Annotated in this window: 99 protein-coding genes and 2 riboswitches (2 of these 101 cut by a window edge); of the genes, 35 read left to right on the top strand and 64 right to left on the bottom strand. The window is 44.2% G+C overall.

The genetic code is table 11. The features are described from left to right. The 3 genes from DYE48_RS09575 to DYE48_RS09585 form a co-directional block, all read left to right on the top strand. A protein-coding gene (locus tag DYE48_RS09575) for a M6 family metallopeptidase (RefSeq protein ID WP_115823407.1) crosses the window boundary here: on the top strand, window positions 1–234 show its 3' end. It extends 1,884 nt beyond the left edge of the window; only the last 234 of its 2,118 coding nucleotides appear in the window; its start codon lies off the left edge, out of view; it ends in the stop codon at window positions 232–234. Between the two features lie 232 nt (window positions 235–466). Next, on the top strand, window positions 467–1,366 hold the full coding sequence (locus DYE48_RS09580) for a GNAT family N-acetyltransferase (RefSeq protein ID WP_115823408.1): 900 nt from the start codon (window positions 467–469) through the stop codon (window positions 1,364–1,366). A gap of 14 nt (window positions 1,367–1,380) precedes the next feature. Continuing rightward, window positions 1,381–2,247, top strand: a complete 867-nt coding sequence (locus tag DYE48_RS09585) for a fructosamine kinase family protein (RefSeq protein ID WP_115823409.1) — start codon at window positions 1,381–1,383, stop codon at window positions 2,245–2,247. Between the two features lies 1 nt (window position 2,248). Here the strand turns inward: DYE48_RS09585 and DYE48_RS09590 are convergent, their stop codons facing one another. After that, window positions 2,249–3,217: a YbgA family protein gene (locus DYE48_RS09590; RefSeq protein WP_115823410.1), complete on the bottom strand. Its 969-nt coding sequence runs from the start codon at window positions 3,215–3,217 to the stop codon at window positions 2,249–2,251. Between the two features lie 192 nt (window positions 3,218–3,409). Between DYE48_RS09590 and DYE48_RS09595 the strand changes: the two genes are divergently transcribed. Beyond that, on the top strand, window positions 3,410–4,762 hold the full coding sequence (locus tag DYE48_RS09595; RefSeq protein ID WP_115823411.1) for a YjiH family protein: 1,353 nt from the start codon (window positions 3,410–3,412) through the stop codon (window positions 4,760–4,762). Window positions 4,763–5,583: 821 nt separating this feature from the next. Here DYE48_RS09595 and DYE48_RS09605 read toward each other — a convergent pair. From DYE48_RS09605 to ribD, 9 genes are all read right to left on the bottom strand, one after another. After that, window positions 5,584–6,249: a type 1 glutamine amidotransferase domain-containing protein gene (locus tag DYE48_RS09605; RefSeq protein ID WP_115823413.1), complete on the bottom strand. Its 666-nt coding sequence runs from the start codon at window positions 6,247–6,249 to the stop codon at window positions 5,584–5,586. Between the two features lie 57 nt (window positions 6,250–6,306). Then, window positions 6,307–7,119 carry a GNAT family N-acetyltransferase gene (locus tag DYE48_RS09610; RefSeq protein WP_115823414.1) on the bottom strand — a complete coding sequence of 271 codons (813 nt, stop codon included), beginning with the start codon at window positions 7,117–7,119 and terminating at the stop codon, window positions 6,307–6,309. 59 nt (window positions 7,120–7,178) lie between these two features. Beyond that, the gene (locus DYE48_RS09615) at window positions 7,179–8,195 is read right to left on the bottom strand and encodes an acyltransferase family protein (protein ID WP_115823415.1); all 1,017 of its coding nucleotides are present in this window, start codon (window positions 8,193–8,195) and stop codon (window positions 7,179–7,181) included. Window positions 8,196–8,365: 170 nt separating this feature from the next. Beyond that, window positions 8,366–9,607 carry an aminopeptidase gene (locus DYE48_RS09620; protein WP_115823416.1) on the bottom strand — a complete coding sequence of 414 codons (1,242 nt, stop codon included), beginning with the start codon at window positions 9,605–9,607 and terminating at the stop codon, window positions 8,366–8,368. A gap of 74 nt (window positions 9,608–9,681) precedes the next feature. Further along, window positions 9,682–11,106 (bottom strand): cryptochrome/photolyase family protein, encoded by a 1,425-nt coding sequence (locus DYE48_RS09625; RefSeq protein WP_115823417.1) that lies wholly within the window; start codon window positions 11,104–11,106, stop codon window positions 9,682–9,684. Window positions 11,107–11,294: 188 nt separating this feature from the next. Continuing rightward, the gene (gene ribH / locus DYE48_RS09630; protein ID WP_089653596.1) at window positions 11,295–11,762 is read right to left on the bottom strand and encodes a 6,7-dimethyl-8-ribityllumazine synthase; all 468 of its coding nucleotides are present in this window, start codon (window positions 11,760–11,762) and stop codon (window positions 11,295–11,297) included. Window positions 11,763–11,778: 16 nt separating this feature from the next. Continuing rightward, window positions 11,779–12,972: a bifunctional 3,4-dihydroxy-2-butanone-4-phosphate synthase/GTP cyclohydrolase II gene (locus tag DYE48_RS09635; protein ID WP_089653599.1), complete on the bottom strand. Its 1,194-nt coding sequence runs from the start codon at window positions 12,970–12,972 to the stop codon at window positions 11,779–11,781. A gap of 12 nt (window positions 12,973–12,984) precedes the next feature. Next, the gene (ribE, locus tag DYE48_RS09640) at window positions 12,985–13,635 is read right to left on the bottom strand and encodes a riboflavin synthase (RefSeq protein ID WP_115823418.1); all 651 of its coding nucleotides are present in this window, start codon (window positions 13,633–13,635) and stop codon (window positions 12,985–12,987) included. Further along, entirely contained in the window at window positions 13,635–14,711 is a 1,077-nt protein-coding gene (ribD, locus tag DYE48_RS09645) for a bifunctional diaminohydroxyphosphoribosylaminopyrimidine deaminase/5-amino-6-(5-phosphoribosylamino)uracil reductase RibD (protein ID WP_115823552.1), read from the bottom strand. The genes ribE and ribD overlap by 1 nt, the downstream gene beginning before the upstream one ends. A gap of 164 nt (window positions 14,712–14,875) precedes the next feature. Beyond that, a riboswitch (FMN riboswitch) is annotated at window positions 14,876–15,026 on the bottom strand. A gap of 295 nt (window positions 15,027–15,321) precedes the next feature. Between ribD and DYE48_RS09650 the strand changes: the two genes are divergently transcribed. Next, the gene (locus DYE48_RS09650; protein ID WP_115823419.1) at window positions 15,322–16,983 is read left to right on the top strand and encodes a glycoside hydrolase family 13 protein; all 1,662 of its coding nucleotides are present in this window, start codon (window positions 15,322–15,324) and stop codon (window positions 16,981–16,983) included. A 69-nt stretch (window positions 16,984–17,052) separates the two neighbouring features. Here DYE48_RS09650 and DYE48_RS09655 read toward each other — a convergent pair whose 3' ends face one another. From DYE48_RS09655 to pepT, 5 genes are all read right to left on the bottom strand, one after another. Beyond that, window positions 17,053–17,502, bottom strand: coding sequence for an OsmC family protein (locus DYE48_RS09655; protein WP_115823420.1), 450 nt, complete (start codon window positions 17,500–17,502; stop codon window positions 17,053–17,055). 17 nt (window positions 17,503–17,519) lie between these two features. After that, window positions 17,520–17,975 (bottom strand): GNAT family N-acetyltransferase, encoded by a 456-nt coding sequence (locus DYE48_RS09660; protein ID WP_115823421.1) that lies wholly within the window; start codon window positions 17,973–17,975, stop codon window positions 17,520–17,522. Beyond that, window positions 17,972–18,166 carry an SE1561 family protein gene (locus DYE48_RS09665; RefSeq protein WP_089653614.1) on the bottom strand — a complete coding sequence of 65 codons (195 nt, stop codon included), beginning with the start codon at window positions 18,164–18,166 and terminating at the stop codon, window positions 17,972–17,974. The genes DYE48_RS09660 and DYE48_RS09665 overlap by 4 nt, the downstream gene beginning before the upstream one ends. Before the next feature lie 108 nt (window positions 18,167–18,274). Next, on the bottom strand, window positions 18,275–19,051 hold the full coding sequence (locus DYE48_RS09670) for a TerC family protein (protein ID WP_089653617.1): 777 nt from the start codon (window positions 19,049–19,051) through the stop codon (window positions 18,275–18,277). A 316-nt stretch (window positions 19,052–19,367) separates the two neighbouring features. Further along, on the bottom strand, window positions 19,368–20,600 hold the full coding sequence (gene pepT, locus DYE48_RS09675; RefSeq protein ID WP_115823422.1) for a peptidase T: 1,233 nt from the start codon (window positions 20,598–20,600) through the stop codon (window positions 19,368–19,370). Between the two features lie 140 nt (window positions 20,601–20,740). Between pepT and DYE48_RS09680 the strand changes: the two genes are divergently transcribed. Together DYE48_RS09680 and DYE48_RS09685 are read left to right on the top strand one after the other, a co-directional pair. After that, window positions 20,741–21,817, top strand: coding sequence for an AI-2E family transporter (locus DYE48_RS09680; RefSeq protein WP_115823423.1), 1,077 nt, complete (start codon window positions 20,741–20,743; stop codon window positions 21,815–21,817). Between the two features lie 86 nt (window positions 21,818–21,903). Further along, on the top strand, window positions 21,904–23,088 hold the full coding sequence (locus DYE48_RS09685) for an MFS transporter (protein WP_115823424.1): 1,185 nt from the start codon (window positions 21,904–21,906) through the stop codon (window positions 23,086–23,088). 647 nt (window positions 23,089–23,735) lie between these two features. Here DYE48_RS09685 and DYE48_RS09690 read toward each other — a convergent pair. The 4 genes from DYE48_RS09690 to DYE48_RS09705 form a co-directional block, all read right to left on the bottom strand. After that, on the bottom strand, window positions 23,736–24,773 hold the full coding sequence (locus DYE48_RS09690) for a DctP family TRAP transporter solute-binding subunit (protein ID WP_115823425.1): 1,038 nt from the start codon (window positions 24,771–24,773) through the stop codon (window positions 23,736–23,738). Window positions 24,774–24,849: 76 nt separating this feature from the next. After that, window positions 24,850–26,115, bottom strand: coding sequence for a TRAP transporter large permease (locus tag DYE48_RS09695; protein ID WP_115823426.1), 1,266 nt, complete (start codon window positions 26,113–26,115; stop codon window positions 24,850–24,852). Between the two features lie 31 nt (window positions 26,116–26,146). After that, window positions 26,147–26,704, bottom strand: a complete 558-nt coding sequence (locus DYE48_RS09700) for a TRAP transporter small permease (protein ID WP_115823427.1) — start codon at window positions 26,702–26,704, stop codon at window positions 26,147–26,149. 219 nt (window positions 26,705–26,923) lie between these two features. Next, window positions 26,924–27,769, bottom strand: a complete 846-nt coding sequence (locus tag DYE48_RS09705) for a GNAT family N-acetyltransferase (protein WP_115823553.1) — start codon at window positions 27,767–27,769, stop codon at window positions 26,924–26,926. 127 nt (window positions 27,770–27,896) lie between these two features. Between DYE48_RS09705 and DYE48_RS09710 the strand changes: the two genes are divergently transcribed. Continuing rightward, complete coding sequence (locus DYE48_RS09710; RefSeq protein WP_089653638.1) at window positions 27,897–28,079, top strand: SE1832 family protein; 183 nt, start codon at window positions 27,897–27,899, stop codon at window positions 28,077–28,079. 39 nt (window positions 28,080–28,118) lie between these two features. On the opposite strand, the gene DYE48_RS09715 is transcribed toward DYE48_RS09710, so the two are convergent. Further along, complete coding sequence (locus DYE48_RS09715) at window positions 28,119–29,975, bottom strand: cation:proton antiporter (RefSeq protein WP_115823428.1); 1,857 nt, start codon at window positions 29,973–29,975, stop codon at window positions 28,119–28,121. Window positions 29,976–30,814: 839 nt separating this feature from the next. On the opposite strand from DYE48_RS09715, the gene brnQ reads away from it, so the two are divergent. Then, complete coding sequence (gene brnQ, locus DYE48_RS09725; RefSeq protein WP_115823430.1) at window positions 30,815–32,134, top strand: branched-chain amino acid transport system II carrier protein; 1,320 nt, start codon at window positions 30,815–30,817, stop codon at window positions 32,132–32,134. A 38-nt stretch (window positions 32,135–32,172) separates the two neighbouring features. Here brnQ and DYE48_RS09730 read toward each other — a convergent pair whose 3' ends face one another. The 4 genes from DYE48_RS09730 to DYE48_RS09750 all read right to left on the bottom strand — a co-directional run bounded on the left by DYE48_RS09730 (window position 32,173) and on the right by DYE48_RS09750 (window position 37,085). Then, the gene (locus DYE48_RS09730) at window positions 32,173–33,024 is read right to left on the bottom strand and encodes a transglutaminase family protein (protein ID WP_115823431.1); all 852 of its coding nucleotides are present in this window, start codon (window positions 33,022–33,024) and stop codon (window positions 32,173–32,175) included. A gap of 23 nt (window positions 33,025–33,047) precedes the next feature. After that, window positions 33,048–34,010, bottom strand: coding sequence for an alpha-E domain-containing protein (locus DYE48_RS09735; protein WP_115823432.1), 963 nt, complete (start codon window positions 34,008–34,010; stop codon window positions 33,048–33,050). Continuing rightward, window positions 34,003–35,463 (bottom strand): circularly permuted type 2 ATP-grasp protein, encoded by a 1,461-nt coding sequence (locus DYE48_RS09740; protein WP_115823433.1) that lies wholly within the window; start codon window positions 35,461–35,463, stop codon window positions 34,003–34,005. The genes DYE48_RS09735 and DYE48_RS09740 overlap by 8 nt, the downstream gene beginning before the upstream one ends. Before the next feature lie 686 nt (window positions 35,464–36,149). After that, window positions 36,150–37,085 (bottom strand): NADP-dependent oxidoreductase, encoded by a 936-nt coding sequence (locus DYE48_RS09750; protein WP_115823435.1) that lies wholly within the window; start codon window positions 37,083–37,085, stop codon window positions 36,150–36,152. Between the two features lie 112 nt (window positions 37,086–37,197). Between DYE48_RS09750 and recQ the strand changes: the two genes are divergently transcribed. The 3 genes from recQ to kynB are packed head-to-tail and all read left to right on the top strand — an operon-like array spanning window position 37,198 to window position 41,280. After that, complete coding sequence (recQ, locus tag DYE48_RS09755; protein WP_115823554.1) at window positions 37,198–39,339, top strand: DNA helicase RecQ; 2,142 nt, start codon at window positions 37,198–37,200, stop codon at window positions 39,337–39,339. A 19-nt stretch (window positions 39,340–39,358) separates the two neighbouring features. Then, entirely contained in the window at window positions 39,359–40,636 is a 1,278-nt protein-coding gene (gene kynU / locus DYE48_RS09760; RefSeq protein WP_115823436.1) for a kynureninase, read from the top strand. 14 nt (window positions 40,637–40,650) lie between these two features. Beyond that, window positions 40,651–41,280, top strand: coding sequence for an arylformamidase (gene kynB / locus DYE48_RS09765; protein WP_115823437.1), 630 nt, complete (start codon window positions 40,651–40,653; stop codon window positions 41,278–41,280). A 110-nt stretch (window positions 41,281–41,390) separates the two neighbouring features. Here kynB and DYE48_RS09770 read toward each other — a convergent pair whose 3' ends face one another. The 3 genes from DYE48_RS09770 to DYE48_RS09775 form a co-directional block, all read right to left on the bottom strand. Continuing rightward, entirely contained in the window at window positions 41,391–42,917 is a 1,527-nt protein-coding gene (locus tag DYE48_RS09770) for a BCCT family transporter (RefSeq protein WP_115823438.1), read from the bottom strand. A gap of 158 nt (window positions 42,918–43,075) precedes the next feature. Then, the gene (locus tag DYE48_RS21135) at window positions 43,076–43,249 is read right to left on the bottom strand and encodes a hypothetical protein (RefSeq protein WP_167449480.1); all 174 of its coding nucleotides are present in this window, start codon (window positions 43,247–43,249) and stop codon (window positions 43,076–43,078) included. Between the two features lie 62 nt (window positions 43,250–43,311). Then, on the bottom strand, window positions 43,312–44,790 hold the full coding sequence (locus DYE48_RS09775; RefSeq protein WP_115823439.1) for a phytoene desaturase family protein: 1,479 nt from the start codon (window positions 44,788–44,790) through the stop codon (window positions 43,312–43,314). 719 nt (window positions 44,791–45,509) lie between these two features. Here DYE48_RS09775 and DYE48_RS09780 point away from each other — a divergent pair. From DYE48_RS09780 to asnB, 3 genes are all read left to right on the top strand, one after another. Further along, complete coding sequence (locus DYE48_RS09780; protein ID WP_244199404.1) at window positions 45,510–46,058, top strand: sigma-70 family RNA polymerase sigma factor; 549 nt, start codon at window positions 45,510–45,512, stop codon at window positions 46,056–46,058. Next, on the top strand, window positions 46,040–47,194 hold the full coding sequence (locus DYE48_RS09785) for a hypothetical protein (protein ID WP_115823441.1): 1,155 nt from the start codon (window positions 46,040–46,042) through the stop codon (window positions 47,192–47,194). The genes DYE48_RS09780 and DYE48_RS09785 overlap by 19 nt, the downstream gene beginning before the upstream one ends. 110 nt (window positions 47,195–47,304) lie before the next feature. Beyond that, the gene (asnB, locus tag DYE48_RS09790) at window positions 47,305–49,188 is read left to right on the top strand and encodes an asparagine synthase (glutamine-hydrolyzing) (RefSeq protein ID WP_115823442.1); all 1,884 of its coding nucleotides are present in this window, start codon (window positions 47,305–47,307) and stop codon (window positions 49,186–49,188) included. A 41-nt stretch (window positions 49,189–49,229) separates the two neighbouring features. On the opposite strand, the gene DYE48_RS09795 is transcribed toward asnB, so the two are convergent. The 3 genes from DYE48_RS09795 to DYE48_RS09810 all read right to left on the bottom strand — a co-directional run bounded on the left by DYE48_RS09795 (window position 49,230) and on the right by DYE48_RS09810 (window position 54,227). After that, complete coding sequence (locus tag DYE48_RS09795) at window positions 49,230–50,477, bottom strand: aminopeptidase (RefSeq protein WP_115823443.1); 1,248 nt, start codon at window positions 50,475–50,477, stop codon at window positions 49,230–49,232. Between the two features lie 131 nt (window positions 50,478–50,608). Further along, the gene (locus DYE48_RS09800) at window positions 50,609–52,504 is read right to left on the bottom strand and encodes an ABC-F family ATP-binding cassette domain-containing protein (protein WP_115823444.1); all 1,896 of its coding nucleotides are present in this window, start codon (window positions 52,502–52,504) and stop codon (window positions 50,609–50,611) included. Window positions 52,505–52,805: 301 nt separating this feature from the next. Beyond that, window positions 52,806–54,227: an alanine/glycine:cation symporter family protein gene (locus tag DYE48_RS09810; protein WP_115823446.1), complete on the bottom strand. Its 1,422-nt coding sequence runs from the start codon at window positions 54,225–54,227 to the stop codon at window positions 52,806–52,808. 491 nt (window positions 54,228–54,718) lie between these two features. Between DYE48_RS09810 and DYE48_RS09820 the strand changes: the two genes are divergently transcribed. The 3 genes from DYE48_RS09820 to DYE48_RS09830 all read left to right on the top strand — a co-directional run bounded on the left by DYE48_RS09820 (window position 54,719) and on the right by DYE48_RS09830 (window position 58,353). Further along, window positions 54,719–55,831 carry a Fe(3+) ABC transporter substrate-binding protein gene (locus DYE48_RS09820; protein WP_115823448.1) on the top strand — a complete coding sequence of 371 codons (1,113 nt, stop codon included), beginning with the start codon at window positions 54,719–54,721 and terminating at the stop codon, window positions 55,829–55,831. Window positions 55,832–56,018: 187 nt separating this feature from the next. Next, window positions 56,019–57,629: an ABC transporter permease gene (locus DYE48_RS09825; RefSeq protein WP_115823555.1), complete on the top strand. Its 1,611-nt coding sequence runs from the start codon at window positions 56,019–56,021 to the stop codon at window positions 57,627–57,629. Between the two features lies 1 nt (window position 57,630). Then, entirely contained in the window at window positions 57,631–58,353 is a 723-nt protein-coding gene (locus DYE48_RS09830) for an ABC transporter ATP-binding protein (protein ID WP_115823449.1), read from the top strand. Between the two features lie 39 nt (window positions 58,354–58,392). Here the strand turns inward: DYE48_RS09830 and DYE48_RS09835 are convergent, their stop codons facing one another. From DYE48_RS09835 to DYE48_RS09845, 3 genes are all read right to left on the bottom strand, one after another. Further along, window positions 58,393–58,914 carry an acyl-CoA thioesterase gene (locus DYE48_RS09835; RefSeq protein WP_115823450.1) on the bottom strand — a complete coding sequence of 174 codons (522 nt, stop codon included), beginning with the start codon at window positions 58,912–58,914 and terminating at the stop codon, window positions 58,393–58,395. A 64-nt stretch (window positions 58,915–58,978) separates the two neighbouring features. Beyond that, entirely contained in the window at window positions 58,979–60,310 is a 1,332-nt protein-coding gene (locus DYE48_RS09840; RefSeq protein WP_115823451.1) for a sensor histidine kinase, read from the bottom strand. Continuing rightward, window positions 60,307–60,993 carry a response regulator transcription factor gene (locus DYE48_RS09845; protein WP_115823452.1) on the bottom strand — a complete coding sequence of 229 codons (687 nt, stop codon included), beginning with the start codon at window positions 60,991–60,993 and terminating at the stop codon, window positions 60,307–60,309. Before DYE48_RS09845 ends, DYE48_RS09840 begins: the two co-directional genes overlap by 4 nt. 192 nt (window positions 60,994–61,185) lie before the next feature. On the opposite strand from DYE48_RS09845, the gene DYE48_RS09850 reads away from it, so the two are divergent. After that, a complete protein-coding gene (locus DYE48_RS09850) occupies window positions 61,186–62,334 on the top strand; it encodes a S1C family serine protease (protein WP_115823453.1) in 1,149 nt (382 codons plus the stop codon). Window positions 62,335–63,113: 779 nt separating this feature from the next. Here the strand turns inward: DYE48_RS09850 and cls are convergent. The 9 genes from cls to DYE48_RS09895 form a co-directional block, all read right to left on the bottom strand. Beyond that, window positions 63,114–64,556 (bottom strand): cardiolipin synthase, encoded by a 1,443-nt coding sequence (cls, locus tag DYE48_RS09860; protein ID WP_115823455.1) that lies wholly within the window; start codon window positions 64,554–64,556, stop codon window positions 63,114–63,116. A 162-nt stretch (window positions 64,557–64,718) separates the two neighbouring features. After that, window positions 64,719–65,261, bottom strand: a complete 543-nt coding sequence (locus tag DYE48_RS09865; protein WP_115823456.1) for a transcription repressor NadR — start codon at window positions 65,259–65,261, stop codon at window positions 64,719–64,721. An 80-nt stretch (window positions 65,262–65,341) separates the two neighbouring features. Beyond that, window positions 65,342–66,799 carry a glycoside hydrolase family 32 protein gene (locus tag DYE48_RS09870; RefSeq protein WP_115823457.1) on the bottom strand — a complete coding sequence of 486 codons (1,458 nt, stop codon included), beginning with the start codon at window positions 66,797–66,799 and terminating at the stop codon, window positions 65,342–65,344. Between the two features lie 348 nt (window positions 66,800–67,147). Further along, window positions 67,148–67,645, bottom strand: coding sequence for a PTS sugar transporter subunit IIA (locus DYE48_RS09875; RefSeq protein ID WP_115823458.1), 498 nt, complete (start codon window positions 67,643–67,645; stop codon window positions 67,148–67,150). 736 nt (window positions 67,646–68,381) lie between these two features. Next, the gene (megL, locus tag DYE48_RS09880; RefSeq protein ID WP_115823459.1) at window positions 68,382–69,566 is read right to left on the bottom strand and encodes a methionine gamma-lyase; all 1,185 of its coding nucleotides are present in this window, start codon (window positions 69,564–69,566) and stop codon (window positions 68,382–68,384) included. Window positions 69,567–69,639: 73 nt separating this feature from the next. Then, on the bottom strand, window positions 69,640–70,833 hold the full coding sequence (locus tag DYE48_RS09885; protein WP_115823460.1) for an MFS transporter: 1,194 nt from the start codon (window positions 70,831–70,833) through the stop codon (window positions 69,640–69,642). Next, the gene (locus tag DYE48_RS09890; protein ID WP_115823461.1) at window positions 70,833–71,261 is read right to left on the bottom strand and encodes a MarR family winged helix-turn-helix transcriptional regulator; all 429 of its coding nucleotides are present in this window, start codon (window positions 71,259–71,261) and stop codon (window positions 70,833–70,835) included. The genes DYE48_RS09885 and DYE48_RS09890 overlap by 1 nt, the downstream gene beginning before the upstream one ends. 108 nt (window positions 71,262–71,369) lie before the next feature. Beyond that, entirely contained in the window at window positions 71,370–71,528 is a 159-nt protein-coding gene (locus DYE48_RS21395; protein ID WP_244199405.1) for a hypothetical protein, read from the bottom strand. Window positions 71,529–71,550: 22 nt separating this feature from the next. Beyond that, window positions 71,551–72,615 (bottom strand): EAL and HDOD domain-containing protein, encoded by a 1,065-nt coding sequence (locus DYE48_RS09895; RefSeq protein ID WP_244199406.1) that lies wholly within the window; start codon window positions 72,613–72,615, stop codon window positions 71,551–71,553. Window positions 72,616–72,760: 145 nt separating this feature from the next. Between DYE48_RS09895 and DYE48_RS09900 the strand changes: the two genes are divergently transcribed. Next, window positions 72,761–74,350, top strand: coding sequence for an FAD-dependent oxidoreductase (locus DYE48_RS09900; protein WP_115823462.1), 1,590 nt, complete (start codon window positions 72,761–72,763; stop codon window positions 74,348–74,350). A gap of 108 nt (window positions 74,351–74,458) precedes the next feature. After that, window positions 74,459–75,364 carry an EamA family transporter RarD gene (gene rarD / locus DYE48_RS09905; protein ID WP_115823463.1) on the top strand — a complete coding sequence of 302 codons (906 nt, stop codon included), beginning with the start codon at window positions 74,459–74,461 and terminating at the stop codon, window positions 75,362–75,364. Between the two features lie 196 nt (window positions 75,365–75,560). On the opposite strand, the gene DYE48_RS09910 is transcribed toward rarD, so the two are convergent. Together DYE48_RS09910 and DYE48_RS09915 are read right to left on the bottom strand one after the other, a co-directional pair. Then, a complete protein-coding gene (locus DYE48_RS09910; RefSeq protein WP_115823464.1) occupies window positions 75,561–76,526 on the bottom strand; it encodes an NAD(P)/FAD-dependent oxidoreductase in 966 nt (321 codons plus the stop codon). Window positions 76,527–76,654: 128 nt separating this feature from the next. Then, window positions 76,655–79,822: an efflux RND transporter permease subunit gene (locus DYE48_RS09915; protein WP_115823465.1), complete on the bottom strand. Its 3,168-nt coding sequence runs from the start codon at window positions 79,820–79,822 to the stop codon at window positions 76,655–76,657. Window positions 79,823–79,937: 115 nt separating this feature from the next. Between DYE48_RS09915 and DYE48_RS09920 the strand changes: the two genes are divergently transcribed. Continuing rightward, on the top strand, window positions 79,938–80,783 hold the full coding sequence (locus tag DYE48_RS09920; RefSeq protein WP_115823466.1) for a TetR/AcrR family transcriptional regulator: 846 nt from the start codon (window positions 79,938–79,940) through the stop codon (window positions 80,781–80,783). A 64-nt stretch (window positions 80,784–80,847) separates the two neighbouring features. On the opposite strand, the gene DYE48_RS09925 is transcribed toward DYE48_RS09920, so the two are convergent. The 3 genes from DYE48_RS09925 to DYE48_RS09940 form a co-directional block, all read right to left on the bottom strand. After that, entirely contained in the window at window positions 80,848–81,303 is a 456-nt protein-coding gene (locus tag DYE48_RS09925; protein ID WP_115823467.1) for a hypothetical protein, read from the bottom strand. Window positions 81,304–81,339: 36 nt separating this feature from the next. After that, window positions 81,340–82,560, bottom strand: coding sequence for an NAD(P)/FAD-dependent oxidoreductase (locus tag DYE48_RS09930; RefSeq protein WP_115823468.1), 1,221 nt, complete (start codon window positions 82,558–82,560; stop codon window positions 81,340–81,342). 678 nt (window positions 82,561–83,238) lie between these two features. Beyond that, window positions 83,239–83,436 (bottom strand): DUF2188 domain-containing protein, encoded by a 198-nt coding sequence (locus tag DYE48_RS09940; protein ID WP_089653746.1) that lies wholly within the window; start codon window positions 83,434–83,436, stop codon window positions 83,239–83,241. A gap of 134 nt (window positions 83,437–83,570) precedes the next feature. Further along, window positions 83,571–83,681, top strand: a riboswitch (SAM riboswitch). Window positions 83,682–83,790: 109 nt separating this feature from the next. Between DYE48_RS09940 and DYE48_RS09945 the strand changes: the two genes are divergently transcribed. Together DYE48_RS09945 and metX are read left to right on the top strand one after the other, a co-directional pair. Next, a complete protein-coding gene (locus DYE48_RS09945) occupies window positions 83,791–85,485 on the top strand; it encodes an O-acetylhomoserine aminocarboxypropyltransferase/cysteine synthase family protein (RefSeq protein ID WP_115823470.1) in 1,695 nt (564 codons plus the stop codon). Between the two features lie 23 nt (window positions 85,486–85,508). Continuing rightward, a complete protein-coding gene (gene metX / locus DYE48_RS09950; RefSeq protein WP_115823471.1) occupies window positions 85,509–86,561 on the top strand; it encodes a homoserine O-acetyltransferase MetX in 1,053 nt (350 codons plus the stop codon). A gap of 64 nt (window positions 86,562–86,625) precedes the next feature. Here the strand turns inward: metX and DYE48_RS09955 are convergent, their stop codons facing one another. From DYE48_RS09955 to DYE48_RS10005, 11 genes are all read right to left on the bottom strand, one after another. Then, window positions 86,626–87,987 carry a polysaccharide deacetylase family protein gene (locus DYE48_RS09955; RefSeq protein WP_115823472.1) on the bottom strand — a complete coding sequence of 454 codons (1,362 nt, stop codon included), beginning with the start codon at window positions 87,985–87,987 and terminating at the stop codon, window positions 86,626–86,628. A 696-nt stretch (window positions 87,988–88,683) separates the two neighbouring features. Then, on the bottom strand, window positions 88,684–89,520 hold the full coding sequence (gene kynA, locus DYE48_RS09960; RefSeq protein ID WP_115823473.1) for a tryptophan 2,3-dioxygenase: 837 nt from the start codon (window positions 89,518–89,520) through the stop codon (window positions 88,684–88,686). A 13-nt stretch (window positions 89,521–89,533) separates the two neighbouring features. Next, the gene (locus DYE48_RS09965) at window positions 89,534–90,178 is read right to left on the bottom strand and encodes a DUF4166 domain-containing protein (RefSeq protein ID WP_115823474.1); all 645 of its coding nucleotides are present in this window, start codon (window positions 90,176–90,178) and stop codon (window positions 89,534–89,536) included. Between the two features lie 419 nt (window positions 90,179–90,597). Then, a complete protein-coding gene (locus DYE48_RS09970) occupies window positions 90,598–92,124 on the bottom strand; it encodes an RQC-minor-2 family DNA-binding protein (RefSeq protein ID WP_115823475.1) in 1,527 nt (508 codons plus the stop codon). Between the two features lie 82 nt (window positions 92,125–92,206). Beyond that, the gene (gene rpiA / locus DYE48_RS09975) at window positions 92,207–92,905 is read right to left on the bottom strand and encodes a ribose 5-phosphate isomerase A (RefSeq protein WP_115823476.1); all 699 of its coding nucleotides are present in this window, start codon (window positions 92,903–92,905) and stop codon (window positions 92,207–92,209) included. Between the two features lie 583 nt (window positions 92,906–93,488). Then, window positions 93,489–94,121 carry a response regulator transcription factor gene (locus DYE48_RS09980; RefSeq protein ID WP_115823477.1) on the bottom strand — a complete coding sequence of 211 codons (633 nt, stop codon included), beginning with the start codon at window positions 94,119–94,121 and terminating at the stop codon, window positions 93,489–93,491. Then, on the bottom strand, window positions 94,118–95,158 hold the full coding sequence (locus DYE48_RS09985; RefSeq protein ID WP_115823478.1) for a sensor histidine kinase: 1,041 nt from the start codon (window positions 95,156–95,158) through the stop codon (window positions 94,118–94,120). The genes DYE48_RS09980 and DYE48_RS09985 overlap by 4 nt, the downstream gene beginning before the upstream one ends. Further along, window positions 95,155–95,874: a cell wall-active antibiotics response protein LiaF gene (liaF, locus tag DYE48_RS09990; protein WP_115823479.1), complete on the bottom strand. Its 720-nt coding sequence runs from the start codon at window positions 95,872–95,874 to the stop codon at window positions 95,155–95,157. The genes DYE48_RS09985 and liaF overlap by 4 nt, the downstream gene beginning before the upstream one ends. Window positions 95,875–95,941: 67 nt before the next feature. Continuing rightward, a complete protein-coding gene (locus tag DYE48_RS09995; protein ID WP_115823480.1) occupies window positions 95,942–96,583 on the bottom strand; it encodes a PspA/IM30 family protein in 642 nt (213 codons plus the stop codon). Window positions 96,584–96,604: 21 nt separating this feature from the next. Further along, entirely contained in the window at window positions 96,605–96,952 is a 348-nt protein-coding gene (locus tag DYE48_RS10000) for a lmo0954 family membrane protein (RefSeq protein WP_115823481.1), read from the bottom strand. 239 nt (window positions 96,953–97,191) lie between these two features. Next, the gene (locus DYE48_RS10005) at window positions 97,192–98,292 is read right to left on the bottom strand and encodes a M24 family metallopeptidase (protein WP_115823556.1); all 1,101 of its coding nucleotides are present in this window, start codon (window positions 98,290–98,292) and stop codon (window positions 97,192–97,194) included. A gap of 181 nt (window positions 98,293–98,473) precedes the next feature. On the opposite strand from DYE48_RS10005, the gene DYE48_RS10010 reads away from it, so the two are divergent. After that, complete coding sequence (locus DYE48_RS10010; RefSeq protein WP_115823482.1) at window positions 98,474–98,875, top strand: hypothetical protein; 402 nt, start codon at window positions 98,474–98,476, stop codon at window positions 98,873–98,875. 34 nt (window positions 98,876–98,909) lie between these two features. Here DYE48_RS10010 and DYE48_RS10015 read toward each other — a convergent pair whose 3' ends face one another. Together DYE48_RS10015 and DYE48_RS10020 are read right to left on the bottom strand one after the other, a co-directional pair. After that, the gene (locus tag DYE48_RS10015) at window positions 98,910–99,497 is read right to left on the bottom strand and encodes a biotin transporter BioY (protein ID WP_089654392.1); all 588 of its coding nucleotides are present in this window, start codon (window positions 99,495–99,497) and stop codon (window positions 98,910–98,912) included. 131 nt (window positions 99,498–99,628) lie between these two features. Next, window positions 99,629–100,126 carry a carboxymuconolactone decarboxylase family protein gene (locus tag DYE48_RS10020; RefSeq protein ID WP_115823483.1) on the bottom strand — a complete coding sequence of 166 codons (498 nt, stop codon included), beginning with the start codon at window positions 100,124–100,126 and terminating at the stop codon, window positions 99,629–99,631. 112 nt (window positions 100,127–100,238) lie between these two features. Between DYE48_RS10020 and DYE48_RS10025 the strand changes: the two genes are divergently transcribed. After that, window positions 100,239–101,687 (top strand): HsdM family class I SAM-dependent methyltransferase, encoded by a 1,449-nt coding sequence (locus tag DYE48_RS10025; RefSeq protein ID WP_115823484.1) that lies wholly within the window; start codon window positions 100,239–100,241, stop codon window positions 101,685–101,687. A 54-nt stretch (window positions 101,688–101,741) separates the two neighbouring features. On the opposite strand, the gene DYE48_RS10030 is transcribed toward DYE48_RS10025, so the two are convergent. Then, window positions 101,742–104,021 carry an ATP-dependent DNA helicase gene (locus DYE48_RS10030; RefSeq protein WP_115823485.1) on the bottom strand — a complete coding sequence of 760 codons (2,280 nt, stop codon included), beginning with the start codon at window positions 104,019–104,021 and terminating at the stop codon, window positions 101,742–101,744. 173 nt (window positions 104,022–104,194) lie between these two features. On the opposite strand from DYE48_RS10030, the gene DYE48_RS10035 reads away from it, so the two are divergent. The 3 genes from DYE48_RS10035 (at window position 104,195) to cysK (ending at window position 106,782) form a co-directional block, all read left to right on the top strand. Further along, window positions 104,195–105,121, top strand: a complete 927-nt coding sequence (locus DYE48_RS10035; RefSeq protein WP_115823486.1) for an SGNH/GDSL hydrolase family protein — start codon at window positions 104,195–104,197, stop codon at window positions 105,119–105,121. Between the two features lie 17 nt (window positions 105,122–105,138). After that, window positions 105,139–105,774, top strand: a complete 636-nt coding sequence (locus DYE48_RS10040; RefSeq protein WP_115823487.1) for a YpmS family protein — start codon at window positions 105,139–105,141, stop codon at window positions 105,772–105,774. A 78-nt stretch (window positions 105,775–105,852) separates the two neighbouring features. Then, window positions 105,853–106,782, top strand: coding sequence for a cysteine synthase A (gene cysK / locus DYE48_RS10045; RefSeq protein ID WP_089654386.1), 930 nt, complete (start codon window positions 105,853–105,855; stop codon window positions 106,780–106,782). Between the two features lie 637 nt (window positions 106,783–107,419). Here the strand turns inward: cysK and DYE48_RS10055 are convergent. After that, window positions 107,420–108,031, bottom strand: coding sequence for a trimeric intracellular cation channel family protein (locus DYE48_RS10055; RefSeq protein ID WP_115823489.1), 612 nt, complete (start codon window positions 108,029–108,031; stop codon window positions 107,420–107,422). A 296-nt stretch (window positions 108,032–108,327) separates the two neighbouring features. Here DYE48_RS10055 and DYE48_RS10060 point away from each other — a divergent pair, with 296 nt between their 5' ends. The 4 genes from DYE48_RS10060 (at window position 108,328) to DYE48_RS10075 (ending at window position 110,852) form a co-directional block, all read left to right on the top strand. After that, complete coding sequence (locus DYE48_RS10060; protein ID WP_115823490.1) at window positions 108,328–108,864, top strand: helix-turn-helix domain-containing protein; 537 nt, start codon at window positions 108,328–108,330, stop codon at window positions 108,862–108,864. A gap of 13 nt (window positions 108,865–108,877) precedes the next feature. Then, the gene (sda, locus tag DYE48_RS10065; protein ID WP_115823491.1) at window positions 108,878–109,024 is read left to right on the top strand and encodes a sporulation histidine kinase inhibitor Sda; all 147 of its coding nucleotides are present in this window, start codon (window positions 108,878–108,880) and stop codon (window positions 109,022–109,024) included. 71 nt (window positions 109,025–109,095) lie between these two features. Next, entirely contained in the window at window positions 109,096–109,818 is a 723-nt protein-coding gene (locus tag DYE48_RS10070; RefSeq protein ID WP_244199407.1) for a YqjF family protein, read from the top strand. 80 nt (window positions 109,819–109,898) lie between these two features. Then, window positions 109,899–110,852, top strand: a complete 954-nt coding sequence (locus tag DYE48_RS10075) for a ring-cleaving dioxygenase (protein ID WP_115823492.1) — start codon at window positions 109,899–109,901, stop codon at window positions 110,850–110,852. A 46-nt stretch (window positions 110,853–110,898) separates the two neighbouring features. Here DYE48_RS10075 and DYE48_RS10080 read toward each other — a convergent pair whose 3' ends face one another. Continuing rightward, window positions 110,899–112,848 carry an aconitate hydratase gene (locus DYE48_RS10080; protein WP_115823493.1) on the bottom strand — a complete coding sequence of 650 codons (1,950 nt, stop codon included), beginning with the start codon at window positions 112,846–112,848 and terminating at the stop codon, window positions 110,899–110,901. Between the two features lie 318 nt (window positions 112,849–113,166). Here DYE48_RS10080 and DYE48_RS10085 point away from each other — a divergent pair, with 318 nt between their 5' ends. Further along, window positions 113,167–114,447 (top strand): helix-turn-helix transcriptional regulator, encoded by a 1,281-nt coding sequence (locus DYE48_RS10085; protein ID WP_115823494.1) that lies wholly within the window; start codon window positions 113,167–113,169, stop codon window positions 114,445–114,447. Beyond that, window positions 114,444–114,566, top strand: coding sequence for a hypothetical protein (locus tag DYE48_RS21485; protein ID WP_279629297.1), 123 nt, complete (start codon window positions 114,444–114,446; stop codon window positions 114,564–114,566). The genes DYE48_RS10085 and DYE48_RS21485 overlap by 4 nt, the downstream gene beginning before the upstream one ends. 170 nt (window positions 114,567–114,736) lie before the next feature. Here DYE48_RS21485 and DYE48_RS10090 read toward each other — a convergent pair whose 3' ends face one another. Next, a protein-coding gene (locus DYE48_RS10090; RefSeq protein WP_115823495.1) for an MBL fold metallo-hydrolase crosses the window boundary here: on the bottom strand, window positions 114,737–115,343 show its 3' end. 803 nt of this gene lie beyond the right edge of the window; the window shows 607 of its 1,410 coding nt (coding positions 804–1,410); its start codon lies beyond the right edge, outside the window; it ends in the stop codon at window positions 114,737–114,739.

The following is a 115,343-nucleotide window of genomic DNA, read 5'->3' on the forward strand; positions in this document are numbered from 1 at the left end:
TATGTAGACTATGGCGTTACGTTCATTAAAGAGAAAAACAACGGGAAATACCAGGTCGTTGAAGTCGATCCATTCAATGTTACGGAAGAAGATGCATTGGAGCTTCAACAAGTGTTCCGCCCTGGTAAGACGTACATGACAACTTACTATGCGGCTCCGCAGGATAGCTTGAACCCTGTTGAATTCGAATATGAAGTGGATTACAAAGAACAAGGGCCAAAAAAGAATAAGTAGACTTCTAATTCTCCCCCCAATCGGATGATCGGGGGTTCTTTTTAATGGTTGGATTTAAAGTTTGAATGATTCTCTTCTACCTTTGAGTGATTTCCCACTGGATTGGATGGATAACTCAAGCACTTTGAGGGATTATCTATTCCATTTGATCGATTCTCTTCACGCGTTTTCCTAACAGTTGCGCCTTCTACACCAACTGTGTGAAAATTTACTATATAAAGGAGTGTTGCTGATGCATATTCGTGAATTGGAAGTCAAAGAGTTACATACTGTTGCTGAATGGCTGTTTAAAGTGAACGAACAAGATCACCATTACGTGGCCTGGATGGCTTCCGAACAAAACGAAATATTTGAACAGATCTGGACGTTGACGCAGTTCAAAGAACCTCTTGCCTATGTGGCGTGGGAAGGAGAGAAGATCATCGGTTTCCTTGGGATCCTCCCTTTTTTCGAACAAAAACTATGCCGCCTACTAGGGCCGTTCGCTACCAAGGACCAGGAGGATGTCATCGAGCGTTTATGGGACAAAGCTTCTTTAACGGCGCAGCTACACTTTGATATCGTGAAGGTTGCCTGTTTTGCTGCAAATCAAGCACTCGTTTCCTTTACAGAGAGACATCAGTTTCAGATGTACAATGTAGAACGGACGTTAGCTGTCCATAAATTTTCATATGAAGCCAGTGAGACCAAAAACACGTCAATCGTCGGACTTAATCAGGAAGACTATGAAGCTTTGGATGCCATCCACCCTTCGGCCGCTTACTACACGACAAGGGAAATGGTGCACCTATCCAGGGATGAGGGCAATTATCTATGGGGATACCAGCAGAACGGAGAGTTAATTGGTTACATTTACTTCGAAACCATCATTGCCGGCCATGAAGGGGAAATTTGCTTTGTGAATGTAGCCGCTGACCACCGAAGCAGTGGTGTCGGTTCGGAACTCATCCATCATGCGTTGCAGTACGCATTCTTTGCCCTTAAATTGGATGTTGTCACCCTCTCAGTCCGAACAGAGAATCAACAGGCAGAAGCCCTATATAAACAATTCGGGTTTAAAGAAGTTCATACCATTTATGCCTATCAAAAAGAAATGAAACCAGAACCGCCGCTTTCCACAACCATCCATTAAAAAGGAGAGATCCCATGGAGCTTTTTATTCGTGAGACATTAGAAAAAGTCAACGACACCTCAACCGTACGCTCCATCAAACCTGTGAGCGGAGGAGATATCAATCAGTCGTTTTATGTAGAAACAGATCGTCGTCCTTATTTTATTAAAATCAATGAAAAAGTCGCGAGCCACTTTTTTCAGGCAGAAGCAGAGGGCTTACGACTAATTAAGGAAACGGGAGCCATACGAGTGCCTGACGTCTATCATTACGACTGTCCTGATGGTGATGAAAAGGCCGCCCTTGTTATGGAATGGATCGAAAATGGTTCTTCAGATGCTTCCCGTTCCCTCGGAAAGAGCTTAGCTCACATGCATCAGCATACATCTGAGGAGTACGGGTATGGAAAGCCAACATTTGTTGGGGAGCTGAATCAACCGAATGAGTGGTGCCCAGCTTGGACAGAGTATTACCGCCGTTATCGTTTAGTAGGACAACTTGAAACTGGAACGGCAATAGGTACGATTTCAGGTCTCCGGGAAGAACGATTGAAAAAATTGATAGACCGTATTGAAGAATTCATCCCTGAAAACCCTAAAGCTTCTCTCCTGCATGGCGATTTATGGGGTGGGAATTGGATGACCACTCGTGACGGTGAACCTGTTTTAATCGATCCGTCCATCCTGTACGGAGACCATGCATTTGAACTCGCCTTCACCGAGCTGTTTGGAGGATTCCCGGCAAACTTTTTAGATCAGTACAACACTTATTTCGAGCTCCCGGAAGACTACCAGGATACCAAACCGATCTATCAGCTTTTCTATTTGCTCGTCCACCTTAATATCTTTGGTGAAATGTATGGACCACAGGTGGATCGGATTTTGAAAAACTATGTCGGTTGATTCAGGAATAGGCCCTCCCCTTTCCTGAATCCGATATTTCCACAAGCTCCATCGGATAGGGTTCAAAATAGGTCTGCTGCTTAAGATATTCACTTTGAAAACGGGCGACCCAACAATTCAATACACTCAACACAGCACTCAAGGGAACTTTCTCTTCTTTGTATTGTTCCAAGAGACTCTGGAAGCTTTCTTTCTCCTCTTTAGACAATTCCCTTTTGAAGTATCCTGCAATATGCTGGCATACGTTCACATGGGCACTTGGTTTTGCAGGTTTGCTCATAAGTTCATGGAGCAACGGTTCATAGACCTCAATGACCTGTTCGAAATCAAGGTGATCATGATTCGCGACTGTTTGCCCCATTTTCTTGAGCGTACCAGGGTGATAAGCCATGAATAGATACTTGTTGCGGGCATGAAACTGCTGCAACCCTTTCATTCTCTCTTCCTTCTTCACCTCGCGGAAGTCAGCTAAAGTAAACAACTTCGTTAAGAAATGATGTCTCAATGTGAAGTTTTTCAATCTCCCTTCTTCTTCGATGGCCAATCCCCCGTGGTGATGAAGGATTTCTTTTGCGAAAAAACCTGACGTCTTCCCGACCACTTGAGAGTTTCCTTCACTGTGATAAACTTTTACGTCATGCATGCCGCACGTTGGTGATCGGTTTTTCAATAAAAAACCATCCACGTCGGTCAAATGAGCAAGGAAACCTTCGGAGAACTCTTTCATCGTAGTCGTTAGATTTTCTCCCGTTTTTGGCTGGACCAGCTGTTCTTCTTTGCCATCAATAATACGAATGACTTCACGTGGAACACCAAGCCCGATTTCAACTTCTGGACAAACGGGTATGAACTCCACATGGGGCTGCATACGCTGAACGGCCTTGTCTGGAATCACCGCTCCATTATAGCGGACTTCTGCAAATTCAAGACACCGGCTGACAACGACTTTCGGTGTAGGGAAATGCCGCATTTCTTCCTCCCCTTTCTGACAAATATAAGTACTAGCAAACGTTCCTCATTTTCTACTTCCATAAACAAACCCCGCACATTATCTACAAATTTCCTATTGGTTTTTGACGGAAAACGTAATAGAATAAATAGTGTTGCATAATTATTCTCAACTATTTATAAATAAAACAGATAACGTCAGGAGAGATTTTGGATGAAAGCGAAAGACTTTAGTGCATCTTCCCATTTAAAGTTCATTATTCCATCCTTGATCGGAATTTTCCTATTCATGTTTCCGATCTTCGGAGATGACGGTGCCGTTACCATTCCAATCGCCATTCTTGCGGGTTGGGTGGAGACATGGCTTGCCGATTATTTATCTTTGATCATGATGATCATTATTTCTATTACCGCCATTGGTACAGTCATAACAAAGGCGGCTGGAAAAGAAGCCCTGAGTGGCTCACCATTTTTCCAGTCTTTATTTAATGTCCCACCAGTATGGGTGGTTACTCGCCTTTTAGGTATGATTTTCGCCATCATGGTTTACTTTCAAATCGGCCCTGAAGCGATTACCAGCGCAAACACAGGCGGTCTGCTTCTCGACTCCCTACTGCATGTTCTATTTGCTGTTTTTCTATTTGCAGGTTTGTTTTTACCCCTGCTTCTGAACTATGGACTGCTTGAACTGTTCGGGGTCATCTTAACTAAAATCATGCGCCCGCTTTTCCGCCTTCCGGGACGTTCTTCCATTGATTCTTTAGCCTCCTGGTTAGGAGATGGAACCATCGGTGTCCTTCTTACGAGTAAACAATACGAAGAGGGTTATTATACGAAGCGTGAAGCAGCTGTTATCGGGACAACCTTTTCCGTTGTATCCATTACCTTCAGCCTTGTAGTCATTCAAGAGGTCGGTCTTGGCGATATGTTCGGTCAGTTTTACTTAACCGTAGCGATTGCAGGCTTCATTGCCGCTTTGATCATGCCGAGAATCCCCCCTCTTTCTAGAAAAGCAGATACGTATGTAACGGAAGAACCAAGCGATAACAAAGAAGAAGTGCCAGAACATCACAACTTGATTACCTACGGCTATACAAAAGCCGTAGAACAAGGCAGCAAAGCGAGTGGAGTGGCTAACTTCCTGAAGCAAGGATTCCAGAACATCCTGGATATGTGGATGGGTGTAGCTCCAATCGTTATGGCGCTGGGTACCATTGCACTCGTCATTGCCGAATTCACTCCATTTTTCACATGGATCGGCATGCCGTTCATTCCACTTCTTGAACTGATGCAGGTGCCTTATGCACAGGAAGCATCTGAAACCATCCTTGTTGGTTTCGCGGACATGTTCCTTCCTGCGATTATCGGATCCTCTATCGAAAGTGAAATGACCCGTTTTATCATTGCATCTCTATCTGTGACGCAATTGATTTATATGTCTGAAGTCGGCGGTCTATTGCTAGGGTCTAAAGTCCCGGTCAATATCAAAGACCTTTTCATCATCTTCCTTCTAAGGACAATCATCACGTTGCCGATCATTACGCTAATCGCTCATCTATTATTCTAAAGTAAAAGCACTTCCTCCAACGAGGAAGTGCTTTTTATATCCAATAAAATCCCGATTCCTTATTGAAGTAAATGGCAGGATTGTGTAAGACTCGATTTCGAGACTTTTGTGGGAGTTTAGGGGCTCCGGGAAAAGGTTCGCTTTCCGTGGGCGAGTGATGACCCTCCTCGAGCTAACGCTCTGCGGGGTCTCATCTACCACGCACTTCCTCTTAGATATCCGGTTCCGGCGCCTAGCGGCTAGTGAGACTTCCCTCGCTTCTGTACGATAAGTCAACATCGAATCACTCCGTTCTTCGTGTTTCCTTTATCTCCGCCAGCTCAGTCCAGTCCATACGCCGCTGATCGAGGCGCCTCCACACTTAAGGTAGGAGTCTCACCGTTTCCCTCCGCCCCTTTGCCATATGAGGTTATCGAAATCCCTCTAACAGTAACCTGCCGAGCTCTGTAAAAAAGACCCTTTTCACTAAAGCCGTTATAGAGTCGTTTTAACCATAGATCCAGCAAGAATAAGGCGTGGGAACAGGGTCTGGGAAACGTCCGCATGAAAAACGAATGAAGACACGAGCGTGTGTGTTTTTCTACTGTCTAATTCCAAACACCGCAAATCGTCGTTTCCCTGACCCCGTATCCATGGCCAGGAATGGTCATTCATTATTTCAACTAGGCAAGGCTTTCTTTAAGGATGCGCGGTATGTGCTCACCGCGCTCCCACGGAAAGCGAGTCATTCCCCGCAGCCCCATATCCACTCAACAGAAGTCTCGAAACTGAGTCTTAAAGAATAGGGAGCTTATATGGAAAAACCGCTAAGCTTTGGAGGCTTAGCGGTTTTTGAGGAGTTCGAGCATTTTTTGGGCGGTTGACAGGCTGGACTGTGGGTTTTGTCCGGTGACGAAGGGATCGTCACTGACGACGTGATCAGAGTAGGCCTCACCAGGATCAAACTCTGCCCCCGCATCCTTCAACCGATCTTCGAGCATAAAAGGAACGATGGAATCGAGTCCGGTATCTTTTTCTTCTTCATTCGTAAAGCCGGTGATTTTCTTACCTTCTACAAGCGGGCGGCCATTATGGTCTTCTACTCCTACAAAACCAGCAGGCCCATGACATACGGCGCCAATAACCTTTTGTTCTGTTAAAAAGTGTCGGAGTAATTCTTCCAGGTCATCATTTTCCGGGAAGTCGACCATAGTCCCGTGTCCTCCGCAAAGAAAAATCCCTGCAAATTCTGTTGGGTCTACTTCGGCTAGGGGGACCGTTTTATTGATTGGTTCCATGAGCCCGTCCCAAACCTTTGGCAGTCTATTGCTATAGCTGTTCGGGTCGATGGGAGGACGACCTCCTTTGGGACTTGCTGCTATGACTTCATAACCTGCTTCCTGGAATTCTGTTGCCGGCTCGACAAATTCCTGAAGCCACAAACCTGTTTCATGTTTTCCGTCCAATTGGTCCGCATTCGTCACAATCATTAATATCTTTTGATCCATGATCAGCAACCTCCTTGTACATATCCCTCCTATTATTTACAAATGAAGTCATTTCAATCACAATACTTTCTTCAACCAAACCTGCTGCAATACGGTTTCGAACCCTTCTTGCTTCAATGCTTCATAGGCTGGGCTTATTTCAGGTATATTGAAAGCAGTGATGATGGCATTCGGACAAATTGAACGAAGGGTTTTCAAACATTCCTTCCCCTTGTTTTCAGACTGTAGCTGAAATAATGTGATCTGTCCCTTATCATTCCGAGTGAAGATCAAGCCCCCGAGGGTTGCTTCACCATCCGTGACTTTGAAAAATTCCCCCTTTTCGATGGAGAAAGGTTGATTCTGCCACGGGTATCCACCTTTGGACATTTGCTCCTTCCATTCACGTTCATCCATGGATTCTAAACGGTTCAGGCGTTCTCCTCTGTTGCCTCCAGGTGTGGATCTCATAATATGTAAATGATCCACGACCTGATATCCATACGCTTCATATAAAGCAATAGCGGATTGGTTTTCTGATAGTGCTTCTAAAGTAGCTAAAGAGGCGTTTTCTTTTTCATACATAGTTAAAGAGGAGTGAACCAGCAAACGTCCCACTCCTCTTTTACGATACGAAGGGTGTACAGCTGTCCCTCCGTTGTATGCAGTTTTTATTCCGTCGATTTCTTGGATGCCATTCAAAACGATCCCTACAGGCTTTTCCCTATCGTACACGATAAATGAATAAGCCGGAGACAATCGTTTAGAGCTCATCATTTTTAAAAATCCATCCAACTCCATTTGAATTTGGACCGAGTAATCTTGAAACCCCTCATTCCATGATGTAAGGGCATCTTCAAACGAACAATCCTTCATAGACATGATTTCCATAAGGCTTCCCCTCCTATTATTTCTACTTAAACATTCTCTATATAGGAGGGAATCCCTTCTTAAGACTGAAAGGAAGATTCTTTATGATTGACCCGGTGCCACCATTTTTTCAAGAGCTGTATGCGCCCCTCTATAAATGGCTGCGTCAACGTGCGGATGATTCCGCTCGATAACACATACACAATCGCCGCAGCTACGATAGCAAGACCTAAGACATCAAACACGTGGTCGACTTTGAACCAATCGGCCTGGCGGAAAAACTGGATGAAGAACCCATGCAGCAAGTAAACATATAATGTCCTTCCACCAAGGTATGTCAACCGGTATTGGGTATTCGGAACCCATGCAAAGACACTAATAGTCATAACGGCTGCAAGCACATAAACACCTAAGCGGAACACGCCTCCCATTTCAGGGCTTCCAAGCACCTCATACGATTTAGATCCGAGCAGCCAGCCTGAGCTGAATTCTGGAAATAGAGCGATGACGGAGGCAACGATCGCCATCACGACAAGGCTTGCTTCTTTCACCCGACGTGTTCTCCATTTGTGTACATGTTCTTTCGTCAACCAATACCCCACAAGGAAAAACGGGAAGAAAACGAACGTCCGGGACAAACTGAAATGATGCCCGATGTCACTGAAATACCCGACGAGCACCCCGATTTGCACGGCTATGGCCACTCCAAGGAATGGAGGAATCTTTTTGAACCAATAAAGCAGGATATGCCAGCAGAACAAACTGAACAGGAACCATAGAGACCAGTGTGGATAGAAGATCCCGCTTAAGGTCGCTCCTTTTCCGATGAAGAAATAGTATCCCGTATAAACGAGTTGAAAAATGAGATAAGGCAAGATCAATTTTTTAGCTAGTTGTAAGATGTAGTCTTTTTCCCCTGATCCTTTCGCAAAGAACCCAGCAAGAAAGATGAATGCAGGCATGTGGAACGTATAAATCCAAGTATATAATGTGTACATCGGCCTTGATCCGTCTGTAAACGGCTGAATGATGTGACCAAAGACGACGAGAAAAATCAGTACGAGCTTGGCATTATCAAAAAAGGCATCACGTTTCATGTTGTCTCACCCTTCATTATCAATTAATCCTCTACCTCATGTTTACCACATTCCTGTGCTTTTTAAGGCACTTTTATTCATTTTTAAACCATATGTAAACCAATTGTTATCTTTTGTTATGAATTGTTATGGCTGAAAAAGAGACACCCTCTACGGATGCCTCGCTGCAATCATTCAAAGTCGATGGCCCATGAACCTTTACGGAAGATCGCTTCAAATTCACCTTCTTTTGTTTCACCGTCAATGTCCAACTCCTTGGATCCCATCATAAAATCTTCATGAATCAAGCTGTCATTGACCCCATGGGACTCCATCTGTTCTTTATTAAAGGAAGATCCCCCACGGATATTGGTCGGGTAAGCTTTTCCTAAAGCCAGATGACAGGAAGCATTTTCATCATAAAGCGTGTTGTAAAAAATGTGCCCTGACTTAGAAATTGGAGATTCATTCGGAACAAGAGCAACCTCTCCAAGACGTTTGGCTCCATCATCACTTTCAAGCATATGTTTTAAAGTCTCTTCTCCAGATTCAGCTTGATAGTCAACGACTTTTCCATTTTCAAACGTCAGTGTGAAGTTTTCAATCAGGTTCCCTCCATAATTGAGAGGTTTCGTACTTGTGACTTTTCCTTGGACCCCTGTTTTGTGAGGCATTGTGAACACTTCTTCGGTCGGAATGTTTGGATTGAATTCCGTCCCTTTCTCTGAAGTCGTCGAACCACCATGCCAAATGTGGTTCTGGACGAGTTCGATCGACAACTCTGTGCCTGGTGCCTTATAGTGAAGCTTTTTGTATTGTTTCTGATTCAAGTATTCTCGAGCCTGGCGGAGCTTTTCGTTATGCTCTTCCCAGGCTTTGATCGGATCTTCCTGATCGATGCGAGTGATATGGAAAATTTGTTCCCATAATTTATCCTGCGCTTCTTCAGGCGAATGATCTGGGAATACTTTTTGAGCCCATGCTTCCTGCGGGTAGGCAATGATCGACCATGTGGTTTTATCGTTCATAATATAGTCTCTATACTTCGTGAGAGCTTCTCCACTTGCTTTATTCGCCTTCGCAATCCGCTCCGAAACGATGCCCTTGAATAAATCAGGATTCGGTCCATAAATGGATAAAAGCGCATACCCATCCTTGACCATCTCTTCCAGGCCTTCTGCTTTCCACTTAGGGAAATTCTCAAGCACTTCCATAGGAGCGTTCTTCATTTTCATGAAACTGAGAACTTCATCATTCCATTCCAAGTGAACATTCTTCGCTCCTCTGCCATAAGCTTTCGCTGAGATGGTGCGGACGAGCTCAGCCGCTTCAATGGGAGCATTGATGATTAAGCCTTGTCCTCTTTGGAGATTCACACCTTTTTTCAAAGCAAGATCTGCATACTTTTCTAATTGTTTCTGATGTTTACTCAATGTCTAACCCTCCAACTTCTTCATTATCTGTCTATTATTTCATATCCTGGTCTTGTTTCCTAGAACGAACGTCTTCATGCTTTATCTTTGAATATTTCAATTGCTCGTTCTCTCATCGTTTTATGGTCGACGATCGGTTCTGGATAGTCTTCTCCGATGATACATCCCGCTTCCTGCTGCTCTTCTTCTGTCATTTCAGATGGTTCATGGATGTGTTTCTTTTTCACGTTTTCAAGTTCAGGCAGCCATTCTTTTATAAAACGACCATGGGGATCGAAACGCTCGGACTGCCTCGTCGGGTTGAAAACCCGGAAGTACGGGACAGGATCGGTGCCCGTAGAGGCAGCCCATTGCCATCCCCCAATATTTGAAGCAGGATCATAATCCACGAGCCGTTCTGAAAAGTATCGTTCCCCTTCCCGCCAATCCATAAGCAGGTCTTTCGTTAAAAATGAAGCGACCGCCATGCGCAGGCGATTATGCATCCATCCCGTTTCGTTCAATTGACGCATGGCTGCATCGATAAGCGGAAATCCTGTCTGACCCTCTTTCCATTTTTCAAGCAATTCATCATCATTGTGCCACGGAATCCCTCTGTATTTTTCCACCATTTCTGTAGAATTAGCATTAGGAAAGTAATGGTAAATCATGTTGTAAAAATCCCGCCAGGCAAGCTCCGAGATGTACGTATCCACCCCGGACGTGTTTTTCCTAAAATCGACTTCCTCTTCAATTTTGTGATAGATGGTTCTGATGGATATTGCCCCTGTACGTAGAAAACGAGACATCAGACTCGTCCCATCGATGGCAGGAAAATCTCTTCGCTCATCATAGTCGTAAATGTCCTCATCCAGAAAATGTTCCAATCGTTTTAACGCATCTTTTTCTCCGACGCGTTCATACGCGTCACCTGTTTTTTTGATCAAATCATCATATGCTTGCTGGCCATTAGAAAATGCCTCCCGCTCATCAATGGCTACAAGTGATAATTTATCGAGATCCATCCTTTGAATGGGCGGCTTCTGAAGCTGCTTCCATTTTTTAAGATAAGGGGAAAAAACTTTGTAGAACCCTCCATCGTTTTTCTTCACTTCATCGGCCCCGTGAAGATGATGATCGATGTAAGTATAGACTTCCACTTCATGATCACTTAAGTATTCGGTCATCGATTCATCGCGCTCTTTTCCAAATCCGACTTCATCTCTATTGAAATAAACCACCTCCACATTCAAATCGTCGATAAGATGTCGGAACGCTTCTTCCGTCTCTCCATGAATGAAATGAATAGGAGCCTTCAATTCCTCTGCCCTGTCTACGTGACTCTTTAAAGTTTGGAAAAAATAATCATGTCTCGATGTAAATGATTCATTCAATGATGGATGGATATGAAAAAACAGCACGATTTGATCGTCGTCTTTTGTATGTTCCAACGCTTTGGCTAAAGCGGTGTGGTCATTCAACCTTAAATCTCTCCTAAACCATACAGCTCTCCTTGTCATCCTTCCCCCTCCTTCATTCCTTACCCTTCCTTTTTACTTGTGGATATAAACTACCGAAAACCACTTATCCACATGTGGACAATTCCCCGTGAAGTCTTATGCTCTTTTATCAGCGAAAGGCATCCTTAAATCGGATTCCCCTTCACTCAAAAAAGAGCTGACCAGCATCCTGGTCAGCTCCTCCTCATTTATTCGAAGTTTTTGAGTAGGGTTGCCATTTCGATGGCTGCAGTAGCTGCTTCCCAGCCCTTGTTCCCTGCCTTTGTACCCGCACGCTCAATCGCTTGCTCGATGGTGTCTGTCGTGATGACCCCGAAGATGACCGGAATGCCACTTTGTTGTGAGGCCTGCGATACACCTTTGGCCGCTTCATTACATACGTAATCGAAGTGTGGGGTAGAGCCGCGAATCACCGCTCCAAGTGTAACGACAGCATCGTATTTTCCTGAGTTCGCCATTTTGCTCGCCACCAGTGGGATTTCGAAAGCTCCTGGTACATAAGCAACTTCAACGTCATTCAATTCAATACCATGACGCTTGAAAGCATCAACTGCCCCTTCATATAACTTTCCTGTGATGAAATCGTTGAAACGACCTACAACGATCCCAACTTTTAACCCTGTGCCTACGAGATTACCTTCTAGCGTTTTTACCATGTTTTCTTCATCCCTTCTAGTAGTGAAATAAGTGTCCCATTTTCGATTGCTTTGTTTTTAAATATCTTTCATTTTCCTCTCTGGATTCCATTTGGATTGGAACGCGATCCACGACTTCCAATCCAAAACCTCCAAGGCCGGAGATTTTTTTCGGATTGTTTGTGAGAAGACGAAGCTTTGTAATTCCGAGATCTTTGAGGATTTGGGCTCCTACTCCGTAATCTCTTAAATCAGGACCGAAGCCTAGCTTTTCATTTGCTTCTACCGTATCTAAACCTTCTTCCTGAAGTTTGTATGCTTGAAGTTTGTTCATAAGTCCGATGCCACGACCTTCCTGTCTCATATACAAAAGGACGCCGCTTCCGTTCTCAGAGATCTGTCTCAGCGCATTGTGGAGCTGCGGACCACAGTCACAGCGGTAAGAACCGAACACATCTCCTGTTAAACATTCAGAGTGGACACGGACGAGCATCGGTTCATCCGGGTTGATTTCCCCTTTGACCAGCGCGATATGATCTTTGAAATCAATATCGTTGGAAAAACCGATCGCACGGAAATCACCGTATTCGGTGGGCATTTTCACTTCCACTTCGCGTTTGACATGGTTCTCTTTTTTATGACGGTATTGGATAAGGTCTGCAATCGTGATCATTGGAAGATCAAACTCATCCGCCATTTTTCTAAGGTCAGGCACACGCGCCATCGTTCCATCGTCTTTGATGATTTCACAAATGACACCAGCCGGACGTGCTCCAGCAAGTTGAGCAAGATCTACAGACGCTTCTGTATGCCCTGCTCGACGCAGGACGCCGCCTTCTTTCGCAATTAAAGGAAAGATATGTCCAGGTTTCTGAAAGTCTGCAGCCGTCGTTTCAGGATTCAACATTTCCTTAATCGTCAATGCCCTTTCGTCTGCAGAGATCCCCGTCGTTGTATCTTTGTGATCGATACTTACGGTAAAGGCCGTCTGATTGGGATCCGAATTGTTATCGACCATAGGTACAAGTTCTAAATCCTGTGCAAGGTCATTCGTAATGGGGGCGCAGACAAGTCCACGTCCATGCTTGATCATGAAATTGATCATTTCAGCGGAAGCATACTCAGCAATCCCTATTAAATCTCCTTCATTTTCACGATCTTCGTCATCACATACAATGACGAGTTTTCCCTGTTTTAAATCTTCAATCGCTTTTTCAACTGAATCAAACATCATTTCACCCTCTTATGCAAAGCCGTTGTCGGAAAGAAACTGTTTGGACAATCTCGACTTCGGCTCTTCTTTATTTTGTCCGCTCAAAAAATGAGCTACGTATTTCCCGATCATGTCGCACTCAATATTGACACTGTCTCCAGGTCCTTTTGCGCCGAGCACCGTGTGCTCCATCGTATGAGGAATAAGTGAAATTGTCACTCTGGAGTCATCGACACCAAACACAGTCAGGGAAGTGCCGTCCACAGCGATAGAACCTTTATAAACGAAATATTGGATAAGTTCTTCAGGTAGTTCAATTTCATAATAAACGGCATTAGATTCAGGCTTTTTTGAAACGATTTTACCGGTACCATCAATATGTCCGGATACTAAATGTCCACCAAAACGCCCGCCTGCAGCCATCGCCCGTTCTAAGTTCACCGGGTCCCCTTGCTGTAGTTCATGAATGTTCGTAGCTCTGTAAGTTTCAGGCATGACGTCAAAAGAGACCGTCTCTCCCGTAAAGTTTGTTACAGTTAGACACACGCCATTAACGGATATGCTGTCGCCTAATTTGACGTCTGTTAAAATTTCTTTAGCTGAAAGGTTCACTTCGAGTGCTTCTGTTTTATTTTTTAATGACTTTAATGTTCCTATTTCTTCAACAATCCCAGTAAACATTAAGATTCTCCTTTTTTAACGGAAACAATTTTAATGTCATCCCCTATATTTTCAGTCGAGACGATTTCAAAGGAGCTTACATTCTTTAGCTGTTGTATTCCTTTTCCGCCCACAGGCGTCAAGGCTTCTTTTCCCCCAATTAACTTAGGTGCCATATACGTTACGGTTTCATCGACTTTTCCTGCGCGTACGAACGCATCAGCAATCGTCGCTCCTCCTTCGACAAGCAAAGAAGTGATTTTTTGTTCTCCTAAGTAACGGAGGACTTCTTCTATGGAAACCTGTTCACCATGAAGCGGGATGATGGTGACATGTTGATAGTTTTCAAAGGTATCCACAGCTTCTTTCTTCACATGAACCCCTACGAAGATCCATGTTGGTGCCGAGTCGTCCTGGATCAATTGAGAGGAAGGCGGCATTCTGAGATGGGTATCAAGCACGACCCTTATCGGGTGGCGGCCTTCCCCCTCTATTCGTGTCGTCAATTTAGGGTTATCCATCAGCACCGTGTTGATTCCGACTAAGATCGCATCTGAGCGGTGTCTATAGTGGTGACCATCCAGGCGTGCTTCTTCACCTGTAATCCACTGACTCTCACCTGTAGACGTTGCAATCTTCCCATCAAGGCTCATAGCCGTCTTCAAACGGACATAGGGCTCTTTCTTTTGAATGAAGTGAAAAAAAGGAGTATTGAGCTCATCTGCTTCTTTTTTCAACACCTCTGTCTTCACCTCAAGACCATGCTCTCTCATCATTCGAATTCCTCTGCCGGATACTTTAGGATTAGGGTCATTCGATGCAATTACCACTCTTTTTATTCCAGCTTCGATGACAGCTTCTGCACATGGGGGGGTCTGCCCATGGTGACTGCACGGTTCGAGCGTGACATAAATCTCTGCACCTTTAGCCTTCTCTCCTGCCATACGAAGGGCATGGACTTCGGCATGAGGTTCGCCTGCCTTGATGTGAACGCCTACTCCCACGATCTGATTATGCTTAACAACAATGGCAGCGACGGAAGGATTCGGACTTGTCTGCCCAACCGTTTCCCGCGCCATGTCTATCGCAATTCTCATGTATCTTTGATCTCGATCCAAGACCTTCACCACCGTTTCCGTATGCTTAAGAAAAAATAAAAAAACCCTGAAGAAGACAGACTTCTCCAGGGTCGTTGAACGTAAATCGCATACACTTAAAAAAGGGTACACGTAATGCTCTAATTTTTGTACCTTTACGTTTCTACAACCTTCTCCCATCCAGACTTTAACTGTCGGCTTTGGAGTTTCACCAAATCAGGGAGAACCGTGCCTAACACTGATTCTCCGTCGCGGGCTAGGAGCAACATGCTCATTACCGCCGGCTGGGACTTTCACCCGACCCCGAAGGTTTTCAATATACGATTATCTCTTACATCCTAAATATATAGGAAATGACGGGAAAGTGCAATTCTAAGAACTCGTATCCTTTTCATTTTTCAACCCGATCCCTATTGTAAAAAATGATAAAATCGGATAAGATAGATTACATTAGGAAAACGTTTGCACAAAACTGTGCACAAACTCATATACAGCAATATTTTTGAGATAGCTTGTAATGTAATCAAGTTTTTATTTTTATACAAGTGCGCAATCGGTTGCATCTGCCTTTGATAGGCATCTACAAACGTAACGAAATGAGGCGAATACTATGGAACGTGTATGGTGGAAGGAAGCGGTTGGATATCAAGTCTATCCTCGTAGTTTTCAAGATTCGAACGGTGACGGAATCGGTGATTTGCAAGGAATGATCGACAGGCTTGATTATCTAAAAGAAATGGGCATTGATTTTATTTGGATCTGCCCGATGTACAAGTCTCCTAAAGACGATAATGGCTATGATATCTCCGATTACCAGGACATATTAGAGGAATTCGGGACAATGGAAGATTTCGATCGTTTGCTTCAGGAAGTACACAAACGTGACATGAAGCTGATCATAGACCTTGTTCTCAACCACACGAGTGATGAACACCCATGGTTTATTGAATCAAGGAGCTCTAAAGACGATCCGAAGCGTGACTGGTACATTTGGCGTGACGGGAAAAACGGTGCAGAGCCAAACAACTGGGAAAGTATCTTTGATGGTTCTGCCTGGCAGTACGATGAAAAAACAGAGCAATATTATTTGCACGTGTTCTCCACAAAGCAGCCGGATTTGAACTGGGAAAATCCTGATGTTCGTGAAGCGTTATATGATACCGTCAACTGGTGGCTGGAAAAAGGCATTGATGGCTTTCGTATCGATGCCATCAGTCATATTAAAAAACGTCCCGACTTTCCGGATATGCCAAATCCGAAGAAAGAAAAGTACGTCTCTTCTTTCGATATGCACATGAACCAGGAAGGCATCCATGAATTTTTACAAGAGTTCAAAGACGAAACGTACAGCAATTATGACGTCATGACGGTCGGCGAGGCAAATGGTGTCAGTGCCGATGAGGCTGATCTTTGGGTCGGAGATAACGGGAAAATGGATATGATTTTCCAATTCGAACACTTGGATCTTTGGGATCAAGATGCAGAACAGCAGCTGGATATCCCAGGATTGAAAAAAGTCCTCACACGCTGGCAGAAAGCTTTGGAAGGTGACGGATGGAACGCTTTGTTCGTAGAAAACCACGATAAAGCCCGTGTTGTATCTACGTGGGGCGACGACGATGTCTTCTGGCGCGAGAGTGCAACATCCATTGCAACGATGTATTTCTTCATGCAAGGAACACCCTATATCTATCAAGGACAGGAAATCGGCATGACAAATATGGCCTTCCCTTCTATTGAAGATTATGATGATGTCGCAGCGAAGAATTTGTACAACGCGAAGAAAGAACAAGGCATGTCCCATGATGAGATCATGCAGATTCTTTGGAATACCTCCCGGGATAACAGTCGTACGCCTATGCAATGGAGCCATGAAGAAAACGCTGGATTCACGAGCGGCACGCCATGGATGAAAATCAATCCGAACTACAAGGCAATCAACGTCGCAGACCAACAGGATGATCCCCATTCGATTCTGAATCATTATAAAGAGATGATTCGTCTGAAGAAGCAGCATGATCTGTTCACATATGGTACGTATGAGTTGATTCTTCCAGAGGACAAACAGATTTATGCTTATACGAGAACGCTTGGTGACAAAACCGCTTTAGTGATTACAAACTTGACGAAAAATACAGCAGCATTCACATCCTCTTATACACTGAACTCGGAGGATTTAATCCTGTCAAACCTAATTGTTGATAAACATGTGGATGTAAAGAGTTTTACGCTTAAGCCTTTTGAAGCACGTGTTTATTTATTAAACCAATAACTCTCATGTCTTCATCCGCTTGATGAGAACTAAAAAGGACGGCTACCTTGTGAGTGCCGTCCTTTTTTGTCATGTAGTAATGCTTGTATCTGCTTCCATTTCAAGTTCAACGTTACCTTGAATGGCTTTTGAAATCATGCAGCTTTTTTCCGCTTTTTCAATGAGACGGTTCAGTTTGGATAAATCTTTTTCATCCGCTTCCGCGTGCAGAACCACCCTAGGTCTGTGGATGATCTTTTGATAGGTAAAGACTCCATCGGTAACATCCACTATTCCTTCTGACTGCATGTCCATTTCTTTCAGAGGTAGTTCTGCCCTTTCAATCATAGCAGCGAGACTGATGATATAGCAGGTGGCCGCCGCTCCAAGGAGCATTTCATCTGGGTTCGTACCCACATCTGGACCATCCATCTCTTTCGGGATCGATATTTTCGTTTTCAATTTTTCTGATTCAATGAAGCCGACCTCATTTCTTCCGCCTGGCCAGTCGGCTTTTAAGTGAAAATGATGCAAAGCCATGATGTCACTCTCCTTCTTTATTTTTCCATAGAAAGGAACTCATAATGTCCCCCATTCGTTGCCTGCATGAACGTGTGCTTCTTTTTGAAGCCTACACGCTCGTAAACAGCAATGGCACGCTTATTGAATGTAGCAACAGAAAGTGTAAAAGCACGCGCTTGATACCTCTCGGTCGCAAAGCAGAGACAAGATTGAACGAAACTTTCCCCTTGACCTTTACCTGCTTCATCCGGGTGCATCCCTAACCCAAGGTCAAAGGCGGGATGATTTTTCAAGTCCACCGTTAGGAAGCCGATCAACTCCCCATCTTTATGGGCACTATACGTATGTGGGCTCCGCTTCTCCGGATTTATGAATAGCTCCAAATCGTCTTCGTCAGCCGTCATGTCATAAAAATCATAGGGGTCAGGATATTTCCAGCCTGCCATTTCTTCTGCTTCCTGTTGGGTGGTGGGTGTCCATTGAATTTTCAAGATTCCTGCTCCCAATCTTTTTTGAAGCGGGACATTTTTACCTGCAGCTGCTCAATCATGTCCAAAACACGATTGAAATCTTCAATATCCACATCTTCTGCATCCATGCTGGACACGACTTGATTAAGCATTTGGATTCTATTTTTTATATAATGAAACTGTTGTGAAGGATGTTGAGCTGCCTTACCCATTTGTAAGCCCTCCTTTATTTTCCCTCTTCTTTTATCTTAACTTGCTCATAAGGAAAGTAAAAGATTTTGCCCATAAGAAAAGCTGTGACGAAGGCCACAGCTCTTTTATTAAGCTTCTTCCACTTCTTTTTTATCGGATAAGAACCATCCAAGTACTGCGATAAGGACAAGGACAGAATAGAAAATGATTTTCCATAAAGCTGAATGAGCGAAGTGTTCATCCAAAATTTGTATATTCGGATGTGCAAGTGTGGATACAACTAATTTCACACCGACCCAGCCGACAATGACAAAAGCAGCTACTTCTAAACCTGGACGGGATTTCAGTAGTTTAACAAAGTAACCAGCTGCAAAACGCATAATGATAATTCCAATCATACCACCAGTGAGAATGACAGCGAATTGTGCACCATCCAAGCTTCCGACTTCCGGTAAATCTGTTTCAGGCAAAGCGACAGCAAGAGCGACAGCAGCCAATATAGAATCCACGGCGAAAGCCAAGTCGGCAAGCTCTACTTTAAGGACAGTAGCCCAAAAGCCTTTACCTCTCTGATTTCCTGCATCTTCTTCCATTTCTTCTTCATAATCATCCCCTTTGGTCCGCCACCGATCAAAGAGGTGTTTTCCTGAAATGAAGAGTAAGTACGCGGCCCCCAATGCTTGAACCTGCCATACGTCTACAAGGAAGGAAATGATGAACAGAGATCCAAATCTAAGTATAAATGCACCAGCTAAACCGTAAAATAACGCCTTTTTCCTTTTTTCTTCCGGCAGGTGTTTGACCATAATCGCTAGTACAAGAGCGTTGTCTGCGGCAAGAATCCCTTCCAAACCGACAAGCACGATCAAAACCCAACCGTATTCAATCAATAATTGAGCATCCAATTCTATTCTCTCCTTTTCCATAAAAAATGGTCCCCACCACTATGGTAAGGACCAAAAGAATAGACCTTTACCACAGTGGGTAAAGGTCTCGCTAACAACTTCCGTTGCCAATAAAGCCGGGGAATGTTTCCCGAAATGACGACTTTATTGTCCCAGCTACTCCCCTTTAGGAATGCTACATCTATCCTTCATCATAGCACGCAACGATGTTTTGTCAACGACTTACCTGCCCACATTATAGAATAATTCTAGTATGAGGACAGGAAGGTTTCCTTATGCAACATTGAACGGACGTTTGAGCTATTCGCGTCTTCTGTTAATTTTCTGCCTTTTCTTCGAATAATCGGGCAATCTCGACAATGACCTGGGTCGCTTTTTCCATACTTTCAAGCGAAATATATTCATACTTCCCGTGAAAATTCTCTCCACCTGTGAACAGGTTCGGAGTTGGCAGTCCCATATAGGAGAGCTGCGACCCGTCTGTCCCTCCTCTAATCGGTTTCACAAGTGGCTCTACTTCTTTATTCAGCATCGCCTCATGAGCGATATCTACAATGTGTTTTACAGGTTCTATTTTATCCCCCATGTTGTAATATTGATCTTCAATGTTTAAATCAACCCGTTGCATACCATGTTTTTCACGGATCGTTTCCGCTATTTGCTTCATCTTCTCTTTTTTCTTTTGAAAAGCATTTTTGTCATGATCCCGAATTAAATAAGTCAATTCGGCTTTCTCTACGTCTCCCTGAATGGAGTGTAGATGGAAAAAGCCTTCATACTCCTCCGTATGTTCAGGAGCTTCTTTTCCGGGTAGCGATTCCTGAAAAGCCACCGCCAACTTGGCCGCATTTACCATTTTGTTCTTGGCTGTGCCCGGGTGCACGCTGTGGCCATGGAAGATCACTTTGGCTGTTGCTGCATTGAAGCTCTCATATTGGAGCTCCCCGAGTGGCCCGCCATCGACCGTATAAGCATAAGACGCCCCAAACCGTTCCACATCAAATTTATGGGGGCCTCTCCCAATCTCTTCATCCGGAGTGAAAGCTACACGAATTTTCCCATGCTTAATCTCCGGGTTTTTGATCAGATGATTTAGCGCGGTCATAATTTCGGTAATTCCCGCTTTGTTATCCGCACCTAGAAGTGTTGAGCCGTCTGTCGTAATCAAAGTCTGCCCTTTATATGTAGGAAGTTCCGGGAACTCTTCCGGCGACAGCACAACATCCTTGTTCAGTTCAATTGTCCCACCGTCATAACCCTCTACCACCTGCGGGTTCACTCCTGCACCAGTAAAGTCTGTCGCTGTATCGATGTGCGCAAGAAAACCGATAACAGGAACTTCTTTATCCGTATTGGCTGGAAGGGTCGCCATCACATAAGCGTGGTCATCGACGGTGACCTCGTCCATTCCAATCTCCTTCAATTCATTTACCAGTTTATCAGCAAGCTCCCACTGTTTTTCGGTGGAAGGTGTTGTTGGACTGTTCTCATCCGATTGAGTATCGATTTTCACGTAAGAAGTAAAACGTTCCAGTAACTCATTCTTCATTCCCGTAATTCCTCCTCCAAAGTCATGCTTCTTTTTTCAGTTTATTCTTACTAAGATTAAAAGTAAATGTATTGCTTCACCGGCAAACTTTGGTATTCTTAACATAGTGTTTAAACTCTTATAAAAAGGTGTGTCCGCTTTTGATACATAAACGTTGGTTCCAAGTCATTGTTACCGCCATTCTCCTCTCCCTGTTGGTTTTATTATTAAACCAAATCAAGTTCTTTTTTGAACCCATCCTGACTTATATCGCAGCCATCGCTGTTCCTCTCATTGGCGGGGGAATTCTTTTTTATATTTCTCGTCCGATGCTGCAGCTGTTAGAAAAGTACCGAGTTCCCCGAATACTGGGGATTCTGATCATTTTCCTTCTCTACATATTCATCGGATTTTTGATCACCCGTTTCATTGCACCGATTGCTCAGGAGCAATTCACAAAGCTTGTGAACAATATTCCTGATATGGCTGAGGTGCTGAGCGAGACCGTTACGTACTGGCAGCAAAATCAGGATATTATTCCAAGTGAATTCAACAGCACCATTGATAATGTAGTCAATAACTTAGAAACATACTTACAAGGAGCACCGACAGTCATTATCAACGTCGTCAGTCAACTGATCGGCTTTGTCTTCGCCCTCGTACTTATCCCTTTTTTCCTTTTCTTCATGTTGAAGGATGGAGATAAGCTTGTACCATTCATTAAGCAGTTTTTAAATAATCGTGCTGCGAAAAGCTTCGAAAAGCTGGCACGTTCTGTGGACTATACGTTGAATGCCTTTATCTTGGGACAAATGACGGTAAGTATTGTGGTTGGTCTTCTGCTTTTAATCGGATACATGATTATTGGCTTGAAGTACGCCCTGACTCTGGCTTTGTTTGCCATGGTCATGAATGTCATTCCATTTGTCGGACCATTTTTAGCTGTCATTCCAGCCTTGCTCGTTGGTCTGTTTCAGGATCCGATCCTCGCTGTCTGGGTGGCCGTTATTACGATCATCGCGCAACAGCTGGAAGGAAACTTTGTCTCCCCGAACGTTATGGGGAAAGCACTCAGTATCCACCCACTGACTATCATCACATTGATTTTAGCAGCTGGAAGTCTCGCAGGATTTTTGGGATTATTGTTTGCCATCCCGACCTATGCCGTACTGAAAGCCATCATCAGTCATTTTTACGAAGAATGGCTTGAGAGAAGAGAAACAACGAATCCAGAATAATATCAGCTGAAGCCCGCTATTTATAGTGGGTTTCATTTTTTGGAAAACAAGACGCACGCCACACGATATGAAAGCGAGGAAAAGAAATGCCACAACCGAAGCTTTGGACATGGCCGTTCATATTTTTGATCTTAGCCAACTTATTCACATTCATGAGCTTTCAAATGCTTCTTCCAAACCTGCCTCCTTATATTGAATCCATTGGAGGCTCGAGTTTACAAGTAGGACTGATTACGACGACGTTTGCCTTTGCCGCAATCATCATCAGACCTTTCATCGGCCACTTGTTAATGACGCGGCCACGTAAAATCCTTGTGTTGTTCGGTGCCATCTCCCTACTCGTCATGACCGCCCTTTACCCGATTACTCAAGTGGTTGTCATTCTTTTGATCATTCGTTTCATCCACGGAATCGCATGGGGATGGTCGACAACGGTTAACGGGACTGCCGCTGTTGATCTCGTTCCTAGAAGACGCGTGGGAGAAGGCATGGGGTATTTCGGCCTTTCCGTAACGGTCGGGATGATTATGGCTCCCAGCCTGGGCATCTACCTTTACCAGAATTATTCCTTCAATCTACTTGTTGGAATTGCTGTGGCCTTAGGTATGATTGCCATTCTGCTCTTCTCCATTACCAGATTTGTAACACCTGAGCAGGTATATAATAACCAAGAAAATCCTCCACGGTTTTCTTTTACTGGTTCACTTATTGAAAAAAGAAGCTGGTATCCGGCACTCGTTACAATTTTGAACACCTTCGGCTACGGCTCTGTCGTTACCTATATCGTCATTTTCGGAAATGAACAAGGGCTTTCCGGTACGTTTTTGTTCTACTTTTTTAATGCTGTATTTGCGACCATAACGAGACCAATCACAGGCCGCTATTTTGATAAAAACGGTCCGTGGAAATTGATTATGATTTGTTCTATTCTTTCTTTTGTCGCCATGTGGGTGCTTGCCCTAGCCAGTTCAAACGTCCACTTAATCATTGCAGGAGCCATATTCGGAATTGGATTTGGATCCATGATGCCCGCTCTTCAAGCATGGGTCATCTCTAAAACGACGACAGAGCGGAGCGGGATTGCTAACGGGATGTATTATTCATCAATCGATCTCGGAATTGGTTCCAGTGCATTCATTCTTGGGTTTATTTATCAGTTCGTCGAAACAGCGACGTTATTCAAACTTTCCAGCTTCCTTTTCCTTCTCGTCCTACTGCTCACGATTTTGGACTACAGAAAACAAACCGAACCATGGGTAGCTCCCGAATAAGATTTTTTAACCGCTGTTTATTGAACAATATGGCAGGATTGTGTAAGACTCAGTTTCGAGACTTTTGTTGAGTGGATGGGGGCTGCAGGGAATGAGTCGCTTTCCGTGGGAGCGCGGTGAGCCTCCTCGGACTGCGTCCTGCGGGGTCTCACCATGCACTTTTTTCCCACAGGAGTCTCCCCATTCCCCTCCGCCCCTTTACCGTGCGAGGCTCTGGAAACCACTCTCGGAATCATTGCTTGTATGCTCAAGAGAAGTAGATAATTTGAAACTCCTCCCATAGGTCATTCCGAGCATGAAAGATTGATTTGGAGCGCTTTATGCCTGATCCTGCGTTGGGGTGGAAGACGCCCCATCTTGGTATAGGGGTTCGTTTCTCACCTACATCGAATGGGGTGGTTGGGAAGCTGCGAGACTCCCGCGGGAATGGATTGACTGGCGAGACCCCGCAGAGCGAAGCTCGAGGAGGCTTGCCGTCATCCCCGCAGGAAAGCGAGTAGCTTCCCAGCCACCCCTGACGCCCAACATGGCAACGAAACCCGAAGACATCTCGAACCTGAGTCTTCAAGAATAGGGAGCTATAGTTGATGAGTATGTAAAAAAAAGAAGTCCAAAGCTCATAGCTTTGGACTTCTTTTTGTCATGAATTATTGACCGGAAGAATCGATTTCTTCTAGTAGCTTATCAAGGATTTGCCCATCTACTGTAGAGACTTCCTCACGGTAGAAGTCACGCACTGGTGCCGCCTTCTCTCTAAATGCGTTACGCTGCTCTTCAGTCAACTCGATGATTTCTGTTGGGTTTTCTGTATCATTTTTAATGACTTCAAGGTATTCTTCGTTCTGTTTCTTCTGTTCTTCGAATACCCATTCCTGCATTTCTTCCACAGTTTCATCGATTGTTGACTGCATGTCTTCATCCAGACCCTCATACCAATCTGTATTCACTGTCGTCATCGCGACGTAGTTGTTGTGGTTTGAAATCGTCATATAATCCTGTACTTCATGGAAAGAAGCGTCTCCGATAAAGAAAATCGGGTTCTCTTGGCCTTCTACTGTTCCTTGATCAAGTCCTGTATAAAGCTCTCCCCAGCTCATAGATTGTGGATCTGCTCCATAAGCCTTATAAGATTCAAGAATCAACGGAGAAGTTTGTGTACGCATTTTCAATCCTTCAAAGTCTCCAGGTTCGGAGATTGCTCGACTGGATGTCCACTGCATCGCACCCTCTGTCCAATAAGATAAAGGTGAGATACTGTGTTCTTCATACAACTCACGTAAATCGGTATTCAAAGCTTCACTATCATTCAAAATTTGTTGTGTAGTTTCTACGCTATCCGGGAAAAGGAAATGAAGGGCGAACAACTGTCCTTCTTTAACCATGTTCCCAGTAAAACCTGGTGACATAACAGCCATTTCAACTGTACCGCTTTGCAGCTGCTCCACCTGGTCCGTTTCGCTTCCAAGGCCACCAAATTCATACACATCAATATTTACGGCGCCATCTGTTTTTTCATTCATACGTTTGGCAAATTCTTCGGCATATTCGTATTGAACCTGCCCGTCAATTTCCTCTGTTACAAATTTCCAATTATATGTTTCTCCGCCATCTCCACTTGCGCTTCCATCACCTTCATCACTTCCGCCACAAGCAGCTAACACCATGCTCAAAACCACTAACGTCATTAAAGCTAAAAGACTCTTTTTCTTAAAGATAAAAATGACCTCCCCTATTTTTTGTATATTAGCTCTCACTCTATCCTTACAAGAGAATGAGTGAAAGTTCTTCAAAGAATATTAACAAAGCAGATATTACAAACATCATCAGGATATACGGCGGTGTCCCTTTAATGACCTGTAAATAGGGTTTATTAAATACCGCACTTGCCGTAAATATATCAACTCCAAATGGTGGAGTGGCTGACCCTAATGCTGCCTGGAATGTAATGACAACTCCTAAGTGAATAGGATCCACTCCTGCGCTCATGGCAGCAGGATAGAAAATTGGAGTCAGAATAAGAATGACGACAATTGGATCGACGAACATACAGCCGATAAAGAAGAAAATCGTCACCATCAACAGGACATAAATGGCGCTTGGATCAGAACCAAGCACGGTCTCCGTAATCATTTGCGGAATCCTGGCAAAGGATATGACCCAAGTAAAGGCTTGTCCTCCTGCCACCAGGACGAAAACGGCCGATGTAACAAGACCCGTAGATTTAGCGATTTTTGGTATGTCCTTGATATGTACAGAGCGGTAGATGATTACTTCAAGAATAAAGGCATAAAGCACGGATACACCAGCTGCTTCAGTTGGACTGAAAAGACCTGTATAGATTCCTCCGATAATTAATACAGGGAATCCTAAAGGCAGAAGCGCTTTCTTTGTCATCTGTAAACGCTCACCCCAGCTCGCCTTATTAGCAAGTGGAATATTGGCTGCCTTTGCATAAATAACACTGTAAATAGCAAAACAGAGGAAGACAAGTACCCCTGGGATGATACCTGCTATGAATAAATCACCCACGGATGTACCGGAAACAAGACCATAAATGATCATTCCGATACTCGGTGGTACAAGTAAAGCCACATCACTAGAGTTAATAATCAAGGCCATGGCAGAGGAATCTTTGTACCCAACCTTCAACAACCTTTGCCGCATGGGCTTACCGATGGCTACAACAGTCGCCTGCGTAGAACCCGATATCGCTCCGAATAATGTACAGGCAGCAGCTGTCGTTACCGCATACCCCCCTCGGATATGTCCGATAAATGAACCTATAAAATCTAATAATCGATTCGATGTTTTTCCAGTGGTCATAATATCAGCTGCAAATATGAAAAGTGGCACAGCTAACAGTACATACGCTTCAATTCCAGTAGAAAATTGCTGCATGAGTATCATGGGATCCAATGTAGGAAAATAAATGAACATGATGACTAATGGGGCAACCATTAGCGGAATCATCATTGGGAAGTTCAAAAAGAGAAGAACCACCATGATTATAAGCATAGTCGCTATCATATCGTTACCCTTTCTGGACTTGGATTTTTTATTACAAGTGTGTTCCTTCTAATTCTTCTGTTGTGTCCTGATCATTGTAATCTTTCGCATCCGTTCCCAAATACACATCCTCCCGGTTACGAATATTGATCCACATGTTTCTTAAGAACTGAATTCCTCCGAGGAAAAAGCCTATGGGAATGAAGATGTACAAATAAAAAGCAGGCATTTGCAGTGCAGAAGTCACCCTGCCCGATTCTCGTACATCCATTACGTATAACCAGGAATAGTAACTAAGAACGAACAAGACGATAGCCGTTACAAATGGAATAAAAATAGCTAATACTTTTCTTGCCTTAAAAGGAGCCAAGTCATAAAATGCCGACATACTGATGTGGCGTCCTTTTCTGGCTGCATAGCTAATTCCCATGAATGTAGCAATGACGACAGCAATTTGACTAACTTCATCAGCAAATGGCAGCGAATAACCGAAGGTCTCCCTTATAATCGCTTTCCCGACTACCATCAATGCAATAATAATGACCGCATAACTTAATATGAATTCTTCGATCTTCAGAATGATTTTGTCTACTACCTTTAATACATTCAACTATGTAATCCTCCTAAATGATTGGTGTGGTAGTTTTTAGGTCAATTACTAAACATAATACCGAAATTGTCCCCTTTCACTCAAATCAGTTTAAACAGAATTTTTCGTTTATTTTATGTATATTTCACATTGTAAGGAACTTGTAATTGTTGGATGCTTATATGTTCCACATAGCTCAACATAGATGCTGAATGCTCCAATTTCACTATTACATTTTCCTTATTCTGTAAAATGATAGACAATTGAATCCCCTATTCTTTCATATCCAATCTTTTTATAAATGGAATTCGATGTAGAATTGGCAAGGTCCGTATAGAGAGAACAAAAAGAGTAGCCACTGTGCAACAGCTTATCTGTCAGATGCCAAACGGCTTGAGAAGCATACCCCTTCCTTTTATACTGATCAGGTGTGAACACAGCATTGATTGTCGCTCCATTCTTCGTTGTTCGAGCCCGACTTGCCATGGAAACGGCTGTTCCATCGACGATCCATAAATGAAGGCGCTGATCCTCAATTAGACTTTCAGCCAGTTCCTTCGCTCGTCCAGCTACATGGTTCTCTCCTGTTTCCTTTCCATACTGTTCCAACCAATTTTCGACAAGGGACTGATAGGAAGCGTCTGCTTCAATTAACTGACCCTTTTGTTTTTGAATCGTCTTCAATTGATTCAACCTGAATATTCCCTGCTCCATCTGCAGCTCTGCTTCCTGCCCGGTATGGCGCGTCCATTCTTTCAAGAAAAATTCCACCGCTTTCCGTTCCCCAAGTACCCCAGGGACATCATGCCCTTCCTTAACCAAGTAATGGACGAATGCACGAATATGAGCAGGCTCCCAATGATTGAGCGAAGGAATGATCCATAAATGCGGAGGCGTTCTCATTGACATGAACACAGGTTTTCCATTGTCCTGGAAGCTGATTAAATGACAAGCTTCTTTCCCTTGGGATTTTTTCAGACGTTCTAAAATCCCAAGAGGCAGGTTGTTTTCCGCTTCCTTATCCAGTAGCAATGGTTCCACTCGTTCGTGAAAGTTGATTGGGTCGTGTTCATAAATTATAGTCATCAATGAGTACCCCTTTTCTTTTTGCTTCAAACCAGTTTTTTGATAAAATTCTGAATAAGATGAATTTTCATTTCCATTATACGTCTCAATGCCAAGTAGAACAACATAAAGAAAGGAAGAATAAACCATGACAAAAAAAGAAATCCAAGATCAAATTGCTTTCTTAAAATCTGATTATATCCGTATTCAAGGAGATTTAGATAAGCTTGAAGCTGCCGGCGGTAACATTCAAAATGCCGAAAAGCAGCTGGCTCGGATGGAGGAAGAATTAAAAGAACTAAACAAGCAGTTAGCTCAGGCAGAGCAATAAAAAAAGACGGAGGAACCTGATTCCCTCCGTCTTTTCATGTTAAGATTTCTTTTGATTTTCTTTTTCTTTTCGCTGCCCTTCAAGTTTCTCCTGGATCTTTTCAAACTCTTTGCTCGGAGGCATTAAAGAAACGATGACATCGCCGTTCTCTGCCTTATACTCCATATCGGGAGTGAAAAACTCCACTTTTCCTGAAGCTCTTTTCGCAAATAAGAGCATGGCGTGTTGATCCATATTCTTCATGTAGTCTTTGAAGGTATACTGTTCTGTGATCGTCGTTTTGCGGAATACGTAGCCATTTTCCACTCTAGCATTCAATTCTTCCCAGGAAGCCCCTTCTTCAAATAGGACTCTCCCTCCGATCGTATGCACAAGATCTTCCAAATCGTCTCCCTCTTTATTGCTTAAACTCAATTGGAATGAGTTGTTTCGACCGAATTCTGGTACGAAGGTCGTACAAACAAGGGCATTGTATGAATCTAATTCTGTAGCGGCAACTAGATACTCATATGGTGTCATATCTAAATAATATTCGGTTTGCTCCGATAAAATTTCTCCATGATAGGATTCAATACCACGGGAACGTGCACGGGACAGTCTCTGCCAGGAAGAGTCCGTAAGAAGAACGGGGATCTTAAGGTCCTCCAATGTCTTGGCAAGACCTGTTGTGAAGGCACTTCCTCCAGCGATGAGTACTCCTGGAGGCCCCTCCATCGATAATCCCAATTTTTTCGCAAGCCAGCCTATAGAAAAGCCATGGGCCACAACAGTTGTAAATACAAGGGCAAAGGTCAATGATATGAGAATCGATGCATCCTCAAATCCTTCCTCCAAAAGGACACTCGCAAAATAACTGGCAACCGTCAGGGCGACAATCCCTCTCGGTGCAATCCAACCGACCAGAAGCTTCTCTGATTTAGATAAATCCGTCCCTATAGTGGATAGAAAAATCGACAACGGTCGGACGATAAACAACATTAAAGCTACAAACCCAATAATCTGTATGTTGAAGATTTCTACCAACGTATCCACCGTCAAGGAAGCGGTCAGCATGACAAAGATGGTAGAGATCAACAATAAAGATATATTTTCTTTAAAGTGTCTCATGTCTGCAATGGACGAGATATGCATATTTGCAAGAGTCATCCCCATCGCTGTTACAGATAATAGACCCGTTTCATGCATGATTTCATCAGCAATCGTAAAACAAGCAATAACAACGGCAAAGACGGCTGGGGATTTAAGGAACTCAGGGATATACCCTGTTTCAAACATCCAGCCGACACCTTTTCCGCAAACCCAGCCAAGAAAGACAGCAAAGGCGGAAGCGGCAAAGAACATCAATAACGCAGAAGGATCATTGTTGGTCAGGAACAGGATAATTTCGAACGCAAATACCGCAAGTAATGCGCCGATCGGATCGACAATGATTCCTTCCCATTTCAAGATTTTAGCCGGGCGTGGTTTTAACTTTGCCTGACGTAATAGAGGCAGGATAACAGTAGGTCCAGTAACAATGAATAAGCCCCCGATTGTAAAAGCGACAGCCCAGGATAAACCCGCCACATAATGAGCCGCTAATGAACCTAATATCCAGCTTAGAAACGCACCGAAAGTAACGATCCTGAACACGGGGCGGCCTAAACCTTTCACTTCCTTCATATCCAGGTTCAAGCTTCCTTCGAAAAGAATGACGGCGACGGCCAAAGATATGATCGGTTTATAAAGTTCTCCGAAGTCCTGCTCAGGGTTCATGAGGCCTAGTACAGGTCCGGCTAAGAGACCGGCGATGGACATGACTACAATGGCAGGCAACCGAAAGCGCCAGGCCACCCATTGCGATCCTACGCCGAGAAACCCCACTAACATCAGTTGTAAGAGTAACGAATCTATCATTGAACAGTCTCCTTCTGTAAGGTGTATGTACGACCCTCGAGTAATATAGACATATTCTATATGCCTCTCCCTCATCTGTAAACTAAATTGTCTGTAAAAAACTTCCCAATAAAGCTCTGGATTGTGGAAGACTCGATTTCGAGACTTTTGTTGAGTGGACGGGGGCTGCGGGGAATGGCTCGCTTTCCGCGGGAGCGCGGTGAGCCTCCTCGGACTTCGTCCTGTGGGGTCTCACCAAGCACTTTTTTCCCGCAGGAGTTCCCCCATTCCCAGAAGCCCTTTGTCCTACTAAGAATCTCGAAACATTCTTCAAATAACAGGGGCATTATGTCTGAAATCCCTACAATGACGAGGTTTAAGTGTGATTTCAGCGAACACGCCAGGTTACTTTGAAATGGATTTCGAGAACCTCATATCGCAAAGGGGCGGAGGGAAACGGTGAGACTCCTGTGGGAAGTGCGTGGTAGATGAGACCCCGCAGAGCGTTAGATCGAGGAGGCTCATCACTCGCCCACGGAAAGCGAACCTTTTCCCGGAGCCTCTAAACTCCCGCAAAAATCTCGAAATCAAGTCTTTCACAATCCTGCCATATTGTTGAATAAACCCTTAATTTGTAAGGGAATCCTACAAAAAATGGCATGGTAATCATAACCTTTTAAATTTTCTAAAAAAATAATTGACAGAAAGGTGTGACATTGATAGTATTACGGCGGTGCGTTAATCTCATTCACTTTTCAATAATGAAAATCATGCAGAAGCCTTGATTATTGCCGCTCATCTTTTGGATAAGAGCGCTTTTTTTACGCAAAATATACAGACATCTATGAGGAGGAGCCAGTATGAAAGCAAGAGACACAATTTTTATTGGATTCACATTGTTCGCTTTGTTTTTCGGTGCTGGAAACTTGATCTATCCTGTTTCCCTCGGTATTGAATCAGGAACATCCTACTTCCCGGCTATATTCGGTTTTGTTATTACTGGTGTAGGGTTACCTATTATTACCGTAGCGGCTATATCGCTTGTACGTAACGGCGCTGTTCAATTAGCTGGACGCGTCCACCCGATGTTCGGATTATTATTCACATCGATGGTCTACCTTGTCATTGGACCTTTCTTTGCCATTCCGAGGGCCGCAAACGTCGCCTTTGAAACAGGCATCGTTCCATTTACGAATGGAAAATCGTTGACATTATTCATTTTTACGGTCTTATTTTTTGTACTCGTTTATTGGCTCAGCCGCAATCCATCTAAACTCGTGGATCGCGTAGGACAAATTTTAACCCCTGCTTTGTTCTTGGCCATCCTTGGTCTTGTCATTGGAAGCTTCTTTCTGCTTGATGGTCCTATTCAACCAGCCGGTGAAAAATATCAGGCACAGCCTTTCTTTACTGGATTCATTGAAGGTTACTTGACCATGGATGCCATTGCTTCTCTTGCTTTCGGTATTATCGTCGTTTCATCCTTCCGCGATCGTGGGGTTACTGATCCTAAAACGTTGACCATTCGAACATTAAAAGCAGGTTTAGTGACTGCCATCGGTCTAGCCACTGTCTATGTAGCCATTGGTTGGATCGGAGCTAGAATGGCAACGGAAGGGTCTTTTGATAATGGAAGTGCCATCCTTGCTGGTGCTGCACAAATCATGTATGGAGATGTAGGAACGCTGTTACTTGGTGTGATTGTAGGACTTGCTTGTTTGACGACATGTATCGGTCTGACCGTCGCATGTGGCCAGTTCTTTTCAAAACGTGTGCCAGGGCTTACTTATAAACATGTCACCATCGTAGTTACTCTGATCAGTTTCGCTATATCCAATATAGGATTGAATCAAATCATCGCTTATTCTGTCCCGGTGCTTGTGTTCGTTTATCCGATCACCATTGTTCTCGTAGCCCTTACATTCATGAGCCCGCTCTTTAACCACTCTCCTTATGTGTATCGAGGAGCCATTTTGTTGACTGCCATCATAGGGGTCTATGACGGACTCGTGGCTTTTGGCGCCGATGTTTCTGCTATCGAGCCATTGATCAGTCAACTTCCTTTATTCGAATTGAATTTAAGCTGGGTCTTCCCTGCCATTATAGGTGGCGTCGTTGGGCTTTTGATTGATTACTTTAAAGGACAGCCCCGTCATAAAGAAAGCTTTCAGAACGGTTAACGTATGAAAATCCCTCTCCATGGTGGAGAGGGATTTTTTTATTGATCCAGAAGCGTCACGCTGACTTTCACATCAAGGTTCTGGCCGCCGCCTCGATATACTCCCTGAAGTGGACTGACATCAGCATAATCCCTTCCTGTACCAATTCTGATGTGCTGTTCTAACGCTTCCACATTGTTCGTAGGATCCAAACCAATCCAGCCGATTCCGGGTACCATTACTTCCACCCATGCATGTGTGGCCGCATCACCCACAAGCGCTGAATCTTCTCCGACATACAGGTAACCACTCACATAACGGGCTGGTATCCCCTGTGATCTTAGGACCCCAATCATAACGTGTGCATAATCCTGGCACACCCCGCTCCTTAACGGCCATGATTCGTAGGCCTTGGTATTGACCTGGGTTGTCGTCGTATCGTACCGGATCGATTGATTGATGTACTCCATCAACCTTAAAGAAAAGCGGATTGGATCGCTGGCGTCTCCAACTTCATTGAAAATTTCTTCGATTTGTTCTTTATACAAGAATGTATACGGTGTTTCATTCAAATAAGCCAGGTAATGGCGACGGAAAAGTTCCGAGTGAAAGATTGTACGCATTTCATCCGAACATTCGATCATACGGATGAATGGACTTTTTTGAATGCTGACCGTCGATGTCGTTTTTAACGTTAAATGTTCATGCTTCTCAGGGATGAAAAAAGTCTCCACATGGTTCCCCCATAGGTCGATATGCTCTTTCGTCATCGATCCTGGAGTGATTTCAGTCCGGTAAGCCAGCAGCCTCTGACATTCATCCGTCCTCGGCTTCAGGCGGATATGATTCATGCTCTGATCGACAAAATTATCATAATAAAACGTATTGGTGTGCTCAATTTGGAATTTCACAGCGTATTCCTCCTGGATAGCCTTTACTTGGCGTGTACGGGTTCAATTAAATAATAGGTTTGTGAGAACATGCGACTCAGTGTCATGCATCGATCTTGGAAGTGGTCGAGAAACGACATCAGCTCATTCATATCCATCTCCTCAATATTCGTACTCGTAATTTCTTCCTGAATGAGTTCAAGCATTTGGAAAAGATCCTCAGAATAGTGAGAGATTTTCCCGCCTTCAAGCTTGTCAACCGCTTCGAGGACATGATCCATACAGTATCGGATCGATCTTGGGAACGTCCTCTCTTTAATTAAAAAGCTGAGGACGTGCTTCGATTCCATTGTAGGTGGGTGTTCTTTAATATACGCATCATATCCATTCAGAAACTGCAGAGCTGTCAGCCAATAATAGTAATGATCTGTCGGGATATCGGCTTCTTTTCTGTTCTTTTCACAGGTCACATTCAATATTCTTGCTGTTTTCTCAGCGCGCTCCAACCATTTCCCAACTTTAATAAAAGTATAAGGAGTTCCACGGCTCATACTGGACTCAATGACTCCTTGTGATGTCATCGAAGTTTTAATCACTTGAGCCAGGTAATCCTGGGTATGCTGCCTCGTATTCGGGAGCTCCTGCCAATCTTTCTGGTCCAGATGGAATGCATTTAATACTTCCCAGAGTTCTTCGGGAAGTATATCCCTTGTTGAGCGGGCATTTTCGCGGGCAAAGTTCATACAATTCATAAGAGAATTCATGTTGAATGGACTGATGGTCAAGTATTGAATCAGTGTTTCCCTGTCTAAACGATCGTACAGGTTGTAATAATCTTTCGCGGACGCACAGACTTCCACAATTTCTTCCCAGTCGCGATCCGCTGCCTCCTGATTTTGTGCCTCCAACATATGAATGAGCTGGACACTGAGTACCCTTGCGTTGTTTTCGGCTCGTTCTATGTTTCGGGACATCCAGTAAAGAGAATCTGCTACACGACTAAGCATGTTGATCACCACTTTCTGTCAAGATCCACGTATCTTTTCCTCCCCCACCCTGAGAGGAGTTCACAACAAGGGAGCCTTCTTTAAGAGCTACTCGTGATAACCCTCCAGGAAGTACATTCGTCTTTTCTCCATTCATGACAAACACGCGTAAATCTACATGACATGGATAAAATCTACCTTCCTGATACGCAGGAGCCCTTGATAATTTAATGGTCGGTTGAGCGATATATTGATGAGGTTTTTCTATAATTTTCTTCTTGAACGCCTCACGTTCACTTTCATCCGACTGCGGACCAATCAACATATCATACCCGCCTGATGCACCGACATTTTTCACAACCAGTTCATGAATATGATCCAGCACATAATCCAGACGTTCAGGATCACTAAGGAAGTAGGTTTCAACGTTCGGGATGATCGGATCTTCCCCAAGGTAGAAGCGGATCATATCAGGAACATAAACATACATCGCCTTGTCATCGGCAACGCCATTTCCTATGCCGTTAAGTATCGATACATTTCCTTTTCGATATGCCCTGAGCAACCCGGGCACACCGAGAGCAGAGTCAGGACGGAACGCTTCCGGGTCAAGGAAGTCATCGTCAATTCTTCTATAAATGATATCCACGCGTTTTAACCCTTTGATGGTCTTCATGTAAACAACATCATCTTTGACAATCATATCTCTTCCTTCTACCAGTTCAATTCCCATCTGTTGAGCAAGAAAGACATGGTCATAATAAGCAGAATTATAAATCCCCGGCGTCAATAAAACGGCGGTGGGCGATTTATGAGGATTTGCATTGGCAGGCAGATGGCTGGTTACCGCCTGGTGAAGTTCTGACAACTGATGCTCCAATGTTTCAATAGAATGTTGGAAGAACAATTCAGGGTACACTTGTCTCATGACATACCGATTTTGGAATACATAAGACATTCCTGAAGGATTACGCAAATTATCTTCCAATACCCGGTATTGACCCTTTTCATCTCTAATTAAATCTACTCCTGCAAGGAATATATGGTTCCTTAAAGGGATATCTATGCCACTGACTTGTTTGTTGTAGTAATAAGGATTGTTCTCGATCAACTCTCTCGGAATGACTCCCGCTTCTACAATTTCCTGATCATGATAAATATCTTCTAAAAAATGATTGAGCGCGGTCATCCGCTGCTTCATCCCTTTTTCAATCTCTTCCCAATCTTGTCTCGGAATAATGATCGGAACAAAGTCGAACGGCATCGTTCTCTCTGTACCTCCTGTGTGGTTGTACACGGTGAATGTAATGCCTTGTCTAAGAAAATTAAGTTGAGCTGTTTCATGCTTTTTCATCAAATCGCGTTCTGTAAATTGATTGACTAGTTGATAAAACCATTGGTAGTGTTTCTTCGGCTCACCACCCTGTTTCATCATTTCATCAAAGTAAACACCCGTTTGATAATTAGTTAGCACGACCTCTCCTCCATTCCTACTTACTACAAATCCTTTACCCTTAGTTTACTCCAACCACTCATAAATTGTAAGAAAATTTACACAACAATTGTCGTTTCTTATGAGAGTTATTAAAGTAAATGGCAGTATTCTTGAAGACTTGATTTCAAGATGTTTCGGGATTCGTTACCGTGTTGGGCGTCAGGGGTGGTTGGGAAGCTACTTGCTTTCCTGTGGGGGAGTAGCGAGCTTCCCAACCACCCCATTCGAGAGATTAAAAAAACGAACCCCTATACTTAGAAAAAGCGTCTTCCATTCTCCTTGTCCAGTAGTCCTAAAGCGCGCTGGAACAGCATTTGAATGGGGATACCACAGACTTTTGGATTTCGACAAATCTTGGAAGTTCTGCTATCTGTGGGAGTGGTTTCGAGACACTGATATGGCAAAGGGGCGGAGGGGAATGGCGAGACTCCTGCGGGAAAAAAGTGCTTGGTGAGACCCCGCAGAGCGGAGCTCGAGGAGGCTCACCGCGCCCCCGCGGAAAGCGAGTCATTCCCCTCCGCCCCCAATCCAGGATACAAACATCTCGAAATCAAGTCTTCCATAAACGGGAGCTTAAGTGAAAACTACGTAGAGGTTTTCTGATGAAAGACGGACCAGCTCATCTGTTTTAAGGGATGAGCTGGTCCGGTGGGAAATGGTAGACACTATTTGATGTTGATGACAATTTTACCTTTGGCGTGGTGGGTTTCGCTGACGCTATGGGCTTCTTTTAGACCTTCCTCGCTGAGGTCGAAACGATGTCCGATGACAGAAACTAAATCTCCTTCTTCCATCATGGAAGCGAGTTTTGCCAGTTTCTCTCCGCTCGGCTCAAGCCAGACGAATCCTGCTTTCACTCCATGTTTGGCAGCGAGGTCTTCATCCGGTGGCTGGACAATGGACGGAAGACGCCCACCTTCTTTCAGGACAGAAAAGCTTTTTTCCTGGATTTCTCCACCAAGAGTATCAAGGACGATATCGTAATCACTTAACACCTCTGAGAATTCCTCTTCTTTATAATTGATAAAACGATCGACACCCAGTTTCTCTACCCACTCCTGGTTCTTTCCACTGGCTGTCGCTGCTACATAAGCACCTTTTTGCTTCGCAATTTGAATGGCATAATGGCCGACACCACCTGACCCTGCATGTATGAGCACATGGTCTCCTTCCTGGATATCGCTAAAATCCACTAAACATTGCCATGCAGTAAGTCCTGCCAATGGCACCGCTGCCGCTTCCTCAAAAGAAACGTTCTCAGGAAGATGTGCTAGAAGATGTTCATCCACTGCTGTGTACTCTGCATACGTTCCGAATCGTGTTGTATCCGGACGAGCAAAAACTCGATCTCCTACTTTGAAGTTTTCCACTGCAGAACCAACCTCTGCGACGATTCCTGCAGCATCCCATCCTAAAATGATAGGAAAATCAAAGTCCAGCATTTCTTTTAAGTAACCTTCCCTAAGCTTCCAGTCGATGGGGTTGATCGATGTGGCGTGCAATTCCACGATGACCTGGTTCTCATTTGGAACAGGAAAATCCACGTCTTTTTCTTTTAGTTGATTTCTATCTCCATATTGCTCAATAACAATGGCTTTCATATTATAATCGCTCCTTTTAAGAGGTATGACTTCTATAGTTTTCCCCACAGTTTTCACGTGAAACATGATAAGATGTGGGAGAAAGAAGATTATGTATAAAAGGATGATCACGATGATTCAACAGGCCGAAAAAATTCTCCACCAATACTACGGTTATTCCTCGTTCCGCCCTGGTCAAAAAGAGGCCATTACTCATGTTTTAGATCAAAAGAACACACTGGCCGTCATGCCGACAGGAGGCGGAAAATCCCTCTGCTATCAAATCCCCGGACTCACTTTGCAAGGAACAGCGATCATCATATCCCCCTTGATCTCTTTAATGAAAGACCAAGTGGATGCCCTCCATTCCTATGGGGTGGCCGCTACTTATATTAATAGCTCCCTTTCTCATACAGAGCAGCAGCAAAGGCTGCGGGATATGGAAAACGGCCGCTATTCCTTTGTGTATGTCGCTCCTGAACGGTTTGACTCACCCAACTTTTTGGCCGCTATCAACAGCATTCCCCTTTCGTTGATCGCCTTTGATGAAGCGCACTGTATTTCCCAATGGGGACATGACTTCCGTCCAAGCTACCGATCGATTGTCCCTACCTTGAAAAAAGTCGCAAACCTTCCTGTCCTTATGGCTCTAACTGCTACAGCGACCCAGGAAGTAATTAAAGACATTAAAGAGTTGATCGATGTCGAGGATACAAACGTCATTAATACTGGATTCGCAAGGGACAACTTGTCTTTTCGTATTATCAAAGGCCGTGACAAACGAGAATTCATCAGCGAATATTTGACTCAGATTCCCAATGAATCCGGCATCATCTATACAGCCACACGAAAAGATGCTGACCAGCTTCATTACCTTTTAACGAAAAAAGGATTTGCTGCTGGAAAATATCACGCAGGAATGACAGAGCATCAAAGAAAGCAAGCACAGATGGATTTCGTTCAGGATGAAATCACCACGATGATTGCAACCAATGCTTTCGGGATGGGCATCGATAAATCAAACGTCCGTTATGTTATTCACTATTCCATGCCGATGAATATTGAATCTTATTACCAGGAAGCTGGTCGTGCTGGCCGTGATGGTGAGCCTGGTGATTGTGTATTGCTCTTTTCAAGTCAGGATATCAACCTGCAACGGTTTTTGATCGACCAGTCACCAAATGAAGAAAAGAAAAAGGATGAGTACACGAAACTCCAGGCGATGGTGAATTATTGCCATACCCACTCCTGTTTGCAGCAATACATTCTTGACTATTTTGATGATCCGACAGAATCCGAGCCGTGTGGTAAATGTACGAATTGCACCCACGATGGTGAAGAGCAGGATATGACAAAAGAAGCGCAAATGGTATTATCCTGTGTGAAACGCATGGGCGAAAGGTTCGGAGCCGGCCTGACAGCGAAGGTACTCAAAGGTTCTTCTGACCAAAAAGTGAAACAGTTTCAATTCCAAAATTTATCGACTTATGGCATTATGCCGAATTATACAGAAAAAGAATTGACTCGGTTCATTCAGTTTTTAACAGCGGAAGGGTACCTATCTACTGGCGAAGGACGTTATCCTTCATTAAAGCTGACGAATGAAGCCGTTTCTGTCATTAAAGGCAACCAGCCTGTTCTTATGCTTGTTGAATCCACAACGAAAAAACAGAAAACCGAATACAATGAGCAATACTTCGAAGAGTTGCGACAGTTACGTAAATCGATTGCAGATGAAAGCAACCTTCCCCCTTACGTCATCTTCTCTGATGCCACACTCAAAGACTTGACCATCTATCTCCCAGAAATCAAAGAAGAGATGATGAACATCAAAGGAATCGGGGAGCAGAAATTCGAGAAGTATGGGGAACAGTTTCTTGAGAAATTACGACCTTGGGCACAAGAGACGGAGACGAAGCCTACGCCGGTTCGTTCGACCGAACCTTCAATCCAACAGAAAGACCCGTTTGATGACCGCCCCAGTCACCTTATTTCTTACGACCTTTGGATACAAGGAAATGATGTGAAAGACATAGCCAAAGAAAGGGGTATAGGCAAACAAACGATTGAGAACCATATTTTCCGAGCTGGAAAAGAAGGAAATGAGATCGATTGGAACCGATGGTTTGATGAAGAACAAGAAAGTAACATTGTGCAGGCCTATGATCAAATGGAGGAACATAAATTGAAACCCTTGAAAGAATCTCTGCCTGAGGGGTATTCCTACTCTATGATTAAGGCTGTCCTAGTGAAGCATAACTTGATGGATGAATGATAGTTGAGGAGGAAAATTCATGACTAAACCTGTAATCTCAAGAGAAGATGTAAAAGCATTGGATCAACATGACCCGCTTCAATTGTTCAAACGTGAATTTTACCAAGAAGGCTTTTATTATATGGATGGAAATTCCCTAGGTCTGCTTTCGAAACGATCTGAAGAAACCCTCTCAACCTCTCTGAATGATTGGAAAAAACATGCCATCGGAGGATGGACCGAAGGAGAAGAACCTTGGTTTTACATGTCAGAGAAAATCGGGGCACTGACTGCTCCTCTCATCGGGGCAAAACCAGAAGAAGTCATCAATACCGGTTCTATTACATCAAATATTCATCAGTTGCTGGCGACGTTTTATAAGCCAGAAGGAAAACGGACGAAAATCCTCGCAGATGAACTGAACTTCCCGTCTGACATTCACGCCATGAAGAGCCAAATCAAATGGCACGGGTTAGCCCCGGAAGAACACTTGATTCGTGTCCAAAGTGAGGACGGCTATACGTTATCGGAAGATACCATCATCAAAGAAATGGACGAAGACATCGCTGTAATTCTCCTGCCTTCCGTTTTATATCGTAGTGGCCAACTGCTCGATATTGAAAAAATAACAAGGGCAGCTCATGAATATGGCATCATCGTTGGCTTTGACCTTGCCCACTCGATCGGTGCTCTTCCTCACCGCTTGAACGAATGGGGCGTTGACTTTGCTGTGTGGTGCACGTATAAGTATTTGAACAGTGGGCCTGGTGGAGTCGGTGGACTGTATGTGAACGAAAAGCACCTCGGCAAAAGCCCAGGACTTGCAGGTTGGTTCAGTTCAAACAAAGACAAGCAGTTCGATATGAGCCACGAACTAACTCCTGCAGAAACCGCAGGAGCATTCCAAATCGGAACGCCTCATGTGCTCAGTTCAGCGCCTCTCATAGGGTCACTGGAACTTTTTGAAGAAGCGGGCATTCAACAGATTAGAGAAAAATCACTAAAGCTCACTCGTTTACTGATGGACCTTATCCACCAGGAGCTCTCGGGTCATGGTTTCAAAATTGGCAACCCTTTGAATGATGAAAGCCGAGGGGGCCATGTTTGTCTCGTTCATGACGAGGCGGCAAGTATCTGTAAAGCATTAAAACAAGAAACCGTCATTCCCGACTTCCGTTCACCGAACGTTATCCGCCTTGCCCCGATCGCTTTTTATACATCTTACGAAGATGTGTATGACGTCGTGTTACGCTTGAAAGACATCATGGAGAATGAAAAACAAAAGCAGTTCAAAAATGAAAGAGACACCATCGCCTAAGGAGGTTTGTGATAATGAAATTCATCGATATTACGATGCCCCTGAATAACGATACGCCACCCTGGCCTGGAGACGAGCCGTTTGACTACAAGCTGACGTGGTCCATGGAAGATACGGGATCGGTCAATGTCGGCCAATTCAAAGGCAGCAACCATATCGGAACCCATGTGGATGCCCCCTATCACTATGATTCAGCTGGTTTGAAAATCGCAGATCTTCCCGTCGATCGATTTTCCGGTCAAGCTCTAGTCGTTTCCATAAAAGATGACCCTGTCATCACTAAAAAGGTGTTGGAAGACTTGGACTTGAGTAAGGTAAGTAAAGTTTTATTCCATACGGACAGTTGGAAAGACCGCACCCGCTTCCCTGAGCGATACACGGTCATTGGTGATGATGTAGGTCCATTTTTAAAGAAGCAAGGCATCGACCTTATCGGCATCGATACTCCTTCTGTTGACCCTGAAACGAGTAAAGAGTTGAAAGGCCATCACACGCTGTACCAGAATGATATCCTGATTCTTGAAGGGATTGATCTTTCTCAGGTGTCGCAAGGAGTTTATGAGCTTTTTGCTTTTCCATTAAAAATGGAGCAAGCCGACGGCAGCCCCGTCCGCGCCGTCTTACGAACCATCGAAGCATCATAGCCTCAAATAAACATCCCGTAATCATGTCTTCCAAGATACTGACATATAGCTGAAGATTTTGTACTAAAAACACCTAGGGAGCCCCTAGGTGTTTTTAGTGTAAGCCTATATTATTTCTTCGTGATTCGTTGATCGATCGCCATCTTCTTCGCTACTTTTGGTGCGAGCCAAATCATTGGCAGTAGAAGAATGGATACTGGAACAGCTGTGACGACAATGAAGTTTTGCAGCTGTGTAATCCCACTGTCTCCTGTAATTAACAGAATCACAGCGATCGCGCCCATCAATACGGCCCAGAAGATTCTAAGCCAGCTTTGTGGGTTTCCTTCTCCTGTGACAGCCATGGCAATCGTGTAGGACATGGAGTCACTCGTCGTTACGACAAATAGGATCGTTAGAAGCAAGAATAGCGGCGAAATCACGCTTGCCAATGGGAACTGTTCTGTAATGGCAAACATAGCTGCCGGGTTGCCTGCTTCATTCAGTGCGTTGGATACAGACCCAGGATTGTTCAATTCAAAGAAGATTCCGGATCCACCTAGGACTGTAAACCAGAACGTAGAAATAACAGGAGCAAAAACAGATACGGCAATGATGATCTCTCTTATTGTCCGGCCTCTTGAAATACGGCTGACAAGAATGGCCATCATCGGTCCATACCCGATGAACCATCCCCAGAAGAATACGGTCCATAGAGATAGCCAACCTTCATCTCCTCGATACGTACTCATAGGAATGAATTGATCAACATAATAACCGAATCCTGCTAAGAAGTGGTCGATGATAAAACCACCTGGTCCAAAGATGACGATGAACGCCATTAGCCCAATGGCCATGCGGACGTTGAAGCTACTTAAAAATTGTATCCCTTTATATAAACCAGTGACTGCTGAAATTGTAGAGATGATTACAACGGCAAAAATAATGGAAAACTGCGTGCTGAACTGATTAGGTATCCCAAAAATTTCCTGAAGTCCGTAGCTCGCCTGCAGACCAAGGAAACCAATTGGACCGATCGTCCCTGCCGCTACAGCAATGACGGAGAAGGCATCAATGATCGTCCCTAACCAGCTGTGGCGTAATTTTTCGCCGAAAATCGGATAGAGCAACGTTCTAGGCTTCATTGGCATTCCTTTATGATAGTGACCATACATCATGACGACAGCACTAATCGTACCAAGAATAGCCCATGCCAGGAATCCCCAGTGCATAAAGCTTTGCGCGAGGGCCGGGTTGATTGCTGCTTCTGTCCCGGCTTCAATTCCAGACTGAGACGGGGGTACAGTCAAAAAGTGCCACATCGGTTCAGCGGCAGCCCAGAAAACACCTCCGCCGGCCAACAGTGTGGCCATAATGATGGATAGCCATTTGTATAATCCCAGTTCAGGCTTTTCCATATCCCCCATTCTTATTTTTCCATAACGGGAAAAGGCTAAATATAATCCAACAAAGAATGTAGCAAGCATGAGCACTTGCCAAAAAGCTCCGAAGTACTTGGCTGACCATGCGAAGCTTTCACTAACGATCATTTCAATCAAATCAATATCAATGAGTGCAAGAATAACGAAAAGGACTAATAATCCTCCACTTATTACAAATACCGGCCAGTCAATACGGCCTGAGGTTTTATTTTCCATAGTTGTCTCCTTTAATTCATAATGTGTTTGAATGCACAATTTACAACTTTATCACTCTTTTTATTATGGTGTAAAGATATTTCCTTTATCCTTTAGGGAAATGATTTTTGAGAAGAACGGCATGAAAAAGGCGATCCCTAGCAAGAGATCGCTTCTCTTTAATCTTCTTTGGACTCTACCTTATGATCTTCCTGTATGTTCTGACATTCCTTACAAAGATTAATCTCTCGCTCTTCTTTGATCTGAAGCGGTTTGCCACAACGCTGGCACTCATCATAGTTATTCGGATTTGTTTGAAATCCCGGCATTTCATTACTTCCATCGTTATACATACAAGTTCATCTCCTTTTTCTTTCACCTTTTCTTTTCTTATTCCCTATTCGCTTTTCGTTAATCATCTCGTCATTTCCTTTGCCGCGGTCATTCCAGACAATATCACCCCAAGTGTTCCCGCTCCTGGGAAAACCGTATCCCCGCACTGATAAACGTCCGGAATCCCGGTGCGAATGGAATAACTGTTGAGCCAGCTGTATTTTCCCGTTGGCATGTATCCACCCACTTTTCCATATTTCCTTCTCAACCACTTTTGAAAAGTAATCGGAGTCCCGGGAAGAACAAAGTCTAACTTTTCCTTAAAACTCGGGAAGTAAAAATCCACCGTATCCAGGAGTCGATTCTTCATTTGTCCTTTATCCGCTTCATATTGTTCCGAATTCCACCAGGGTGAAATGGATGTGTGAGTAGAAATCGTCAATGAGCGCTTTCCGACAGGTGCCATCGACGAATCTCGAGGGTCAGATAATGACATTAAAAACTGTCCACCATCATGGAGGTCGTCCGGTTTTTGTGGGTCAATAAACTGATGATACATGGCGTCTTCTCCCTCAAAAACCGCCCCGTCCACACCTCCATGAATGATAAACGCTCCCCATGAATCCCTTTTTTCTTCTTTTAACGCTTTAATATAGGACTGTTCACCCATCTCCTTTGATACCGTATCATGGAAGTTGTGAACAGAATTGTTCAACAGTACCTTTTGCGCTCGAAATACTCGATCACGTTTCGTATGAAATTCAAAATGTTGTCCGCTTTTCTCTACTTTATGAATCGGATGACGCATATAAAGGTCGCTCCCTGAATTCTTAATGAAAGATGCCAAACGTTCGGCAACCGCTGCAAGACCTCCATGTACAGCATAAGCGCCTTTATGGAAGGTTTGTAACGCAGCATAACCCAAAAACGCAGGGCAATATTCAACGCTTGTTTGTACGCTATCCATCAACTCACCATTCAAAAACACGCGGAAAAGACGATGGTTATGAAGGCCATACTTTTTCAAACGATCTTCTACCGTCTGGTTCATGAATGGGAGAAGTTTCATTGCATCTTTGTTCACGAAAGGTACCAAATGCATGAAATCTTTTAAGGTTCGTGGAGGAAATACAGGAAGATCTTCTGTTAACTGATCGACTATCGCTCCCACCCTATATACTTCATCATAGAACGACTGTATAGCGGAAGATTGGGTTGGGAAGACTCGTTGAATCTCTTCATACCAGCGGCTTCGCTCACGAAAATAGTGAATGGTGCGATCCGGCATGTGAATATCCATGATCGTATCCAATAACGTCATGGCAGGAGGATCGATGTTTAACTGATCGAAGAGTCGATGGAGAACCCCTCCCTCTTCAAATCCCATTCCAAGGGTTGCCCCTGACTGAAAACGGTAGCCGTTTCGTTCGAATTTGCCTGCGCTACCCCCAAGTTCATTGGAGGCTTCAAAGACAGCAACTTTCATTCCTTTTTTGGCGAGTGTAGCTGCAGCTGCCAGCCCACCAAAGCCTGCACCTACAACTCCAACATCATAAATCATCCGCTCACCTCCCTCCCCTTCTTTTCCCCTATCTCCACCTTTTTAGGCGTAACGAATGTTCTTGAAGTATATGGCAGGATTGTGGAAGACTTGATTTCGAGACTTTGGTGGGGTTCTAGGGGCTCCGGGAAAAGGTTCGCTTTCCATGGGGCGGGCGCTGAGCCTCCTCAGGCTACGCCTTCCGGGGTCTCAGCTGTCCCGCACACCCCATAGGAGTCTCACCGTTTCCCTCCGCCCCTATACCAAATGAGGTTCTCGAAACCCCTCTTATAGTAAACTGCCTAGTTGTGTTGTGTAACCCTGCTTAAACTGCGTCGAAATAGGATTATTAACCATAAAAACTCCTATTACTGGAAGGTAGTTTCGAGAATCTCTTCCGGCAAGTGGGCGGAGGGGAATGGCGAGACTCCTGCGGGAAAAAAGTGCTTGGTGAGACCCCACAGGACGCAGTCCGAGGAGGCTCAAAAGGATAGAGGAAGTTCGATTAAGTTCGGCACGTCCTGTGCCAACATCGAACGACCCCACATCGTGTGGGGCCCCGCGGAAAGCGAGCCATTCCCCGCAGCCCCCATCCACTCAACAAAAGTCTCGAAACTGAGTCTTTCACAATCGGGAGCTTTAGTGGAGAAAATTTATGGATTTATTGAAGAAATTTGTATTTTTGCAGACCTTTTGAATGAGACGCTCGTCTAATGAACAGGAAAGGAGAGGAAAGCCTGGTGTCCGGACATACACAAACTCATTACACACGCGAGGAAGCGGTTGAGTACATAATGAACCAGTACGGAGAATCGTTGAAACGAACCATTTTTACATATGTGAAAAATCACCATACCACAGACGATATCTTTCAGGATGTTCTCCTGCAGATTTATCGTAAGTGGGACAGGTTCAACGGAGATTCCCAATTGAAGACATGGGCGATGAGAATCGCCATCAACCGATGCAAAGACTATTTACGTTCCCCTATTCACCGCATCAAAATCGCTACAGATAAATGGCGCGAGCAAAAAGACCCGAACTACACGGAGCAAAAAGTCGTCCAAAAGGAACAGTGGGATGAAATAGCGGAAGCCATCCTTCATCTCCCTATCAAATACCGGGAAGTCATGATTCTGACTTTCCAGCAAGATATGACGCAGAAACAGATTGCTGAAGCGACCGGCACACCTTTAAGCACGATCAAAACAAGGATGCAGCGTGCACGTCAACTGCTTAGAGAAAAGGCAGATGAAGGAGGGATAGACCCGTGGATCATCAACAAATAAAAAAAGCCATCAACCGTCATATTGGCGAGGATCCTTTATTCACAGATAAAGATAAAGAGCGCTTTTATAAAAACAAGCCGAACCGACGGCAACGGTTCCCTGGTGCTCCGAAAATTGTTACGGTCCTTCTTGCTTTCTTTGTTTTAAGCGGATCCTTTTATACCTTTATAAAGACGGACTGGTTTGAGCAACCTTCTTCACCGACGCAAGAAGAAAAAGAACCAGTAGAAGAAACGCCTCCTGCACCTGATCCAGAAGAACCTACCCATGTAAAGGTTGAGAAACTTAAAGAAGTCATTGTCTCTATGCCGAGCAAAAGCAAAATGAAAGTCGCTATTGATCAATTTGAAGGTACGGAAGTTGAATCCAAAGTAGCAGATACAGAGAATGCAAATGGAAACGAGTATGAGTTGTTTGAGAGTTATTATGCATTCGCAAGCCGAAAAGAACCAGGAAATCCACCTGCTTACGACGGCCCTCTCCCTCCCCCAAAAGATGCCTTTAAAAATGATGAGATAGAAATTTCTATGAAGCTTAACTGGGTAGAGGGGGGAGATCGGACTTACCTAAATGAAGCGACACTCCTTTACCTATCAGAAGAAGGGGATCTGATCGAAGAAAACTACAAAGTACACGAGCGCGAGCGAAATTTCATCAAAGTTAAAAATCCTAATGAACCCGTTGTCATGGACGACTTAATCCTTGCCTCCATTGCAAGATCTGTAGATAAAGAGCCGGAGGCCATTACTAAGCGCGACCTATTGTATTTAGAAGAATTGACGATTAACGCCTCCCATTTGAGCGGCATCTATGAAGTAGACGAAGATATTGAATATTTTAAAGCGATGCAGTCGCTCTTCGTGCTGAAGCTAAATCAAGCCATCATTCCAGGGGAGTTATTAAAAGAAGTTCCTTACTTGGATCAAGCAACCTTCATCGGTCCTACCGTCGACGATTTGAGTCGTGTCAAAGAAGGGCTGCAAACCATCACGTACTTGAATTTAATTAATTCCTCATTTAGAGGAACGGCTGAAGACATTCTTGAGCTGAAATCTTTGAACATCGTCAGGGTCGATCCTGCCGTTGTTCCTAATTACGAAGATTTACAATTTGAAGGTATGGACGTTCGGTGGTAATAAACAGAAAAAACATAATAGGGTACGGGGACCTGCTTCCGACCGGAGGCGAGCTTCAATCCCCTTCCCTACTTATATGAGGTATAGGATTTTAAAAAGGAGGAATTTCCATGTGTGGAATTGTTGGAATTTTCAATAAAAATGGCATTGAGAATCATGCTCTCATCCAGGACATGATGGAAAAAATTCATCACCGCGGACCAGACAACCAAGGTTCATACACAAACAGAGAAATCAGTTTAGGTTTTCAGAGACTGACGATTATCGATGTTTCTGAAAATGGTAATCAACCGATGTTTAGTGAAAATGAACGGTATGTGATGGTATTCAATGGAGAAATCTATAACTTTCAAAACTTAAGAGAGGATTTACTTTTACAGGGGCACACGTTTCATAGCCAGGCGGATAGTGAAGTTGTCCTTCATGGATATGAGCAATACGGCACGGATATTTTGCAGAAGTTACGGGGGATGTTCGCTTTTTCCATATGGGACAAAGTTGAAAAACAACTCTTCATTGCCAGAGACTCATTCGGGATCAAACCGCTTTATTATACACAGGAAACGACAGACGGATCCTTCTTATTTGGGTCTGAAATCAAATCGTTTCTTGCTCACCCTCAATATTGCAAGTCCTTCAATCAGGAAGCACTGCAACCTTATCTCACCTTTCAATATTCGGCTATGGAGGAAACATTTTTCAAGGGCGTTTACAAACTTCCTCCAGGCCACTATATGATCCATGATGGGAATGTTTTTGAAATAAGACCCTACTGGGAGCCTTCTTATTCTGAGCAGACAACGGATTTAAACGAAGCCATTGAGAAAATCCAGGAAGCGATGGATGATTCCATCCGTCATCACAAAATCAGTGATGTGGAAGTAGGGTCGTTCCTTTCCGGAGGCATTGATTCAAGCTATGTGACGAGCTTATTGAAACCGAATAAAACGTTCTCGATCGGCTTTGAAGATTATGAAGGCATGTTTAATGAAACGAGACTCGCTGAAGAGTTATCACAAAAAATAGCAGTCGAAAACCATAAACGGTTAATTTCAGCGGATGATTTTTTCCAGGCGGTTCCGACCATTCAGTATCATATGGATGAACCTCATGCGAACTTGTCTTCCGTCCCTCTTTTCTTCTTAAGTGAATTGGCTAAAGAACATGTAACGGTCGTTCTCTCAGGAGAAGGAGCCGATGAACTTTTCGGAGGATATGATTGGTATAAGATCAGCCCTGAACAGAAGATTTATGAAAAAGTGCCGTTCGCGATTCGCAAATCCATTGCCACTGTTTCTTCTAAGCTTCCTAAAAATAGGATCACCACCTTTTTGACAGGTGGTGGAGAGAAGATTGAAGAAAAATTCATCGGACATGCGAAAGTCTTCCGCCCTGAGGACGCTCACGAAGTCCTAAAACCCGCTTACCGGCAGAATCGTAAACCAGCAGACCTTTTATCAGACACCTATGCCAAAGTTTCCGGGGCGAATGATTCGACGAAGATGCAATACGCAGATCTTCATCATTGGCTTCCTGGGGATATCCTTCAGAAAGCTGATAAAATGAGTTCCGCTCACTCTCTTGAGTTACGCGTTCCCTTTTTGGATGCAAAAGTAATGGATGTCGCGTCTTCCCTCGCTCCTTCTTTAAGAGCCAATGGCAAGGACACGAAATATGCACTGAGAGAAGCAGCTAAGGCTGTGCTCCCTGAAGAATGGGCGAACCGTAAAAAAGTCGGTTTTCCAGTTCCTATCCGGGATTGGCTGAAACAGAAAAAATACTATGACTTGGTGAAAGCATCTTTAACGTCTGAAACAGCTCAGGAATTTTTCCACACCGCTTCATTAGTCCAGTACTTGGACGACCATTATGAGGGAAAAGGAAATCATCATCGTTATATTTGGACCGTCTATGTGTTTATTCAATGGTATGATGTCTATTTTGGAAAAGAGGTGCACCTTCAAGAAGAAGAAAACCATCTCGCTTATGCATAACAAAACCGGCAGCTTTTTAGACGCTGCCGGTTTTCGTTTATTTATTCAAATGTAATGGCCCAGCTTCCTTTACGCATGACGGATTCTGTCGTCCCGTCCGCAAGTACACCATCAATATCAAGCTCACCGGATCCCATCATGAAATCAACGTGGGATAAACTGTCATTCACACCATGTTGATCAAGTTCTTCTGCGCTCATATCTGACCCGCCTGTCATGTTATTCGGGTAAGCTTTTCCGAGGGCAAGGTGACAAGAAGCGTTCTCATCATAAAGCGTGTTATAGAAAATCAGACCAGATTGAGAAATCGGGGACTCATGCGGCACAAGCGCCAGTTCTCCAAGTCTGCGTGAACCTTCATCTGTTTCCAGAAGGTGCTTGAGTGTCTCTTCGCCTTCTTCCGCTGTGAAGTCAACAACTTTCCCCTCTTTGAACGTCAAGGTGAAATTGTCGATGACGTTTCCACCATAGTTCAACGGTTTCGTGCTGGAAACTTTTCCATCTACTCCATATTTATGAGGAGCTGTGAATACTTCTTCTGTCGGCATGTTCGGGTTGAATTGTACTTTTCCTTCAACCGTCTTCGCAGGTCCACCCTTCCAAATGTGTCCTTCAGGCAGAGCTACTTCGAGGTCCGTACCTGGAGCTTTGTAAATCAACTTCTGGTACTGTTTCTTATTCAAGTATTCACGAGCTTTGATCAATGTTTGGTTATGCTCTTCCCATGCAGCTACCGGGTCCTCACGATCGACACGGACAATGCTGAAGATCTGCTCCCAAAGCTTCTCAACCGCTGTATCTTCCTCTTCTCCAGGGAAGATCTTTTGTGCCCACTTAGGAATAGGGATACTGACAATCGACCATTGAATACGATCATTCATCGTATAATCACGGAACTTGGACATCGCTTCTGATCTCGCTTTGGTAGCAGCTGCGACTTTGCTTGCATCAATGCCTTTCAAAAGATCAGGGTCTGTAGAGCGAATTGAAAGGATCGCCGCTCCCTGCTCAGCAAAGTACGTGTACTGCTGTTTCTGCCATTCTGGAACGTCCGATAACGTCTCCTGATCAGCATGTTCATATTTCAGGCGCGTCAGTTCATCGTCACCCCAGTTAATATGTACATCTTTCGCACCCATTTCGAAAGCTTTTCTTGCGACGATGCGTGTAAAGTCCGCTCCAGCAATCGTGGAGTTAATCATTAGCAATTGATCTTCTTGCAAATTGACACCTGTACGTAAGGCTAATTCTGCATATTTTTCCAAGTTTTCTTTGCTTGGCATTTTCATGATTACATTCCTCCTGTCAATGCTTGTATCCGTATTCATTATTCCATAAAACGCACGGAACTACAAAAATAAGCCAATCCTCATTATAAAAAAAGAGAGCGGAAAACAACGGTTCTCCACTCTCCACTCAATCATTCTTCCTCTACTCCTTCAATAATCAAGGAAAGCTCTTCCCACCGCTCCATCTTGGCTTCCAATTCGGATTCGGCTTCATCTTTTTCCTTTGAAAGTTCCTGGACACGATCGTAGTTCGTCGCTTCTGCCGCGAGCTGCTCATCAAGAAGCTCAACCTTCTCCTCCAAAGCGGAGATTTCGTCTTCAATCGTCTCCCATTCCTGCTTCTCTCGATAGGATAACTTACGTTTTCGATTCGCACGGCGTGTATCTTCCTGAGTGGAAGGCTTCTTGTTCACCTGTTCCACTTTCTTCTCATCTTTTCTCTTTTCAAGGTATTCCGTGTAATTGCCGTGAAACTTCCGAACGTCTCCATCTCCTTCAAAAGCTAACAGACGGTCAACGACACGATCCAAGAAATAACGGTCGTGTGAAACCGTGATGACAACACCTGGGAACTGTTCCAAGTAGTCTTCCAGCACACTTAACGTCTCCGTATCGAGGTCGTTAGTCGGTTCGTCTAAGAAAAGGACATTCGGTTCGCTCATCAGAACCCTAAGCAAATACAAACGACGGCGCTCTCCTCCAGAAAGGCGCTTAATATACGTCCACTGTTGCGGACGTGGGAATAAGAAACGCTCAAGCATCTGTTCTGCTGTAATTTCATCCCCATCGGCTGTCGTAATGACTTCCGCTACTTCTTTGATATATTCAATGACTTTTAGACTTTCATCAAGCTCTCCATGGTCCTGTGTGTAATAGCCTATTTTGACGGTCGAACCGATGTGGACACTTCCGGTTTCCGGTTGAATGCGTTCAGCCATGATGTTCAGCAACGTTGTTTTGCCTGATCCATTCGGGCCGATGATTCCGAGTCTTTCTCCCGGCACGACAAGGTAATCTAAATCATCGATGAGCGGTTGATCTCCAAAACTGTGCGTGATTCCCTCCAACTCTATCACCTGGTTTCCTAATCGCGTAGAACCGATCGCCATATCCACATTTTCCTTCTTCGTATCAAAGGTTTCTTCCTTCATAGCTTCCACGCGTTGTTTACGAGCTTTTTGTTTCGTCGTTCTCGCTTTCACACCAGCTTTCAACCAGGCCAGCTCTCTACTTAGCGTATTTTGGTGCTTTTGTTCAGCCTGACGCTCCCATTCTTCTCTTTCCGCTTTTTTTTCGAGGAATGTTTCATAGTTTCCCTCATAAATATACAAGCGACTCTTGTCTAGTTCATAAATCAAATTCGTCACACGATTCAAAAAGTATCTATCGTGCGTGACGACGACGAGTGATCCTCTATAGGAAGCTAAATACTCTTCCAGCCACTCAATGGTTTCATTATCAAGATGGTTCGTAGGCTCATCCAGCAACAGCAAGTCAGCCGGCTGGATCAGGGCTTTCGCAATGGCAACCCTTTTTTTCTGTCCTCCAGAAAGTTCGCTGATCTTCTTATCGAAAAACTCGATCCCCAACTTGGATAGAACCGTTTTGGCCACCGTGTTGGCTTCCCAGGCCCCTTTTTCATCCATCTTTTGCTGAAGGTCCAGCATACGTTCCTGGACTTGTGGATCCTCCGGATGAGCTGCTAAGTCTAATAGAACTTTTTCATAGGCTCTCATGACAACCATGATCTCCGCATCACCGTGATAGATTTGCTCAAGAACTGTATTGCTCTCATCTAATTCCGGTTCCTGCGGCAAATATTCCACCGTGAAGTCCTTCGCGTGATCCATATCCCCTGAATCTCCACTCTCTAAGCCTGCGAGAATTTTCATAAGTGTGGATTTCCCTGTACCATTCACTCCAATCAGGCCGATCCGTTGTTGATTGGATATCGTGAAGGTGAGGTCGTCGAACAGATCTTTATCTCCATAACTTTTACTCAATTGATTGACTGATAGTAAACTCATTCCGCTCATTCCTTTTACTGAATATCTCTGTCCATCATATCACATCTGCATGTATGAAGACTGATGTAGCGTTTCTACTCTCGTTTGGCGCGATTCGTACCTCGTTTGGCGCGATTCGTACCTCGTTTGGCGCGATTCGTACCTCGTTTGGCGCGATTCGTACCTCGTTTGGCGCGATTCGTACCTCGTTTGGCGCGATTCGTACCTCGTTTGGCGCGAACGGGCATCCTATAAATGGATGCCCGTCCGCGCCATAAGAAAAACAGCCTCTGGAACGAAATCCTGAGGCTGTTTATGTTTGTTATCCTTGTTCTTTCTCCGAGGATTGATCTCTTCTCCAGTATTCCATCCCGTCGACACCCGGGAGATGATCTTGATAAAAGACCGGATCTTTTCCTGCTTTCTTTTGCTTACGATAATCTTTCAATGCAGCATAAGCTACAGATGACAATCGGAAAATAGCATACAAGTTAATCAACGCCATGATCCCCATCGTCAAGTCAGCTAGGGACCATACAAGACCAAACTCCGCAATCGCACCGAACATGACCATAAGCAGCACAGCCACTCGGTAAATAAAGATAGCTGGTTTGCTCGTTTTGATGAATTCTATGTTCGTCTCCCCATAGTAATAGTTTCCTATGATCGAACTGAATGCGAAAAGGAAGATCGCTACAGCAATAAAATTAGCCGCCCATGCACCGAGTTCAGATTCAAACGCTTCCTGGGTCAGTTGAATTCCATCAAGGTCTGTGCCTACATAATCTCCAGCAAATAGAATGATGACGGCAGTGGCACTACAAATAAGTAAGGTATCCGTGAATACCCCCAATGTCTGAATCAAACCTTGTTTGACAGGGTGCGTAACTTCAGATGTAGCGGCTGCGTTTGGCGCACTACCCATACCTGCTTCGTTGGAGAACAATCCACGTTTGATTCCAATTAAAATCATACCACCGAAAGTACCTCCAGCAACTTCACGAAAACCGAAAGCACCAGCGAAAATTTGTCCAAACATCGTTGGCACCTGTCCGATGTTCACAACTAGAACGTATGCAGCAAGGATGATATAGAAAATAGCCATAATCGGAATGATAAACTGAGTCACTTGAGCAATTCGTTTTAAACCACCAAATATGATAAGAGCAACAATAAAGGTAAGAATCCCTCCAAGAAGCCACTTGTCCATATTAAAGGAATTTTCAAAAGCTAGACGAATTGTATTGGATTGCACGGAGCTGAAAACTAACCCGTACGTAAACGTAATGGTTATCGCAAAAACAATACCAAGCCCTCTGTTCTTCAACCCTTTTTCAATATAATAGGCCGGGCCACCTCGATACTGATTTTTTTCAGGGACTTTGTAAATTTGTGCAAGGGTACTCTCAATAAAGCTTGACGCTCCTCCAAGAATAGCTACAATCCACATCCAGAAAACGGCGCCGGGACCACCGACCGTTATCGCAGCGGCAACCCCTGCCAAGTTTCCCGTACCGACACGTGAAGCGGTACTAATGGCAAAAGCCTGGAACGGAGAAGTTCCTTTTTTGCCCTCAGCAGAAATGGATCGCTTATCAAAGAGAACACGAAACATTTCTGGTATGTATGTAAACTGGGCAAAGTTCAGTTTGATCGAAAACCATAATCCTAAGCCGAGCAAGGCGGCAACAAGAATGGTCCCCCACATCCAGTCGTTCAGAAAAGTAAGTATATCTTCCACCATAACCTTCACCTCTCTAAGTATTATTTTCCATTTTAAGTCATTTCCCATAATCGCTTACAAACAAACACACAACTACAAGAACTCAACTATTTTACCACATGTGCTCCACTGCCCTCTACTTCCTATTTAATGAAATCCCCCTACTTCCCTAACGCTCCCGGCTGCTAGACTCCCGTGGGAGAAAGAAGATAGGTGAGATCCCGCAGGACGTAGTCCGAGGAAGCTCACCACTCCCCCACAGGAAAGCGAGCAGCTTCCCAGCCAACCCTGACGCTCAACCCAAGCAACGCTCCCCCCCCGAAACATCTCGAAATCGAGTCTTCCACAATCCTGCCATATGGCGTAATAGAACATTAGAACCACCTAATACTCTAAATGAAAAAAATTCTCAATATTCGCTTGACTTCTTTGTTCAATCTATTAGAATTGAATCTGGAATGAAAATCATTATCAATGATTGATAAAATACTTACATAAGAGGTGGAAAGAACATGAGAAACAAATGGTTTTTAATGAGCTTCATCCTTATCCTTTCTATGTTCGTGCTCGCTGCTTGCGGCGGAGACGATCAGGAAGAAGCAACAGACTCAAATGAAGAAGAAACAACAAACACAGAAGAAAATAGCGAAGAAAATGCGTCAGAAGAAACTGGCGGAGAGGTCAATCTATATACTGGCCGCCACTATGACACAGACCAGGAACTTTACGACAAGTTCGAAGAAGAAACTGGCATTAAAGTGAATGTGATTGAAGGAAAAGACGATGAATTGATTGCTCGTCTTGACCGTGAAGGCGAAGCTTCTGAAGCCGACCTTTTAATTACAGCTGATGCTGGACGTCTGCACCGCGCAAAATCCCAAGACCTTTTGCAACCCATTGAAAGTGATGTACTAAGTGAAAACATTCCGGAAAAATTCCGTGATGAAGACAACAATTGGTTTGGATTGACAAAACGTGCTCGTGTCATTGCTTACCACAAAGAACGCGTAAATGAAGAAGACATTCAAACTTACATGGACCTAACAAAAGATGAATTCCAGGACAAAGTCTTAATTCGTTCATCTTCTAACATTTACAACCAGTCCCTTGTCGCTTCTATGATTGCAACAGAAGGTGAAGAAGCTGCGAAAGAATGGGCACAGGGCATCGTAGATAACATGGCACGTGACCCTCAAGGCGGAGACCGTGACCAGGCAAAAGCTGTGGCTGCCGGTGAAGGTGATGTAGCCGTTATGAATACCTACTACATGGGTAAAATGTTGAAGTCTGAAGATGAAGAAGAAGTCAAAGTTGCTGAACAGTTAGGAATTATCTTCCCGAACCAGGATACAACGGGTACTCACGTAAACATCAGTGGCGTAGGTGTGACAGCAAGCAGCCAAAACACAGAAAACGCGCAGAAGTTTATTGAGTTCCTTTCCAAAGAAGAAGCACAAAAACAATTTGCTGAAGCAAACTATGAATACCCAGTCAACCCTAATGTAGAGCCTTCTGAGCTTCTGCAAAGCTGGGGTGAGTTCAAGGAACAGGACATTCGTCTGAATGAACTTGGTGAGAACAACGACCGTGCGATTCAGATCATGAATGAAGTCGGCTGGAAATAATAAGCCTTCTAACCGCATCATGCCTCCCATGATGCGGTTTTTCTATACAAAACAGTTGAGAACTGTTATCATTAAAGCGGACTCAACCTTGAATGAAGAAAGCTCACCGGCTTTTTTCATTCAAGGCTGAGCGATTGGTAGGATAAAGGACGTGTCACGCTTGAATTTACGTAAGCTTCCTGGATATATGAATATTTGGTCGATCCTCAGTCTAGCGATTGTCATCTTGATTCTCATTCCCAACGTGACTATCCTATTCAACTTCTTTACTCAAAAAGCGGAAAACTGGAATCACATCCAGGAATACATCTTGCCGGATCTATTAAAAAATACCGGCTTGCTCATTGTTTTCACAGGGATATTAACCATCATCATCGGCACGAGTTTAGCATGGATTGTATCGGCTTATGACTTTCCTATGAAAAAGTTCTTTAAATGGGCGCTGATTTTGCCACTGGCCATCCCCCCATATATTGCAGGTTACACATACAATGGAATTTTGAACTATACTGGCGTCATTCAAACGACATTAAGAAACAACTGGGGCATTGAGGTGGATCAAGTCTACTTCAACATTCTCAACCTGCCGGGGGCCGTCTTTATATTTACGCTCTTTCTCTTTCCATATGTGTACACAATCACAAGAGCTTTTCTAGCTAACCAGTCCGCATCACTCATTGAAAATGCCAGGCTCCTCGGCCGCTCTCCGATAGATATCTTTTTCAGGGTGGTCCTCCCTATTTCCCGTGGGGCAATTGTCGGCGGCGTGAGTCTTGTGCTTTTAGAAGTATTGAACGACTACGGGGTTGTCCAATATTTTGGTGTGCCGACTTTCAGTACAGCGATTTTTCAAACATGGTTTGGGATGAATGATCTCAATTCAGCCATCAAATTATCGGCGACCCTCATGTTCATCGTATTTGCCATCCTTACTTTAGAAAAAGTGCTCCGCGGCCGTAAAAAATATGCATCGACAACGGCTAAAGCTCGCCCTCTCCACCCTACTCGATTACAAGGTTGGAAGGCATGGGGAGCTTTTGGGTACTGTTTGTTTATTTTCTTATTAGGGTTTCTTATCCCATTCGTCCAACTCGTCGACTGGATGTTGTTAACTTTTGAAAAAATCGCGTCACCCGAATTTACGACACTCATATGGAATTCACTTCTTGTCTCTTTCGTTGGTGCCTTATTGATCGTCTTGTTCGCTGTGATTATTGGTAACTTTGCCAGAATGCATCAGAGCGCATTATCAAAATCCGCAGCAAAAGTGACGATCTTAGGGTATTCCATTCCGGGAGCCGTCATCGCGGTCGGGATCAGTACCGTTTTCATTGGTTTAGATAGTGGTCTTTCACGTTTTTATGAGGCTACCGGCTTGGAAAGCCGCCTATTCTTGAGTACGAGCTTGATCATCTTAATCTCTGCATACATCATTCGCTTCCTTGCGATTGGGTACAATTCCATCGAATCAGGTTTTGATAAAATCGGAAATAAGTACACGGAAGCTTCAAGGATGCTCGGCATGAACATGACACGCACCTTTTTCAAGGTCGATTTGAAAATGATCAAAGCCCCGCTCATCAGTGGGTTTCTGCTCGCTTTTATCGAAATCATCAAAGAATTGCCTCTCACCTTGATTTTGCGTCCGTTTAACTTTGGAACGCTATCGACGAATGCCTTTAAGTACGCGAGTGACGAGCAGATTCATGAGGCTGCTCTTGCCTCCATCATCATCGTTGTCATCAGTGCCATTGCCGTTTTTGTTTTTCATCAAGTTTTAGAAAAGGAGTCGAATTGATATGTACGTTCAAATCAAAGATCTCTGTTTCGGTTATAAAAACGCAAAGAATTTGACGATCCACCATTTCAACCTCGATATCGAACAAGGAGAAATCATCTCCATTCTTGGTGAAAGTGGCAGTGGAAAAAGCACCGTGCTGCGCCTTTTGTGTGGTCTTGAGACACCTTCCAAGGGAACCATAAAAATCGGCAGCCAGACGATGACCGATGAACGGACGTTTGTACTCCCTGAAAAAAGAGGCATTGGCATGGTATTCCAGGACTATGCTCTATTCCCTCATATGACGGTTTATGAAAATGTTCAATTCGGATTAAAGAATTGGAAAAGAAAAGAAAGAAAGAATCGCGTGCATGAAGTGCTTGAACTTGTGAATATGAGCAGCTATGCAAAAAGATATCCCCATGAATTAAGTGGTGGACAGCAGCAGCGAATCGCTCTGGCCCGCTCCCTAGCACCGGAGCCTTCCCTTCTTCTATTGGATGAACCATTCAGTAATTTGGATGCAGACCTCCAAATCAAAATTAGAAGTGAATTGAAAGAAATCATCAAACAAACAGGCACGACTTCTATTTTCGTCACTCACGACCGAGAAGACTCAAGAGCCATTGCTGATCGCATTATTACAATGAGAGACGGAGCAGCCCACGATTGGGATTCCCTTTGTACAACGACCCGTGCTGAAGAAGAGGTGCGCAAACCGGAGCTCGTTCGGCTCAAATAGAGAAAAGCTTGGCTGCCGTTAACGGCAGCCAAGCTTTTTTTAGCAATCGCGTTTCCAAGGAAAGCTAGTACCAAACTTCTCAGCAAGCTCCTTGGATTCTTTCCTTCTGTTTTTCCGGTGTTCATGGCGCTTCTGCGCGTTCTCATGCAGCCACTTTTCTTCGTCTGATTCAGGATACACCCCTGGCACAGGGGAAGGTTCATTGGTCTCATCCACGGCTACCATGGATAGAAAAGCAGTCGTACAAACCTTTCTTTCACCTGTCAAAAGGTTTTCAGTCGTTGCTTTGACGAACACTTCCATGGACGTGTTATGTGTCCATGTTACGAATGCCTCCAGGCAAATGGTGTCTCCCTCAAAAACCGGCTGCAGGAAATCGACAGAATCTGTAGACGCCGTCACAACCGGCTTTCTTGCATGTCTGACAGCTGCAATCGCTGCTACATCATCAATATGTGCCATTAATTTTCCACCGAACAACGTTCCGTGACTATTGGTATCTGGTGGTAAAACGTGTGAACTTTTTACTGTTAATGAATCGATACAAGGTTTTGCTTCCATCCTGTATTCCTCACTTCCATATGGAATCGTTCTCTGCCTTCTATTATACCATGTTTGGTATTTCTCACTCTTTTTCACGGAATACAATTTCAAAAACTGCACCCGGCGTGCCTTTCCGGTTGTAGGCATGGATTTCCCCGCCACTCCGTTCAACGATCGCTCTGGATATGGCAAGCCCAAGCCCTGTTTCCCCTTCTTTTCCTTTAATAAAACGTTCGAAAAGTTGAGGGAGAAGTTCTTCTGGAATGCCAGGTCCGTCATCGAGCACTTTTACTCTATACAGACCTTGCTCTTTCTCTGTTGTCATTGTTACTGAACTCTCCGCATGTCTGACCGCATTGCTCAATATATTGATCATGGCCTGCAGCACTCTTTCCCTGTCAACGAATGTATAGTACGAATGAATATCTTCCGTTCTCAGTTCAATACCTTTTTCCTTAGCAAGTGGATACAACCGATCCCTCGCCTGACTAATCACTTCAGATATCTCCGTTCCTTCAGGGTTATACACGTCTTCGCTGCTGTCGAGCTTGGCCAGCAAAATCATTTCATTAACGATCTTTTTCAAACGCTCGGTCTCACTCACCATCACATTCAAACCCTTTTCTGCCGCCGCTCCTTCAAACACTCCATCCCTGATCCCCTCGGCGTACCCTTGAATCGACATTAAAGGCGTTTTAAGTTCATGTGAAGCATTTTGAAAGAACTGCTTTTGGGAGTGTATGTACCTGGAGAGCTCTGCAGCCATGTGCCTGAGGCTTTGCTCTACTTCACCAATTTCACCAGAAGCGTGTACTTTTTTTACATCAGAAAACTGACGCTTTTCGATCTTTTTCACTTCTTCTTTCAATTTTGTAAGAGGGGTCACGAGACGCCAGGTCAACACATAACTCACGATGATTGCAAGGAATAGACCAATGAGGAAAACAACAATCATACGTGAAGCAAAAACGGACTGGACCGCCTGTAAGTCATTAAGTGGCGTGGCCATAACGAGCACCTGACTCTCGTCTTTGCTCACAGGAAAATCATAAGCCACGTATTTTTCCCCCATCGTTTCCCAAACTTCCTGATCGATAAGTTCCTCTTCATAACGTTCCACCCAGGCATAGGCAACGACTGCCGGCATAGTCCTGAACAATATCTCGTCATTTTCCCGATCGAATAATAAAATCGGATAATTTCTGTCCTGCAATAGTTGGGAAAGTTCAGGGCTCCGTTCAGGATCTTGATCATTGATAATGTCCACAAGAAGATCCGCTCTCCCCTCAAGCTGTCGCTGTTCATCCTGAATGAGCATGTCCATTAGTAACGAGTAGATAAAAAATGCGGTGATGGACATGATGACGATGATTAACGTTGCAAAAGCGGCATTCAACTGATACAAAAGCTTCATGTACGCTTCTCCTTCAATCGATATCCGTGTCCCCAAACCGTTTCAATCGGCAGGTCTTTCATCTTTTTGCGTAATCGTTTGATCAGGTCGTCGACCGCACGATCACTTCCGTAATAATCTTCTCCCCAAACTTTTATTAACAGTTCTTCACGGGCAAAGGCGCGATTCTCCTGTGAAGCCAGGATTTTCAGCATTTCAAATTCCTTTGTTGTCACTTCAATCTCTTCACCCTGAAAATAAGCTTGTCTCTCTGCATCATTCAATTCAAGTTCACCAGCTACAATCGTGTCCTGCTCTTCACCTTCACTCGGCTTCATGGCCTGCCAACGCTTCAAGTGGCGCTTAGCCCTTGCCACCAACTCTCTTGGACTGAAAGGTTTGGTTAAATAATCGTCCCCCCCCAGTTCCAGACCTAGTATTTTATCGACCTCTTCATCTTTGGCAGATATAATAATAATCGGGACTTCTGATGTCTGACGGATTTTTTTACAGAACTCATACCCATCCATCCCAGGAAGCATGATGTCCAGCACCCAGAGATCAGGGGTCTGTTCCTGAAAAATATCCCAGGCCTTCTCTGCCGTATCGACAGCAATCACCTGGTACCCTTCTTTATTTAAATAACCTTCTACAATATCTCGAATATTCGGATCATCTTCTACAAGTCCAATCATCTGATTCATAGATGGTATCCTCCTCTATCCACATCTGCGTTTGCTTTATTCTCTCATATTTTTATGGATTACTCCTACATTACACACTTTTTCCACAATTACACCAAAGTCATTCCATATCTCTGTCGTAGAATATGAATTGTCAGAGGGAAACACCAAAGATAAACAGCGAATCTTTTTGAAAGGAGCGTCGTTTCTCTAATGTTTGATGAACAGAAGCGGAATGATAAGAAACAATACAAACGTTCCGGTATAGCTTTTAGTGTTTTAGGAGCCATTGCAGCTGTTTTTCTAGTTACAACCGTTTTTCAGTGGCAGGGCATTTCGATAGATATTAATACCGAAAAGCCGACAGCACAAGCCAATGAACTGAATCTCGGGAAAAACCAGGAGGAAGTGACTCAAGCAGTTAATGAAGCTTCCGAAGCGGTTGTCGGTATTAGTAATGTCGAGAATACAGGACAAGGCGCTAAAAAAGCCGGTACAGGTTCCGGGGTCATTTATAAGGAAGAAGGCGGAAAAGCTTTTGTTGCCACCAACCACCACGTCATCGAAAATGCTTCCGAACTTGAAGTTATTCTGAGTGATGGAACAAAAGTGAAAGCCGAATTAAAAGGTAGTGACCCTTTAACAGACCTGGCCGTTTTACAAATAGATAGCGAACATGTGCAAAAGGTTGCTGAATTAGGTAAAGCCAGTGACGTAGAGGTCGGGCAGACAGCCATTGCCATCGGTAACCCACTCGGCATGGAGTTCGCAGGATCCGTAACCAAAGGCATTGTCAGTGGATTGAACCGTAATATTCCAGTCGATATTAACGGTGATCAACAGCCAGATTGGCAGACCGAAGTCCTTCAAACCGATGCAGCCATCAACCCAGGTAACAGTGGCGGTGCGCTCATCAATCTGCAAGGCGAAGTCATTGGAATCAACTCTATGAAAATCGCAAAAGCAGAAGTTGAAGGAATTGGATTCTCTATCCCTATGGATGTTGCTAAACCTGTCATCGAAGATTTAGAGACAAACGGCGAAGTTGAACGTCCTTACATGGGAGTTTCCCTGCAAGACTTGAACCAAATCCCTAACCCTGTGTTACAACGTGAACTAGGGTTGCCAGAAGAAGTTACTCAAGGCGTCCTCGTCCAAGGCGTCGAAAAAGGCTCCCCTGCTGATGAAGCAGGACTCGAAAAATACGATGTGATCACCGCCATCGACGGCAATGAAATCGAGTCACTCATCAGCTTGAGACAATATCTCTACAACCAAGCACAAGACGGAGATACAGCCGAGCTTGAAGTGTACCGTGACGGCAAACCAACCACCGTCCAAATCACGCTAACCTCTCAATAATTGAACAGATATGAAGAATACGTGATGAAGAAAGAATGAAAAATGGAAACGCTGAAGGGAAGTCGACATCCAATAGATATGATCGATCCCCCCTCCAAATAGCTATTAGATTAAAGAATTCCCTTCAGCCTTTCTCGTGTTACAAAGGAAAACCAATACCAAAACAACCTCTCTCAAAAAGCCCTGCGCATATGCGCAGGGCTTTTTAATCTATTCAACTATACGGCAGGATTCTTGAAGACTCAGTTTCGAGATGTTTTCGCGGTTCGTTTGCCTTATTTGGAGTCAGGGGTGGCTGGGAAGCTACTCGCTTTCCTGTGGGGGAGCGCCGAGCTTCCTCGGACTGCGTCCTGCGGGATCTCGCCTGTCTCCTTCTCCCACGGGAGCTCGCAGCTTCCCAACCACCCCATTCCATGTAGGTGAGAAACGAACCCCTGTACCAAGATGAATGGTATCCCACTATCCAACAGTTAGAGGTATGAAGCGCTCTGGATCCAGCCTTTACGGTCTGTGGAGGGGTTTAATATGATCCACTTCTCTCATTCATACGAGCTGACTTCTAGCAGTGGTTTCGAGAATCTTCCATGGCAAAAGGGCGAAGGGGGATGGCGAGACTCCTGCGGGAAAAAAGTGCTTGGTGAGACCCCACAGGACGCAGTCCGAGGAGGCTCACCGCGCTCCCGCGGAAAGCGAGCTATTCCCCTCCGCCCCCATCCACTCAACAAAAGTATCGAAACGGAGTCTTCCACAATCGAAAACATTTTTGCAGATTAGAATGATTATAGGATTGGTGATAGTAGTCTTGAGACGGCTTCTTTGAAGCGGATCCATTTCGTCCTTGATTGATAGAGTTTAAGTGTAATCTCTGTCGACTCGACAATGTCCTCATGGAAACGGTCGGCTAAGGACTGTGCGACTTCTGGATGATACAAAAAGGCGTTCACTTCAAAGTTCAAACGGAAGCTCCGGACATCAATGTTGGCTGTACCTACGGAAGCAATTTTGCCATCAACGACGATCGTCTTCGCATGTAGGAATCCTTTTTGGTACACATAAATCCTGGCGCCTGCTTTTAACATATCTCCAATGTTTGAAAATGTTGCCCAGTACACGAATGGGTGGTCCGGTTTATTGGGAATCATGATTCTCACGTCTACTCCTGACAGGACCGCTACGCGTAGCGCATCAAGCAAGCTGTCATCAGGAATGAAGTACGGGGTCTGAATGTACACATACTCTTTGGCAGAAAGAATCATTTTCAAGTAGCCATGCTTGATTTGTTCCCACTCCGAATCAGGACCACTGGAGACGATTTGCATACCCACATCGCCTTTAGGTTTGGCCTGGTAATATCTCTGTTCATAGACGATATCTCTGCTTGAAGCGTGATTCCAATCAAGGATGAAGCGTGTCTGCATGTTATTCACCGCTTCTCCTTCCACGCGTAAATGGGTATCCCGCCAATATCCGAACCTTTTATTAAAGCCCAAATATTCGTCACCGATGTTGAAGCCGCCGATATACCCGATCTCACCGTCGATAATCGCAAGCTTTCTATGGTTCCGGTAGTTAATTTTCATATTCACTTTAGGGATAAAGGAAGGGAAAAACGACTCGACTTGCACACCAGCTTCTTTTAAGCTCCGCTTATATGAACGCTTCAATAATCTTGAACCCATGTCATCATACAAGAGCTTGACTTCCACACCTTCCATGGCCTTCCTTTTCAATACATCTGCAAGGCGATGCCCCAAGTTATCGTCTCTTAAAATATAATAAAGCAAGTGAATATGATCTTCTGCTTTTTCAAGATCTTCAATAAGTGCATGAAACTTCTTTTGACCATCTGTGAAAATTTCTACTTCGTTATTTTGTGATAATAACGCATCATTGTTTTTCAGATGCATATAAATTAAGTCTTCATATGGAATGATATCTTCATGTTGGACTTTCAGATCATTATTCTTGATGGCTGTCAATTGTTCCTGGACAGCGGCAAGAAGTCCAAGACGACTTTTTTTGTCCCAGGTGAATATTTCTTTATTGCTGAGTCGGCGTCCGAATATTAAATAAAGAAAGAAACCTGCGACAGGGATAAATAGTAAAACCATCAACCACGCCCATGTTGCGCTGGCATCTCTTCTTTCAAGGAAGATGATGGCTAAAGCAAGCAACACGTTCAAGGTAAGAATGATACTCACAAAAATCGGCAGGATGTTCAACGTGGCCACCTTCCTTTTTCTAACAAGAAATCATGATATAAATATATCATATTCCTTCCATTCATTGATTACGACATGCCTGGCATTTGGTCCTTGTTTGGAAAAAGTAAAAAGAGATAAGCTTCTCTTTCAGAATGCCTATCTCTTTTCACGATTTCACTGTTATTTCGTCATCAATATACCTACTTCTTTCAATGCCATTTGCGCCTCATCCAGGGCTTCCTGGCTGTCCGCCGCTATGGTATGTGTATGGATGCCATCTGTCAATTCGAGTAAGTAAGAGGCTTTGGTGCTGTTCACTTTCTCGATGAATTTCTTTACATCCCGTCGATTCGAAATTCTGAGTCTGGCTGTTAAATCACCATAAATAGGATGCTCGACTACAACATCCTGGACATGTACACCATGATCGACCAGAATGTTGAGTTCCTGCTCTGTATCGTCGCCTTGATGCTGGCATACAATCGTACGTTGATAAGGCAGTTCTTCTTTTCCATCCATCATGTACATATACCCTTGACTTGTGGCGACAATCGGCTCATTCTTTGCTTTCAAGAGGGAGACATCACCGACAATGACTTGCCGGGTCACGTTCATTTCCTCCGCAAGAGAACTACCTGTCACAGGAGCGCCTTTTTGTTTTAATAAAGCGAGAATATACTCTCTTCGTTCATTCGCTCTCATTTTCTTTGAAGATTGACTCATAGACATGACCCCTTCGTGCAATTTACATAAAATTATCTTACCACAATAATAAGACTTTCAGAAAGTGAGCCCCATTCCCTTTAAGAATACTCATAACCTTTCAAGTCCCACTTTTCAACCGAGAAAGTGGTGGATCCTAAGGACGTAAAGAGAATATGTTCTTCTTCCGCTTGAGGATAAATCCTGGAAGTAAATACTTCTTCCCCGCCATTAATGAAAATCTCCAGAGATGACTGATCAATAAACAAACGCAGATTCCTCAATCCCTCATCCAATTTCACCCGACGGAACTCCGTTTTTGACCGGTCTTCTAAATGTGGCCTGGATAATGTAACGACACGGTCCTTGTAACTTAGAGAGGCGTATTGGAAAAGTTCGATGGCGAACATGTCTTCCAATGACTCAAAATCAAGGTTCAACTCAACCGATCTCCCCTGTACCCCTCTCACCGCTTTTTGGTCATTTTCAATCGTAATCGATGAATGCATTAAAACTGGTCCACGCATATGGGCAAGCTCAGGAACGGGAGTTTGAATGATTCTCTCCCCATTCCACTTCAATTCACGAGGGATCGTCAAGCAATGAACCCATCCATTTTCAACAGTCGGGTGTGCTTGTTCATACTGATCTGGAACACCCATCCAACCGACAAGCAACCTTCTACCCTTTTCATCCCGTGTGGTTTGAGGAGCATAAAACTCGAAACCTCGATCCAACTCACGAAAGTCTCCATGCTGGAATGTTTCTGCGGTTTCGTCCCACTTCCCAACAAAATACCCGCTCTGATATGTATTCGCATAATCCATTCCATCAGCCTCTAGCCCCTGCGGACAGACCATAAGCACGTCTGCACCATCCAGCTCGAATAAATCCGGACACTCCCACATGTAACCGAACTCGCCTAGCTTCCCTTCTTTACTACCAGCGATGGGACCGATGTGCTCCCAATTTTGGAGATCCTCCGAACGGAACAATACAGCCTTCCCCTGCTTGTCTTCTGTTTGAGCTCCAACCACCATGTACCATTGGTCACCATTTTTCCATACTTTTGGATCTCTAAAATGACCCGTATAACCTTTGGGAGTTTCAATGAGTACGCCTTTTTTCTCAAAGTGTATGCCGTCCTGGGAAACAGCAAGGCATTGATATTCTGCCTCTGGTTCATGTTCTCCTTCAATGTTCCCCGTATAAAAAAGGTGCAATTGATCATCATGAACGATTGCGCTCCCCGAATAAACGCCGTCTTTGTCATACCAATCGGATGGAGTCAAAGCGACAGCCTCATGCTTCCAATTCACAAGATCTTCAGATGTGTAATGCCCCCAGTATTTTGCGCCATGAGCTGTCTCGAAAGGCATCCATTGATAAAAGAGGTGGTACACCCCTTTCCATTGAATGAATCCATTCGGGTCGTTCATCAAACCAACAGGTGGCATGTGATGGAAGTTCTGACGATACGTGTCCGCTTCTACGATTTGTTTATGTTTTTGTATTTCTGTCTCCACTTTCTTACGAAGCTCTGCATCATGTTTAGACATAACGCTTCTCCTCCTTTTTTTCCTTGTCCGTCTTCTTTCCTGCCCCATTATAAAACATCCCACCCTCCTCCGCCAGAAAGCTCTCTATTCTTAATAACTCAGTTTCGAAACGTTAGCGGGAGCCTAGGGACTGCTTACTGATACTGATAAAATCATTAAAGTCACTGATAAAAGTGCGAAAGTTACCGATAAAAGGCCGGAAGTCGCTGATAAATACCAACCACCCACTGATAAATGCTTAAAATCCACTGATGAATTTTTTAACATCTTATAAAATGATTTCTTGTTGGATCATACATGTAGAAAAAGCCTGAAGTACTAGTGGTACCTCAGGCTTTGTGGGTTTAATTATTTCGTTTTCAATGTCGCGATGGTAGATTCGCCAGCGTTGGCACCGTCGCTATAGGATGGATCAAAGTTTTCGACTACATCGTCATAGTTTGTAATGACTACAGGCGTGATCGTGCTTTTCGCTTTTTCTTTAACAAGATCCATATCAAACGTAATCAAATGATCGCCGGCATTTACTTTATCTCCGGTAGTAACATGGCCTTCAAAACCTTGTCCTTCCATAGAAACCGTTTCAAGGCCGATGTGTACAAGGACTTCCACACCTGACTTTGTTTTAATTCCAACGGCATGGTTGGTAGGGAACAATTGGACGATTTCTCCAGATACCGGGCTCACTACTTTTCCGTCTGTCGGTTCAATTGCTACGCCGTCCCCCATCATTCGCTGACTGAATACAGGGTCGTCTACTTCATCTAAAGGAACCACTTTTCCATTTACAGGAGCAACAATCTGTTCCTCTACACTTTTGTTTCCGCCAAATAGTTTCTTAAGCATTTCTCCATCGTCCCTTTCTATATGAATTCTTATGACAATATACTTGAACACTCAATGTTTCATCAAACTGTTAATACTTTTCCCTATGTGTTCATGAATAAACCCATATAAGCTCCCTATTCTTGAAGACTCAGTTTCGAGATGTTTGTTGGAGTTTAGGGGCTCCGGGAAACAGTTCGCTTTCCATGGGGCGGGCGCTGAGCCTCCTCAGGCTACGCCTTCCGGGGTCTCAGCTGTCCCACACGTCCCATAGGAGTCTCACCGTTTCCCTCCGCCCCTTGACCATAAGAGTATCTCGAAACCACTTCCAGAATAAGCAGCCCTCCATCGTAATGGGAGTTGGTGTATTCAACTCTCAAACAAGCAGTAAACTATACTCTAACGCTTGCTATAGAGCGCTTCTCAACTAGAAAGCAGTTATTATGGAAGACGCTCCATTCGTGTACATGGGTTCGTTTATCTCATCTCTCGAGTGGGGGTGGTTGGGAAGCTGCGAGACTCCCGTGGGAGAAGGAGATAGGCGAGATCCCGCAGGACGTAGTCCGAGGAAGCTCGGCGCTCCCCCACAGGAAAGCGAGTTGCTTCCCAGCCACCTCTACCGCTCAACACGGCAAACGAACCCCGGTTATCTCGATACTGAGTCTTCAACAATCCTGCCATATTGTTTAAGAACTTCTTAAGAAAACTAAAAGAGCTCCATGCTTTGACCATAGAGCTCTTGATTGTGTGTATGAAATTATACTTCCTTCAAAGCCTGCTCGAGATCTTCCCATAGATCTTCGACGGATTCGAGGCCGGCGGATAGGCGGATGAGTGTGTCGCTAATGCCCATTTCCTGTCTCTTTTCTTCCGGGACGACTGCGTGGGTCATGGTGGCTGGATGTTGAATCAGTGTTTCCGCATCCCCAAGGCTGACCGCAATTTGAATCAACTTCAGCCGATCCATGAATTGCTGCGCCTCTTTTTTACCCCCTTCGATCTCAAAAGCTAGTACGCCTCCACCTGTTTTCATTTGCTTTTGGACAATGTTGTATGGCTCGTTTCCTTCCATTCCTGGATAATACACTTGTTTTACCTTTGCATGGTTATCCAGCCTTTTGGCCAGGTCATGAGCGTTTATGCTGTGGCGATCCATACGGACATGGAGAGTCTTCAAGCCTCTGAGTAAAAGCCAGGCATCAAATGGAGAAAGGACACCCCCGATATCTTTCTGTTGAGACATGGCCAAGTCATCCATGAACGCTTTTTTCCCTACGACAAGTCCGGCAATGACATCTCCGTGTCCACCGATGTATTTGGTGGCACTATGCAAAACGATATCACACCCAAGATCCAACGGGCGCTGTAGGTATGGGGTGCAAAAAGTGTTGTCGACAACGACAGGGATGCCATGTTCTTTCGCCACCCGTGCCACCATAGCTAAATTGATGATTTTCATCGTCGGATTAATGGGGGTCTCAATAAAGATGCAGCGGGTATCAGGAGTGATCTTCGCCCTCACGTCTTCTTCTGTTTCCATATAACTGAAGTCATGGGTGATCGCATATTTTTCTTCAAACATTTGCAGTAAACCATAAGTACAGCCGTAAAGACCGTTCGAACACAACACATGATCACCAGCTTTTGTGAGGGCTATTAAAACCGCTGATACAGCAGCCATGCCTGAGGCAAAAGCCAGGCCACGCTCTCCACCCTCAAGAGTGGCGATGCGGTCTTCTAATGTTCGTACAGTCGGGTTCCCGAGCCTCGTATAAATGTAACCTTCCTCTTCTCCGGCAAATCTCCTTTCACCTTCAGCGGCAGAAGAAAAAGAAAAAGTAGAGGTTTGAAAGATCGGTGTCGTCAAGCTTCCGTCATACTTCTCTGGTTTTTCATGATTATGAATCATCGCTGTTTCTATCCGCTTCTCTTTGTTTTTCAAAACGGTCTTCCCCCTTCACTTTGTAAGCGTTTTCAATTAATTTTAACAAAAGAAGGAGAAAAAGACCTCCTTCTTAACTACTATATTCAACCCTATGCTCAGCGTTCGAGCGAACCTTCCTTCCATGCAAGAGAATATAAAGGACGACAGCCCCGAAGACAACAAAAGAACTGTTGAAATAAAGGGAGGAAAATCCAATACCTGTTGCGATCGCCCCAACGACATAGGACCCTACTCCAATGCCAATATCAAAAATCGTAAAGAAGGTGGCTGTAGCTGATCCCGCTCTTTCTGGTACTTTCTTTAAAGCAATCGTCTGCATACTTGGGACGAGTGTGCCCCACCCCAGTCCGATCAATCCGCCAGCCAACAGCAAAACAAAAGCCGTGTTGGCAAAACTCAAGATCAGCATCCCTGCACCAAAAATAAGGATGGATGGAATGACGATCACATTTTCTCCATATTGATCAAACCATCTTCCTGTAAATGGCCGGGAGACAAGCAGCACAAGAGCATAAACGACGAAGAAGTAACTAGCCGCCTCCGCAAGGCCGAGTTGGTTTGCATAGACAGAAACAAACGATAATACCCCCGCGTACGCAAGCGCCATAACGGCCCCGGTCAACGCTATAGGGATCACAGGTTTCTCTAGAAGATTGTGCATGCTTGGGACTAAGCTTTTCTTTGCAGGTTCAGCGAGAGGATCCACCCGAATAATAAGCCCTGTAAGCAAAGCCATAACGGCAAGGGCGGTACAAACATAAAACATCACAGTAAAGCCTGCATTTTGAATCAGAGTAAGACCCAGGAAAGGACCAATAACCATCGCGAAGTTCATGGACATCGCAAAATAACCGAGGCCCTCCCCTTTTCTTTGATCTGGAACAACATCTGCAGCAATAGCTCCCAAAGCCGTTGTCCCCATCCCGAAACCGATGCCTTGTATGAAGCGAACGATTAGAAGCGCAGAAAAGGCATCAAACCATAGATTCAAAAAGGAACTCCCTAAAAAGATGCTCAAAGCAGTCACGACTACTGGCTTCCGTCCAAAGGATTCCACCCACTGCCCTGAAAGTGGACGTATGAGAATGGCTGCAAGCAAGAAGACCGTAATAATTAACCCCGCTTCTCCCTCGGCCACTCCAATGGATTCAATCGTATAGATCGGCATCGTGACGAACAGAAGATAAAAGACTAAAAATACGAGGAAATTGCTCGCACATACATTAAGAAAACTCGACGTCCATAAACGAGGCTGCCTTTTCATCAGTCTCTCCCCCTTTCTTCTTCAATCAGGCGGGAGAGCGAGAGTACATGCTCTTCCAATACCGTTTCCCTCCGCTCGCCGAAACGTTCCAGCAAACGCGTTTCTGCTTTTTGTATGGCCTGCTGCCACACCGGATATCGGTCTTTCCCTGCTTTCGTCAGCGTTATATCATTCGTTCGCTGATCGCTGCTTTTATTTTTTTGGACATACCCTAGGGTCTCCAGTTTAGCTATAACCCTCGACAATGGAGGGGCTTCGATATTCAACCGGTTTTTAAGCTCCGCTTGTGTCATCGATCCTCCATGGCTATGCAATTGAAATAATACCGCCCAGTGAGACATATAAATGTCTTCACCTTGCAATCCTTCATTCAAGAATTGATTCACGTTTCTCGACAATTGTTGAATATGGTGAAAAATTAAACTCATGATGACCGCTCCTTTTCGTTACCTAGGTAACGTTCTTAACAAAAAAAGGGCTCTCTTTACGAGAGCATCTTAAACTATTTTAACATAGATCGATCGTTTCAGCTATTTTCACACCTTGTCGGTAAAATGTTCGTGATAGAGCTGTTCAGACCACGCAATCGCTTGGCCGTAAACTTCAAACACTTCCGAATAGGACAAATTCCATTCAGCCAAGTGGTTTTCCAACCACTCAAAATCCGCTTTTTCCATCGCTACAGCCAAATCCAATACGAGCCGATACGTATTCTGCTTATAACGCTTTCTTTATCTCCTCATCAAGCGGCAGCGAACCAATCACTTCGTGGGCAGGGCGTTGGGTTATGACATCGATCAGCGACATGAACCCGGTCAGGAAATATCCGTCCGCCTTCTTTTCCGCCCTGATTCTGACGGCCATTTGTTCACACAATTTGGCACGAACGAGACTTGTTTTGATGACAAGCTGGGATTGTGTTGAAGTGACCGCCGTGGTTTGTTCAACCGATAATACGTACAGCCACTTTTTCAAGCCCTCTGTACCTAACAGCATCACGGCTTGTCTGATCGATTGGATCGGTACTCTTGTCCGTTGTTGAGAGGAGTTGATCAAACGCAGCAATTTATAAGTAAGAGCTAGATCCTGTTCCATAATTTCCGTTACTTTTTCAATATTAATTTCGTCATCCGTAGCTGTGAGCTCTTTGATCATTTGAAAGTAGGTCGATGAAAGAAAAGGGATATCCATGCCTTTTACGATCACCGGCTTACTGAAATAAAATCCCTGGAAGAGCGAAAAACCTTCCTCTATACAACGTTGGTGCTCTTCATGGGTTTCCACTTTTTCTGCTAACAACGTCAATCCATACTCTTCCCCCAACTGAATGATCCGCACCCGATTCTCGTCCGTCACTTCACGTATATCCACTTTTAAAATATCGACATAATGCAGGAGTTCATAGACAGACGGCCGGTCGATATCGATGACATCATCAAGAGCAATTAAATACCCTTTTTCCTTCAAGGTTCTGCACACTCTGATGAGATCGAGGCTGAAGGAAACGTGTTCAAGGATTTCCACGACCAGTTGTTCAGAATCGAAGTATTCAGGGACTTGTTCGAGCAGAAGATCCTCCGTGAAGTTGATAAAACATGGCTTGTTGTTTGACAAACGCTCTAAGCCGATCGTAACAAAGCTGTTCATCAACACTTCTGAAGTCGCCTGGCTCCCATCCATAGGGACGAACCGATTTTCTTCACTGTTCCGGTACAGTAGTTCATAGGCATACACATTATTCTCGACTGTCAAAATCGGCTGCCGCGCCACGAATACTTCCATCCTGCTTACCACCTTCATGTGTTTCTTCACATCTTGTTCAAGTATACTACAAAGCCTAAATGTTGTTAATTTTTCCATGGAAAAATACATGAAACCTTTGGAGAGGGAAAGACTGAGAGAAACGAGTCACTCAGGAGGGAAAGTCATGGAACAACACGAGAAATGGACTCAACCAGAACCTTTATGGCGTGAGAATATGTCACTGCCTACTTTTGAAGCTATGAAAGAGGATACAACGACAGAGGTGGCTGTCGTAGGTGGCGGGATCACCGGGATTACGACCGCTTACCTTCTGGCAAAAGCAGGAAAAAAGGTAACCCTTATCGAAGCGGACGAGTTGTTGAATGGTACGACAGGTCATACGACAGCAAAAGTAACCGCTCAACACGGGTTGATCTACCACGAATTGTTGAAACACTTTGGTGAAGAAGAAGCTTCGCTCTATTATCAGGCCCAAATGAGTGCCATGCAATCCATGGAAGAATGGATTGATAAATATCAGATTGATTGTAACTGGGTGAAAGAGGATGCTTATCTCTTCGCTACTACAAAAAAAGGCGCACATAAACTGGAAAATGAGTATGAGGCCTATCAAAAGTTGGGCATTCCAGGTGGCATGATTGACGCACTCCCTTTTGATATGGAAGCTACAAAAGCGCTCAGCATGAAGAACCAGGCCCGCTTCCACCCCATCAAATACTTAGCTGCACTCCTTGATGAATTCGTTACACTGGGCGGGGAAATTTTTGAACATACGAAAGCGACAGATGTGAAAGAAAAGGACCGCGTTGAGATCCACACAGGGGATGGGCATACGCTTGCCTGTGAGAAATTGGTTTCATGCAGCCACTTCCCTTTTTACGATGGAAAAGGGTTCTATTTCAGCCGCATGTATGCCGAGCGCTCCTATCTCCTTGCTATTGAGCCCGAGAAAGAAGTGCCTGAGGGGATGTATTTATCGATCGATGAGCCGAAACGCTCCATCCGCACGGCTGACTACAATGGAAAACCTGTGCTGCTAATTGGTGGAGAAAGTCATAAGACAGGGCAAGGGGTCGACACGTCCTTCCATTACAACGCCTTGGAGGAATTCGCCGCCGAGACGTTTGGCATTAAAGAGAAACTTTTCCAATGGTCGGCTCAGGATCTCACGACACTTGATAAAGTCCCTTATATCGGACCGATCACACGGAACAATGACCGCGTATTCATCGCTACAGGCTTCCGAAAATGGGGGATGACGAACGGTACACTCGCAGCTAAGCTGATTTGTGATTACGTCCTTGGTGAGGAATCTCTATTTCACGAACTATTCAAACCTACACGTTTCAAGTCAGATCCAAGCATGAAACAATTCTTATCCCAGAACTTCGATGTCGCTGTACATCTGGCCGAAGGGAAACTGGAACTCGTAGCCGATCGTCCGAATTCACTCAAAAAAGGAGAAGGGATGGTCGTCCAGTGGCGTGGAGAAAGAGCCGGTGCGTACAGAGATGATGAAGGCAAACTTCATGTACTGGACACGACCTGTACACATATGGGGTGTGAAGTCGAATGGAATAGTGGTGAACATACGTGGGATTGTCCATGTCACGGCTCACGCTTTTCCTATGACGGAGCGGTTGTCGAAGGACCTGCTGACAAGCCTCTGATGAAGATTGCATTGGAAGGAACCCAGGATTTGCATGCTCCATTAGGAGAAAGCAACGAGGAAGAACACGGTGAACAACCTTAACATGCATGGCCCGTAATTTGGGCCATGCATTTTTCAAGCTTCCCCTTTCTAACGGTGATATAATGAAGCGGATAAACAAATATCCCGACATACGAAAGGGTCCTAACCATGATCAATGAAGAAAAACTCGGCATTTTCTATACGGCCGGAGCTTACATATTGTGGGGTGTCCTCCCCATTTACTGGAAGATGATTCAAGATATTCCCGCTTTCGAAATCCTAGCTCACCGCATCGTCTGGTCCTTCCTCTTCATGGGAATTGTAATCATGATTGCAAGGAAACAGAAAGAATTCATGCGAGAATGCCGCCAAATCATAAAAAATAAAAAACAGTTGATCGGCATCACCCTCGCCTCCATCACAATCAGCATCAACTGGGTCACGTATATTCTTGCGGTCAATACCAATCACGTCGTGGAAGCGAGTCTCGGTTATTACATCAATCCGCTGGTCAGTATTTTGCTTGGAATGATCGTGTTAAAAGAAAAATTTTCAAAAGCCCAATGGCTCGCCTTCTTACTAGCCGCACTCGGGGTGATCTATATGACGGTCAACTTCGGTTCCGTCCCGTGGCTTGCTTTATTGCTTGCCTTCAGTTTTGGATCGTACGGCCTTTTGAAAAAGCTCGTCCCTTTGAATGCCATGTTCGGTTTGACGATTGAAACGCTGATTGTCACACCGATTGCAGTGGTCTTTCTTTTTCAACAGCAGACAGGGCAATGGTCCTCGATCGACTTTTGGTCATGGACGACGGTCATCGTTTTCGGGGCCGGAATCGTCACAGCGATCCCCCTTCTTTTATTTTCGGCAGGGGCCAAAAGAATTCCATTATCGATGGTAGGGTTCCTTCAATATTTCGCACCCACCATCATGCTGATCATAGGCATCTTCCTATATGATGAACCATTTACGGATGTTCACGCTGTATCCTTCACCCTTATATGGGCAGGACTTGCGGTTTATACCGTCACGAGAATGAAAAGACTGAAAAAATACGAAGCGAAAGCAAGTTAAAAAAGGTTGGGCGGAATGCACACACATTCCGCCCAACCTTTTTCTCGTTTGACACGGGGCTCCTTTGGCGCGATCCGGGGCTCCTTTGGCGCGATCCGGGGCTCCTTTGGCGCGATCCGGGGCTCCTTTGGCGCGAAAGGTCATCCTCGAAACGGATGACCTTTCGCTTTTTTTATGCAAAACACCTAATGTAAGCTCACCAACTCAAGTAAGCTGCCGCATCTTTCCCTGACAGATAAGCACTTTCAAAGCGCGTGCGCCCTGCTTCATCATTCAGTCTCAAGAACGCATCCCCGGCGACTACGAGACGTCCATCTCCTGAAAGATCAACATAAGGCTGCCGCATCACTTTTTTGGCCTGGGCATATCTCCAACGTTTCAACTGTTCGGACTCCAGCTGCTTCCAGTTCAAGTACCCTGCTGCTTTTTCTTTAATTAAAGACATCACATAATCTTCCCCATAATGCTTACGTGACCAGTCCGCTTCCATATAGACGCTCACAATCGTATCATCTGATATCCCTTTTTTCCGATGATCAACCAGCCGTTCCATCCCTTCAGGCAGACCAACATCTACATGGCCACCGTCCGGCAATTCCGTTTCTTCTCTGAATTGGAAAATGCCCACATACGTCGGTTCGAAATAAATGTTCTTGAGTTGCTTCAGTTCTTCTTCATCAACCTCCACCTCACTATTTTTCAATAGTTCAATGATTTGAGGGGCCGGCATCGTCAGAAGTACTTTATCTGACTGCCATTCCTTCCCGTCTTCACTATACATACGGTATCCTCCCTCTACTTCAAGCAGTTTGACTACTTTCGTATGTAGGGAAGTAGGAAGATCTGAGGCTAACTGCTTCGCAAGGCCGTTCATGCCCTGAACAGCGGTGTAGCGAGGGTATTTCTCTCCAAACCATTCTTTAATCCATCCTTGATCGAGCCAATCCTGCACCTCTTCTTCTAATTCACCTGTTCTTACGGTGAAGAATTGCGCCCCGTGATCGGCTCGTCCATCTGCTACTCTTCTCGTTGCCAATCGTCCACCTACACTTTTACTTTTATCTGTTAACAATAGGTTGCTTCTTCCTTGCTTCTTTAATCTTCGTGCTGCTGTTATGCCAGCCAGTCCAGCACCTACGATCGTAATTTCATAATGTTCCATTCGAACCCCTCCATTAAACGATTTATAATCCATTCCCACTGCCGTATAATTAAAAACGATTAACTTTCTACTAATGTATAAAAAAAGAACATCCTCGTCATGTGAGGATGTTCTTATTCTACCAAAATCTATTTCGTAGTTTGTGTCTTTTTCTGTCTACGGAACTTCATTAATGTTTCGTACGCAAGCGGTACGATGAGTAGTGTTAGGAGTGTGGAACTCGCTAACCCTCCGATCACCGTAACTCCAAGACCTTTACTGATGATCGAACCGCCTTCAAATCCAAGCGCCAGCGGGAGCAGGGCTCCAATTGTGGCCAGGGCTGTCATCAAGATTGGACGGAGTCTTGTCATTCCTGCATCGAGTAAAGCTTCACGGGTAGAGAAGCCTTCTTTTTCTTTATAAATCACACGGTCGATGAGAACGATCGCATTGGTTACAACAATTCCGATCAGCATCAATGCTCCAATCATGGCAGAAATACTAAGCGTTTCTCCACTGATCAATAGTCCAAGAACCGCTCCGATAATGGTAAACGGTAAGGAGAATAGAATCGCTAATGGCGCCAGTCCTCCGCCAAAGAAGACAACGAGGATCAAGTAAACGATCGCGATAGCCGCGAGCATCGCTAAACCTAATTGCGAGAAGGATTCATTGATATCTTCCGCTACCCCGCCTTGCGTAATTTCAACACCGGACGGCGTGTCAATTTCCTGTACTTTTTCATTGACTTCTTGTGAAACGGCCCCTACATCATCCACCGTAATCTCTGCACTGACACTTGCATACACACGTCCATTTCTCCGTGTAATCGTATCAGCTGTTGTCCCCTCTTCGACTTCGACAAGTTCACTAATTGCGACTGTCTGACCCGCTGGGGAAGTAATTTCTTTCTCTGTTAAGTCTTCAATTCCAGTAATGTCTTCTTTCTCTACTTCCAGATAGACATTCAGTTCCTCTCCATCCCGTTCAATGGTCGTAACCACGGGTTCCTGACGATTCTGTCCAAGCTCCATACCGATTTGTGCGGCTGTGAGTCCTAATTCACTTAAACGTTCATGGTCAGCTACGAGCGTGTATTCCTCGTAGGATTCAGAAAGGCTGGAATCGACGTTTCTCAACTTCTCTTCATCTACAATAAGTTCTTCAACTTCGGTAACGACCGGTTTGATTTCTTCTGTATTATCACCGTACACACGTAGTTCAAGACCACTGCTTGATCCTGCGCCAGAGAAGTCCTGACTCATCCATTCGCCATTTTCCGTTTGTGCATTCAGTCTGTCTATGACGCGTTGCGTTTCTTCCGAAAATTCTTCGGTATCATCGGCATATTCCACGTAGAACATTGCCTGGTTGGAAGCCCCAGGGTTCATCGGGTTTTCGCCACCGACAGAGTATTGAACTGTCTCCGCTCCATCACGGTCCATAAAGAATTGCTGTGCATCTTCAGCAATTCTTTCCACGTCTTCTGACGTCTGCCCCGGTTCCGGGCTGAAGGTTGCAACGACCATCTTCTGTTCTTGTTCAGGAAGAAAACTTGTTCCCACAAGTGGAAGAAGAGCGATACTTCCGATAAGAACCAAGACAGCAATGATGCTTGAAATAATTTTATGGTTCAGCGTGCTGTTTAGGACCTTTTTATAAAAGAGAGCGAGTTTTCCTGCCCCTTCTTCATGTGTACGTCCCTTAATTTTCGACTCTTTTAATAGAGAATGTGACAGCATCGGGACAATGGTAACAGCCACAAGTAAAGACGCTAACAAGGCGAAAACAACGGTTAGTGCAAACGGTAAGAATATTTGACCGACTGTACCTTCAACAAGACCCAGCGGTAGGAACACGGCGATCGTTACAAGCGTCGAAGAAAGGATCGGCATGAACATTTCTTTCGTCGATTCGCGAATCAGTGCTTTTCCTTTTAATTTCTCCTCCGATAACGACATCCGCCTGTATATGTTCTCGACAACGACAATGGAGTCATCCACCACACGTCCAATCGCAACCGTCATGGCTCCGAGGGTCATGATATTCAACGTGATATCCATCCAGTTCAAGAACAGAATGGCAATCAGTAAGGATAGCGGAATGGAAATGACTGAGATCAGTGTCGTCTTGATGTTGCGTAAGAACAACAAGATGACAAGGACGGCGAATATTCCACCAAACAATGCTTTATTCAGCATCGTACTGACAGACTCTTCAATCGGCTCGCCCTGGTCGAAGGAGTACACGAACTCTACCCCATCCAGTTCTTCCTGGAAAGATTCTGTTTCTGCTTTTACAAGGTTTACGACATCAACTGTATTCGCTTCTTGAGATTTGACAATCTGCAAGGAAATGGAATCTTCCCCATTCGTACGGGAGATAGATTCAGCTTCTCCTACAACCTCCACATCAGCAATTTCACCTAAGGTAACGGTCGGGATGCCATCCATGACCGGCATGTCGCCAGTCGCTGGTCCCTGCCCCTGGCCTCCTTGCTGCGCTCCTGGAGGAATTTGATCCGCTCCTTGTGAAGGCATTTGTTGGCCTGATTGAGGCCCTTCCGCAGAAGGAATGGCAGGGATCTGCAACTCTCTTAATTCTTCTACACTTGTAAGATTTCCATCAATGACGACAGATTTTTGAGTATCGTCAAACGTGTACAAACCTAACGGGAAGGAAACATCAGACCCTTGAATGAAACTTGTAATGGTATCTTGATCCAGACCACGTTCATTCAATGCTTCCTCATCCAAATCAATTCGGACTTCTTCAAGCTGCTGTCCGGAAACTTGCACATCCGCGACACCTTCAAGCCCTTCGAGAGACGGCACAATCTCTTCTTCTACTGTCTTCGTCAATTGTTCAAGAGATCCATCTCCATTGATGGCACTTAAACTCACAACAGGAAAGGCATTGAAGTTCAAACGTGATACGGAAGGATCTTCTGCTCCTTCCGGCAAAGTCACCTGGTTGACGGCTTCTTGCAATTCATCCTCTGCTTCGTCTAAACTTTTATCAAAGCTATATTCCAACTGAAGCGAAGAAGCATTTTGAAAAGAGGAAGAACTGACCGTTTTCACTCCACTCAAATTGCTCACTTGCTTTTCAAGTGGTTCTGATATTTGATCAGCCACCTCTTCTGGTGTAGCCCCTGGATATGTTGTTGTCACCGTAATGATCGGTGGCTCGATATCCGGTATCGTTTCAAGCTTCATATTCAATCCTGCATATAATCCTGCAGCGGTAATGAGAATTGTCATAAGCCAAATCGCAAATTTGTTATTCATCGAAAAATCGATGATTCGTTTCATACTCAACTCTCCCCTTTATTGACCAGTTAGTCATAACACTATAAAATATAAATGACCAACTGGTCAGAGGTCAAGAGAAAACATCAACTTCTCCAAGTTTGAAGGAGCGACAACCATGGAACAAAAATCAATATATATTATCGAACAGTCCATCAAGCTGTTTGCGAAAAAAGGATTCAGCTCTACTTCCGTCCAAGAAATCGCAAGTGCATGTGGAATATCCAAAGGAGCTTTTTACCTCCATTTCAAATCGAAAGATGCTTTGCTTCTCGACATATTCAATTATTATTATCAGCGAATCCAGACGCGCATTGACGAGATTCAAAAACTCGATGCTGATGCCCGTACGAAGTTTAAGAAACAATTGCAGGTCACATTCGAAGAACTGGCCGATCACCGTGAATTCATCATTATGCAAATCCGGGAGCAGGCCATTCCCTTCAATGAAAATATCGAACAATTCCTCACTCAAATGCGGGTGAACTCCTATCTTTTTTACAAAAGCCATCTGCAAAATATCTATCAAAAGCGGGTGAATGAAACCGTATGGGAGGTTAGTTTGATTCTGCAGGGAATGTTCAAAGGGTATATGGATCTCATCATTATCGAGGGGGCTGTTTTGGACCTTGAGGCCCTGTCGGAAGCCATGTTACGTAGAACGGACTACATTGTGGAAGGTTTCGAAAAGAGCGGTGACCAACCAGTCATAACTGGAGGAACCATGCGGCAGCTCTTACCTGCTAACCTCTATGGAGAAGAAAAAGAGCAACTGCTATCGAACTTAGAAGAACTAGCCAATGAAGGGGACCAGGAGATTAAAGACACCGTGCATGTCCTGACGGAAGAAATGAAAAGGGATCAGCCTCGCTCTGCCATTCTAAAGGGAATGATCGCAAACCTCGAAGGGTCCTCGCGTTTCACCGAAGCTATCACTAGCATCAAAAAGTTCTACCAGTTATAAAGAAGTTTTTTTTACAATCCTATAGTTATAACAAAAAAGCTCAGGCATGGCCTGAGCTTTTTTGTTATACGCGCTCTGCTTCTAATACTTCATCGAGAATTGGATAGACAGCTTCTACACCTTCTTCTGCAACTAAACAAGCTACACCAAGAGGGGTTTCCCAAAAGGAATCAGGAATATAAGGGTTTTTCAGCCCTGCCGGCTGGTAAAGCGAACGGTAGATGCGGTTCAAGTGCTGCCGTGTCTCTTCTGGATCTCTTTCCTTTTCACCACGAGCAATTAGGAACACGTAGCGCATCGACTGAAACAAGTTGTCTCCAGGCATAAACGTATATTCCTTAAAGAATTTCAGCTGTTCCTGCGCTTTTTCCTTCAAGCCCGATTGGACCGCAAGATCATCGAGATGTTGTTGCAAATGGTTGTGCACTTGTTGGAAAACTCTCCGTTTTTCGTCCTGCATGACTTTATCATTATAGATTTCCTGCAATTTTGTAAATGCGGTTTCTTTCGTCCATTCCACCTTGATCACCTCATTACCTTCATTCGACTTTTCTTGCTAGGATTCCTTTTTAAAACCGAACTGTTCTGCTTCCATTTGCATCGCTGTATGAAGAAGAGGAAAATCAGCAGCATCGTTTTCTAAATGACGGGACAAATTCGGGACGAGTTTGTTCCATACCATTGGATTTGCTGCCATCGATTGAAACAGGGCCACTTCATTATCTGTCCATTTTCTGAGGGACTGGACATAATGAAGTGTCATTTGGAAACCAGGAAGAAGCTGCTCATCCCTTTTCCTTGCGAATTCTTTCATCGCCTCTTCTTTGGAGATTCTTTCATCTATTTTCAAGCATGCATCAGCCAATAAAAATGACTGCATAAAAGCATCATTGATTCCTAAACCTGTACTCGGGTCTTTGCTGTGACCAGCGTCGCCAATTAATGCCCAGCCATCTCCATAGGCCGTTCGAAAAAAATTCGGCATGCCTGGTGTTCCAATCATCTTCCCTTGAAGTCTGGCACCTTTCATTCTTTCTTTCATTCCGTACATTTGATCAAACGTTTGTTTAAACGATTCTTCCGGGTTTTTCATCATCGTTTTGAATTCTTCTGGATGGATTTCTATGCCCAGGCAGTCTCGATTGGGCTCCATAGGAAAAACAAAGCCGATTCGACCTTCATGAAGAAAGATCTCTGTGGCAGGTTCCGGTAGAGGCTCTATCCCCTCAAAATATCCGTAGACGACCGGGCGCAAAGGCTTCGTTTCTTCATACTTTTCTGACCCTGTCCAGTGAGCAAGGTTTGAGTTTTTCCCATCAGCCCCAACAACTAAATCCCCAAACACTTCATGTGGTTCTCCGTGTTCTATTAGAGTGACGCCAACAACTGTACCCCCTTCCCATATCAATTCCCGAGCCGCCGTTTCGGGTTTGAAATGGACGGATGGGAATGTGAGCGCTCGTTCAATCAGCATCGAGTCGAGCTTGTCTCTCCTTGGAATGATGGTATAAGAGGTCCTCGGCCCTTCTACGAAACTGCTTCCAATATAGGTCCGCATCCTCGTTACTTTTCTCAAACCCGAATCTTCGAGTTTCTTAAGCACGCCTAATTTTTCTAAAAATCCTGTATGGGACATAAAATGAGTGGACAATGTATCACTCGGAAAACTGGCTTTATCGACAAGGAGGACTTTCTTCCCCATCTCTCCTAGTAAAATAGCTAAACTTGCGCCGGCCACACGTGCACCTACAATGATGACATCGTAATGTTGATTCATGATTGCACACACCTCTATGTATCGTTTACCTCCATCATAACTGGAGCACCACGAAAACTCTAGAGTCAGCGGTAATAGTTTGTTGTAATAAGCTCCCGTTTGTGGAAGACTCAGTTTCGAGATGTTTGTTGTGTGGATGGGGGCTGGGTGGGATGACTTGCTTTCCGCGGGAGCGTCAAAAGCCCCTTCCAAAGCTCTACGGAGTAAGCCTTGCGTGGTTGGAATAAGTAATGACGAATTCCTGGCCATGGAAACGGGGTCAGGGAAACGATGATTTGCAGTGCTTGGAATCAGTACGTAGAAAAACACACACGTCCGGATTTCCTTCCGCTTTTCATGCGGACGTTTCCCAGACCCTGTTTCCTCGCCTTATTCGTGCAGAATCTATGGTTAAAACGACTTTATAACGCCGTGGGGGAGCGGCAGGTTACTGTTAGAGGGATTTCGAGAACCTCATATGGAAAAGGGGCGGAGGGAAACGGTGAGACTCCTGTGGGAAGTGCGTGGTAGATGAGACCCCGCAGAGCGTTAGCTCGAGGAGGCTCATCACTCGCCCACGGAAAGCGAACCTTTTCCCGGAGCCCCTAAACTCTCACAAAAGTCTTGAAATCAAGTCTTACAATTTAATAACTAATCATTCTATGTACATAAAAAAACTCCCGCGATGGGGAGTTTTAATTAGTAGGTGCGTTCTTCTTCAACTTCATGGTTTTGATCCAAGATTTGAAGTTTGCTCGGTTTGTTTTCTTTTGCGATTTCCTCTGCTTTGGCAACAGCGGTATCACGCTCATCATAAAGGTCTGTCGGAGCGACATCCTCGATTTTTACAAACCAACCGGTTACATCTTTATTAGGTACGACACTATATTGTTTCATGAACTTCACTCCTATCTCATAGACTTAATTAACCATTCCCACAGCAAGAAGGGTTCAAACGTATCGAAATTGTTTGACAATGAGAAAGGACGGCTTTATAATTTCAAACAAGTCAGAAAAATTGAATAAAAAAACTCTTATCGAGAGCGGCAGAGGGACTAGGCCCTACGACGCCCGGCAACCTTCAAGGCAAAACCTTGAAAAGGTGCTACATCCTACAGGTCACATGATCTGAAAGATAAGGGGAGGTATGAGATACATAAAGCCCTCTTCTTACTTACAGAAGAGGGCTTTTCGTTTTCCCCCTTCTATAAAGTGGATGCCCTAGGAAAAAATCAGAGGAGGAATTTTCCCATGAGTTTACCATTCCATACGTTCGGTCCTGAAACGAATTTGCTTCACGGCGGTCAAGAACCTGATCCCGCTACAGGTTCTCGTGCTGTACCGATTTATCAGACGACATCGTATGTTTTCAATGATACAGAACATGCTCAAAATCTTTTCTCGCTTGCGGAACCCGGCAACATTTATTCACGAATAGGAAACCCGACCGTGGATGTATTCGAACAACGAATCGCTCTTCTTGAGGACGGTGCCGCGGCGGTGGCGACAGCCTCAGGCATGTCTGCCATCACGATGGCCATTCTGAATGTCGCTAAAGCCGGAGATGACATTGTTGCTTCGACGAACCTTTATGGAGGGACATACAATTTGTTTGTCCACACCCTCCCCCGCTATGGAATTAATGTACATTTTGTAGAAGGGGATGACCCCGAATCATTCGCCAAGGCAATTACTCCTCATACAAAAGCGATCTTTGCCGAAACCATCGGGAATCCGAGTTTGAATGTACTGGACATTGAAGCGATCGCAGATGTCGCTCACGATCATCACATCCCTTTCATCATCGATAACACATTCGCTACCCCGTATGTATGCAGACCAATCGACTGGGGAGCAGACATCGTTGTCCACTCTGCTACTAAATGGATTGGTGGACACGGCACGGCCATTGGAGGTGTTGTTGTTGATAGTGGACGTTTTGACTGGAATCATGAAAAATTCCCAGGGTTTACGGAACCTGATGAAAGCTATAACGGCATCCGGTTCGGGGTCGATGTGGGTCCGGCCGCTTTCGCCATAAAACTGCGCGTACAACTGCTTCGAGACATTGGCGCATGTCTCAGCCCGCAAAACGCTTTCTTACTTTTGCAAGGACTGGAGACTTTACACTTGCGAGTGAAAACGCATGCGGATCAAGCTTTAGAAATCGCCGAATATTTAAACCATCACGAAGGTGTCGAATGGGTGAATTATCCAGGATTGAAAGATCACCCCACTTATTCTCTAGCCGAAAAATATTTCCACTACGGCCATGGGTCGATCGTTGTCTTCGGGATTAAAGGAGGACGCGAAGCAGGGCGTAAGCTGATTGATCAGAGCACTATCTGGTCGCATGTAGCCAATGTAGGGGATGCCAAATCTTTAATCATCCATCCGGCCTCTACGACTCACCAGCAATTAAGCGACGAAAACTTGAGTAAATCTGGTGTAACAGAAGAACTTGTCCGCTTGTCTGTCGGGTTAGAGTCTGTAGAAGACTTGATTCAGGACCTGGACAACGCCATTTTCCATGCCACTGGATATAGGAGATCCTACGGTAAAAGTAAGCATGTGGCAGAGCCGGTTTTATCATCCTCCCTGGACCGTTCGAACGGGGAATTAAGAAAAAGGGTAATCGGAATTGTTGGAACAAGTGCTCTTCTTGCGGAGCAGAACAAGTTGGAAAGGCTGGGATTTGAAGTCGTTGCCTTCTCTCACCTTGAGGACCTTCAAAAAGTAACGAATGTCCACTGGGATATTGTCTATGTTGAGGAAGCGAATGAGGATGTCCTGAACATAGCGAAAGAAGTAAAACCGACACTACTCTGGTCACGAAAACCAATCACTCACGAAGATGCAGCCATCATATCAGGGGTAAGCCTCTATGACGCTGTTGTAAATATCCGGTCAGGGAAAGATTTTTCTACTTCCCTCGTATCGGTCTAGTGAAAGAAAGGAGAATGAAAAGCATGTCATTAAAAAACCCCACCAGTCACCCAAGAACCAATCAAACGATATCGATTGGAAATTTCACCTGCGAGTCTGGTGAAAAGCTTTCGCATGTCGAGCTTGCCTACGAAAGATACGGGCCGACAAATGCTCCCGTCATCCTCGTATGTCACGCATTAACGGGCAACCAGCTCGCCGTCGGTTCAAGGGAAGAACGTGGCTGGTGGGCCGGTTTGATTGGTGAAGATTGTCCGATCGACACCAATCGCTATCAAGTGATCACCTTCAATGTTTTGGGTGGATGTCACGGATCTACAGGGCCTGCGAGCATTAATCCAGACACAGGCAAACCATACCGTCAAACCTTTCCCAAAGTTACCATTCGGGATATGGTCCACGCTCAGTATGAAGCTTTATATCGCTTAGGCATCACTCATGTCCACGCTATAGCAGGCGGATCACTTGGAGGTATGCAGACGTACGAATGGGGACTTCTTTACCCTGATTTCATGAAAAAATTATTCATTCTCGCAGCTACCCCTTATTTAAGTGATTATGGCATCGCTTTTAATCATATCGGTGCTCGAGCCATAAAGAGTGATCCTCATTTCCATAATGGGGACTATCATTCAAATGAAGATCTAAAGGGATTTGAAATCGCCCGGATGACCGGGATGGTCACGTACCGAAGCAGTACCTTATTTGAAAAAAGGTTCGACCGGTCCTATCACGCCGATACCTCTTATGAGATTCAATCTTATTTGGATTACCAGGGGGATAAGATTAAAGAACGTTTTGATGCCAACAGCTACCTTTACCTTCTCGAGGCGATGAACAACCATGACATCGGCCGAGGAAGGAATGGATGGGCCCAAGCAGCGAAGCAATACAAAGCAGAGGTTCACACTTTCAGTTTCGAACACGACCTCCTTTATCCAGAAGCCTTGATCCAACCATTCTCTATCTCCTGTAAAAAAGGGAAGCATCACCATATACCCACCGACTATGGGCATGATGGATTTCTCGTAGAGTTTGAACGTTGGGGCAAATGGGTGGAGGAACAATTAAACTAATTGTTCCTCCACCTGTATAATCAAAATAAAAACCGTTCCGTTTTAGTTTGAAACGGAACGGTTTTTATTGTTTATCGATCAAATGACCGACAGGAACGACTTCATACCCTTTAGCGTACAGTTTTTCCAGTAAGAGATCTACGGTTTCCACTGTAGACAGTTGAAGATCATGAAGCAAAATAATGGAATCTTCTTCTACTTCTGAAAGAATATCCTCAGTGACCGCTTCCGGTTTTAGATCTTCCCACTTCTCAGAATAGATGGTCCACGGAACAACATTGCCTTCTTCTTGATAGTTGGCAGAAGGCAGGTTTCCAAAAGGCAATCGCAGTAAATCCACCCTCTGTCCGGTTACTTGTTCCAGAATCGTTTGAGTCGATGAGATCTGCTGATTGATCTGCTCATCTGACAAGCGTCCCAAACGGGGGTGATTCCACGTATGATTTCCAATTTCGTGCCCGTGTTCACTCACTTCACGAGCCACTTCAGGATAGTAACCTACCCGTTTTCCGATCATGAAGAAAGAGGCTTTTGCTTCATACTTATCCAGTACATCAAGGATTTTTCTGGTCACTTCCGGATGAGGGCCATCATCAAAGGTTAAAGCCACTTCTTTCCCTTCCCCATGTAAATGGTTCTCTAAAGAAAAGTCCTGATATTTATTATCGCTTCCCTGATTCTCTGAAGTTGGCTTAGCCCCTACTTCAGCGGCCTCTTTAAAGGCATCTGCATACTCTGAACGAAGAAGTTTGGATACTTTATCCTTCTCAATCATCACACGGATCGGTTCCTCACTTGCAGGATCATTTATAAAAACAAGGACCCCTTCCCCCGTCAAAGCGACATCTTCGTAAAATTCAGGTTTAGCCTCAAGCTTATCCAGAAGCTTCGCGTTTTCTTCACCTGCATCGATCAATTTCTCTTTCGTCCAATCGTGAAGACGATCGACATAATAGATGTCTTCCTTGAATAATTCTTCCAGCGACAAAGCTTTTCCATTCTTCTTATCGAAATTCAAGACGGTTTGTTTAGTCATGACTCCGCCTTCACCAAGGTCGATCGTTTCAATAAACCTCACAACAAAAAAACGTTGATTTTGATGAATGACTTCAAAATCAATGTGCAATTCATGCGCCTGGCTTCCATCATTTTTTTGTTTACTTTTATAGCTTTCTTGTTTAAACAAAGCTTTCTGCTGATTCACATAATCTATAATGGTTTGGTCAATTTGGTTATTCGGTGTTTGGGGGTAATGGGCGGTCATGTGATACTCTTCAAATTCACTGATATCTGTTTCTATACTTACGTCATACATCGCCTGATTACCCATCTTCTCTCCCGACTCTTCATTAGCATTCGCAATGAAAGAACAGCCGGACGCCGTCAACAAAACAAACAAAATGGTATATATAATTGGTTGTCTCATGCTTTTCCCTCTTTATCTCATAGTCACACAATCTATTGTAACATAAATGTAACAATGACTTAATTACTTCGATATATTCAGTAAATTAAGTTAATTCAAACAAGTCCCTTCTTCATAAATGCTCCCGATTGTGGAAGACCCAGTTTCGAGATAACCGGGGTTCGCTGCCTAGGTTGAGCGTCAGGGGTGGTTGGGAAGCTACTCGCTTTCCTGTGGGGGAGCGCCGAGCTTCCTCGGACTGCGTCCTGCGGGATCTCGCCTATCTCCTTTTCCCTCGGGAGTCTCGCAGCTTCCCAACCACCCCATTCGATGAGCTAGAAAAACGAACCCCTTCACCGAGGAGAATGTCTTCCACTATCACTCTCCTTATTGTAATAAAGCGTTCTATATCAGGCTTTTTATGTAGAATACATATTTTCTAGAATTTACTGGGCAATGTTGTAAACACGTTAAATCTTTGAAGTTGTTTCGAGATACTCATATGGCAAGGGGCGGAGGGGAATGGCGAGACTCCTGCGGGAAGAGAGTGCTTGGTGAGACCCCACAGGACGGCAGTGCGAGGAGGCTCACCGCGCTTCCGCGGAAAGCGAGCCATTCCCCTCCGCCCCCATCCACTCAACAAAAGTCTCGAAACTTAGTCTTCCACAATCCTGCCATATAGCGGAATAAAAAAAGAACTCTCCAATAAGGAAAGTTCTAGATATTGGTGCGGACGTCCCATAGTTCGGGAAAGAAGCGGTGATCGAGGACTTTCTTTAAGTAGCCGACACCTGAGGATCCACCTGTTCCTTTTTTGTGACCGATAATTCGTTCGACTGTTTTCATGTGACGGAAACGCCATTGCTGGAGACTGTCTTCAATGTCAACAAGCTTCTCCCCTAATTGGTACAAGTCCCAGTATTGTTCCACATCTTTATAGACATTCGTCCAGGCAGCTTCTACGCTGGAGTCTTTTTCATACAGCTGCGTGTAATCGCGGTCCAACAATTTTTCTGAAATCGGAAAACCGGAGTCGGATAGCTTTTCGATGGCAGCATCGTAAAGGCTTGGTGCACGATATGCCTCTTCAAGTCGATGATGCAGCTCTGGGTCTTTTTCGTAGATCTTTAACACGTGAGGAGTTTTATACCCCAGTGCAAATTCAATCATTCTGTACTGATAGGATTGGAAGCCGGAAGCCTGTCCGAGGTGATCACGGAACTCCATATATTCTGACGGGGTCAATGTTGATAGGACATCCCACGCTTGAATAATCTGTTTTTGAATGCTCGATACTCGTGCGAGCATCTTAAAAGCCGCCTGCATTTGATCTTTTCTAATTGCTTCTATAGCTGCATGAAGTTCATGTAAAGTCAGCTTCATCCATAATTCACTGACTTGATGAATGATAATAAAAAGCATCTCATCATGATGAGGTGACAGACGATTTTGCGCAGAAAGCAGTTCATCCAAGTTCAAATATTCACCATAGGTCATCCGGCTGGAAAAATCAGTATGGATGTTCTCGCTGCCATCATTTTTATGATTTGTCACTGGTGTTCCTCCTTCAGTCCAACACGCCGCGTTCAGGAATGTTAGTAAAAGTCATCGGTAAAAATTCCGTATGAACCGTCCCTTCATACATAAGAAGCGTTCCTAAAACAGGGTGCTCTGCGTGCACATGTACACGAAAAGCCTCTTCCTCTTCATCATAATGTTCGTAAACGCTGGTCGTCGGATTGGCCATAGACATGAGGCCATCCACATGCATTGCTTTCGACTCCATATATAGTCCGCCTTCTGCTGTGACATGGATCTCCAGCTCGGTTTGTATGAGGCCTGTCTTTCCTAAATCATCAACGATACAACCTTTCTCTTCATCAAATCGCATCGCTGCATCAAAACCTCGAATCGAGTAAGGAAAGAAAAATCTCCGGATCCAACTAATCGTCTCCCGTCCTTTTTCATCTACATAGATATAATTCTCAAGGGTGAACGGGACATCTTTTCCTCTTTCTGCAAACACAAGGTGATCTTTTGTTCCCACTTGAAGAAAAGGGCGCAGCAAAGGATGTGTCCCTCTGATTTCAGTCATTCTCCCTTGGCCAAGGATCATTAGATTTTGTTTGCTCGTCAATCCGTACTTCTTTTGTAGCTCTGGATGAAGATTGTGGAATTGCTCACCTAGTGCTCGATGAAAAATCGACTTCATGGAAAAACTCCTCCCAAAACAGGTTTCCATCCGTGTTTCTTTTTGGATGGTTTTAAATTATTTGCCCCGTGCCATTTATGTAATGTTCTATATTAAAACAGGGTTAATAAAGCAGGTATGAAATGATTCAAATCAGAATATGGTTTTTTTAGAAACTATTTTCTTTGATGTATGTAATGGCATTATAGCATAAGTAACCGCTTTCCATTAAACATACAAGCATAAAGACCTGCCTTTCAGCAGGTCTTTATGCTTGTGTTAGTGGAATAACGAAGGTCTACAAAAACGTTTGCCCCATTTCGTCTTATGTTGTGCCTGGAGGCAGACCTTGGTGACATTAGCCGCCCCGAGATGCAGTAAAGACTACCAACTCACGACTTTGTTTATGTGTCTCCGTCGATCACTCTCACATAACACAATCACATGACTTCTTCTGCGTAGTCACTGATAGAGTAGCCTTTTTGTTGTTTCATAAGCCATCCTTGTTTTTCGAGCTGGTTGAAAAGTTTTTGAATGTGTTTTTCAGGCCAACTTGAAAGGATGCCGAACCATCGTGTTTCGTGCAAACGGAGCTGCCTAAGTTTGTTGGTCGCTTTTCCTGCAAGCACTTGTACTAAGGTATGGGCCGGATAATCTGTTCCATAATAATAGATCAAGTCAAGCACTTGTTGAGTTTCTGCATACGTCAGCGATCTTCCTTTGACAGTAATGATGACATCATTCTCTTCATAACGAACTTCAGTCAGCTTATTTTTCAACTCTTCTAAGACATGGCTTGTCATTGGATATACATTTTCAGGAACAACCTTCTGCCAATCGCGTAGTTCTTTCAACATTCTTACGTCGTCGAGTTCTATTCCGGAAAGCCATAACAGCTCAGATTCACACGTACGCTCTGGGATCTGGCTCCGATTTAATTTGTCATACATATAGAGCAGGGGATGTGATCTCATATCTCCTGCTTTACGCTGATAACGTTCAATCTGTTTGACAACATCTAAACTTTCATCGAGCGTTTTTCTGGCGACAGTCAACTGTTTTTTCAAACCATTTAACTGAATCAGTTGTTCCAGAAGACGCTGGTTTTGTGCAGCGATCTCATTGAACTGTTTCTCAATGGTCATGACTCGCTTCGTGGCTCGCTCCACATCGAATTCCTCTTCAAGAGCAACTCTGTCTTCATCAATATAATAAAGCAGGGTATAATCGCACCTTTCACAAGAACAACAGATGCATCTCTCCTTTGAAAGAAAGGTGAGTGATTTCCTATGTGAACAGCTTCCTTCCCTTCCTTCCAACCAATCGGCTGGTAAAGTGCGGAAAGGACGCATAACGATGCTGACTCTGTGACGCCAATAGGCCACATCCTCCGGGTAATTAAGAACCGATATAAGAGCGGATTGATTCATGACTTCAACCGCATCAATGACGTTCCTTTTTTCATGGAACAATTGTACGATCGGGTGATTGTGGAAAGCAGCAGATATTTTATCAATCCAATCCTTGTGGTCGTGTTCACTTATATGGGATAAAAAAAGATAGTCCTCAAGTACTTCCCCTACGTGTTCATAAAGTTGTTCCGAGGAGAGTTGAGTGAAATCTGTACTGTATAAAAATTCTTCTTTTAATGGTAGTCCATGTTCTTCCGACAAGGACCTCCATAAAAACAGTTCTGGGCGCAACAAATGTGGATGGATCGTCTCTTCTTTTTCAAAAGAAACTGGTAGGACAGCTTTTCCTGACAACCCTAGGTAGGGGCGAATTTTCGCAACATCAAGAGCTTTGTCGTTGATTTGGTCCACGATTGCGTCGTTAAGCCTGGATAGTAACCCCCGTTCAAATTTATGTCCAATCGACCGGATTTGTTTGTTCTTCTTTCCGATCGGTGCAAGTACTACATACGGGTATCGTTGATCCTGGTAAGCAATCCTGTTTGGCAGTCCCATAATGATTCCCCTTTGAATAAGGATTTACTACTATTATAGAAAAAGTATTACGATGTACCAATAAATATAAGTAAAATGGGCGTCATACTGTTAAAATTTCCACGGAATACCCAATGAAAAGCCCCGTTTCTATGACACCAGGGATCGCGCTCAACTCTTTTTCCAACGTATCGTGTATATGAGCAAACCTTACGTCCATAAGCATGTTGCCAGCTTCGGTCAAAACCGGGCCATCCTTCGCTGCAGCCATGCGCAGCTGAATGTGATCACACTCAAAAGTTTGAAGGGATGTTTCTACAAGATGAACCGCTCGTGGATCCACCTCTAAAGGAACCGCAAACTTCTCCCCGAGTCTTTCAACATGCTTGCTTCCATCAACTAAAATATACGTGCTTGCAGCACTTGCCATCACGAGCTTCTCCGCAAAAAGAGCGCCTCCTCTTCCTTTAATGAGACGATGTTCTCCGTCCACCTCGTCCGCGCCATCAAATCCCCAATCCGGTTGGTGATTGAGGAGAGAAGTCGTTGTCAGTCCATAATAACTACAGTTCATCTCTGCCTCTTTAGAAGTAGGAATAGCCAATATCTCCAGCTTTTCCTCCGCTACTCTTTCCGCAATCTTTTCTAAAGCAAGAAATGATGTCGACCCTGAGCCGATGCCGATGACATCTCCATCCTTTACAAAACGGCTCACTTTTTGAGCGACTTTTTCTTTTCGTTCACGATTTGAAATTTCCCCTGACCAGACCGGCTGATCGGCTAATTTATTCTTCCATTTCACAGGTATCACCTCTTTCTTTGGTATTCCCGAATGACTTGGAAAACAAGCATGGGTGGTAAAGAAAGTGTATCAGATGAAGAAGCCCATTCCCGTTCCTACGCCAAAACTTTGTCATTCTTAACGCTGTCTTCACATAAATATAAGGTAATCCATTGTTCTGCAGAAAGAAGGGGATGGAATTGAAACGAGTGTACTGGAAGTTGTTCATCTTCTATCTCGTCCTCATCGCCGCCATCATACTCGTCACATTCAATCAATAAACCGTAAGATGAATCTCCATATAATCCCCCTATTCTTGAAGACTCAGTTTTGAGACTTCTGTTGAGTGGATGGGGGCGGAGGGAAATGGTGAGACTCCTGTGGGAAGTGCGTGGTAGATGAGACCCCACAGAGCGTAGCTCGAGGAGGCTCATCCCTCGCCCACGGAAAGCGAACCTTTTCCCGGAGCCCCTAAACTCCCACAAAAGTTTCGAAAAACCGAGTCTTCCACCATCCTGCCATATTGTTGAACAAGCGTTTAATTAATGTTGAGTCATTACCCCATATATATTCAAAAAACCTCGACCGCTCCATGGTCGAGGTTTTACTTGATTAAGTCGTGTTTGAAGGCATAGATAACTGCCTGGGTACGGTCGGATACTTGGAGTTTTCCAAGGATATTGCTTACGTGTACTTTCACTGTCTTCAGGGCGATGAACAATTGATCTGAGATTTCCTGGTTGGTTTTCCCTTCTGCCATTAATAGTAGAACTTCTTTCTCTCTTCCTGTCAGTTGATTGTGAAGTTCTGCTCCATCCGGCGTACGCATTTTTGTCATGATTTTGCCTGTCACTTCAGGTTCTAGGATGGACTGACCTGCGTATGTAGAGCGAATGGCTTTGGCGATTTCTTCTGCTTTTGATGTTTTGAGCATATAACTCGTCGCTCCCGCTTCAAGTGCCGGGTACACTTTTTCATCATCCAGAAAACTCGTGACGATAATGACTTTGGCTTCCGGCCATTGTTCAGTAATCCGTTTCGTCGCTTCAATGCCATCCATCTCGTCCATGACTAAGTCCATCAATATAATATCAGGACGATGCTCCAATGCAAGGTCCACGGCTGCTTTTCCATCGTCAGCTTCCGCAATAACCTCGATATCTGGTTGTGCAGATAAGTATGCTGATACGCCGATGCGCACCATTTCATGATCATCAGCAAATAATACGGTAATCATTCTTCCTCGCCTCCTTTTATCCGATGAGGAACTTTGACTTCTAACCGGGTTCCCTGTTCCTTCACGCTTACAATCTTTAATGTTCCGCCGAGTTCAAACGCTCGTTCCTGCATGTTTTGCAGGCCATATGAACTCGTCTTCGCTTCTTCCACATCAAAACCGATGCCGTCATCCACGATACGCAGGATGACGTTCTGATCCCTTTCGATCAGCATGACACTCAATGAATGAGCTTTCGCATGCCTTAAGGTGTTTGAAACCGATTCTTGAAGAATCCGGAAAAGCTGATCTTCGATTCCTTTTTCAAGGGTTAAAGGTTCCACGGACCATTCAATTTTCATGGGTACTTTTTGTGTGAGTTCATAAAGCAGCTCTTCTGCTCCTTCCGTCAGAGACTTATCCTTTAGGGCCACAGGTCTTAAATGAAGAAGCAAAGCTCTCATTTCAAGCTGAGACTGGTGAATCATTCGTTCGACCATCTGCATTTGTTTTTTCGTTGCCTGCCAATCATCCGGATCGGTTTCATTAATGGCAGACATCATCATGGAAGCTGCAAATAATTGCTGACTGACGGAATCATGAAGTTCTCTTGCAAGACGGTTCCTTTCCTGAATCACCACTTCCTGCAGGCTCTTCTCTCGTTCTTCTGCCCTCTCTGTAACCATACGTTGAGCAAGATCTGTTTGTTTCGTCATTTTTTCTTCCAATTGTTTAAGGGCGAGGTCGATCTGCTCCATCTCTTTCAAATCAACCTCTTCTTCCGCAAGCTCATTTCCCTTTGTCAATTCAGACACGCGATGTTCGATGGTGAAGAGCTGCCTGCGCCAAAACCATCCCTGGATGACGCCGACCACAAACCCGAAAGATAAAGAAATGAACAAAACAAAGAAAATATAAGGAAGATCAAAAACCTCCCTTTCCAAAAGCTCTCCCCACGAGCCGAAAGGAAAGGCATAGAACGTAATGGTCAACAACAGAATGGTGAACCCGAAAAAAGTAAGGGTGCCGGACAACAATTGTCTATGCCATACGTTCATACGCGCTTCACCTCAAGCTCACCGGAAACCATAGACGTTATGATTTTCACGCGTGGCTTTTCTTTTCGATACCCTTCGGTCTGATAGGAGACGACCTGGTTAAACACTTTCGACTTCTTATATTGAAAAATGGAAGCACGTCCGATGAGAGCACTATGATGAATACTTACCTCTACTTCATAAGGGACATATATGGTCAGGTTTCCGATCAACTGGCGTATGGAAATGACGGCCTCATCGTGAGGAAGAACCGTGTGGCTCAAATCGACAATTCTGTCCCCAAAACCGCCATGAATGTTGATATCCTTCCATTCATAAGAGGTTTTCGGTGTAGCATCATCTCCAAAAAACTTCTGCCTTAACAATGGTTCCTGATCAGGGATCTCCTGGTGATGATCAATGATCTCAGGTCGGATGTGCTCCGGCTTTTCCCTTGATTTAAAGTAATCTCTTAGGAACATGAGAATCAATGCAATAACAAGGAATCTAACAGCAATCATACTTAATACGGTGAAAATTAAACTGATCAAACCAATCCAGAAAAGGATTTTCCTCCACAATGGACGATAGTTTTTCCATCCGATATATATAAGGACTCCGGAGAAAACGACAGAAAATACAAGTCCCCCGTTGAAGAAGACGATTTCCACAACGAGGAGAATCACCCCTATGATTAAAATCGTGTTGATCGTATCGGTCGAAAGCTTTTTAAGCATAAAGGTCATCCCCCTCCCTTAAATCGATAAAGACGCAGAAATCTGCGCCTTCATCATACCATGTTTTCTATTTAGCGGGTACTTCCTCCCGTTTCTCCATTTCTTTTTCCAATTGGGCCATTTTACTGTCAAACGTATTGTGGTAATACGCGCTGTTCACTTTGTACTCCAGGTCCTCGATGTAGCGGTCGATTTCTGAAAATCTGGAGTAAGGCTTGTCCGCTGTGTCCTCAATCACACGATTCATGCGATGATGAGCACGGGCAATATTTTCACGTCCCATCAGTTCCATCCGTTTCAAATGCATGTCCTTCAGTTTGTGTTTCATTTCTTCATATTTACGCTCAAGAGACTCCAGCTGTTCGATGCTGTCCTTTCTTGATGCTAGAAGGCGATCGGCCCTTGCCTCATATTCCTGCTGCTCCTTGACGGCGAATTCATACATCGTAGATTCTCCTGCTTTTTCAGCGACCTCAGCCTGGCGTCTGCGCTTGTCCGCCATATCCTGTGCTTTCTGGAACTCACGGGAAAACTCATCTTTCAATCGGTACTGCCGCTCCACAAGCTTCCTTACCTTCTCCGTTTCTTTTTCACTTTCACGCAAATACTGATTTAACATCGCGATCGGATTTTTTTGTTCTTTTTGATCCAATGCCTCATGCAAATCCGCGGTAATGGAATCTTTCAACCTCGTAAATAAATTAGACATAGTGTGTATCTCTCCTTTAGTTTATTTGTTCATTTCTGCCCATTGACGTTCAAAGTTGGTAAAAGGATCATCGGATTTGGTTGAACGTACCTCTTCGCTTTTGCTTGTCCAATTTTTATAGATCCAGTAAAGCGCAAAAGCAGCGGCGACACCAATCACTGCATAGACATTTGAGACGGCTATGCTGAGGATGATCAGTCCAACCACGACCCAGCCGACCTTTCCGGCCGTGGAGTCACTTTTCATGAACTGCTTGAACACGACATAAAGCAGCCAGACACTTACACCCAGGAGGATCATCGGTCCTAAATTGGCGAGCAATACGGTAAGAGCGACTAATCCAGCCAGGAACAGTAAAAATTTCTTCATCGTTTTTCCCTCCTTGCTGATTTCTTGTCTTTATCATATCGAGAATAGAATCATGTCGTAATGAGCCAGAGATATATTTTCTACTAAGACCAGAGGCGTATAGTAGGTTTGAAAATGTGGAGACAGAACAAATGGTAGAGGGTATTAAGCAGTAGAACGAGGAAGTTGACCATTAATTAGAGGAGGACAATCCCCACCGCAACACACAAAAAGGCCGCCTAACTAAGGCGGCCTTTCTTTTATTCAATGATACGCAGTTCTTTCGGTGTTTTTGTCAATGTCACATACCCGTCTTCCGTAACGAGTACATCATCTTCTAAACGCACGCCACCGACTTCCGGGTCATAGATACCAGGCTCGATCGTGTACGTCATGCCTTCCTTCAAGACGCCATCATTCAAATGACTCATGGAAGGGAATTCGTGCACGTTGATTCCAAGACCGTGACCGATGCGGTGTGGGAACTTGTCTCCGTAACCTGCATCTGTGATGACGTCGCGTGCGACTTGGTCAAGATCCCCGATTCGTGTTCCCGGCTTACTGATTGCAAGCGAGGCTTCCAGGGCTTCCTTCACTTTATTGTAAATCGCCTTTTGTTCCTCACTCACCGAACGATAGGCAAACGTGCGGGTAATATCGGACGTATACCCTTTCCATACGACGCCAAGGTCGAATAAGACAAAATCACCCGGCTTCAAGCGGCGGTCCCCAGGGTTCCCGTGGGGTTGACCGGATTTTTCGCCGAACAGGACCATCGTGGAAAAGGACATTTCCGCAACGCCTTTCTTCTTCAGTTCATATTCAATCTTCGCGAGAACTTCCATTTCAGTGATTCCCTCTTCAAGGGCTTCAACACCCACGCTCACACCGAAATCTGCAAGCTCAGCCGCTTCTTTCATAATGCTGATTTCATGGTCGTCTTTGACGACACGCATGTTGTTCAAATGCCCTTCGATGTCTTCCACTTTCACATCTTCAAAGAGCTCGAAAAACGATTCACTTCTGCCATAAGAAAGGACTTGTTTTTCTATCCCTACCGTTTTCACATTGGCGATGCCGTTCTCTTTCATCTTGTCCGCCATCATCTGCCATGGGTTTTCGTGATCGGCATAACCAATCACTTCCTTTGTCCATCCAGCATCACGGATTTGACCTTTCTCCATCCCGGGCAGGACAGCAATCGGATCCGCTTCAGGGAAAACGAGCAATCCCAGCAACCTTTCATGTGGGTCTGTATGAAATCCCGTCAAATAAAAAAAGTTCTCTGTTGAATTAATAAACGCTGCATCAACGTTTGTATCTTTTAGGTATTGAGTAAATAGTTCCAATCGATGTTCCAACATTCATCACTCCTCTTCGCTTCTTTTTTCATCATAGCTCAATCTTTCAAGCAATCCAAATCACACAAAAGTCCGAAAATGGAAATGAACGTTTAACGACACTTTTATCTTTTTCATTCTCATAATGGGAAGCATTCGATATAATGGCGAAAGGTGATTAAAAAATAGGAGGTGAACTGATATGGACCGTACTCGTTTTTTTGTGCGGGTAGCTGCGATTTACGCATTGATCGGCGCATTTATGGGTTCCCATATGGCCGGCGGAGGGGGACTGCAATTGAGCGCGATCCACGCTCACATCCTCGTTGTTGGATGGCTTTCTCTTTTTGCTTTTGGTGTTTATTATAGAGTGTTCTCCATACCCAGAGATTCTAAGCTCGCGACAGCCCACGTATGGACATCGTTCTTTGGTGTATTCGGCTTAACGGTTGGTATGTGGCTGTATTATACCCAGCCGCTTCCAGGTTTGAACACATTCAACACAATTTTCTTCATTGTTGGAGGGACTGTTCTTCTCATCGCATTCGTCTTATTTGCGATTATGACTTTCGTTCACGGTAAACAAATTTCTGAAAACGCATAAAAAGAGATCCGCTCCCCATAGCGGATCTCTTTTCTTATGCGGCTTGTCTTAACGGCGTACGTTGTAACAACGACTTTTCTAATCGGATAGCAAAAAATGCGGACACGATGGCTAAGCCGACATCTTTAATTAAAAATGGCACCATGCTTGACCAGGCCAGAACAAATCCAATACCATCCCCTCCAACCCAGAAGTTCATAGCGAGATAGAATAGATTGACACCAATAAAATAGTTCAACACAATTCCGACAAGGGCTGCGGTGATATAGGTCGGCAGGTTCCGTTTAGACTCTGCAATCTTTCCAACAGCATAAGCGACGACAATAAAAGATAAAATAAATCCAAATGTTGGCGATATGAGTGTGGATACTCCACCTTTAAATCCAGCAAAAATGGGTGCACCTACCAGACCTAGAAGGGCATAAACAAGAACAGAGAATGAGCCTAACCTGCTCCCCAGGACCAGCCCTGCAAGGATGGCAAAGAATGTTTGAAGCGTCAGCGGTACGCCCATGACCTGCAAGAATGGCATAAATGCGGTGATGTTGGCTCCGATCGCCATGAGAGCAACGAATAAGCTTCCCAAAGTAATGTCGTAAGCCGATAAACGAGATGGTTTCATTACGGTGTCCTCCTACATATAAAATCTCTTTAACTATTATTAAGATACGAGAATTCACCTCATAATGTCAACTAAGTTTTTTAATAGTTAACAAAAGGAGTGCCATGATAACCGGCACTCCTTTTTAATATTTATAGTCCCAATCCCATAGAAAGTTGGTTCGTATAACTTGTATAAGCAACGGTTTGATTCAACGCTGCCATTTTCTGAGCATCATACCCATATTCCTTCAACCGTTCTACATCCTCTTTTGTCACTTCTACTGGTATTGCAATTAAGCGGCCCGCATAGGTGAGTACCGCTTTCCATTCCTCACTCATGTCGGATTCCTTATAATTGTTAAGCCATTTCAGCACATCCTCTTGATCTACCAGCTCTTCAAGCAATTTGGAGTGACTATCGGTACAGTATTTGCAGCCATTCTTCATAGAAACGAACGTGATTACCGCTTCTCTCAAATCGTCTGGGAAGTCTGTTTCTTTGATCGCTTTCTGCAAGGGAAGAAAAGCTTCATATAACTTCTCATCATTCGCCAGCAGCCGATCAAACAAAGGGGCCGGATTTGGCATATTGTTTTGTACATTGAGTTCCTTCATTTCTTTTTGTTTTACAGGTTTAATCCATGGCATCGCTATACCACTCCTATATCATTCTTTTTAACTAGGTAATAATAACCCATTAAATGGTGACTTCCCCCTCTTAATGTAGTAGTATAGACTCAAAAAGTAGGAGGGGGAGTATATGTTTTCTCCTCAAAGGACGATGGGTCAATATACGACCCCGAAAGAAACGGTGCAATATATGACTCGGAAACTTCTATCAGAACTTCCTGAGAAAAGCGACCTGAAGATTCTAGACCCTGCTACCGGGGACGGCATTTTCATCCATACATTGCTGGAAGAAGGCCTTACAGCAGAAAACCTCTATGCCTTTGATATCGACAAGAAAACAGCGTCTCCTCACCCTGATGTTCATTTTTACTATGAAGATTTTCTAAAGGTTGATCAACAAGGGCAATATGATGCGATTATAGGTAATCCTCCCTATAAGTCCAAGCGACAAAGCCCTTACTTTTCCGAAAACCGTGAAAGAATAGAACGCGAATTTGGAAAAATCGGCATCCATAACTTATATTCCCTCTTTATTCACAAAGGCATACAATGCTTGAAGCCTGGTGGATTGATGACCATGATTGTACAGGACTCATTTCTTACAAACATTTACTACAAAAACTTTCGTGAATTTCTACTAAAAGAGACCGAAATCAAAGAAATCGTTCTTGCTCCCAGACGCCTTTTCCATAAAGGGAAAGCGGATGTGCGTACAGCCATCATTACTCTAAAGAAAAGAGACATGGAAGCAGCTGCCTTCACACAAATGAGGTTGGTCGACCGCCTGAATGAGCAAAATTACAATCATCCACCAGAGGACAACATTCAATATCTATCCCAGCAAACGTTTGAGCAGATGCCTGCTCATAACTTTGCGATCAATGTTCCTGAAGATATCTTGAGGCATTTCAAAGTCCCCTACCAGCCACTTGGAAGTGTCCTGAAAGGAGGGACAGGCATATCTACCGGAGATGACCGTTCTTTCTTACGGGAATTCAAGAACGAGCATGCGCCCCTGGACTGGATTCCTTTTTACAAAAATGGCGGTAGTAAAGATGCCTGGTATTATGAACCGAAATACTACATCCATAAAAATTGGCCTGAATATGTCGACAAAGGGGAAAACTTCACGGTACGGAACCGGTCGTATTTCTATCAGAGAGGCATTACATGCTCGTCCATGGGAGTAGATTTCTCGGCTGCTTTACTTCCGGAAGGCTCCTTGTTCGGTGTGAACGCCAACCTCTTTCCAGAACAAGAAGAAGATCTGTACTACTTCCTAGGGCTGTTAAACAGCAAGTTGATCAAATACATGGTAAGAAAAGTTCTCAACCGAACCAACATGATCACGTCCGGCTACATCAAGAAGATTCCTTACATAGAACCTGATCCTCTGCAAAAGCAGGTAATGATTGAAACAGCTCGGAATATCGTTGATAAGAAGAAAGAGAATCCATCTTTTCAAACCGGTGAATGGCAGTCGTTGGTGGATCAAACCGTTTATGAAATCTATGGAATATCGAGTTTCAGTCGTTCGAAAGTCCACGATTTCTGCCATGATATTATGGAGAAGATTTGACTCTTCTCCACCTCCCCTCTCATTTTCCGGCACAATATTTCCTGGGAAATCAAATCATTTAAGAATTCGATAATTTCCCCAATCATCAGGTAGAAGCTGCAAATATTTGCGCGAAAGAAAGCGGTCATCGACAAGCTGAATCGATCCGTGATCCTCTTCTGAACGGATTAACCGCCCGCCTGCTTGCAACACCTTGTTCATTCCCGGATAAACATAGGCATAATCATAGCCGTTTCTTCCTTTTTGATTAAAATAATCTTTGATCAATTCCTTTTCAAAGCTCCTGGGAGCAAGCCCAATACCTACCACTGCTACACCGTTCAACCGGTCCCCCCGAAGGTCTACACCTTCAGAGAATATCCCTCCCAGCACAGCGAAACCGACGAGCCGGCCACCTTCCTCAAATTGTGCAAGAAAGTCTTCTCTTCTTTCTTCATCCATCCCTCGCTCCTGCATGACCGCATCCACAGGAGAGAAGTTTTTGAATTCACGATAGACCATTTCCATATAGTGATACGAAGGGAAAAAGAAAAGATGATTCCCTTCATGGATTTCCACCTGTTCATACAGGCGTTTGGTCAGTTCACCAACCGTCTTCTCCCTGCTCTTATACCTCGTCGACAACGGAGTGATCATCACATCTATTTGTGATGAGTCATACGGAGAAGGCAAATGTAAAATATAATCGTCTTTGGTGCCCCCTAGCATCTCTTTATAATAAGCAAATGGTGAAAGAGTCGCTGAAAAAAACACCCCTGACCTAAAAGTTTTCGTCGTTTCGCGCAGGACGTGTGAAGGGTCAAGACAATACAGCTTCAATATGAAGTTTCCCTCTCGCGTACTCTCACCCAACAAACGATAGTGTTCATCTACATATTCGAGGATTTTCAAAAACCTTTGAGACTGAAAATATACATCCATCAGCCGTTCAGATCTTTCCCCTTCCGTATCCTCCTGCAAAAGCGATTCCGCCTCTGAAATAAGACGTTCTATGTTTTCCTCCAACTCTCCGGGCACCTGATCCAGTTGGATGAATTCTTCCGTGGAAGAATAAAAACGCTCTAAATCTTTTCCGATCGCTTCAGCCACTTTGACTAAGCTATCTTCTTCCCCCTCCCATTCAGTCGCAATGCTTTCATAGGATTCCTTGGCAATGGAGGCGGAATACATCTCGCGAGCACGCTCTACAAGGTTATGACTTTCATCCACGAGCAGCGCTGTTTTTTTCTTCCGATCGGGCATCAATCGTTTCAGAGAAACTCGAGGGTCGAAGATATAATTGTAGTCCCCAATAATCACATCAGACACATCCGTAAGGTCCAGTGAAAATTCGAAGGGGCAAACTTTATGTTTCCTTGCATACGATTCAATAACCGAACGTGTCATCTGTGTTTCATGGAGCAGAATATCAACAATTGCTCCATTGATTCGATCATAGTAACCGTCGGCAAATTCACAGTAGTCCGGCTGACAAATTGTTTCTTCCTGAAAACAGATTTTATCTTTTGCTGTCAATGTAACTGATCGGAGCTTAAGTCCCCTTTCTCCCATCTTCTGTAGAGCTTCTTCTGCCGTCGCTCTTGTAATTGTCTTTGCCGTTAAATAATAAATTCTTTCCACACCTTCCAACTGCAACGCTTTAATAGCTGGAAAAAGGGTGGATATCGTCTTCCCAATCCCTGTCGGCGCCTGGGCAAAAAGGTTCCTCTTTTCTTCAAGCGTACGGTAAACACTTCCTGCTAGTTTCCGCTGGCCGTCACGATAACTCGGAAATGGAAATTTCAAATCAGGGACTGTTTTTTCTTTTTGCTCTCGTATATGAAGAAGAATCCGCGCATAAGACGCGTATTCGTTGACTGTTTCTTCCATGAATTGATGCAATTCCTCGTATGTAAATGTACGTAGAATTCGCTTTTTGTCTTTTGTTTTTTTCTGGACATACGTCAACTGCACCTGGATTTTTTGAAGCTCTTCTTGTGCTGCATAAATAAAGGCATACCCTTTGGCTTGGGCCCAATAAAGGGGATAAGTGGTATCATCAATTTCTTCAAGATCCCTTGAGGTGGATTTGATTTCATCAATCACCGGACCTTCTTCTGTGTCCAATAAACCATCACACCGTCCCTGTACCTTAAGATTCAACCCTTCCTGTTGAAACTCATATTCCAGGAAGACTTCTGATTCGTCTTTTACTTTATACTTCTTTTGTACTTCTTGATGTATGGCCGTTCCTTCCACAAGCGCTGTATTCGTTTGGAAACGTTCGTCAATACTTCCCGTCCTGTACACATAGGAGACAAGGTCTCTAACGGAAATCGTCATTTGTGTGTCCATCGATTTCCCTCCCTGCTTAGCGGTTTTATTTTCTTACCCTCATCTTCTTACACTCTTTTCCGTATGTCTATTGTATAGGACCATGATATAATTGTGGTTAAAACTTTTCATTTCCCATTAGATGGGAAGCACATATAATAGAAGTGAGATTACCCTTCAGGAGGGATTCAGCCTTGAAAAAATGGAGATGGATGGCAGCCGTCGCACTCTCCTTCTTGATCGCCTTTTTTATCGTAGCAGCTTTTATATATACCCCGGAAGAAGAACTGTCGACTGAACCGAAAGAATCAGAGCAACCAGCGGAAACCATCCCCGCTCAAGAACAACAGATTGATACCGATGAACCCGAAGAAGATGAACAGGAAAGTGAAGAAAAAGAAGGGAAACTGAGTGAAGGATTACGTGAGGTCTTTACTAGTGTGATTGAAAGTGCCCGGGATGTGTTTATAAAAGATGACCTGAATATCGTAGCTATTGGTGATTCTTTGACACAAGGTGTGGGCGACTCTACAGAAAATGGCGGATATATCGGGATCCTTGAAAAAACTTTCAATGCTAACCCGAATACAGAAACCCTCAATATAACAAACTACGGAAAACGAGGAAATCGGACAGACCAAATGCTTGAACGAATGGAAGACGAAAAAATTGCCGAGTCCCTCCAAGAAGCGGACCTGATTCTGATTACCATCGGCGCCAACGATGTCATGAAAGTAGTGAAAAATAATTTTACAAGCTTGAATTATCAGGACTTCGTTGAGGAACAAGAAGGTTATGAGAATCGGATGCGTAACATTTTCAGTCGGGTCCAGGAATTGAATCCTGATGCCCCTGTGTATCTAGTGGGTCTCTATAATCCTTTCAACCAATACTTCACGAACATTCCGGAACTTGGGAAAATTATGGGGGATTGGAATGACATCAGCCGTCGAGTCACCGATGACTACGAACAGGCCACCTTCATACCCATTAGAGACTTGTTTGAAGGAAACGAAGAAGAGCTTCTTTGGGAAGAAGACCTTTTCCATCCCAATGAAAGAGGTTATAAAAAGATGGCGGAGCGCGTGTTACAATACATTAGAGAAGACATCGAACAATAACAGGTGGAATGTATAAGATGAAACGACTATTGTTAAATAATAAATGGAGAACATCCTTTTGGCTTTTAGCTCTGATTAATATGGGGGTTGTCATCTGGCTTGTCGCTTTAGTTTTCTTACCAAGCTCTTATACCATCGTTAATGTGGATCAGGAGAAAGAAAGCCCTGATGCAGAGTTCACCATCGTTTCCACAAAAGAGAATATGGAGCAACTCGCCAATGAGTACCTCTCAGAACTCTCAACCCAAACGGTCTTCGATTACTCCATCACCTTAGACCGAAATGTTACTTTAGCAGGGAACATCAAGGCCTTTGATCAGGTCATCCCCATTAATGTAGAGTTACATCCTGAAGTGCAGAAAAACGGAGATCTTGTGTTAAGACAAGAGAAAATCTCTTTAGGGAAGCTCCCCCTCCCAAATAAAAAAGTATTGGAATTCGTGAAAGACAACTACAACTTACCTGAATGGGTCATCGTAAATCCAAATGAAGAAAATATTTATGTTGCTGTCACTCAAATGGACACGGCAAGCAATTTCAATGTAAAAGTCGATCGCTTTAACTTGAATTCCAACCAGCTTGCATTCAAAATTGCCGTCCCGAGCAATAGCTTCCAATTCGCACAACGAGTTGTAAACGATCATTTGGAGTGAAAAGCAAAGCAGATGAATGCCGCTGTTCAACTATGATAAAATTGGACTACCATTCCCAAGGATAAGGAAGTGACAGATATGCGCGTTGTAAACAATATTGCCGATCTCATCGGTGATACACCTTTAGTTAAGCTGAATCGTATTGCGCCAGAAGGCGGAGCCGACATTTATATGAAATTGGAAAAATACAACCCAAGCGGAAGTGTCAAAGACCGCGCCGCTTTCAATATGATGGAACAGGCGGAAAAAGATGGACACCTCAAAAAGGGAGCCACGATTATCGAACCGACGAGTGGAAACACAGGAATCGGAATTGCTATGAACGCGGCTGCAAGAGGATACAAAGCCATTCTTGTTATGCCCGATACAATGACCCAAGAACGGATCAACCTTTTGAAAGCATACGGTGCCGAAATCGTTCTGACACCTGGAGATGAAAAAATGCCAGGAGCCATCGCCAAAGCGAAAGAACTGGTCGGTGAAATTGAAGGAAGTTTTATGCCCATGCAATTTGAAAACATGGCCAACCCAGACGCCCACCGCCATACGACGGCCGCAGAAATTATAGAAGCTATGGATGAGCTCGGCAAACCTCTATCCGCTTTCGTTTCCACGGCCGGCACTGGCGGAACCATTACAGGGACAGGGGAAGAGCTGAAAAAACGCTATGAAGATCTGACCATCCATGTGGCAGAACCTGCTGGCTCCCCTGTACTTTCCGGTGGAAAGCCTGGAAAGCATAAGCTTGTAGGGACGAGCCCGGGTTTCGTCCCTTCAATCTTGAATCAGGAAGTGTACGACGAGATTTTCCAAGTGACAGATGAAGATGCTTATGACATCACTCGCAGGCTTGCTCGTGAAGAGGGCTTGCTCCTTGGGACTTCCTGTGGAGCCGCCTGCTGGGCAGCCATTCAGGTCGCAAAAAAGAAAAAGCCGGGTGAAGTGATCGTATGTATCGCCCCAGACACCGGAGAGCGTTACCTCTCAGGAGACTTATTCCGCTACTAAAAACAACGAAGCACTCAGAGTTTGAGATCTCTGAGTGCTTTTTTTATATCCTTCTTTCACTATAGCTCCCGTTTGTGGAAGACTCAGTTTCGAGATGTTTGTTGGAGTTTAGGGGCTCCGGGAAACAGTTCGCTTTCCATGGGGCGGGCGCTGAGCCTCCTCAGGCTTCGCCTTCCGGGGTCTCAGCTGTCCCACACGTCCCATAGGAGTCTCACCGTTTCCCTCCGCCCCTTGACCATAAGAGTATCTCGAAACCACTTCCAGAATAAGCGGCCCTCTATCGTTATGGGAGTTGGTGTATTCAACTCTCAAACAAGCAGTAAACTATACTCTAACGCTTGCTATAGAGCGCTTCTCAACTAGAAAGCAGTTATTATGGAAGACGCTCCATTCGTGTACGTGGGTTCGTTTATCCCATCTCTCGAGTGGGGTGGTTGGGAAGCTGCGAGACTCCCGTGGGAGAAGGAGATAGGCGAGATCCCGCAGGACGGAGTCCGAGGAAGCTCGGCGCTCCCCCACAGGAAAGCGAGTTGCTTCCCAGCCACCCTGACGCTCAACATGGAAACGAACCCCGGAAACATCTCGAAACTGAGTCTTACACAATCCTGCCATTTAGCTTAAGATGAGCTTGAGTGATTCACAGGCGGTATAGGTCTCTGAAGCGTAAATGCCAACCAAGGTGGAAGGACGCGACACGGCAGATGATGACGAGAAGGAAAATCATATAGGTCTGCCACGCGCTTTCGATATCGATCCAACCTACTCCTATAAGGAGCCCTGCCATCAATGCCCACACAGCATAAATTTCCTGGTGCATGACCATGGGGCGGCGTTGAGCTAAGACATCCCTTGTCACCCCTCCCCCGACCCCTGTCAGGATAGCAGCGAAAATAATTCCTCCAAGAGGAAAACCATTCGCTATAGCAAAAGACGCCCCTTGAAGAGCAAATGCAGATAAGCCGATGGCATCGGGATATATATTCCAACGGTCCCAAGTCATGACCCACGTCTTAGGGAAGAAATAGACAATGGCAATCGTAGCGAGGGCTACATAAAAGAGATAGCCTTGTTCCCAAACATGGACGACCGGTACATCCAGGGCAATATTCCTGATGATCCCTCCAGCGAATGGTGTCGCAATACCAAGAATAAATGTGCCAAATATATCATATCTTTCATTTAACGCTACAATCGCCCCACTAAATGCAAATGCAGAAACGGCTAATATGTTTAAAATTTCCCAGGTCATTGTCTTCCCCCTCCCTGAAGGTGCTTTTCTTTGTAATTCTTTCCGTTTATCTCAGACTGATTGATTATAACAAATTCTCATCAATAAAATAGGCGTTTTTTTATATTTTTGCTAGAATACTAATGCTAGAAAGAGAGTAAACGAGGATAAACCTCCATACGTTCCTTTTATCACCTTAACTGGAAAATATAATGATAAATACGAGAAAATCCTTGGTTTTGTAGCAATCTGCCACAAGGAATCTGGCTAAGATAAACGAACTAGTTATATGAAAATAGAAATCAGGATGTGGAAAAATGAGAAGATGGCTAATCCAATTAAGAAAAGAACAGCAGTTAACCCAACAAGAAGTAGCAGCAGGAGCTCACATTGACCGTGCCTATTATGCTCAAATCGAAAACGGCACACGAAATCCAAGCATGACGGTCGCTTCTCGTATTGCTTCCTACCTTCATATTAATCCTTCACTCTTTTTTTCTGAACAATTGAGTGAACCTTTCGAAGCAGCACTTACAGGTTCCCCCATTACAATCGCCCATTGTGACCTTGAACATCGTTATACATGGCTTTTCAATAATCATACTGACTTCACTATGAGTAAAGTCATTGGGAAAAGGGTGGATGAAATCTTTCCACATGAATCCACTGAGGAATTATTGAACATTAAGAAAAAAGTGGTGTTAGAAAAGAAACCAATAAGAAAAGTGGTGTCATTCCCACTATCAGAGGGGTCCATCGTCTATGATATATTTTGCAAGCCAATTTATGATTCCAACGGCAATATCATAGGAACGGCAAGTGTTTCGATGGAAACGATGAAACCGCTCACGTAGGGGGCAAAAAAAATTGATCATTGAACAGCTCTCTTCAAGGTTATTAAAAGATACACTCTTAAGAGCTATAGACTTAAAACTGGAAGACGATTTCATTTATCTCTTAAAAGCGGAAATTTCAAAAAGGGAAAAAGAAGAGAAGATGATTGAAAAACTGTAATATTTGATTCCTCACCATAAACTATAATGAAAGCACCGTGATGTATGATTCAATGATCCTGGGGGTAAACCATGATAGAGGTGATACACATGGACCGAAATCATTGGATTATGCATCAAGAGTGGAATGACTTGGTTTTCATGCATTGGCCTGTCCCAGCAGAAGTATTACGCCCTTTTATTCCGCCTGCTTTTGCTATCGACAAATATGACAATTCCGCATGGATTGCCATCGTTCCCTTCCGCATGCAGAATATCCGCTTCCGCACTCTCCCCTCTCTCCCATTTGGAAATCAACTGCTTGAATTAAATGTTCGAACATACGTGACGTTCAATGGTGAACCAGGGGTCTATTTCATCACTCTTGATACCAACCATCCCCTTGGTGTATTTTTAGCCCGCAAGTTGTTTGGACTACCTTATGTCCATGCGAAAATGAGAATGGACCAAACAGAGGCGGGATATCAGTTTACTAGCAGACGAATTCATAAGGGGTACCCTGCTTCTCATTTTCATGCAAACTTTCATACGGTATCGGAACCTATACATGCTCAGCCAGGATCTCTCCTTTATTGGTTAACAGAAAGGTATGCCTTGTGGGTGGTGAGAGGCCGTTCTAAGATTTACAAAGGTCCCATTCTCCATAAGAATTGGAGGCTGCAAAAAGCGGAAGCTGATATCCACATGAATCAACTTGCGGATTTCCTTCCCCCTTCTTTATTTGCAACCAAGCCTATCACTTATTTCTCAAAATCCCTGCATACAAGAATCTTCCCTTTTGAAAGAAAAGGCTGAAACAGAGGCTTTGACAGTTTTATGTAAAGATTATATAATTATCTCGAATTCAAGATTATTGAAAACAAGGAGGAATGACCATGCAACTCAAGGGCATTCATCACGTTTCCGCTATAACCGCCAATGCAAAAAGCAACTATGATTTCTATACAAATGTTATGGGCATGCGCTTAGTCAAGAAAACGGTCAATCAGGATGCACCATCCATGTACCATTTGTTCTATGCAGATGAGAAAGGTCGACCCGGAACGGACCTCACCTTTTTCGAGATCCACCGAGCAGGACATACGTATCCTGGAACGAGAAGTATTTCTACCACATCGCTTCGTGTAAAAAGCGATGAAGCTCTGGAGTATTGGAAGAAACGCTTTGAAGAGCATTCTGTCGAACAAGATGATATAAAAGAAAAACTCGGCCGAAAGACGCTCTCTTTCCGAGACCCTGAGGGACAGCGGCTCATTCTCATATCCGATGAAAACAACAGTGGAGTGGAAGCCGGCAAAGCATGGGGACATTCTTCCGTTCCTGAGGAATACGGAATTACCGGACTTGGTCCCGTTCACCTTACCGTGAACGAAGCAGCTAAAACAGAAAAAGTCCTGACCGAGCTCTTAGGATTTCGAAAAAAAGGATCCTATGAGCAATGGGACGTCTATGAAACAGGCGAAGGAGGAACAGGTGCAGAAGTTCATGTGGAAGAAAAGCCCGATGAACAGCCCGAAAAACCCGGCCGCGGAAGCGTTCACCATGTGGCATTCCGTGTAAATAATGAAGATGAACTCAAGAAATGGCATGAAATCATCCAAGCCGCAGGTTACCCTAACTCAGGCCTTGTCGATCGTTATTATTTCAAATCCCTTTATTTCAGGGAGGCCAATCACATCCTTTTTGAACTGGCTACGGATGGACCTGGATTTGCTACAGATGAGGACATCGATCATCTTGGAGAGAGCCTTGCTCTTCCCCCTTTCTTAGAGCACAAACGTCAGGAGATTGAAGAAGACTTGACTCCTTTGGATACGTCACGGTCATAAAAGCAAGCAAAAAAATTCCGGCAGGTTCGTAACCTGCCGGAATTTTTTATGCTTCTAACCTATTTTTGACCCAGTTGATTAAACCGCCCATCTGCATAATTTCAATTTGACGATCAGAAAGGGCATGTTCAAGTTTGAGGGTTTTATCTTTCCCTTTCACTTCAACTTCCACTTGAGGAGACTGCTTGATTTTGTCTCTCAGACCTTTGAATACAAGTACGTCTCCTTGCTCTAAGTCATTAAGATCGGATGGATCTGTAAAGGTTAATGGCAACACTCCAAAGTTAGCAAGGTTCTGCCAATGGATACGGGCAAAATCTTCCACAATGGCCACCTTAAGTCCCAGGTACTTCGGTGCGAGAGCCGCATGTTCACGACTCGATCCCTGTCCGTAGTTTGCTCCAGCGACGACTGCATGTCCTCCGTCATCTCTCACTTTCATAGCACGATCATAATAGGTTTCATCAACAATTTCGAATGTGAATTTGCTGATTTCGGGCAGATTGCTTCGATATGGAAGAACACGTGCTCCGCCCGCTAAGATTTCATCCGTGGATATATCATTTCCCATTTTCAGTAAAATAGGCAGTTCCATATCATTTGGCAGTTCACCCATCTCAGGAATGGAGGCCACATTTGGACCTTTGACCAACTCTACCTCTTTCGCTTCCTCAAAAGGTAAAGGTTCATCAAGTAATCGTGTATCCACCGTTGGATTATCCAAGTCCTTTACCTGCGGAAAATCAAAGTCTGACTTTCTTGGATCTGTAATTTTACCTGTCAGTGCTGAAACAGCTGCTGTTTCAGGACTGCATAAGAAAACACTATCTTCTTTCGTACCTGAGCGTCCCGGGAAGTTCCTCGGGGTCGTACGCAGACTATTCCTTCCTGTCGCAGGTGCCTGTCCCATTCCGATACAACCGTTACATCCGGCCTGGTGCAACCGTCCTCCCGCTTGAAGAAAGTTAGCAATATGACCTTCTTGAGATAAGTCTATCAGCATTTGACGCGAAGTTGGGTTCAAATCAAAAGATACCCCATCTGCAATGTGCCGTCCTTCTACGATTTTCGAAGCAATCGCAAAATCCCGATATCCAGGGTTCGCTGACGACCCGATGTAAGACTGATAAATCGGCTCCCCTTCTACTTCTTCTACTGGAACCACATTACCCGGGCTCGATGGCTTGGCCACCATTGGACCTAATGAAGAAAGATCCAGCTCATCGTGAACGTCATAGGTCGCATCATCATCTGCGACAAGTTCAAGCCACTCATCCTCCCTTCCTTGAAGCTTCATAAAGCGTTTCGTTTCTTCATCTGATGGAAAGACCGTGCCTGTGGCTCCAAGCTCAGCACCCATGTTTGCAATTACGTGACGATCCATAGCCGTTAAGTTTTTCAAACCAGGACCATAGTATTCAAAGACATGGTTGACCCCGCCTTTAACCCCATGCCTTTTAAGCATTTCTAAAATGGCATCTTTTGCACTCACCCAGTCCGGAAGCTCTCCAGTCACTTTCACTCCCCAGACTTTCGGCATTTTCACATAAAAAGGTTCACCGGCAATAGCCATGGCTACGTCAATCCCGCCAGCACCCATGGCAAGCATCCCCATACAGCCATTCGCACATGTATGGCTGTCCGAACCAAGTAACGTTTTCCCAGGCTTCGCTAATCGCTGCATATGAACAGGGTGGCTCACACCATTTCCAGGTCTACTGAAATGCAGACCGAACCGCTTAGCTGCACTTTCAAGGAAAAGGTGATCATCAGGGTTTTTACTATCTTCCTGAATTAAATTGTGATCCACATACTGAGCGGAAGCTTCCGTTTTTGCCTGATCAATACCCATCGCTTCCAGTTCGAGCATAACCATTGTCCCGGTCGCATCCTGTGTAAGCGTTTGATCAATTTTTAAACCAATTTCCGATCCCGGATTCATCTCCCCCTCTACCAAGTGATCCTTAATCAATTTTTGTGTGACATTATATCCCACATTTATTCCTCCTTCTCACTTGTAGTTGATGACGGTCTTGATGACACTTTTTATAAAATTCCTATACCTTTTATACCCTTAATGTTGTATGATTACTCATAGGTTCCAAAAAGTTCCTTTACAAATGTGAAAAGATCCATTAAATGGAATTCTATGAAAGTCCCCCTTCCAAAGTCCCCTTAAAGCCACAAAATTTTCCCGACTTGGGAAACTAGTGAATTTTGTTGAAAATCCCAGAACGAACATGTATTCTAAATATAGATTTGAAAGAGCAAACACTCTGAAAAATCAACAGTTGATCAACTAGGTGTGAGAAAAATGGAATATGGTAAAGTGCTTCGATTCCATCGTGTGAAGCAGGGTTTAACACAGAACCAGCTTGCAGATGGGATAATCTCGCCGGCGTATTTGTCTAAGATTGAGAACGACCAAACCGTTCCCGCGTTCGAGGTACTTGAACACCTCTACGAACGTCTCGGACTCGATTTCCATGACTCTTCTTATCATCACCCTTCCAAGGAGAAATTGAAGGAATGGTATGAAATGATCGTCTTCAAACGGAAAGAAGAGGCCAGGGAGTTAAAGGAAGAACTCAAACAACAAAAAGATACGCTGAATAATCATCATTTGTATATATTTTTTGAGCTGTTCCGCATTCGCCATCTGCTGTTAGAAAACGAGGTGGAGGAGGCTTATGAAGCATGGAAAAATATCCGCCAGCATGAGGATACATTTGATGAAGAGATGGAGTATTATTTCCATTTAAGTTCAGGCCTTATAAGTTATTATCGCGAAGATTACGAAGAGTCCTATTTTGAATTAATGGAAGCTAAGAATTACAGCGTTTCAATTAATTTAGAAGGTTGGGAGGAAAGCGATTTATATTACCTCTTGGCCTTAAGCGCAAGTCAAGCTAATAATATATCTGCCTCTATTTTTAATGCAGAACATGCACTTGAAATATACCAAAAGCAATATAATTTATTTAAAAGTGCAAACTGCCATATATTATTGGGAATCAACTATGGTCGACTCAAAAATTATGGCAAAGCATTAGAAAATTACCACTTAGTCAGCAAAATTGCTACTCAAACAAACAACCATTACCAATTAGGTGTTATATACCATAATATTGGTGTTATTGAATCAAGGCTTGGTAATTTCGATTCAGCTATATTAAATTACAAAAAGTGCCTTTCATATAGGACAGAAACTGCATCCGACCACGAAATCTTTGAAACAATCTATTGTTTAGTGGTTGAAACATATAAAATAGGTGAATTGGACGATTGTAAAAATTGGATTGATGAAGGTTTTTCACATTTAAAATCTTCAACATCAGACACTACCACTGATGAAATTCACCTTATTATATATAATATGCTTATCGATCAGGACAATAACACAAGCGATTATTTAGAAACTGTCGCCATTCCACATTTCTTAGAAAAGAAACACCATAGATTTGTTATACGTTATTGCATGATTGTTTCTGAACTATTGGAAGCTGAACGAAGTTATAAAAAATCTACTAAATATCTAAGGTTAGCAATTGATTTGTTAAATAAATATTCCAATTTAGGAGGCATTGTTATATGAAAAAGCTTATTGGTGTTATTGTTGCATTGGGAATTGCTTTATCAGTTTCATCTAGTGTCAACTATATTGACACTGCAGATGAAAGGCATCCCCAACCACTAGTTGTGGATCAAATTTAATTTCGCAACATTGATTTTTAGTTTTTAATTTTGTGTGTTAATTCAATTTTTATATAATTAACACCTCCCCTAATCCTATACCTATACAAACTTTTGCCTCTATCTTTATGGTAGAGGTCTTTTTTTGCTTAAAAAAGCCTGCCCTGATAACAGGGCAGGCTTTTGAGTAATTAAGAGTTCACTTTTTCTTTATGCTCTTTCCAGGCTGAAAATCCACCTTTCAAGTTCAAAACATCCTTATAACCATAAGCCTGCAGTAAACTTGCAGCGATCGCTGATCTCATGCCTGACTGACAATGAACAATCGGTGTTTTATCGTCAGGTACGTCTTTGATGCTTTCTTTTAACTTCCCAAGCATGATGTGCTGGGCTTGTTCGATGTGATCATCATCCCATTCGCTATCATTTCTTACATCAATAATGACATAATCTTCGTGTCCTCTGAATTTGTTCTCGAGTTCTTCTGCTGTAATGCTTGCATACGTTTCTAATCCACCATAGCCATTGATTTCTGATTCATCCACATAACCGACTAGATCATCCAAACCGATAGATTCTAAGGAACGCTTAATCGCTGGAATGGTTTCTTTGGATGCGACGACTACGATTTTTTGATCATATTCAATCAGCCAGCCTGCCCAATTTGTAAATGAACGATTATAAGGGATGTTGATTGTCCCTTTTAAATGACCGTTTGAGAACTCAGATGATGGTCTTGTGTCCACAACCATATACTCATCAGACATGTAGCTCCCCACATCAGACACGGAAATTCCC

The organism is Halobacillus trueperi, from assembly GCF_003386945.1.
In the GTDB taxonomy this organism is placed as follows: Bacteria; Bacillota; Bacilli; order Bacillales; family Halobacillaceae; genus Halobacillus; species Halobacillus aidingensis.

What these genes read in the sequence shown, in the direction of transcription:
- DYE48_RS09810 (WP_115823446.1), bottom strand. Translation starts at nt 54,227, where the DNA reads ATGGTGGAAGATATACTTACTTTTCTGAACGACTGGATGTGGGGGACC.
- DYE48_RS09595 (WP_115823411.1), top strand. Translation starts at nt 3,410, where the DNA reads ATGAAAGCGAAAGACTTTAGTGCATCTTCCCATTTAAAGTTCATTATT.
- DYE48_RS09770 (WP_115823438.1), bottom strand. Translation starts at nt 42,917, where the DNA reads ATGGAAAATAAAACCTCAGGCCGTATTGACTGGCCGGTATTTGTAATA.
- ribD (WP_115823552.1), bottom strand. Translation starts at nt 14,711, where the DNA reads ATGAGAATTGCGATAGACATGGCGCGGGAAACGGTTGGGCAGACAAGT.
- DYE48_RS09685 (WP_115823424.1), top strand. Translation starts at nt 21,904, where the DNA reads ATGCCACAACCGAAGCTTTGGACATGGCCGTTCATATTTTTGATCTTA.
- DYE48_RS10015 (WP_089654392.1), bottom strand. Translation starts at nt 99,497, where the DNA reads ATGAAACCATCTCGTTTATCGGCTTACGACATTACTTTGGGAAGCTTA.
- DYE48_RS10025 (WP_115823484.1), top strand. Translation starts at nt 100,239, where the DNA reads ATGTTTTCTCCTCAAAGGACGATGGGTCAATATACGACCCCGAAAGAA.
- DYE48_RS09910 (WP_115823464.1), bottom strand. Translation starts at nt 76,526, where the DNA reads ATGGAACATTATGAAATTACGATCGTAGGTGCTGGACTGGCTGGCATA.
- DYE48_RS21135 (WP_167449480.1), bottom strand. Translation starts at nt 43,249, where the DNA reads ATGTATAACGATGGAAGTAATGAAATGCCGGGATTTCAAACAAATCCG.
- DYE48_RS10085 (WP_115823494.1), top strand. Translation starts at nt 113,167, where the DNA reads ATGGAATATGGTAAAGTGCTTCGATTCCATCGTGTGAAGCAGGGTTTA.
- DYE48_RS09735 (WP_115823432.1), bottom strand. Translation starts at nt 34,010, where the DNA reads ATGCTTAGTCGTGTAGCAGATTCTCTTTACTGGATGTCCCGAAACATA.
- DYE48_RS09895 (WP_244199406.1), bottom strand. Translation starts at nt 72,615, where the DNA reads ATGGAAGTATTCGTGGCGCGGCAGCCGATTTTGACAGTCGAGAATAAT.
- DYE48_RS09945 (WP_115823470.1), top strand. Translation starts at nt 83,791, where the DNA reads ATGAGTTTACCATTCCATACGTTCGGTCCTGAAACGAATTTGCTTCAC.
- DYE48_RS10040 (WP_115823487.1), top strand. Translation starts at nt 105,139, where the DNA reads ATGAAACGACTATTGTTAAATAATAAATGGAGAACATCCTTTTGGCTT.
- kynU (WP_115823436.1), top strand. Translation starts at nt 39,359, where the DNA reads ATGACTAAACCTGTAATCTCAAGAGAAGATGTAAAAGCATTGGATCAA.
- DYE48_RS09665 (WP_089653614.1), bottom strand. Translation starts at nt 18,166, where the DNA reads ATGGGTAAGGCAGCTCAACATCCTTCACAACAGTTTCATTATATAAAA.
- DYE48_RS09920 (WP_115823466.1), top strand. Translation starts at nt 79,938, where the DNA reads ATGGAACAAAAATCAATATATATTATCGAACAGTCCATCAAGCTGTTT.
- metX (WP_115823471.1), top strand. Translation starts at nt 85,509, where the DNA reads ATGTCATTAAAAAACCCCACCAGTCACCCAAGAACCAATCAAACGATA.
- DYE48_RS09710 (WP_089653638.1), top strand. Translation starts at nt 27,897, where the DNA reads ATGACAAAAAAAGAAATCCAAGATCAAATTGCTTTCTTAAAATCTGAT.
- DYE48_RS09965 (WP_115823474.1), bottom strand. Translation starts at nt 90,178, where the DNA reads ATGAAGTCGATTTTTCATCGAGCACTAGGTGAGCAATTCCACAATCTT.
- DYE48_RS09825 (WP_115823555.1), top strand. Translation starts at nt 56,019, where the DNA reads ATGAATATTTGGTCGATCCTCAGTCTAGCGATTGTCATCTTGATTCTC.
- DYE48_RS09655 (WP_115823420.1), bottom strand. Translation starts at nt 17,502, where the DNA reads ATGGCTTTGCATCATTTTCACTTAAAAGCCGACTGGCCAGGCGGAAGA.
- DYE48_RS09980 (WP_115823477.1), bottom strand. Translation starts at nt 94,121, where the DNA reads ATGATTACCGTATTATTTGCTGATGATCATGAAATGGTGCGCATCGGC.
- DYE48_RS09915 (WP_115823465.1), bottom strand. Translation starts at nt 79,822, where the DNA reads ATGAAACGAATCATCGATTTTTCGATGAATAACAAATTTGCGATTTGG.
- DYE48_RS09590 (WP_115823410.1), bottom strand. Translation starts at nt 3,217, where the DNA reads ATGCGGCATTTCCCTACACCGAAAGTCGTTGTCAGCCGGTGTCTTGAA.
- DYE48_RS09875 (WP_115823458.1), bottom strand. Translation starts at nt 67,645, where the DNA reads ATGCTTAAGAAACTATTTGGCGGAAACAAAAGTGTAGAGGAACAGATT.
- DYE48_RS09840 (WP_115823451.1), bottom strand. Translation starts at nt 60,310, where the DNA reads ATGAAGCTTTTGTATCAGTTGAATGCCGCTTTTGCAACGTTAATCATC.
- DYE48_RS09850 (WP_115823453.1), top strand. Translation starts at nt 61,186, where the DNA reads ATGTTTGATGAACAGAAGCGGAATGATAAGAAACAATACAAACGTTCC.
- rarD (WP_115823463.1), top strand. Translation starts at nt 74,459, where the DNA reads ATGATCAATGAAGAAAAACTCGGCATTTTCTATACGGCCGGAGCTTAC.
- DYE48_RS09750 (WP_115823435.1), bottom strand. Translation starts at nt 37,085, where the DNA reads ATGAAAGCCATTGTTATTGAGCAATATGGAGATAGAAATCAACTAAAA.
- ribH (WP_089653596.1), bottom strand. Translation starts at nt 11,762, where the DNA reads ATGGTAAAAACGCTAGAAGGTAATCTCGTAGGCACAGGGTTAAAAGTT.
- DYE48_RS09865 (WP_115823456.1), bottom strand. Translation starts at nt 65,261, where the DNA reads ATGAGTCAATCTTCAAAGAAAATGAGAGCGAATGAACGAAGAGAGTAT.
- DYE48_RS09690 (WP_115823425.1), bottom strand. Translation starts at nt 24,773, where the DNA reads ATGACGTTAGTGGTTTTGAGCATGGTGTTAGCTGCTTGTGGCGGAAGT.
- pepT (WP_115823422.1), bottom strand. Translation starts at nt 20,600, where the DNA reads ATGAAGAATGAGTTACTGGAACGTTTTACTTCTTACGTGAAAATCGAT.
- DYE48_RS21485 (WP_279629297.1), top strand. Translation starts at nt 114,444, where the DNA reads ATGAAAAAGCTTATTGGTGTTATTGTTGCATTGGGAATTGCTTTATCA.
- DYE48_RS09940 (WP_089653746.1), bottom strand. Translation starts at nt 83,436, where the DNA reads ATGAAACAATATAGTGTCGTACCTAATAAAGATGTAACCGGTTGGTTT.
- DYE48_RS09845 (WP_115823452.1), bottom strand. Translation starts at nt 60,993, where the DNA reads ATGAATCAGATGATTGGACTTGTAGAAGATGATCCGAATATTCGAGAT.
- DYE48_RS09605 (WP_115823413.1), bottom strand. Translation starts at nt 6,249, where the DNA reads ATGGATCAAAAGATATTAATGATTGTGACGAATGCGGACCAATTGGAC.
- DYE48_RS09650 (WP_115823419.1), top strand. Translation starts at nt 15,322, where the DNA reads ATGGAACGTGTATGGTGGAAGGAAGCGGTTGGATATCAAGTCTATCCT.
- cysK (WP_089654386.1), top strand. Translation starts at nt 105,853, where the DNA reads ATGCGCGTTGTAAACAATATTGCCGATCTCATCGGTGATACACCTTTA.
- DYE48_RS09615 (WP_115823415.1), bottom strand. Translation starts at nt 8,195, where the DNA reads ATGAAACGTGATGCCTTTTTTGATAATGCCAAGCTCGTACTGATTTTT.
- DYE48_RS09830 (WP_115823449.1), top strand. Translation starts at nt 57,631, where the DNA reads ATGTACGTTCAAATCAAAGATCTCTGTTTCGGTTATAAAAACGCAAAG.
- DYE48_RS09970 (WP_115823475.1), bottom strand. Translation starts at nt 92,124, where the DNA reads ATGGGACTGCCAAACAGGATTGCTTACCAGGATCAACGATACCCGTAT.
- DYE48_RS09995 (WP_115823480.1), bottom strand. Translation starts at nt 96,583, where the DNA reads ATGTCTAATTTATTTACGAGGTTGAAAGATTCCATTACCGCGGATTTG.
- DYE48_RS09695 (WP_115823426.1), bottom strand. Translation starts at nt 26,115, where the DNA reads ATGATAGCGACTATGCTTATAATCATGGTGGTTCTTCTCTTTTTGAAC.
- DYE48_RS09800 (WP_115823444.1), bottom strand. Translation starts at nt 52,504, where the DNA reads ATGAGTTTACTATCAGTCAATCAATTGAGTAAAAGTTATGGAGATAAA.
- DYE48_RS10055 (WP_115823489.1), bottom strand. Translation starts at nt 108,031, where the DNA reads ATGACCTGGGAAATTTTAAACATATTAGCCGTTTCTGCATTTGCATTT.
- ribE (WP_115823418.1), bottom strand. Translation starts at nt 13,635, where the DNA reads ATGTTTACTGGGATTGTTGAAGAAATAGGAACATTAAAGTCATTAAAA.
- DYE48_RS10070 (WP_244199407.1), top strand. Translation starts at nt 109,096, where the DNA reads ATGATAGAGGTGATACACATGGACCGAAATCATTGGATTATGCATCAA.
- DYE48_RS09715 (WP_115823428.1), bottom strand. Translation starts at nt 29,975, where the DNA reads ATGATAGATTCGTTACTCTTACAACTGATGTTAGTGGGGTTTCTCGGC.
- DYE48_RS09870 (WP_115823457.1), bottom strand. Translation starts at nt 66,799, where the DNA reads ATGTCTAAACATGATGCAGAGCTTCGTAAGAAAGTGGAGACAGAAATA.
- DYE48_RS10010 (WP_115823482.1), top strand. Translation starts at nt 98,474, where the DNA reads ATGGACCGTACTCGTTTTTTTGTGCGGGTAGCTGCGATTTACGCATTG.
- DYE48_RS10060 (WP_115823490.1), top strand. Translation starts at nt 108,328, where the DNA reads ATGAGAAGATGGCTAATCCAATTAAGAAAAGAACAGCAGTTAACCCAA.
- DYE48_RS09930 (WP_115823468.1), bottom strand. Translation starts at nt 82,560, where the DNA reads ATGAATCAACATTACGATGTCATCATTGTAGGTGCACGTGTGGCCGGC.
- DYE48_RS09900 (WP_115823462.1), top strand. Translation starts at nt 72,761, where the DNA reads ATGGAACAACACGAGAAATGGACTCAACCAGAACCTTTATGGCGTGAG.
- DYE48_RS09835 (WP_115823450.1), bottom strand. Translation starts at nt 58,914, where the DNA reads ATGGAAGCAAAACCTTGTATCGATTCATTAACAGTAAAAAGTTCACAC.
- DYE48_RS09955 (WP_115823472.1), bottom strand. Translation starts at nt 87,987, where the DNA reads ATGAGACAACCAATTATATATACCATTTTGTTTGTTTTGTTGACGGCG.
- DYE48_RS09705 (WP_115823553.1), bottom strand. Translation starts at nt 27,769, where the DNA reads ATGACTATAATTTATGAACACGACCCAATCAACTTTCACGAACGAGTG.
- DYE48_RS09820 (WP_115823448.1), top strand. Translation starts at nt 54,719, where the DNA reads ATGAGAAACAAATGGTTTTTAATGAGCTTCATCCTTATCCTTTCTATG.
- DYE48_RS09610 (WP_115823414.1), bottom strand. Translation starts at nt 7,119, where the DNA reads ATGGAAATCATGTCTATGAAGGATTGTTCGTTTGAAGATGCCCTTACA.
- DYE48_RS10000 (WP_115823481.1), bottom strand. Translation starts at nt 96,952, where the DNA reads ATGAAGAAATTTTTACTGTTCCTGGCTGGATTAGTCGCTCTTACCGTA.
- DYE48_RS09775 (WP_115823439.1), bottom strand. Translation starts at nt 44,790, where the DNA reads ATGATTTATGATGTTGGAGTTGTAGGTGCAGGCTTTGGTGGGCTGGCA.
- DYE48_RS09585 (WP_115823409.1), top strand. Translation starts at nt 1,381, where the DNA reads ATGGAGCTTTTTATTCGTGAGACATTAGAAAAAGTCAACGACACCTCA.
- DYE48_RS09885 (WP_115823460.1), bottom strand. Translation starts at nt 70,833, where the DNA reads ATGAAAAGGCAGCCTCGTTTATGGACGTCGAGTTTTCTTAATGTATGT.
- DYE48_RS09635 (WP_089653599.1), bottom strand. Translation starts at nt 12,972, where the DNA reads ATGTTTGATTCAGTTGAAAAAGCGATTGAAGATTTAAAACAGGGAAAA.
- DYE48_RS09890 (WP_115823461.1), bottom strand. Translation starts at nt 71,261, where the DNA reads ATGAGTTTAATTTTTCACCATATTCAACAATTGTCGAGAAACGTGAAT.
- recQ (WP_115823554.1), top strand. Translation starts at nt 37,198, where the DNA reads ATGATTCAACAGGCCGAAAAAATTCTCCACCAATACTACGGTTATTCC.
- DYE48_RS09985 (WP_115823478.1), bottom strand. Translation starts at nt 95,158, where the DNA reads ATGAACGTATGGCATAGACAATTGTTGTCCGGCACCCTTACTTTTTTC.
- liaF (WP_115823479.1), bottom strand. Translation starts at nt 95,874, where the DNA reads ATGCTTAAAAAGCTTTCGACCGATACGATCAACACGATTTTAATCATA.
- brnQ (WP_115823430.1), top strand. Translation starts at nt 30,815, where the DNA reads ATGAAAGCAAGAGACACAATTTTTATTGGATTCACATTGTTCGCTTTG.
- asnB (WP_115823442.1), top strand. Translation starts at nt 47,305, where the DNA reads ATGTGTGGAATTGTTGGAATTTTCAATAAAAATGGCATTGAGAATCAT.
- DYE48_RS09580 (WP_115823408.1), top strand. Translation starts at nt 467, where the DNA reads ATGCATATTCGTGAATTGGAAGTCAAAGAGTTACATACTGTTGCTGAA.
- DYE48_RS09625 (WP_115823417.1), bottom strand. Translation starts at nt 11,106, where the DNA reads ATGACAAGGAGAGCTGTATGGTTTAGGAGAGATTTAAGGTTGAATGAC.
- kynB (WP_115823437.1), top strand. Translation starts at nt 40,651, where the DNA reads ATGAAATTCATCGATATTACGATGCCCCTGAATAACGATACGCCACCC.
- DYE48_RS10020 (WP_115823483.1), bottom strand. Translation starts at nt 100,126, where the DNA reads ATGCCATGGATTAAACCTGTAAAACAAAAAGAAATGAAGGAACTCAAT.
- DYE48_RS09795 (WP_115823443.1), bottom strand. Translation starts at nt 50,477, where the DNA reads ATGAAAATGCCAAGCAAAGAAAACTTGGAAAAATATGCAGAATTAGCC.
- DYE48_RS10075 (WP_115823492.1), top strand. Translation starts at nt 109,899, where the DNA reads ATGCAACTCAAGGGCATTCATCACGTTTCCGCTATAACCGCCAATGCA.
- DYE48_RS10030 (WP_115823485.1), bottom strand. Translation starts at nt 104,021, where the DNA reads ATGGACACACAAATGACGATTTCCGTTAGAGACCTTGTCTCCTATGTG.